The following is a 92,904-nucleotide window of genomic DNA, read 5'->3' on the forward strand; positions in this document are numbered from 1 at the left end:
TTTATAAACAGACCTTACTTCCGGATCACTGTTTTTAAAATAGCCACATCCCGCATAAAACACCGAAATACCTACTGTTGGGTATATCACCAGCCGGCAATTACTGCGATGTTTGTAGCCCATCCCGCCCTTTGGTAATCACCAATGATTGCTTCCAAAATGCCTTTTTATTTACTCATCAACCAATACTAACTGTTTATGAAATGCACTACCCTGATCATCGCGTTACTTTTGGGCACCACCCTGTCAGCCCAAAACGATTCTGCAGTTGCACAGCAGTACAACACGGAATTGACTTCGCCGGCAGTTGAAGCCCCGCAGCCTGTTGCTGCAACTGACAACAAAATGGCCGCCTATCGCAAAAACCTCGTAAAAATCAATGTAGGGTCTTTGCTGCTTTTCCAGAACTATAACCTAACAATTGAACGGGCACTGACCCGCAAGATTTCAGCCTCGGTTGGCTACCGGAGCTTGCCACGAACGGAGGTGAGCAAAATGAACGCGTTCAAAAAAGTTTATGATCTTACCGGATCAGATGCAGCAGGCCTGGAAGAGGATTGGGGCGGTACGATGGCGTCCAGCAAGGCTTACACTGCCGAAATCCGTTTTTATGGCGGCCGCAAACCCGGGCCAAGGGGTTTTTACCTGGGGCTGTATGGCCGTTATGCCAGCTTTGATGTGGATTATAATTACAACTATGAAACAAACACCACCAACTATAATATTCCTATTTCCGCAACAGCCAAAGGAATAGGTGGCGGCCTTTACATAGGCGTGCAATGGTTAATTGCAAAACGGGTAGCACTTGACTGGCAAATACTCGGTGGCCATTGGGGCAAACTGACCGGCAATGGCGCCGGGTTGGCAAATCTTAGCGGCTTATCCACCGATGAACAGCAGGATATACAATACGATCTTGAAGAACTGATTCCAACAATAGGCAACAAAAACCCCGTGGCAGCAACGGTAAACAATACAGGGGTGCAATTGAAATTGGATGGCCCTTTCGCCGGGTTGCGGTCGGGCATCAGCCTGGGTATTGCTTTTTGAAAAAGCTTACCGTTTACTTACAGGCAATTCCAAGGTCAGCAAAGTTGCATGCTATCCCTACCGGCATTATGGGTTACAAAAACCGGGTGTGCAATGCAGGCAACCATACAAAAACGACGGGTTATACCAGGACAATGGTTATCCCGTCGTTTTTTGTATGCATATCCTGGTCCAGGTCGATGGTCCATAGTCGATGTACGATGTTCCATCCTCCCCAACTGCTCTCTTTATCTTTAACATCCGCCACCTTTTCCTTTGCAAATATTTTTAGCAAGCTCCCCTGCGCTTTGGTAAATTTGCACCATGAAAACCGGGTATTACACGATACTCATATGTAGCCTTTGGGCAGCCTGCAAACAAAAAGATCCCAACCAGGAGGCAGCAGGTGCTTTTTTCCCTGCCCGTTCTTTTTTGCAAAGCCAGGTAAAACAGATCGATACATCGCTGTTGCCGCTGCGTAAGATTAGCCGTGTGGCAGGCCGTTCTGATACTGCATTCATCCCCCGGGAGCAGTTCAGGAAGGAAGCCGCGCCTTTCCTTGATATGGAAGATATTGCCGGCAGCAAATGGCGCGACGATTATACCGAAAGCCGCATGTTTGACGAAGTGCTGAAGAGGGCGGTATTTACCTACACGCCCAAAGATGAAGATGCACCCATCCTCCGGCAGGACATCACCATTGAACCCGGCGCCGGAGGAAACGATGCGGTGAAAACCATTTTTATCAACCGCTTAAAAGAGGCGGGCGACAGTACGGTTCAGCAAAAAATGTTGTGGGAAGTGAACCGTCGCTTCCAGGTGATCACCACCATCAGCCGCTCCGGCCGCCCCGATGTAAACCGTACGGTAGAATTGTGGTGGGCTCCATTTGATGCGGCAGAATAATTGAAGCAATGATGAAAGCTTCAGGTGTTTGAAAGGTTTCTTAAGTTCAATCAGTTTAAGCCTGAATTGAAACGACAGATAAATGAACACCTGGAACCGCTTATACCGATTATATCTATGACCCCTCATATCCCGTGTAAACGAACATGACGCAGACCGAATTTCAAACCATTGCGCCTACCCTGCCACAGGCACCCGGCATTTACAAATACTTCAATGCCGTAGGTGAGCTGCTGTATGTGGGTAAGGCAAAAAATATACGCAAAAGGGTAAGCTCCTATTTCAATAAGACCTACACTTCCTACAAAACCCATGAACTGGTAAAACGCATTGCCCGCATTGAGTTCACCATTGTAGGAACCGAACAGGATGCATTCCTGCTGGAAAACTCGCTCATCAAGCAGTTCCAGCCCATGTTCAATATCAACCTCAAGGACGATAAGACCTATCCCTATATCGTAATCAAAAACGAGGAATTTCCAAGGGTTTACCTTACCCGCCAGAAGCTGGATGATGGTGCCCAATATTTTGGGCCCTATACTTCGGTAGGCAAGGTGCGCGACCTGCTTAATTTCATCAAGCAAACCATCCCGCTGCGTACCTGCTCCCTTCCGCTTACGCCAAGGAATATCGAGAAAGGCCGCTTCAAGGTTTGCCTGGAATACCACCTGGGCAATTGCAAGGGTCCTTGTGAGGACAGGCAGTCATTGGAGGATTATGATGAAAACATACAGCAGGTAAAAAACCTGTTGCGTGGCAATCTGAACCCCGTAATCCAGCATTTTAAACAAGAGATGAAAGGCCATGCCCAGAACCTGGAGTTTGAAAAGGCAGAGCAAACGCTAAAAAAGATCAGCTACCTCGAAAACTACCAGGCCCGCTCCATCGTGGTGAGCACCAGCTACGAAGAACTGGATGTGTTCTCCATCCGTAAAGACGAGAGCATTGCTTATGTCAACTACCTGATGGTACGCAATGGCGCCATCATCCAGACCAAGACCCTGAAGCTGGAATCGCAACTCGACGAAACTGAAGAAGAGCTGCTGACCTTTGCCGTAGTGCAGTTGCGCGAAACATTTGGTTCCGAAGCCAGAGAAATAGTGCTGCCGATAGAACTGGAGTTTGAAATTCCGGATGTGACCCTTACCATTCCAAAAGCCGGTGATAAAAAGAAGCTGCTGGAACTGTCGGAGAAGAACGTGCAATACTTCATCGACGAACTAAAGAACAAGGAAAGGCTGAAGCTGCAACCCAAGGCAGCCGACAAAACGCCCATCTTGGAGATGATCCAGCGCGATTTGCAGCTGACCGACCTGCCCATCCACATCGAGTGCTTTGACAACTCCAACTTCCAGGGCAGCTACCCGGTATCGGCCATGGTATGTTTCAAATACGGCGATCCCAGTAAAATGGACTACCGGCACTTCAATATCAAAACGGTACAAGGCATCAACGACTTTGCCTCGATGAAAGAAGCCGTTTTCAGACGCTATAAGCGCCTGAAAGCCGAAGGACGCACCTTTCCGCAATTGGTGATCATTGATGGCGGCAAAGGGCAGCTAAACGCCGCACAGGAAGCCATTGAAGAACTGGAACTGGAAGGTGCCATGACCCTGGTAGGGCTTGCCAAGAACGAGGAAGAACTTTTCTTTGTAGGCGACCAGCAATCGCTGAAACTTCCCTTTGATAGTCCCAGCCATAAACTGATCCGCCGCATCCGCGACGAGGTGCACAACTATGGCCTAACCTTTCACCGCAACAAGCGCAGCAAGGGCACTTTTAAAAACGAACTGGAAGAGATCAAAGGCATCGGCAAAAACACCGCCAGCCAGTTGCTCAAAACTTTCCGCTCGGTGAAGAAGGTAAAGGAACAATCTTTGGACGAACTGAGTGCCGTTGTAGGCCGCAGCAAGGCCCTGATGATCCGGGAATATTTTGATGGAGCGGAGCGTCCGCAAGTGAATGGTGATTAGTGATTGGGTATTGGTGACTAGGTATGAAGGCGTCCTGTGGGCGCTTTTTTTTGGCACTGTAAAGCCGCGTAAACCTTTTAAATCTTGACTAGATAATTTGCTTACAAACTCCGACGACCTATGAAAGATTCCCATTTTGATTCATAGGAATCATTTCCAATCATACAAATCCGTGGTTAAAAAAAATAGGGCCTGGGTAGAAACCCGGGCCCGTTTAAAATCCAATATCCTATGAAAAACCGATGTAAAAATATAGGAAAGCACGGGATTACACATACGTAGTTTCCGCATTTTTTGAAATTGTTTTCCACATGAGCCTGTTCAAAACTTAGTACTGAACCTATGAAAACAGACAGGGCGACCAATGCCAACCTGCGCTTTTACCGAGCGGCATCCTGGCATTGGCTAGCGGTTCACAAGTTGCTCATCTTTCTGCATAAGGTGTACCCAAAAACAAAAGCCCGCTGCTTTTGCAAACAGCGGGCTTGAGGTATAAACTTTCACCTTAGTACGACCAGAGGTCCTGCTCGTAGTTGAAGATGCGTTCTTTGATGTTTTCGCCTTCCAGCAGGGCAAGGATCGGGTCCTTGATCATCTGGCGGATAGATCGGTTACCGGGGTTATCCAGTGTGCTCCTGATGATGTAGGAGCTGAACATGCGGGCTTCAAACAGCTCTTCCCAGGTCATGCGGTGCATACCCATGTTCTTGGGATTGTACACTTCAAACTTAGCCAGTGTTGGACGCAGGTCGGGGTAATAAACCCAGAACATGGGCGAAGAGCCACGCTCCTGGCCATTGGGCAGGTATTCCGTTTTCAGCGGGGCAATACCGATGATGCGTACAAACATACGGCTGGCCTCGCGGTCGAAAACCCACTCTTCCTTGATCCGGAACTTCATCACCGAGTTCGGGTCGAAAGAGCGCTGGGTAACGGTATATTTTACAATCTTCTCAGGATCGTTGATATCCCGAACCGGAACAGTATCGGCACCACCACCCGAGGTAAGGTTTACAATACTCACGCTATCCAAGGGACTGGTAAACCGGTCATTGCTGGGATCAAAAGCGGTAACCTCACCATTGCGTACGGCACGCAACAGGATTTCGATAAAGGTTTGGCTGCCGTTATCATCCACACCCTGGTAGCGGAAAGGCATGTTCATCTTTTCGCGCAGGTCAATTTCACGCCACACCTTTTCTGCAAAAAGGGCATCATCGTAGCGCAGGTGCTCGTAAGGCAGCGGTGTACGCTCGTTGATGGAACTTTTATCTACGGCGCCATCCTGGCGAAGGGAGCGGGAGGCACTGTCGTTGTACACAGAGCTCTTATCCACTTCGATGGGAATATTACCGTAGGGGTTGTAACCCGAAGGTGCGGGATTGTTGTTTTGCTGGGTAGCCTGTCCCTGGCCGGCATCCTGCTGTGCAGGAGGATTGCCGGTATTGCCACCGGCGGCACGGCGGCGGCTGGTACGCTGCGCATCGGCATCGCCAGCCAGCAGGGCGAAGGTCAACAGAAACAAACTAGCTTTTATCAGGTGGCGTTTCATACGCTTTGATTATTTGATATAGTAAACAAGAGAAGGCAGGGTACGGGTACGGCCATCAGGACCCGCAGCCTTGATATTATCGATGGTAACAACCTTATCACGGCTCAACCCACGGATAACGTTTTGCGCCTGCGAGCTCCAGGTGTTGCCGCTAACGTTTACCGATACGATATCGCCATCATCCGTGTCAGCTGCCAGTGTAAAGCTGGTAACCTGGTACTTCAGATCAAAGGGGAAACCTTTGATATAAGCAGCTACGCCGGCCTGGGCCTTGAAGGCACCTGCAGGTACGTTGCTACCCGAAGCAAAACCACCAACTTCTGCAATCGGATCGGGAATGTTGCGGGTGCGGAAGGTAGAAGCACCTACCACTTTGCCATCCACCGATACCGAAATGCGGGTATCATCACTCTGGCTGTTCACACGGGCGATGTATTTACCATTGCCTACACGTGTTAACGAACCACCACCACCTGTTATTGTGGCCTGTATTTTATCGTCGCCGCCACCCGAAGCCGCAATGGTTACGGGGTTGTCCACGCCAATGTACAGAACGTTCATTTTATCAAGCGCAATGGAGGCGTTGGCCTGGCCAACTGTGTACTCGATGCTCTTGGTAATGGTTTTCGGGTTGCCGTCCTGGTCAACATAACGGATGGTAACCGGAACGCTGTTGGTACCCATGTTGGAAACATTGGTAGTATAAACAGCCATACCATCTTCGTTGATGGGAACCGTAGCACCGCCAATCTGGATGGTAGGCTTGGCCTCCGTGCTGAAAGCACCCACACCGGCGTTGATGGTCAGCGCCTGTCCGGGCATCAGGTAATTGGAGCTCTGACCCACGATGGCAGCAAACTGGTTAAAGCGCACTTTAACCTGGCCCACCTGCTCGTGAAACAGGGCTACTACACGGTTCTCGGTAGTCTTGATATCGTTCTGAAACTTGCTCAGCATGGTGATAGCGGCAACGGTGGGCACCATATGAAAGTAGGTACCTTCCCAGCTGCGGGTGCTGCTGTTGCGTGAAGGCGGCGTGCTCAGGTCGATTTGGCGGAGGTAACCATTTACCTGGTTGGCCAGTTCGGGCGATACTGCTGCAACCTGCTGCTTGTATTGCTGCAGGCGGCTGTACAGCTCTTTGCCCTTACCTTCTTCCACCATGATGCGGGTAGCCACATCCTGGTTGTCTTCCTTGAAAGTAGAATCACCGTTCTTGGCGGGGTCGAAACCGGCACCTTTGAGGATGTCCTGTTTCAGGCCGTTGATATAAGCGTTGAGCGAAGTGGTGGCATCCACCACCTGCTTGGCCTTGGGCATCCATAATTCGGCCTTGGCCCTGCTTTCCGGCTCAGCCATCTTTTCTTCAAAAGAAGCCATGATGGTGCCGGTTGAATTATTGATCGTTGTATTGGTAGTAGTTAAACTCCGGTCTACGGTTTTAAAGGCATTGAGGATCTCTGCCGATACGTTGAGGGCCAGCATGGCCGTCAGTACCAGGTACATCAGGTTGATCATCTTCTGCCTAGGCTCTGCGGGTAGTGCCATGGTATGTTATCGATTGTCTCGTTTTTGGATTTGTGGTTTTTCGGAACTGGATCTTACAGTATTAAAAAGCTATTCTCCTGTAAAACCAAACTAATACGGCTTAGCGGCCCTGCATGGCACTCAGCATATTGCCATAGATGCTGTTGAGGCGACCCAGGTTATTGGCCAGCGCGCCAATCTGGGCCTGTACCTGCTTGGCATCTTCAGCCGAAGAGAGCATGGCATTGCTGGTTTCAGCCAGGCGACCGTAGAAAGAGTTCAGGGTTTTCAGGTGGTTATTGCTTTCCTGTAATTCCAGTTCATAAATGGTGTTGAGCGAAGACAGGTTCTTGGTAAGCACCTGCACCTGGTCGTGGAAAACTTTGGCGCCTTCGGAAGCGCTGTTGAAAGCACCTACAGAGTTGGCTGCACCTACATAAGCGTCTTTCACCTGGGCCAGGGCCGCGGTTACTTCACGGGTTTTGGTGGTGTAGTCGCCGGTAGCTGCTACCACGTCGGAGATATTGCTCATATTGCTCACGGTGGTGTTCAGCTTTTTGAAGTTCTCGCTCAGGCGGGTCAGGTTGGCAGGGGTGATGTCCGCATCTACCAGGGCCTTGTCCAGTGCACCGGTGGCGTTGGGTACCGGGGCAGCTGCTTTGAGGGCAGGAGCATGGTTGTCGCCAACAGCAGGATACATGAGGTACAAAACACCATATACCAGGAATACCAGGGCTTCGGTGGTCAAACCAATCTTCAGCCAGATATCGGCGCTGGGTGCATGCAGAATCTTCTGCAGGGCGCCATAAATAACAATCGCCGCAGCGATGGATACAAATACGTCTACGATTTTACTTACACGAGGAGGAATAGCTGCTGCCATTGTTCTGTGATTTTAAGGATGGGTTGGGTTTACAATTTTGTTTGGTTGGAAACTTATAGACAAACAAAAGGCAACCTCTGTAGCAGAAGTTGTCTTTTGTTTGTATGAAAGATCATTGAAATTGAGCAAGAATTAGCGAGAGGAAGAAGCGGGGAGGTCGATTACAGTACGGAAACCAACATAGCTCTTGGTAGAATCCTGGTACTCGTAAGTACGGCTGCCGGTTTGCAGGTAGTAACCCACGTCTTTCCAGCTACCGCCACGCAGCACTTTACGCTTCATCTTGGGAGGATCGGTGTCTTTGGCATTCCAGCGAACATCAGGGTTCATATCGTGCTGGAACGTGTAACCACCTTCGTAATAGATAGAAGAGGTCCATTCGGCTACGTTACCGCTCATGCAGTACAGGCCAAAATCGTTGGGCCAGTAAGCATCGGCACGCACGGTGTAGAAACCACCATCTTCGGGATAGTTGCCCCGGCCGGGTTTGAAGTTGGCCAGCAAACAACCTTTTTTATTACGCAGGTAGTAGTTACCCCAGGGGAACATCGACTGTGAGCGGCCGCCACGGGCTGCATACTCCCACTGCGCTTCGGTAGGCAGGCGGAAATCCGACTCCTGGGAACGCTTCTTGCCTTCCAGCCAGGAGTTGAGGTAATGCGTACGCCATTCGCAGAAAGCCGTTGCCTGGTGCCAGTTCACACCTACCACAGGGTAGTTGCCAAAAGCAGGGTGCGAAAAATACCGCTTGGTCATCGGCTCATTGTAGCTGTACGAGAAGTCGCGCATCCACACCAGGGTATCGGGATAAATGCGAACGTCTTTTTTTACAATAAACTGAGAACGGGGCTTGCCGGCGTTTTCACGCTTGGCAGCTTCTTTCAGGTCAAACGTTTCGCTGTGATACACCAGTTTGGAAGCATCAATTTCCTTACGACCCATGATGCGGTCTTCAGGAGAAAGAATCAGGTCGGTAGAGCTCAGTTGCTCGATCGACTTGGGATCGTTCCACTTGAAGTTCTTCATCTTCTGCTGATCCACGTATTCAATACCATCGGAGCCGGTTTTTACAAAACCCAGCTTCTTGGCAATGGTGGAGTCGCGCACCCAGTGTACAAACTGGCGATACTCGTTGTTGGTAATTTCGGTAGCATCCATCCAGAAACCGCTGATGGAAACAGAACGGTTGCGGGCACTGAATGCATAAGAAGGGTCCTCATCGGAAGGGCCCATGTGGAAGGTACCCTGTGGTATGTACACCATACCAGGTGGCTTAGGTAATACGTAACGGCCTCCGGGAGCGATGCCGTGCAGCTGACCATCGTTGGCAAGCGCACCGCCTTTATCCTTTTTTCCCATAACGCCGCAGCTGGCAAGCGAGAGGGCCGCTAGCGCAACAAGCGTGTAGTAATGGCTCTTCATCTTCATACTCAAGGGTATTGGGCAAATATAATGTTTTGAAAACTGTAGAAACCTATTAATTTTTCTCATTTTGCACCGCCTTTATCTCAGGCTTAACAACAAAAACGACACTTATTTTCAATTATTGTTTGCCCTTTTGAAATAAAAGTTAAACCCACAAGTAAGCAGCAGCCAACTTTACGACAGTACCGTTTTCCTGCCGGGAAAAATGCAGGGTTTTGTTGGAACAATACCCTTTTACCCTCAGCCCGGCACCCCGGAAAACCTTTAGCAACAGCTACCCAATTTTATTGCTTACACAAAACGGGGCTTGCAACAGTGCAATAAAAAGCTTACAAAAAAAATCCCACCACGTGGGCGGGACCAGGTATAAGTTGGTGGCTTATTTCTTTTTCAACTCTGCTGCCAGGAACTGATCCAGCGCAGCCACCATGGAAGGTGTTTGCGGCTGAGGGGCCTTAATTCCCAGGGTCAACCCCATTTCTTCAACGGCTTTTGAGGTGTTGGAACCAAAAGCACCAATCACGGTACCATTTTGCTGGAAGGCCGGGGCATTGTCAAAAAGGCTTTTTACACCGCTGGGAGTAAAAAAGCAAATCACATCGTATTCGTTTTCCGCAAGCACCTCTTTTACATCAGAGCTCTGGGTGCGGTACATAAAGGCAAGGGAAAAATCGCAGTTAGCCTTCAGCCAGCCGGTGATTTCGCTGTCCTGCTGGTTTTCGGAACATACGTACAGGAACTTCTCGTTGTTCTTGTGCTTGTTGATCACGTCCAGCAGGCTTTTATTGCTGCCATCAGCGCCGTAAAACACCTTGCGCTTGCGGTACAGAATAAATTTCTGGAGGTAAAGTGCCACCGCCTCGGTAATACAGAAATATTTCGTTTCCTGTGATACCGACACTTTCATTTCATCGCACATGCGAAAGAAGTGGTCGATTGCGTTGCGGCTGGTGAAAATTACAGCGGTATGCTGGAGGAGGTCGATCTTTTGCTTCCGGAACTCCTTGGCAGGAATAGGCGCAAGCTGGATAAAAGGGTGAAAGTCGAGCGATACATCATACTTCCTACCCAGTTCAAAGTAGGGAGATTTGTCGCTTTCAGGCCTCGGCTGTGTAATCAGGATCTTTTTTTTGGTATTGCTAGCCGCCTTTTGTTCGCCGTTTTTTGACATATTTGGTTCGGAAGTTGGCGCAAAGTTAAGGTGTTTGGGCAAAAAACTGCACCAACAGTTTGTTAATCAGCAATAGCGGCGCCAACTCGAACCCGCAGAAGTATAAAAGGAAATGGAAGAGGTTGATTTGTATTAACTTCTGAACGGTTACAAAAGAGAGATAAAAGCGGTACAAAAACAATCCGCCTACCAGCACCAGGGACAGCGCATAGAAAACCTGGTAGGTATCCCCGGCCGTAAAGGCAAGACCCAGCACCACGGGCAACAACAGGATGCCCATGATTTTGTTGGTGGTAAAAACCACGAAGATGTACGTGTCTGTAGCTTCCCGGGCATGCAGCAACCAGCCAAACACTTTAAGCACCACGAACTTTACCCCGTACATCAACGCTAAAGCAGCCAGGCTGTACAAAAAGAGCATCCAGAAAGGATAATCCAGCCCCATTTGGAAATGCCGCAACAACAGCACGACCAGCAGTGCGCCAATCAGCAGGAACAACAGGTTAAACAGCAGCGAAGGCAGGGGTGCATTGGCCACCTGCTCTTTGATCAGCCTTTGGCGTAACGTTGTGCGGAAATAAGTGCGGAACAGGTCGGCGAGGTAGCGGGCAAAGGCATTGCGCAACAGGCCAAAAATGAGCACCAGGGCTACAATACCATAAAACAATCCTTCCTTTCCTTCCCACCTGCGCACCTGGGAAATCCGGATTTCCGGCTTTGTAAAACGGTAATAAGGATGGTTGTTGTAGCGGCTGGTATCCGTCAGGTGTACAAAGCGGATCAATTCTACCTGGCGGATAGAATCCCGCACTGCAAGTACCCGAAGTGAATCCTGGACGGCAGCCTTCCGGATAGAATCCTGCCGTGCCCGGGCAGCCAGGTTCCGGGCAATGGCTGCCGAGTCGGGCCGGGGTTTGCGGGGCACCAAAATACTATCGCCTTGCTGGGCCGCAGCCAGCAGGGAAGTCAATAAGATTAGTATGGAAAATAGGATGCGCACCTGATCAGGGCACGAATATATCCCATGTACCGCACAGGCAACGCACATTACCGGATATAGAGTTGGGAGAATAGGTGATTGCCTGTAGGCTGAGGTGCTGAGTTCTTAGCAGGCCTTAGGGCTATACCCCTCAAACCAAAGGACTGCTCTAAATAAAATGGCAATTGATTTCCCTTTGCCATTTGAATGATAGCCCCTCCAGCTTAAAACCTGTTTACCAGCCCCAGGTGCAACTTCGACTGGCGCAGGTTGAAACGGGTATCGCTGCTTTTACCTGCCGCCCACACCAGGTTAAATATACCCGCCCGGGTACCCAGGGCAAGACCTGCCCCTGTGCCGAGGTAAGTTTTAATGGGCTGTTTCAATGCTGCATTTTTACCCATGCCGCCATCCACAAAACCCATAAAATAAGACTGCTCGCCAATGCGGTAGCGGTACTCCAGCGTTCCCAGCAGGTAATGGGACATAAAAAGGCTTTCCTCGGAAAAGCCCCGCAGCATGCGAAAGCCGCCCACTTGGAACAGTTCGTTGACATAATAATTGCTGCTCTGTAAAATTCCCAGTTGTATTCCCTGCTTCAGCACCGACATCCGGCCAAGTGCCTGGTAATGGGCAGCGCTTCCCTGCACCCGGAGCTGGTAGGTGCGGGATTGGACCGTATCGTACAGGCGGGCAAAGTCAAAGCCGCCATCCTTCAAATCCAGCACCTGGCTGTTTGGCCGCAACTTTCTTAAACCACCGCTGCCCGAAAAATGTAGCGCCCATCCATGTATTGGAAAAGGATCTGGGTTATCAATACCCAGGTTTATGCCCAGGTTTTGCGCACCCATGTCAGCTGCTGCAGGCAGGCTCCGGCTTCGGCGTAGCCGCAAGGTATCTACCGAGCCAAGAATCGTTTGGCGGTGCGCCCAGAAAAACCCGATCCATTTAGTTCCCTCCTGCTTTAGGCGTCCGCCCAGGTGCATGTGCAGGTTCAGCCAGGAACTGTCGCGGCGCAGCAGGTCAAATCGAAGGTCGAGCGATACAGGGCTGCCCAGCAGGTAAGGATGTTCGTACTGCAATTGCAGTCTTGGCGATGCCACCTGCAACCTTTGCCAGTTGAAGCCGATGGTCTCCCCCATTCCCAGGCTGTTTTGCAAGAGCAAACGGGCCTCGCCGGTAAGCTGGTTACGGCTTTTACCCCCAACCGTGGCAGGTTGCATCCCTACCAGAGCCTGCACCTGGCTGCTGCGCTTGGGTTTGAGGTACAGCTGCACTACCGCACCGGTGGCCAACATCTTTACTGCTGGCGGCCTCTGTACCGACAGGTAAGGCAAAGCGGCCATTTTCGCCCCGATGGCATCAAGCTTCCGCCGGTCAAAAGGCGTACGCGGCAGTAAATCCAGCATCCTCGCCAACACAGCAGGCCGCAGCCGCACACCGCCTTCAATGTGGATGCTGTCAAACAGGTACAAGGGCCCGGGACTTATTGCCAGCAATACAGCAAGGGTATCCTGCCGCAACTGGATAGAGTCGAACCACACTTTACCAAAAGGATGACCGCGCTGCTCGAGATGGGTAAGTATACGCTGCAGCAGGGAATCGGGCAAGGCCGGTTGCCAGGGTTGACAATTTGCGTTAGCCGGCCAGCCAACGGCATCCAAAACCGCCCTGTGCACCGGTGTATTGCGAATGTGCACCCACCGGCACCTGGGACCCGGGTACAGCCAAACCTCCGCAGCCTGTGTACCTGCATGTACCGAATCTGTGGCGGCGGCCACAAAGCCTGCAGCTTGCAGCAGGTCTGGCAGCTTGTTAATAAATATTTTGGCAGCCTGCCGGTCGTTAAATTTGCGTGGCCAATCAGCCATTACCTTTTCCGCTGCCGTATCGGCGCCATGGTATTGCACCCTGTACTCCTGCCCCATGGCAGGACAGAAAGCCAGCAAAAACAGCAGCAACAGGTAATGGGTTACGGTTGGCACAATCGGTAAAACTATTCCCAACCCCAACAGCAGCTCCTATTCATTTTGGCAGGAATTTATCTCCATATACCCTTTTGTAAACAGGCATGCGCCTATTGTAATTTCCACTTTGCCACCTCGCTGCGGTACAAAGAACCCATGGTGGCTGCCATTGCGAGGGAAGCGGAACTGCAAAAGCCTTATCTCGGCAACCAGCCCATTGCCACCATATATTTCGGTGGCGGCACACCCAGCCTGCTGGATGCGGGGGAAATAGCCCATTTGCTCCACACCATCCGCCAGCACTATACCGTGTTGCCCGATGCGGAAATCACCCTCGAAGCCAATCCCGATGATATCAACACCGAAAAGCTGGAAGCATGGAAAGAAGGCGGCATCAACCGGCTGAGCATCGGTATCCAAAGCTTTTTCGAGTCCGACCTCCGATGGATGAACCGGGCCCACAATGCAGGACAGGCACGCCGGTGCATTGAACTGGCACAGGCGGCAGGCTTTCATAATATCAGCATAGACCTGATATACGGCACACCCGGCCTGAGCGATGAAGCCTGGCGGCAAAACGTGGAAACGGCGCTGGCGCTCCGCATTCCACACCTCTCCTGTTATGCCCTGACGGTGGAAGAAAAAACGCCCCTGCACAAGCAGATAGCGCAAAAGCAAAAAACAGATGTAGACAACGAGCAGCAGGCCCGCCAGTTCACCCTGCTGATGGAGTGGCTGCGCGGGGCAGGCTACGAGCACTACGAGGTATCCAATTTTGCCCTGCCCGGCTGGCGCAGCCGGCACAACTCCTCTTACTGGCGGGGCGAAAAATACCTGGGCCTCGGCCCTTCGGCGCACTCCTTTGATGGCGAAAGCCGGCAGTGGAATGTGGCCAACAACAATATCTATTTGCAGGAAATTGAAAAGGGCATACTGCCTTTTGAAAAAGAAGTGCTCACCCCGGAGCAAAGGCTTAACGAGCATATTATGATTGGGCTACGCACCATGGAGGGACTTGATTTGGCAAGTATCGAAGCGCAATGGGGCGAGCCAGCAAAGACGGCACTCACGGCGGAAGCTAAACGCTTTGAGCAGGCAGGCTTTTTATCTATAGGAAAAAATAACATCTGCCTTACGGACGAAGGCATGTTGCGGGCCGACGGCATCGCAGCAGAACTCTTCGTGTGATGCAAGGCTGCAAAAGCAATCATTACGTTAAAGCAAGGCTGTTAGCAAGGCAATGATGAACCATTCATGATGGGTGCGGTTATAGAGGCATGAAAAATTTACTCTTTACCATGCTGCTTTTGCTTGGAACCCTCCTGGTTCAGGGGCAGGAGCAAACCTACCAGTTATCCACCCATATCCTGGACATCGCACAGGGACAGCCAGCTACAGGGGTAACCATTCGCCTGGAAAAGTGGGACAGTGCCGCAAAAGCATGGACTAAGCTAACCGAAAAGCAAACCGATAGTAATGGCCGCATCAAGGATTTGTTACCCGGCAATAATAACCCCGGGGTATACAAACTCACGTTTTACACAAAGGGGTATTTTGAAAAACAGCAAAAAACTTCCTTCTATCCATTCATTGAAGTTGCATTTGAAATAAAAGATAACAGTCACTACCACGTTCCCATCACCCTCTCCGCTTTCGGCTATTCGACCTACAGGGGCAATTGATTGAACGGGAAAGTTTGTATACCATGTATACCTAACAGTAATGCAGGTCACAAGTACCTGCATTACTGTTATCAAATAGATTCTGGAAAACCGGGGTTAACAAAGCACTATTGCTTGATCAGTTCATCACCTTTTCAATCTCGGCAAAACCTTTTTTAGGCCTTACCCTTTCCCAAAGAATACGGTAAATAGTGGATGCAATGGGCATATCGGCACCAATGGCTTTATTGATATTGAACATACACTTGGCGGCATTATAGCCTTCTGCCACCATGTTCATTTCCAACTGGGCGCTCTGCACGGTATATCCCTTTCCGATCATGTTGCCGAAGGTGCGGTTGCGGCTGTAAGGCGAATAGCAGGTTACCAGCAGGTCGCCGAGGTATACGGAAGCCGCGTAGTTGAGGTCGCGCTGCTGGGTTATTGGGTCGGTATGGTGCTCGCCCACCACGATGTGCTCGGCACCCACGGTGCGCAGGAAGGAAGCCATCTCATCGGCGCTGTTCGCAATGTACACGCTTAAAAAATTATCTCCATACTCCAGGCCATGCGCCATACCTGCACCAAGGGCATAGATATTTTTCAACACTGCGGCATATTGCACCCCCAGTATATCATTATTGATGATGGTATTGATATAAGGCGTTTTGAAAGCTGCTGCAATTTGCGCCGCCATTTCCATGTCCACACCCGAGAAGGTGAGGTAAGACAACTTTTCGGAAGCCACTTCTTCGGCATGGCAGGGACCTAATAAAGTAAAATAATCCTGGAGGGGAAAATCAAAACGCTGCTGGAGGTAGTCGTTGAGCAGCAGGTCGGGGCCGGGCACCAGGCCTTTGATGGCGGAGAGTACTTTTTTGCCTTTCAGCAATTCGGAATCCACCTGATCCATCACGTCGCAGATATAGGCCGAAGGCACTACCAGCACCACCACATCGGAAGCAGCAATAACGGCGTTCACATCTTCCCGCATCTGCAATTGCTGCACGTCAAAATAGGCCGAAGCAAGATAGTGCGGGTTGTGGCGCCGCCGCTGGATGTACTCAATTGTTTCGGGGCTGCGTACCCACCAGTTCACCGACTGTCCGTGGTCGGTGAGCATTTTTACCAGGGCTGTTGCCCAACTGCCGCTGCCTATAACGCCAAACTTCATTCCCGTTACATTTTCGATGGGCAAATGTAGCGGTTTTGCTTTGTAGGCTATCCCGCACGGCAAAGGCCGGATTGGTCCAAGCCGTTTAGTAAGTACCAAGACTGCTATCCTGCCGGATGCGATGGGCATAAAAAAGCGGCTGTCCTGGAAACAGCCGCATTTTTTATATAGCACCTTACTTTTTCTTTTCGAACAATTCTTCCTTACTCACCACTTTCACCTTATCACCCGGCTTCAGGGTTTTGGAAATGGCGTTGTAGGGAGCAGTCACCACTTTTTCACCCGGCTTGATGCCTGTTGTGATTTCAATAAAGTTGATGTCCTGTATACCGGTGGTCACCACTCTTTTTTCAACGGTATTATCTGCCTTCAGCACAAATACCACTTCTTCCAGGTCGTCGCCGGCAGCGGCAGATACCATTTCCGCATCCGCGTCATCTTCCCCTTTTTTCTCGGCTTCCTTCTTTTTGTCATCCAGCGTTGCATCGCTGCCCTTCACCCTTGCTGCCACCGCAGTAATGGGAACGGCCAGCACACCGGCCTTGGTATTGGTCTTGATGTCGGCGCTGGCATTCATACCCGGACGGAAAGGAAATTTCTTGGGTTGCTTTGGATCAATCAGGTCGGCATAGCCAGCAGGGTCGAGGCGGATGCGTACTTCAAAATTGGTCACATCGTTGGTGGCGGCCTGCGCACCGGCAGTCTTGGTACTGCTGGCAATCTGGGTAACCACGCCCTTAAACTTGCGGTTGTTATAAGCATCCACTTCCACATCGGCAGAGTCGCCGATGCTTACTTTCACGATGTCGTTTTCACCTACATCCACCCGCACTTCCATGGTGCTGAGGTCGGCGACACGCATCATTTCGGTACCGGCCATCTGGGCTGTACCCACCACGCGTTCGCCTTCTTTTACGTTCAGCAGGCTCACCACGCCATCCATGGGCGCTACAATGGTGGTGCGGCCCAGGTTTTTGTTGGCAGCCACCAGTCCTGTTTGAGCACTTTGCACACCCGCCGAAAGGCTGCGGATATTTTGCAGGGCCGCATTGTACTGGGCCTGCGAAGAGCGGAACTTGGTCTCGGCCTGTTCGTACTCCGAACGGCTGATCACCTTATCGTCAAAAAGCTGTTTGTTGCGGTTAAACTGCTGGCGGTCCAGCTCCACCTGTGCTTTCAGCGACTCCAATGCGGCAGTGCTGTTGGCCACCGTAGCCTGGCTTTGCGATACCCGGGCAGCAGCCTCATCGCGCTGCGATGAATAGATATCGGCATAGATACGCGCCAGCACCTGTCCGCGGCGCACGCTGTCGCCTTCTTCTACGTTCAGCTCGGTGATCTCTCCCGACACGTCGGGGCTCACCTTTACTTCTACCACCGGGTATACCTTACCACTGGCATTAACGGTTTCCACGATGGTGCGCTGTCCCACCGCTTCGCTATTCACCTTGGTACCTGAATCATCCTTGCCGGCAACGGCTTTGTAAGTAATAAGACCGGCAATAACTATCGCCAGTCCGATCAGGATCCATTTAACTGTCTTGTTCATAAATATGGTGGCTTTGAAAGGAACATTTTAAATAGCAGTACGATACTAACCAATGGCAAAATCAGGCCTTACAACCGGAGGCCTTCGCCCTGGTAAAACTCCAGCAACTTGATGCGGAATACATATTCGTATTGGGCAGCAGCGGCATCCAGCCTGCGGCGAAACAGGTTGTTTTGGTTGGTTGTCAGTTCAATGGTTTGCAACAGGCCCACATCAAATCTTTTCTGCGAGAAGTTGAATGCCTTTTCTGCTGCATCCACAGCTTTCTGGGCCGCACGGTACCGGGCCATGGCATTCACCGCATCGGTGTGAGCCCGGTAAATATCCTGTTGCAGGGTCAGGTTGTCCTGGTTCAGTTGGAGCTTTATGTTTTCCGCATCCAGCCTGGAGCGCTCCCACTGGGTACGCAGCTGCCGGTTGGAGCCTATGGGCACATTCAGGCTCAAACCTACTGCCTGGCTCAGGTTTACATTAAACAGCTGCTTAAAGAAAGGCGTATTGGGCAGGTTCACGTCAAAGCCCGGGCGCAGGGCCGGCAGGATCACACCCGGCGACAACTGCACATAACCGATGGTATCGAACTTATTGTTGGGCGTAACGGCAGCACGGGTTTGATCGGGGAAGAGGCTGGAGTAACGCGTGGTTATACTGCCAAAAGCCGAAAGGGTGGGGTTCATGGCCGCCCTTGCCGCTTTGATATTGCGTTCGGCAGCCTGGTACCGCAACTGGTTGGCCTTTTGCTGCGGCAGGTTTTGCAGGGCCTTCTGGTACACCACGGCGGGTTGCAGGTTGCCGATATTTTCTACCGGAATGGTGGATACATCGGGGGTGGCAATAGCAAAGGGCGTGGCCATATCCAGGTTCAACAAGGCCATCAGCTGGATGGTATTGCCCTGGTAGGTGGCCTGGTTGGTGATAAAAGCCGAACTATCGGCAGCCAGCTGCGCCTCCAGTTCTACAGCATTGAGCTCGGGCAAGGAACCGGCCGACACCTGCTTGCGGATGTTTTGCAGCTGGGTGGTGGTTTGCGCAATTTGCACCTTGCTGATCTCTGTTTGCTCGTAGGCAAGCAGGGCCTGCAGGTAAGCCACGGCCACGTTCAGGGCCACATCGTTGCGGGCCTTGTCAACAGCAGCCCTTGCCGCCTCGGCACTCAGCTGGCTGGCTTCTTTATTGTACCGGTTCGCAAACCAGTTGAACAGCGTAATGCCACCCTGCAACTGGAAATTGCCAAAGCGAATGGACTGATTGGCAAAGGTGTTGGTGGCGGGGTTGATAGAGCGACCAAAGTTGTACCCACCCGAGGCACCGAAATTAGCATTAGGGAGTTGCTGGGCCCGGGCAAATTGCACCTGCAGGTTGGCGATGCGGGCCTGCACATCGGATTGTTTTACCGAAATATTATTGGCAAGGGCATATGCCACGCAACGTTGCAGGTCCCACTTTTCCTGGGCAAAAGCAAAGGAACCGCCCAAGAATAAGGTACATAAGCAGGAAAGGAGCAGCCTTTTCATATTGGGTAAAAATAAAGGAATAATGACAGGCAACCTTCTATTGAGGCTGAACGGCTTTTTTCCGTTTCGGGTGGTTGACCAACACCTCACAGGTCTTAAAGACTGTTAGGTGTTAATCGCATTCAGCGCCTGCTCCAGGTCTTCAATCAGGTACTCAGGTTCCTCCAGCCCCACATACACCCGGATCCACTGGTGCTCCGGGTTAGCTGCATCGAAGTTGCCTTCGGGCAGACCAGCGCACTTGGGGATCACCAGGCTTTCGTGGCCACCCCAGCTCACGGCCATGAGAAAACGCTTCAGGCTTTCGCAAAAGCGGATGATTTTTTCTTCGGTGCCCCCTGTCAACGAAATGGTGATGAGTCCGCAGGCGCCCTGCATCTGCTCCCTGGCCAATGCATATTGCGGGAAACTGGGATCGAGCGGGAACAGGAAGCTATCTATTGCCGGGTGCTGTTTAAAAAAATGGAGCACCTTCTGGGTGGAGCGGGTAATGCGGTCGATGCGCGCAGGCAGGGTACGCAGCCCGCGCAGCAGTAGCCAGGCGTTAAAAGGCTGTATGCCGCTGCCAATGTTCAGGTACTCACTGTCGAAGATTTGCTTGATGCGGCTGTGCGAGCCCGTAAGTAGTCCACCCAAAGTATCGCTGTGCCCGCTTATATACTTAGTGGCGGTTTGCATCACCAGATCAATGCCCAGCTCAATGGGTCTCTGGTACAGCGGGGAGCAATAACTGTTATCAATAAGCGTGGTAATGTTGTGTTGCTTTGCCAGCTGGGCCACCTGGGCCAAAGGCTGTATGGCATAGTTCCAGGAATTGGGCGACTCCAGGTAAATAAAGCTGGTATTGGGTTGGCGGGCAGCCTCGAAGCTTTCAAGGGTACGGCCATCCACATAGGTGGTGGTTACGCCAAAGCGGGGCAACACCACGTCAAACATTTTCTGCGCCCAGGAGTAGGGCTTTTCTACCGAAATAATATGGTCGCCGCTTTTTACAAAGGCCAGCACGCCGGCAAAGATGGCCGCCGCCCCGCTGTTGAACACCAGGCAGTCTTCAGCGCCATCAAGGGCTGCCAGCTTCTTGCGCAGGATATCAACGGTGGGGTTGAGCCCACGGCTGTATACATATTCCGACATCTCGTCCTGGAACACGTTGCGCATTTCGGCAACGGTCTTAAAGGCAAAATTGGAGGTTTGTACTATGGGCGGGGCAACGGCACCAAAATACAGTTCGCGGTCTTCGCCAAGATGGGTGAGTATGTAAGAAAGGTCGGGTTGCATGCGGGCAATTTACGATGAGGGATTGGAGGGCGCACAGATGGCACAGATAACACGGATATTTTTCAAGGGAGTAGAAGCTTGTGTACTATCAAAAAAACATTTCTACCAAAGGCTCTTTCCATGTTGAAGAGCTCCTGCCACCTGAATACCTATCTGAGCCATTCGTGGCATCTGTGCGCAAAATTATTTTCTTCCTTTTACCAGGAAGTACAACACCAGGAAGGCGGCAAACACCGCAATGGCCGTCCATGCCAGTTCAGGCGTGCTGATCCATATGGAAATACCCACAAAAAGATAGGCGGCAATAAAGATCAGCGGCATGATGGGATAGGCTTTCATCTGGTAGATACCGGTGCCGTCGAGGTGCTTTGTACGCTTGCGCAAAATAAAGATGGTGGCCGCCGATGTGGCCATGCCAATACAGTCCAGAAAAATGGTAAAGCCCAAGATGCGGTCGAAGGTTTTGGCAAAGAACAACACAATGATGCCGATGGCTGCAAATGCGGTGAGGCTGGTGGTGAGTACATCCTTCTGGATATTGCGTTTAGCAAAAGCCTGCGGCAAAATACCATCCGTGCTCATGGCATACATCACCCTTGGGTTGGACAGCAGCAGCACGTTTACATAAGCCAGCACGGCAAAAAAGAGCAGGAAGGAAAATATGGTATTGCCCGTAGGGCCCAGCATGCGGCCGGCAACAATGGCGGCAATGCCCCGGGAAGTTTTCAGCTCTTCGAAACCAATGGCGCGGTAATAGGCGAAGTTCACCAGCAGGTAAAGGCCGATGATGCATACAATTCCGATGAATATACCCCGGGGAATGGTGCGGCGGGGCTCGCGCACTTCATCACCAAAATTGATGGTTTGCTGGTAGCCGCCATAAGTAAAGGACACGGCAATGAGGGCCACACCAAAGCTTTTGATATAATCCAGTGCAGTAAAACGCTGGCCCGTAACCGCCGCAGGCGCATCCGCTGCCGGTAGCACAAACAGGGAGGAGATCAGCAGCACCAACATCCCGATCTTGATCATCATGAGCACATTCTGCGTTTTGCTGCTCATACGCAGCCCCAGCAGGTTAACGCCATAAAAAAGGGCTATGGCACCCATTGCCAGGAAGGACTTGAAAGTGTCGGAAGCCGCTTCATGAAAAAAGGCCTGTGCAAAATACTCTGCCCCTATCAGCGCCACCCCCGACATGGAGGCAGCATTGGAAATAAGGATGATGCAGTTGATGGCAAAGGCAATGGACGGATGGTAGCACTCGGCAAATACCTTGTAATACCCGCCCGTGATGGGAAAGCGCGACCCGATCTCGGCATAGGTAAGGGCACCGCAAAGGGCTACCAGGCCACCACCGATCCAGGCGGCGAAAAATACGGAAGGGGTAATGGCTGCGGATGCAGCATCGGAAGCAGTACGGAAAATGCCCATCCCGATCACCAGGCCGATAACGATCATGGTGAGGTCGAAGAGGCCCAGTTGCGGACGTTGACTCATGGGTGGAAGATAGGAAAGGGTTGGGAGTTTGGGGTTGGGAGTTTGGGGTTTGGGGTTTGGGGTTAAGGGCTAGGCGTTTCTGGTTTCTGGTTTTTGATTTTTGGACCAGGCACCAAACATGTTGATAAAAAATAAAGTAAGGGCTGCAAGCCGCTGCCAGCAACCTTTCTGTTTATACACAGGAGCCTGTGAATTACCAACACCAAACCCTAAACTCCAAACCCATAACCCCCAACTCCCTATTTTTGCGGCGTAAGCGGTTCCCGGAGGCTCAAGTCTGCCCGAGGGATTAAAAGGGAAGTCCGGTGCGAAACCGGCGCTATCCCCGTAGCTGTAAGCTGTAGCGTTTCGCCCCCAGCGAGACACTGACCGATCTTCAGACCACTGGGTCAAAAAGACCTTCCAGCTCTTAAAGAGATGGAAGGTCTAAAAACCCGGGAAGGTATCGGCCAGCCAGCAAGCCAGAAGACCTGCCGGTTACGCAATTTCCATTTAATGCTTTCGGGTGAAGGGCATGAAATGTAAACGTCGCGTACGGGCATTTATATTTCTATCTTTTTTTTCGGGAGCAGTCACAACTTTCCAACAGCAATGAAAAAGCACCTTTTTCTTGTGACTGCAGTAGCTTTCGGCAGTATCGCACAAGCACAGCGCGACACCACAGCGCTCGACGAAGTAGTAGTAACCGCCAACCGCTTTGCCCAAAAGCAAAGCAATACCGGCAAGGTGGTATCGGTGATCACCACGCAGCAGCTCCAGCGCAGCGGCGGCAAGGACCTGGCCCAGCTCCTCAGCGAGCAGGCAGGCATCACCCTCAACAGCGCCAATGCCAACCCAGGCAAGGACAAGTCCCTGTTTCTCCAGGGCGCTTCCTCCAACTATACGCTGATCCTGCTGGATGGCGTAGCGGTAAACGACCCTTCGGCAACCGGCGGCACCTTCGACCTCCGACTCCTGCCCATCGACCAGATCGAACGGATTGAAATCTTGAAAGGCAGCCAGAGCACCCTCTATGGCTCCAACGCCATTGCCGGTGTGCTCAATATCATTACCAAAAAAGCAACCAGCACCACGCCAACCATCAATGGACTGCTGGCCTATGGCAGCTACAACACCTTCCGCGGCAATGCCAATGTGAGCCGCAAGGGAAAAGTGCTGGATTATAGCGTCAACTACGAGCGCTACAGCACCGACGGCATCTCGGAAGCGCTTGACACGACCGGCAAAGCAGGTTTTGATAAAGATGGTTTCCAGCGCAACGCCCTCCAGGCCAACCTCGGTATCAATATCACCGATAAGATCAAGCTCTCGCCTTTCTACCGCTATACCGAGTACAAAGGCAATTACGATGCAGATGCCTTTACCGATGGCGCCAACCGCTATGATGCCCGCTTGCAGAACGTGGGTTTGAATGGCACTGCTACCTATGGCACCGGCACCCTCCACGTAAACTTTGGCCATAATTATGTGCTCCGCAACTACAATGGATTGCCGTTCAGGGGAACCTTCAACCAGGCCGAGGCTTATGTAAACCAAACCCTCAACAGCAAACTGCAATTGCTGGCAGGCGTTAACTTCCAAACCTACCGGATGCCTAGCATCGATACGGTAAATAACCTGTTCAGCCTGTATAGTTCCTTGTATTTCAAACCGGGTAAAAAGTTCAATGCCGAATTGGGTGGCCGCTACAACCACCACAACCAGTACGGCGACAATTTTACCTACAGCATCAACCCTTCCATTCTGCTGACCAGCCAGGTGAAGCTTTTTGCCAACCTGAGCACTGGCTTCCGTGCCCCCGGCATCAGCGAACTCTTTGGACCTTTTGGCGCCAATGCGACATTAAAGCCTGAAACATCACAATCTTTCCAGGGTGGCGTGCAAACCTGGCTGGCCGATGGCAAGCTTTCCGTTCGTGCCAACTACTTTGACCGTACTATAAAAAACGTGATCATTTACGACTGGCGCCAGGGATACCAGAACCGCGACAAGCAACACGACAAGGGTGCCGAACTGGAACTGCAGTACCAACCCAACCAGCAGTGGAACTTCCGCGCCAACTATACTTTTGTTGATGGCGCCATCACCCAGAAGCTGCAAACAAAGGACACCAGCTTTTACAACCTGCTGCGCCGCCCCAAGAACACGTTCAACCTGTTTGCAGGGTACCAGGTCAGCAAGGCCTTTTTTGTGAGCGCCTCGCTCCAGTACCTGGGCAAAAGGGATGATGTGTTTTTCAACCCGGCCAATTTCTGGACGGCAGAAAACAAGTCCCTGGAAGCCTATGCCCTGGTGCATGCCTATGCCGAGTACCAGCTGGTAAACCAGCGCCTGCGCATCTTTGCTGATGTACGCAACCTGGCCAACAAGAAGGACTACTCCGAAGTGTATGGCTACAGTGTACAGGGTCGCAACGCACAACTGGGTATCCGGTTTACATTGTAATCTTCCGGAGCAGGGCAGCCATGCCCTGCTCTTTTTTTACCAACGATAAAACCTGCAACATGTCATTACCCAAATTCAATCCCCGCAACACGACACTCTTCCTGTTCATTGCGCTGACAGGCGCACTGCGTGTCCTGTTCAACTTCAGCAGCGAGCTGTCGCCGCTCACCAACTTTACACCCCTGGGCGCCATGGCTCTTTTTGGCGGCGCCTACTTCAGCCAGCGCGGCAAGGCGGTGGGCTTTCCCCTGCTCACCCTCCTGGTAAGTGATATCGTATTGCAGCAAACCGTGTTCAGCCAGTACAGCAGCGGGCTGCTGTATAGCGGCTGGTACTGGGTTTATGGCGCCTTTGCACTGATGGCCATCACCGGCCGCCTGCTGATCAAAAAGGTTTCCGCCAGCTCTGTATTGCTGTCGGCTTTTGTATGCACCCTGATCCACTGGATCGTTACTGATTTTGGTGTTTGGCTGGGCAGTTCTATTTACCCCCAAACAGCCGCTGGTTTCGGCGCCTGCCTCGTAGCTGCCATCCCTTTCGAGCTGAACTTCATTGCCGGCACCCTGGTGTACAGCGGCATTATGTTTGGCGCATTTGAATGGCTGCAGCAAAGGAATAAGCAGTTGCAGGTAGCATAGGATGTAATTGGTGCGTAGTGATTGGTGATTACAATAGGGCAACTATCATTTTACTGGTAGAAAAATGTACCTAGCGAATGATGCACCAATCACCAATTACTAATCACAAATCACCAATCACTAATCTCCCCCATTCACCATGAAAATCTGCTCCTTTCTCCCCGCAGCTACCCAGATGATCTACGACATGGGCCTGCAGCATCTTTTGCACGGCGTCACCTTCGAGTGCCCGCAACAGGCCCTTGCCGAAAAGCCCAAAGTGGTGCGCTGTGTACTGGAGGACAAACAATACAGTTCCGCAGAGATCGACCGCATCTTTTCGGCATCCAAGGCACAGGGCAAAAGCCTCTATTATGTGGACGAATCCCTGCTCCAGCAAATAGCCCCCGACATCATCTTTACGCAGGACGTGTGCGAGGTATGCCAGATCGATACCGCCTGCACCGCCAATGCCGTTGCCAAACTGGAAAAGCAACCCTTGCTTATTCCCCTCACGCCCCAAAGCCTGGAGGATGTGTTTCAAACAGCAGTGACCATTGCCAGGGCTGCGGGAGCGGAAGAAAAAGCCTACCGCTACCTCGCCGGCCTGCAGGCACGCACCCAGGACATACTGGACACTTTGCGCAAGCACCGCATGCCCCTGAAAAGGGTGAGCCTGCTGGAATGGATCGAACCCATTTACAACTGTGGCCATTGGATACCCTTCCAGGTGGCGCAGGCCGGCGGCATCGATATGCTCGCCAGCCCTGCCGGCGACAGCATTGTAACACCCTGGGAGAAGATTGTAAAGTATAACCCCGAAGTACTGGTAATTGCACCCTGTGGTTTCCACATCGGCAGGGCCGCCGAAGAACTGCACCTGCTGGCGCAAAAGCCGGGATGGCAGGACCTGGAAGCGGTTAAAAACGGCCAGGTTTACCTGGTAGATTTTGACCGCTTCACCCAGCCCAGCGCTGGCACCCTGGTAGATGGTATTGAGATCCTGGCAGCACTTTTCCACCCCGAACTTTTTGCCGTGCCGGCGCACCTGCAACACAAGTACTGCAATGCAGCGGAAGTGAAAGTATTGGCATAACAAGACATGTAGATGCTGTCATGTCGTTTCGCCCCAGGCGAGGTCGGCATCCACTTCGGTACACAGGTACTCCGAAGATGGCAGGGGATGCTGACATTCGTCAGCATGACAGTGTCTGTAGGAGCTGTCATGCCGAGCTCGTCTCGGCATCCCCTTCTGTAAACAGGTACTCCGAAGTAAGCAGGAGATGCTGAAACAAGTTCAACATGACGGAGAACTCGGGTACTGTCATGCTGAACTTGTTTCAGCATCCCCTTCCTTAATCGGGTACGCCGATCAGGGAGAAAACCTTAACGCTAGCACGCCCATTCACTATTCACCATTCACCATTCACTAACCCCCGGCATGATCCATTTCATCACAGGCGGTGCCCGCAGCGGCAAAAGCAGGTATGCACAGGAGCTGGCTCTCGGGTTATCGCAAAACCCCGTTTACCTGGCTACCGCGAAGCAGCCCCAAAACGATGCTGAATTCAGCGAACGCATTCACCGCCACCAGGCGGACCGCGACGAGCGCTGGACCACCCTTGAAGAGCCGTTGTACCCATCGCAACAAGCGCTGCAGGGTAAGGTGGTGGTGATCGACTGCGTGACCCTTTGGCTCACCAATATCGGTGGCCGGCATCGCTACAATGCGGCTCCTACCCTTTCCGATTTGCAAAAAGAGGTAGACGCACTGGCTGCCCTGGAGGGGCATTTCTTTATCATCAGCAACGAGCTGGGTATGGGCCTCCATGCCAATACGGAGATCGGCCGCAGGTTTACCGACCTCCAGGGCTGGGCCAACCAATACATCGCGGCAAAAGCCGATAAGGTCAGCTTTATGGTAAGCGGGCTGCCCCTGCACCTTAAATAACCCAACCCATGAAAACATACTTCAACTGGAGCGGCGGTAAGGATTCATCTCTAGCCCTTCATTACGTCTTACAAAACCCGGCACTGCAGGTAAGCGCCCTGTACACCAGCGTGAATGCCGCCCACAACAGGGTATCCATGCATGGTGTGCGCAGGGAGTTGCTGGAAGCACAGGCCCGTTCCATCGGGCTGCCTTTGCACACTGCCGAACTGCCCGAAATGCCCGGCATGAGCGACTATGAGCGCATCATGGAAAAAGGCGTTTCACAACTGCGTGCCGAAGGTTTTGAGGCAGCCATCTTTGGTGATATTTTTCTGGAAGACCTGAAGCGCTACCGAGAGGAACAGCTGGCCAGGCTATCCATGCCCTGCCTCTTTCCCCTGTGGCAAAAAGACACCCGCGAGTTGATAGCTGAGTTTATCGGGCTCGGGTTCAAAGCCGTGATTGTTTGCGTCAACGGCAGGCACCTCGACGAAAGCTTTTGCGGCCGTATCATCGACGAAAGCTTCCTGGCCGACTTACCCGACAGCGTTGATCCCTGCGGCGAGAATGGCGAGTACCACAGCTTTGTTTTTGATGGCCCAATTTTCCAACAACCCATTGCTTTTACAGTGGGTGAAAAAGTGTACCGGGAATATGCCGCACCCAAAGATGAAAAAAACCAGTGCTTCAGCCCTACGCCCCAACCGCCCAGCGGCTTTTATTTTCTTGACCTCCTACCCGCTTAAAATATGCTCCGACAGGAACTCCAACAGATCATTGACCAGAAAACAAAACCATTAGGTGCACTCGGCCAGCTGGAAGCCATTGCGCTACAGGTGGGCCTGGTACAAAACACCAGCAAGCCAACCATCAGCAAACCCCACATCGTGGTATTTGCCGCCGACCATGGCATTGCCACTACCGGCCTGGTTAACCCTTACCCGCAGGCAGTAACGGCGCAAATGGTCCTTAACTTCCTGGGGGGCGGTGCTGCCATCAATGTTTTTTGCCGGCAACATCACATCGGCCTTTCCATCGTGGATGCCGGTGTGGCCTGCCAATGGGAGGAACCGTTATTACAGGACACCCGTTTGCTGCAACACAAAATAGCCGCAGGCACGGCCAACTACCTGGAAGGGCCTGCAATGACAGCGGAGCAGTGTGCCACTGCCCTGCACAAGGGCCGTGAAGTGGTGCAGCAATTATCCGCTGCCGGTTGCAATACCATTGGATTTGGCGAGATGGGTATTGGCAATACTTCCAGTGCCGCCCTGATCATGAGCAGCCTGCTGCAGCTGCCCGTTTCCGAATGCGTGGGCAGGGGCACCGGTGCCGATGATGCGCAACTGCGAACAAAGATCAGCACGCTGGAAACAGTATCCAGGCTGCACCAAATTGAAGCCCTGCACCAAAAGCCGTTGGAACTGCTGCAAGTGATTGGCGGTTTTGAAATAGCCATGATGACCGGCGCCTACCTGGAAGCTTGTGCACAGGGCCTGGTGATGGTTGTGGATGGCTTTATTACTACCGCGGCCCTGCTGCTGGCAAGGGCTATCGTTCCTGCGGTGGTCAACAACTGTATTTTTGCCCATTGCAGCGGCGAACAGGGCCACCAGAAAATGCTGGAAGCCCTGGGTGCAAAACCCCTGCTCCATTTGGACATGCGCCTGGGTGAGGGCACCGGTGCCGCACTGGCCATCCCGCTGGTGCAATCGGCGGTTTTGTTTGTACATGAAATGGCTTCGTTTGCCAGTGCGGGGGTTTCAGAAAAGCAGTAGTTATCAAATCTGCAATCCCCCTTTTATTTGCATGTATTAAAGCAGCAGGAAATGCCGATCTCGCCTAACGCGAGACGATACGACATTAACTAAGGACACTGTCTTGCCGGGCTCGTCTCGGCATCCCTTTCGAATACAGGTACTCCGAAGTAAGCAGGAGATGCTGCCATACGTCGGCATGACAGAGCCTTCAAACACGGCCATGCCGAACTTGTTTCGGCATCCCCATCTGTAAAGAGGTACGCCGAAGTAAGAAGGAGATGCCGACATGCGAAGACAAGACGAAAACACATCAAACCAACATTCAAGTAATACCACCACCTTGAAAAAAGAACTCCGCATTTTCTTTACCGCCCTGATGTTTCTGACCCGCCTGCCGGTGCCCCGGATGACGGACCACTCGCCTGAGTACCTGGAAAAATCCTCCCGCTACTTTCCTTTAATTGGCTGGATCGTTGGCGGCATCAGTGCAGGGGTTTTGTTGTTGGCGCTGCAAGTCCTGTCGGTGGAACTGGCCGTGCTGGCCATGATGATTGCCAGTGTGCTCACCACCGGCGCTTTTCATGAAGACGGCTTTGCCGATGTATGTGATGGTTTTGGCGGCGGCTGGACCAAGCAAAATATCCTCGACATCATGAAAGACAGCCGCCTGGGCACTTATGGCACCATTGGCCTCATCAGCATACTGGCGGCCAAGTTCCTTTTGCTGCGCGAGCTGCTGCCCCTTATGGAGTACCACTCCGGCAAAAGTATTTACCTGCTGGCACCCGTTACCCTGCTGGCCGTGCATGGCATCAGCCGCATGATGGCCGTGATCAGCATCCAGTTTTATCCCTATGTGACGCCTGATGATGTGAGCAAATCGAAACCTTCCGCAGCCCAAAAGCTTAGCCCAGGTTCCTTTATCGTTGCGCTGATTTTTGCCCTGCTGCCTTTTCTCTTTCTGCCGCTTTCCTTTTTGGGTCTTATCTTCCCGGTATTGCTGTTGGGTACGGTATTGATGAATCGCTATTTCAAGAAATGGATCGGCGGCCATACCGGCGACTGCCTGGGCAGCATCCAACAAACCAGCGAAATCATTTGTTACCTGACCATGCTGATACTATGGAAGTTTACCTGATCCGCCACACCACACCCGACATTAAAAAAGGCCAGTGCTATGGCCAGGCCGACCTCGACATCACCGAAAGCTTCGAGCAGGAAGCACAGTGCATCCGGCCACACCTTCCCCAACATATCAGCCATGTCTTCAGCAGCCCGCTGCAACGCTGCCGCAAGCTGGCCGAATTCCTTTTCCCCAACCATGCCATCAGGTTTGAAGACCGCCTGAAAGAAATCAACTGCGGCGACTGGGAGCTCAAGCTCTGGGACGAAATTGAACCCGACTACCTCAAGCGCTGGATGGATGACTTTGTAAACGTGTGTATTCCCGGCGGTGAAAGTTACCTGCAGCTATACGACCGCGTCGTTTCTTTTTTTGAAACCCTGCCCCGCAAAGGCGCTGTTGCAGTAGTGGCGCATGGCGGTGTGATCCGCAGCATCCTTTCGCATGTGGAACAGGTTGCACTCCACGAATCTTTCAATGTGTTTTCGCTCCGTTATGGCTGCGTGGTACGGGTACACCTCGATAATGAAACCCTCACCCACTCCGTGCTCCACAACCCGCCAGCGGAGAAAGAACAACACCGGCCAACGAAGATCTAAGGATCGCGGATTTAGGTATTACCCGAAAACATTGAATGTACTATGCTAATCAGTCTTCGCATATCCAAGGTCTGAAATCGCACATTCCAGATCCGGGATCCGAAATGACACATCCGAAATCAGCGACCCCTTCCCGCTATCTTTGCCCCAAACCACCCGCATGCCCATCAACATAAAAGAACTCCTCACGGTAACTTTCACCCTATTTGCCATCATCGATATCATTGGAAGCATTCCCATCCTGATATCCCTAAAGGGCAAACTGGGCGAGATCCGCGAGGCAAGGGCAACCCTGATCTCGGGTGGATTGATGGTATTGTTTCTTTTTATCGGGCAGCCATTTCTCAACCTGCTGGGCCTGGATGTACGCTCCTTTGCCGTGGGCGGCTCTATCGTGATCTTTATCCTGGGGCTGGAAATGGTACTGGGCCACGAGCTGTTTAAAAGCGAACCGGATATCAGGGCATCCACAGTGGTGCCGATTGCCTTTCCGCTCATTGCCGGCTCTGGTACCCTTACCACCATTATTTCGCTTAAAGCCAACTACGACCAAACCACGCTCCTGCTCGGTATCCTGCTCAACCTGATCATCGTGTACGTGGTGTTGAAATCGCTGGCATTTATCGAAAGGCTGCTGGGTCCAGCCGGACTGATCGCCGTCCGAAAATTCTTTGGCGTCATCCTTTTGGCCATTGCGGTAAAGATTTTTGCTACCAATGCGCAGGGTTTGTTCAAGTAACTTATCTTGCAGCCCCTATCCGGCCACGTAGTACAATGGATAGTATAAGGGTCTCCGAAGCCTTTGATCCGCGTTCGATTCGCGGCGTGGCCACTTCCTACATCAACACCGTTGATACAATAAAAATCCCCGCAGCGGAATACGCCTGCGGGGATTTTTATTGTACTATTTGAAGAACGATGATGAAAATATCACCAGCAAGCATCACGGTGACCTGCGAAGTGGCAACTATGTAGTTTCTGACGGAGGGCTTTGGGGTTCATACCAGGTGCCGATATCGCTCCAGCCAAAAGATCCAGGTATCACATAAATTTTTTCCGACTTACAAAAGGCCTCTGTATCAAAATTAGCAGCGGGGCTGGAGGCATAAGCAAGTTGTAAAGCAGCTTCTTCTGATGCGCTGTTAAAAGAAAGGGCAGCGTTTTTAAAGCACCGGAACAAAGTGGGGAGCAGCCGCCTGATTGCGCCAAGCAGGTCGGTCACTTTCCAGATATAAATGCCCGTATGCCATAAATACCGGTCCTCAGGGTGAAAAGAAGGGTACTGGACAGTAGTATGTTCCAGGAATTGTTCGACCCGGAACACTCCCTCATCCACACATTTTGCACTCCTCTTGATGTACCGGTAATATTGGTTGACATGGGTGGGCTGAACGCCAAGCACAACCACCCCACCCCTGCTGTTTACAACGCCGATGGCATGGCTGCAAACATGCAGGAATGCATGGTTTTGCAACACCAGGTGGTCGGCAGGGGCAACAATCAGGGAAACACCGGAATCCTGCTGCGGCAGTTTAAAAGCAAGATGGGCAAGAATCGCTGCAGGTGATTTACTGACCGGAACACCCATAACCTGGCCTGGATGAATTAAGGGCAACTGCTCCATTGCAAGTGCCCGGTATACTGCCGCGGTAACGATGATGATGTGCTCGGAAGGAACATGCGGAACAAACCGTTCAAAGGTCTGCTGAAGCAGGGTTTTTCCCGTACCCAAAAAATCGGTGAAGGCTCTTGGCAGGAAGGTTTCTTCCGGCCCGCTGAGGGATGCTTCAAATCTGTGGGTGATAATGGCTACAAAAGTTTTATTAATCTGGAGGGACATGGCATGTAGATCTAACTGATACAACTAAAGAGCAGACACCAAGCGGTCAGACTGATTTTACCTTCTGGTCCGGCACACGGGAGAAAAGGTAGATCAGGAGAAAAATAAACAGGTAAGTAATAACATTGAACGTTTCATGGTGATCCATAAACCTGTTTACCTGCCAGTTCTGGTGGAGGGCATACAGGAGCACGCAAATACGGATGCTGTTTAAAACAAAAAATCCTATTAGGCCTGCAAGGGTCCACATCATCATTTTGCGCAGGCCTACCCTGGAGGCCCAAACAAAGGCAAACCAAAAACTCAGCACGCCAAACCCCAAACAGGCAAAATTTACATTAACCCAACTGCCATTATTGGTTTGCAGGGTTTTGAGGCCCTTGATTTCAGTAACCAACCCGAGCGTTGCCGAAGCTGCCTTTGCAGTATGCACAATGAGGGAGGTCCACCAGTTGATATAATTGAAGTGAAGATCGAGGAAGGAGCTATAAACGGTGCCATCGGGCGTGGTTAGGCCCCAATAGAAAAGATGGAAATAATATAGCACGGCAAAAAGCCCGAGGAACTTGAAGGTAAATGAAAGGTCAAGTGCGGTGGAAAGCTTTTTCAAATACATGTATCGTGCAGGTTCTGGTAGGGGGAAAGAACAAGGCCGGCAGCAGAGCGCAAGCGGCCTTGTTTGAAAAGCAAAAGCAGGAATAAGCTGCTATGTCCATATCCATCGTCAGGCAGCAGGCCATCGGGCCACAACAGTCCAACAACAAAGAGCAGGAACTTCAGTTTTGTGCTTGTTTGTAGGTTCAGGCTTTACACTACAGCGCTAGTCTGCAGCGCCTTCCTGCAACTTTGCCTTTCTTTTGTCATAAGCTTTCTTGGCCCCGGCGCCAATGCCTGCAGCCAGCAACAACGACAAGCCGCCATCGATCGGCGCATCATGGCCATTGGCATTGCCATGGCTATTACCATTATTGCCTCGCTGTGCATGCACCATAGAAGGTGCAGAACAAAGGCTAGCCAATAAAACCATTGAAAAAAACATGGACTTTTTCTTCATGACTGTTTGTTTTTTGTGAATAAAAAAGGACTTGCAACAATTTCCGGACACACAACTTATTCAGTTGAATATTCCAGGTATGGTTTGCAGGGCAAAAAGCCGGTCGTTGTACTCCTTCTACAAAACGGTTGTAATGCAGCAGTTAAACCGGCATCATCATTTATAGTAAGACAGGCTGAATTTGTGTACAAAAGCAAGGGCATAACAGGCTAATTGGATCTGTTCACCCAATCCTATTTACGAATCACTCGCATCTCAATACATTGCTAATATTAAGTGGGCATATCCTGAGCTTTGGCCCACTCAATGCCAATTACCTCACTGGCCAGCAGGGTTACACAGGGTGACTATCAATTTAGCTCCAGCTGGTCGCGGGCCACAAGCACTACGCGTTCTTTTTCCGGGCTGGCAATCAGTTGCACCTGTGTAAAGTAGCGGTGCATGATCCGATTCATGGTCAGGAACTCTTCAGCATAAAGGCGTGCATGTTGTTTTACCTTTTCGTACGGGTGTTCTATCAATTGATGAATTGCATCTACCAGTGCCTGCCCGTTCTCCGGCTCAATAGCTACGCCAATGCCGTTTTGCGACACAAGGCTATGCAGGCTGGAGTTGGCCGATGCGGTAACCAGTGCAAGACCACCAACAGATAGTATGGAAGTAAGCTTTGATGGCATCACCAGATCATCAGCCTTAGCCTTCTGCAGCACCAGGTGCACATCTGCCATATTTAAAAACTCGTTGAAGCGCTCCTTTGGTTGTACCGGCATGAAATGCACATTGGACAGTCCTGCATCCGCGGCCATGGCCTTCAGCTTCTCTTTGTATGGTCCGGTACCACAAATAACAAACTGCAGGTGCGGCCCATTTACCTGTCCTGCTATCTGTATGATGGATTCAAGTCCCTGCTTTTCGCCTACTGCGCCGGAGTACAGGATGATCTTGTCTTTGGGCGAAAACCCGAATTCCTTTTTCAGCAATTCTTTGTTGGGAATCGGGAAAAAGAATTCCGTATCCACCCAGTTGGGAAAAAACAGGATCGGCTTACTGCACTTTTCTTCAATGCGTTGCATCATGCCATTGGAGATGCTGCTGACATGGTCGGCCCGGTGCAGGATAAATCGTTCAATGGCAAACATGATGTTGAGCAACCACCGCGACTTGATCATACCCAGCTCTTTAGCCGCATCTATCTGCAGGTCCTGCACATGAAAGATCAGGGTTGCCTTTCTAACCCATTTGTACAACACACCCAGCAAACCCAATTGAAAAGGCGGCACTACGGTGATCACATAATCATACCGCTTGCCAAAAAGCAATACCAACAACTGCAGGAATGCACTGATAAAAAAACTAAGGTCAGAGAGGATCCGCTTCATACCCGATGGCTGCCGGGACACATAGTGCGGACAGCGGTATACTTTTATCTTCTCGCCTTCACTTATTCTTTCCTCGCGGCGAAACCAGGATGCTCCCAGGCCATAAGGCTCCTGCACTTTCCAGAAAGGGTAATAAGGATAGGTAGTAACCACGGCACATTCGTGACCCTGGCTGGCCAGCCAATCCAACATTTCGGCATTGTATTTACCAATACCGGTAGGCTCGGGAAAATAGTTTCCCCCGATAAGCAGAATTCTTGGTTTTCGCATCACTTAGGAATTAATTAAATATTCAGGAGTTAAAGGCCCGTCAGGCAGGGAGCAGTAAGGCTATAGGGTACCAACAAAAATTGGATCGGGAACAAGGGAGAATTGGCAAACGATGTTGTGATGGAAAGGGCAGTAAAGAACAGGTTCGTTGTAGTTAATAAACAGTACCACAACAGAAAATCATTATATAAAAACCAGGTAGGCAGCGGTAGTTAATACCATTGAAAAAAATGCATAGTTGCTACATCATGCAACTGCAACATGATGTAGACATTGCCGGCGATACTACTAGAAAGAAAACTTAATGAGGGCTTTGCTAACCCAGGAAACATGGGAGTTCTGCTAGCGGAAAAAGGCAATTCCGGTTTCTGGCTAACAATAGCTGAACACTACTAAAAACAATACCTGATGGTACCAGCCAAGCCAGTTGCCTTTTACAAAAGTTACAGGATGGTATCTTTTAATATCCTGAATATATAGTCCTGCCCGGCATCGTTTGGGTGGATAACATCCCGGTAAGCTGAAGCGGGCATTTCATAATCCAGCTCTTTAATGATGGGCAGGTTGTGCTGCTTACAAAAATTGATAATTTCGACACCCTGTGCATTGTATTTGCCAGCGATCCGCTCTTCTTTTTCGGCGTGCAGGTATACCAGGAGTGGAATATTGTGGCTGCGGCAAAAGGATAGAAAATTGCCAAAACCGGAATTGAACACGGAGTTTCTTTCCTTTTTGTTAATGGCCAGCATTCGTTCAGGTGTTTCCGTCTTCTTATTGGTAGCTGGCATTAGATAGCGGTCTACCAATTCCATAATGGCAAGCGGAAATTGTTTGGAGGAATAAGCTGGCAATACATCAACAGTAGGAACAAAGTTCATGTTGTCGTAAGCATCATGTGAGCTTACCAGCAACAGGAATTTTTGTGCACCAAAGGTTCCATACTTTTCCAGGTAAGCATAACAATTATCCGGTCCCCAGGAACCATAGCTAATGTTGAGCACCTTCACTGGCTTCCTGAATTTCCGGGACAGGTACCTGCTCAATTTTGTTGTAGCCAAACTATCCTGATCAGACTGGGTACCACCGTTGATAACGGAATCACCAAACCCGGCCACAACGATTGAATCCCCGGCAGATACAGCTTCATTGCGCTGGGAAAAAGCATTGTAAATATCCGGTTGCCAAAACGTTTCCGGTCCTGGTTGGGCTGGGCAACATATTCAAAGTCCTTATCGGCCTGCGTCAGCACCGCATCACAAAAGCCAAACTTATAGCGAAGAACCCATTCAAGGGCAACTACACCCAGTAGTACGGCTACCCCCAAAAGCAGTAACCCCTTTTTATAATGCAACCTGATCATGTAATAGTAATTAAAACAAGTGATAAGCACATCCCAGTAATGCTCCAAAGTTGTTGGACAGTGGGCCAAGGTCAAGGAACAATAGAAGGTATCATTTGCATGTGCTGCAGTAGCAGGAAAACACTTGGTATGAATAAAACCGAATTGAAAAAAGCCCAGAAATCATATAAGATTGAAGGTTCTCCATACATTAGGAAGCAATTCCAAAATGTTAGGATCGTCTTTGGTTTACATATCTTGGCCGGATATTAGAAATCGTACCATGCTGGAGTACCTAGAGGGCCTATGGCCTGAGTAAAGACTTACGGAGACTTATACTTACTCCGGTAGCATTATTGAGCAGTTTACCAGAGTCATTAGCCAAAGAAAAATGAACACTGGTTTCCTTTTTCAGTTGACGACCCACATCGAAAAACACCGATACCTGATTTACTTTTGGAAAAATGCCATCATACGGCACAAAAGGTCTTCTTTCACCATTGAACCAAAAAAAAGTGCTGTTACTGGTATAATAAGTTCCGTAATTCTGAGAATAGGATAGTAATGCTTTGTAACGCCACTTCATCACACTACCAATGGCACCCATATGCACTAAAAAAAGTCTGTTATTTATAAAGAAATCAGCCGGGGAAGATGGGAGGCCTTTTCTGCTATATTTTTTCTCTGTAATAAAGGGTGAACCAATGCCGGTTTGTTTAAAACTATAACCTTCCGAATAGATACCATGATTGTAATATTGCTCAGGACCGGAAGGAGTTTCCTTAGACCATTGTTCACCGGCCTGGTTCTTAGTGTACACCACTTCAAGTAAGACCTTATTAAGCCGAACCTTGTGTTTATCTGACTCTCTGAATTCGACACTAAAGCCAGTCAATCCATCTGCTACATTGGCCAGGTAAGCCAAGGCACCTTTATCATAAATGAATTGTCGGTACACGGATATTCGGCCTTCATAAAAGTTAAAGTCAAATCCCATATCAAGGGTTCCGAGGTGGTTTCCTACTTTGGAAATGTTTTGGGATGCATTTTTGCTTCCACCAATCAATACCTGAATGATACTTTCAAAAGGTTTGAGATGGAACTCAGGTCCGAATATTTGCTTTTCATGGCCCCAGGTAACCTGGTGATTGATGCCAGCAGTTAAAAATAGCCGGCCGTTTGGCTTACCCAAGCGGCCATATATTGCTTTGTGATGAAAATAGCTTTTTACGGAACTAACCCTTTCATACTGATACGGATTATGAACATAGTTAACAGGGAGATCACCAATCCAGCCATGTTCGAAGCTGCCTTTAAAACTTATTAGCTTGCCTAAGAAAGGCAGGTGAACAAAATCGGGAATGGAAACCTGAATTGATGGAATAGGATTTGCATTTCCGGAAATAGCCAGCGACCCTGAAGACAAACTTGAATCAACCAGGCCTTTAAACTCGCGATACAACCCTGCCTTCAGTTGAAAAAGGCTCCATTTAGCTTTAGCGTATGCTTCCACTAGATGCAGTTCCTTTTGTGCACCCACATTGATGCGGGCCATTACACCACCACCCCAGTCCACGCCTTTAATCTTAGTATACTCTCTATAAAGGTCCCCTATTATACTTAATGACTCATTCGGAACAGGAACATTGCCACCTTTATTGGCGCGGAACCAAAAGGGAACAGCACCTTCCATATAGGTCAATTGTGTTTCTATTGCTGAACGCCATTTTTCAGGGAGTTCGGCAATATTGGTGTCTTGTATGTATTGCAACGATTTATCCTTACCAACCACTTGAGCAGCATCCGACCCTTTAATCATAAACCCCTCTGCTACTGGATAGTCATTCTGCTGTCCATTTACCTGAATACACACAACCAGTAAAAATCCCAGACCAGCACATGTTTTTCGAAAGGCCATAATAAAGCAATTACAGTATCTGCACCGTGAACACAATCATTTAAACCAGGGCAGGGTCTTTAAGCATGTAAGATTCTTCGGCAATCCGCTTTTTGATAGGTTGTGCTGGGCTTCCTATACATACCATTCCGCTAGGAAGATCTTTAAAAACGCTACTTCTTGCGCCTACAATTGATCCTCGACCAACGGTTACACCCGGTGCCAGATAAACATCGGTAGCAATCCAGCATTCATCCTCCACTACAATTGGCAATCCGTAAATAGGGAAATCCGGCTCCTTATAATTGTGTGTACCAGCGCACAAATAACTTTTTTGGGAGACCACCACATTATTTCCAATATGAATTTGATCCAGGCTGTATAAAACCACATCATCACCAATCCAAGTATTATCGCCAATGCTAACTTTCCAGGGGAACTGTGTCTTTACTGTAGGTCGCAGGATGACGTTACGCCCAACTTTAGCACCAAATAATCGTAGTAACAACCTACGCCATCCATACATAAATTGGGGGGAAGGCCGGAACAGCAACTGTTCGACAATCCACCACAACTGGACATACCAACCCGGCTTCCCTCGAAAACCTTGCGGCAGTTCGAAACTTTCCAAAGTTTGAAATTTCATCTTTGCATTATACTTGAAGCCAAGTGGCACTATCTATAAGCTGGTAATTTCTGAAACTGAAACAAGAAGAGCAGCGTGTGCTGTCAAAATCCGTTCTCCCTAAAAGAGCGCTTGTTTCATTCTGTATGCAACAGGCTGCATAGAAAAATGGGTGTCAACACATGACCTTGCATTCTTTCCCATTACTTTTATTTGTTCAGGGGAAAGTGCAATCCATTGTTTGAATATGCGTTTAACTCCTTCTATTGTATCGGCTTCAACTAGACCAGCATCAGCAGCCTTTATTTCCTCCCATATATTAACCTGGTCAGAAATAAGTACCGGCTTGCCACAAGCCATTGCTTCAACAATGGAGATACCAAAATTTTCCTGGTGGCTGGGCAATACAAAAGCGGTACAGTCGTAAAAAGCGCCCCACTTGGCCTTTCCAAGCAGCAAACCAGGAAAATGCACTTGATGTTGTATCCCCAATTCATGCACCATTTCAAAAACCTTACTCCCAAAGGCAGAATCCAAACCGGGACCTGCAACCACCAGATGCGGTAATTGCGCTGTATGCTGCAACGCATGGTGATAAGCATTTATCAATAACATCAAACCTTTCTTTTCATGAATCCTGCTTAAGAACAAAAAGAATGGTTCGTTTTTCAAAGCAGGCACATGAGAACGGAAGGCTGTTATCATGTCTTTGCAGAGCGCCGGAGGTAAATTAATGCCATAGCCTATATTATGCTCCTGTACTGGTTTGTAGGGCCGGAAAGGCTGCCTAGCCAGTTTCATTTCGGCCATACAGGTAAACAAAAGACCGTTAGCATTATTAATATTTTCACCTTCTATCAACTTGTAATACAACCAGTTTCGGATAGCTTTTACTCTTCTACCACTCGCCTTTTGAAAATAGGGATCCAGCATACCGTGCGGCATGATAAATATCCTTGGTACTGCACCAGTACCACGCTCCTTTTTTAATACTTCCGCGGCTTTTCTAACTGCATACCCGGCATATTGCCACATACCATGTACCACCACAACGTCGAAATGAGTCATGTTGGTAAGTAGCCATGGCAGAAGTGCTTTGCTGTAAGCCCAGGATGTTTTGCGGCCACCAAGTGCATGTATTTTAAAAACATCATTGCGCAGGTAATCAGCCCCAGGTTCATCAACACAAACAACCTCATTTAAAACATTCAAATTAGTCAGTTCCGGAATTGAATTTCGTAAGCCCTGACAGGTACCCCCATAAGCAGGGTCCATGGAACTAATAACATTCAATACTTTCATATTCCTATCAATTTTGACAGCCTTCAACTAAACAGTAGCGTGGGAAGATTTTGGAAAGGTGTGAAAGCTAAAAAGATGAGTAAAAGCTTATCCTTTATTGGAATGCTCTAAAATGCTGTGATAAATAGTCTCTAATTTATCTAATGTCACTTGCAGATTGAACCGATCGGAGTTCCTACGACCCCTTTGAACATACAGCGCACGTTCATAATCTGATAGTCGAACAATTTTATGTACCACTTCAGCAGCATGACAAGCCCAGAAATCAGCTGATCCCAGTACAGAAGGGCGCCGGGGATAAAAAAAAGCGGCTTCTCCGTCACCCCAGGCCATTGTAGCTTGCCTCACAAAGGATTAAAAAAATGGACCGAAATAACAAACTAAATGTGATTGCATCTCATCAAAAACAGAATTGCAATTCAGCATAACCGGGTGAGATCAGGTACGGACCAGATTTTTCAGTTCTTTTACAATAACAGAGTAATCGTACCTTCTGATGATTTGGCGGGAAGTTGTGCTCCAGTTTAGCCGCTTATCAATCAATACCTGCCGTAGCGTTCTTGTTAAAGCTTCCACATTCCCGGTAGGAAATACATAGCCGTTTACTCCAGGCTCGACCAAGTCAGCCGAACACCCCGTTAAGTCCGAAACTATCACCGGCAAGTCAAAGTTCATTGCCTCGTTTACAGATAATCCCCAAGTTTCCCCTATTGTGGAGCACATAACAAAGACATCACCGATTGCATAATAGGCTGGAATCTCAGATTGATTGACAAAGCCGGTCAAAACAACATTTTGAACTTTATGCTTAAGGATGAACTGTTCGATTTCAATCCTTAGTTCTCCTTCGCCAATCATGATCAACCAGCAGTTCGGATGGTTCAACTTAGAAAAGGCCTGCATCAGATCAAGAGGCCGCTTTTTATCAATGTATTTACCTGAAAAAAGAATTACCTGGGCATTATTTGGGATACCAAACCTGGAACGTATTTCCAACCTTTGACCGGCGATTCGTTCAAATGCTTCTAAAAAGCGGCTATTGTCTACAGCATAGGGGCAAAATACCAGCTGCTCTTCTGGTATGCCGTAATTTTTATAAAGTTGATGATTTTCTTTGCCGATATACAGAAAGTAGTTTACCCTGGGAAAAACTACATGCTTCAACAGCATGCGTCTTAGCTTTTGCTTTTTTGATTTCTTCAATTGCTCCTGACTGTTGGGCACTTCAAAACGAAGACAAACTGTATGTCCGGCAAGTTGAGCCAGAAGTAAGATGCACAGGTGTGTAAAGAAGTGATATCCATGGACAACAAGAATGGATTTTGGCTGGCGAAATAAGGTGATCAACATACCAAAGTTGACCAAACTGAAAAACCCGACAGACAGAGAAGGTCTAGCAGCATAATTTTTGAAAAACCGGTAATCATAGCCATCCAGCAATGGAATGTCCCATTTGACTCTGACGCCGAACTCCTTATCAACAGCACCATGAAGCATACCTTCGGTACAATACCACACCTTTGTTTGCAATCCTTGCTCGTTCATGTACTTATACAGTGGAGCGAAATACTGTATGGGATGGGAATTTACGAAAATGATTTCCTTCATTTAATTACTGGGTTGTAAGCCGTTTGATCCACTTTACTGAATATTGCCTGAATGACTTTCTTGCAAACCTCTTCATTGCCAACGCCTAAAGAAATAACACGATCAAAGCCAGCTTTACGGATCCGCTCCCTTAAGGTATCATCACCTAACAACTGCTTACAAACTGCTGCACATTCAGATGCATCTTCCCAAAACACAGCTTCCTCACCTTCCAAATACATAGCATTATGTTCGGTTGTTCTTTTGGCACAAAACAACCCGCCTGCATAAGGAATTTCTAAAGATCGCTGAGTGTGCAAATCACGATTGCCCTTCGACAACATTCCAATACATATTTTAGAACTCCGGATTGCGGCAACATAGTCTCTTCCATATATTGACTTGCCACGAATGCATGGCTTTAATTGCATATAATATTTGCTCTTGTGCCAGCCATTTCCCCAAATGCTTAAAGGAATATTTTGTTTAATGAGTTCAATCAAGAATTCATCTCTTCCTTCATGCGGCATCCAGGTTCCAATGAAAGCAACTTCCGATTGAAAAGCTAATAATGCATTCAAATCCAGATTATCACTCGAATGGGCAACTTCATCATAACTTCTAAACACCCTAAGCACTTTCCTCGCACCAAGTTCATAACACTCACGCTCGGTTTCATTTCGCACAACAACAATCAAATCATAAAAGGGCATTGATTTCTTAAGCGAATCAAACCTTTTGCCATCTCTTGAACCAGTTGGATCATCAACATTGTACAAAACCAATTTGGATGTTAGAGATTTAATCAACTTCAAACTCTTAACACCAAACAATTCACCACTATCAATCCATACTAAATCATAGTTTGATGTATTACAAAGGTTTTCTTGCACCCATTTCACCACCGCTCTTTGTAACCACACAAAACCAGTTTTGTAGTGAAATGCCCCAGAAAATTTCCCATTTAAGGAGCTATTTAATCCAACATAAGGATTTTGGATAGACACCGAATGGCCAAGACGCTCCAGTGCCTTAGCTCTATGCGCAGAAGTAGATCCGGTATTATCATCACCTATGTACAATATAGTTGCCATAATTAAAATATTATTTACCGCTTTTTACAGACGCGGAGAAATAAAATGGTCGATAAAAATTTGCAAAACTCCATTTAAGTGTAAGTAAGAAAATACAAGCACCTGCGACACATTTCCAAGGTGAAGAATCCACTTCCACAACAAGCAAAAACAATAAATTAAATGAATTTGGAAGAAGGTGTTCCGATAGGCAATGTCGTTGTATTCAACTTTCCTTTATTCACAACTTTTAGATAAATAGATTCAAAGTCATCAATGATTACTTTTGAACTAAATCTCATACAATTCTGGTAGCCATTTAGCAAATGAGCCTCACGCTCCAATGCAGAGCAATTCAACACCTTACTGATTACTTCAGCCGAAATGGAAGCCCATTGATCTTGTAAACTCTTTTCGAGAGGTTTTCTCGGAATATAGAAGGCAGCACTACCTCCCACTTCATTCATTGGCGCTTCACCTGTTGTAACTACAGGGCATCCACACTCCATTGCTTCAATAATGGGCCAACCAAACCCTTCTGCATAGGAAGGAAACAAAAGCAAGCTAGCCCCACAATAAGCTTTATTTACTTCTTCATCGGGCAAACCAGTCACAAAATGTATATCAGCTTTATATTTAGAAATTTCTTTCTTTTCCAGCAAGCATTTGCTGGGCTGCTCACCTACAAGTATTAAAGGCAACCTATTATCAGAATTAGCACGCCAAGATTCATAAATCTCGATAACTCCTTCTCTATTTTTATACCACAGATTTCCACCGACATGGAGCATATATCCGGCCTTTAAATTGACACCGATATAATTCGATAACTGGAACCTTGCTTCTTCAACTTTAAATTTTATAAGGGGCCTGTTCTGTGTATTATAAACCACCTCACTTACTACTACCTCTTTGTTGATAAAATAATGCAAATCATGTTTTGTCTTTAAAGAAGCTGAGATAAAGTATTGCGCTTGTGAGTACCCCCATCTTATCAACCTTTGATACAATCTACCACTCCATCCAGTTGTATACTGTTCAATTTTGCCGACTGCTGATAACTGAGCTAAAAAATCGTGGCAATGAACTATATGTGGAAGCTTTCTGACCATTGGAACCCAGGGACCTAAAGCGTGATCAGTAATAACAAAAAGAGTATTCTCCGGAAAGCTTCGACGGCGCCTTAGGAATTGGACAGGAAAAATCAAGAATTGATCAATATAGCCCAACCACTTACCCAAAAACTTGTTGTTACCAGACAATTTAAAAAAAAGGGGTTTGGGAACTAAAATTTCTATTGTATGCCCTTTACGCTGCATGCCATTGGCAAGCATATTAAGATACCGCGGCATACTTTGGTGATTCAAAAACAAAGGGTGGCTAAAGAAAACAATGTTCACAGGAAGGTTTGACAAATTGATGTTAAGAAATAAATCCAACAGGGGAATACTTGCATTTGAAATGCTTTATTTCTTTCTGGGATGAAGTTCAAACTATAATTACCTAGCTTCGCCCTACAAGAACATTCAACTACAAGTTTTTTCTTTGGCTCAATTATATGTTGACATTTTTTTTAAAGTAGCAAGAGCTATGTTATTAATGAGGTCATAAGCAGCCAAACATTTACCAACAACAACAAATTCAGGGTAAACACTAAAAACAAGCATGTGGTACTTTTTGGTTCAAACGCTATACCCAATGTCCAGATTTAGTTGAAGCATTATCCGTTTTGAGCTAGCGAATACTTACCATGGTAATTTATATATCCTCTTTTTATGAACAAAGAAGATATTATTAGCGTGAATTGAAAAATCACAAAGTAAAGCAGCACTGTTTGCGGCCACTCCCTTAAGGTAAAAACCACAGCATTGATAACACTTTCTGTAGGCAAAAACGAAAATGTCGAAGTGATTGAGAGGAGGCCACATAAACTAAATTTAAAGCTAGATGCAGTACCCTTGCCTAACACCAAAACAAAAGCATCAACAAGATAATAGACAGGAATGATTGAAATGCCCAAGACTAGTAAGTACCACCATCCGAATGTAGCCATTCCTGTTCCACAGAAATGACCTGTACGAAACCAACCCATCGCATAAGGATCACCTGTTGTAATATAGTATAGGTAATCACCTATTGAAGAAGATACTATCTCCTCCTTTTTCACATCAATATTTAAAAGTTTCAATACAGGGCTAGGAAAAGAACTATAGAACCTGTTAACAGAAAATTCAAACATTTTAGGGTTACCCGCTCCCATTCCTCTTGCCTGGATAAGGCTTAAATCATTAAACTTGAGGTTACAAAAGCGTGCGAGAAATATATTATCAAGGTAGTTTTCATCCCAATCTGGATTTGTTACCTTAGCTAACTTTTTGTATTCGGCAATCGCTCTTGAATCTTCGTAAACTTCCAAGGTTTTGGAAATAAGTGCAACCCTAGAGACATCTTCTCTAGCACCTCTAACCATTACCATAGCAACGCCAATATCCTGAATTGGTCCAGTAAAGAGCCATAAAGCAGCCCCGAACCCAACAATTATTTTGAGATTGATCTTGGGCATTTGAAATCGCTTCAGCAAATAACCCAAGATAAAGGAGTACCCCAAAGCTGTAAAACTGTACATAAACGCTCCACGGCTATTTGCACCAATACTTACAACAAAAATTAGCATTCCATAAAAAAGCAGTTGAAATTTCAACCTTTTGGAAACGATCTGAACCTTACCAAACAACAAGGAGAATGGTATAAAGAATGGCGCATAGGCGAATGGTATAAAACTTCTAATGATATTGTTTCCTGTTTCCTTTTCATCATATGAAGTAGAGGTGAAGAAATGGATAAAAAACATCGAAAAAAGACCCAAAAAACCCATGAACCATATCTGGAAGTTATTTGGTGCAACAAAAAACTTAAGTCGTTGTAACACTTGCTGTGCCGCTGTTAAACTCCGGTTGCTGGAACTTGCCTTTCTTCGATATAAAAGATGAGCAATCAATAAAATAATCAAGGAAAATAAAGCATGCAAAAAGACCTCATTTGGCAATTCAAGGTTATGAATCAAACTTTTCCCTTCAATTGACATAAAAACTACTGGAAAGTAAATTTGAGTAAGAGCATAACCCAAAATTAAAAAAGTTGAAAAAGGATGCCGCGCAAACGAATTCGTAAGAAAGAGTGCTTTTACAACGAGCGCCCACCCTACTACCACACATGATAACGCAAAAATGTTTTTCATGTCGGTATGAACTAACACTTGATAACCAACCGCAATCAGCATAATCAACCAAGAAAAATCAATCATTCTACCATAGGTTTTCTTTGCATCCGCCTTATTTGAATAATTGGTTAACTGACTGTTCTGTACTTGCTTGTTCACCTTCATAATAAGGTTTATTGTTGTCCTGCAGTTACTATACTAGAATGAGAAAGGCACATCATGAATAGATTCCTATAACTCTTAATGTGCTTGACTCATCTTCAATACTGCAGCATGAACTTTGCTTTTAAGGATTTCTTCTTGATGCTGCTCCATTTTTCGATGCAGGTATTTGGCCGAGAGCATCAAACCAAACTTTCCGCCAGCAGAAATAATAAATACACACCATTTCAAAATCCTTGACAGCATAAACTCTGAGTCCTGATGTGCTTGTAAGAAAAGATAGTATGCTGGCCGACCTTTCAAGAGGTATTTTAGCCCAATTTGTCTGTAGTATGAATCATAACTGAGTGTCGCATGCAATTTTAAAAAGAATAATAATGAAGGATATTTTTCTTTTAATTTCAAGTAAAGCCAAAGGATGATTTTTTCTTTTTCGGCAATCTCCTCACCTTTTACATTCAAATAAACAGATGCAGTGTTCGCATGTCTGCGTATATGGGTTAGAACATTCTTAAGTACTCCCATGCCAAAATTTTCCGATGCCCTAGCCCAAAATTCATAATCAAGGGCACTTCTAAAATCGGTGGCAAAAAAGCCACAACTATCCAGTATACTGGTCCGTAAAGAAACATTAGACAGATTTCCTGGAATATTTCCAAACAAGAAAAAATGTTCACAACTTGAACCGACTGGATAAAAATCCAGCAAGCATTTCCGTTCAAACCTCATAAGGGAACTATGTGCTCCTTCATTTAGTGCAAATGCAAAACCTAAGTCACTTGGAGCTGACTGCCAATAAGCCAAAATAGTCGAAAGGCTGGCTTCATTTATAAAGTAATCATCAGCGCAAAGTATCTGACAAATAGGCGCTTTTGCCCTTTTAAAAAGAAAGTTCAGATTTCCGGAAATACCTAAATTACTTTCATGATTGAAGATGCTTACCCGGCAATCACTTAAGGATGCCAGGTACTCTCTTGTTCCGTCAGTTGAACCATTGTCGCCAATTAAAACCTCCCACTGAGCAGAGGTTTGACGAAATACGGACTCCAAGCATTCTTTGATAAAAGGCAGTCCATTGCGAACGGGAATAATAATTGATATTTCAGGGCAGGAATAAGATTGCATCATGCTGATGATGAATTAGGGTATTATCTAAAAGTTTTCACTATATGGCATTTGAACCAACCTGAAAAGCCTGCAACAAACGCTTGGCAGAATAAACCCGGCCGATTCTCCCACCCAATGAAATAAAGAAAATGGCCCATTTAAAATTTTTACGAATACACTCGCTATGTGCAGCGTGTTTGTTCACCTCCTTTAAATATTCCTTATTTCCTTTTAGTAAAAATTTTACAGCTAAGTACCTATCCAGGGCATCATACTGAAGCGTTCCATGAAATTTCAGTCTTCGCATCAGATGCGGGTGTGACGCTATAAGGCCACGGTACATCTTATTGGCAATCTTAATTTTTTGTTCCACCAGTTCACCTTTTAAGTTCAGGTAATTGGAAGCCTGATTTTTATGAACTCTTACTTGAACGATCACTTCACTCTGTACACCCACATCGTATTTTTTGGAGGCACGGTGCCAAAATTCGAAATCTCCTGCAAACGGAAGCGATTGATCAAACATGCCGACACTGCTTACTACCCTGGTGCGTAAGGATACATTTGAAAGATTGCCCGGAAAGTTTCCAAAAACATAAAACCATAGATCAGCATGACCCGCCTTTATAGTTTTAGGCAGTACCTTCTTTTCATATTTGACTAGCCGGTTTGAATCACTTTCATTCTGATGATTGAACCGCACAAAACCCAAAGCAGAATCGGCTTTTTCCCAAAAATTCAGCAGTATGTTCAAAGAGCGGGCAGATACAAAGAAATCATCCTGGCAGAGAATCTGGGAAACTGGAGCTTGTGCTTTTGAAAATAAAAAATTAAGGTTATTGAAAATACCCAGGTTCTGTTCCTGCTCAAAAACTCAAATTCTAGGATCATTTATTGATCTCAGGTATGCCCTTGACCCATCGGTTGACCCATCATCACTTATCAATAATTCCCAGGTACTTATCTCCTGTTTCAGAATAGATTCTATACAGTCCTCCAAATAAGGCATTCCATTGTATACAATGGTTATAATTGAAATAGTTGGAAACATATTAATTTATCGTCCACGCAACAATTCAAAATATTTGCGGCCCCTATTCTTAATAATAGCGCCCATTTCAATTGGGGCTACTTTTAAGTATCTGATAGCATTCATTAACAAAATGACTAAAGAAGCAAACAAAATCATCAACTTAAAACCTGGAGCTACATGCATTATAAAAAACGCAACAGCAGTTATGAATACAGAAAACGAAGCCATTTTAGCTAAGCTCCTTGGCCACTTAACACTATTGCCTTCAAGCCATATTTGTGCATAATGATTATAGAAAATAGCAACGAAGATCTCAACCATTAATAAAGCAGCACTTGCTCCTTTGATTCCAACTGGAGGGACAAAAAGAAGGAGTAAAATTATTAGGAGCACAGAAGATGACGTTGTTATAACAAATTGTGGCTTTAAGAGATTATTACCTACAACAATTGATATGGATGGTTGTGCGTATGCGTATACAAGTACAGTCATTGACAATAAGCCAAAAACAGTAGGATCAAAAGCAATTTTCCCTATTGTCCATATGGTAAACAATGGCGCTACATATGCCTGAAGCAAAAGCGCACCTGGCGCAAGCACTAACATTAACATCAACCATACCACACTAAATGTTAACGCAACTTTTTTCTGATCCCTGGCTAATAAAAACTTCATCAACTCCGGCATCATTGGATTAGTGATGGTTCCCAAGCCTTGGAGCATGGTATTAGCCCCAGTGCGCATGGTTGCAAAGTCAACCAAGGCTTTTGATCCCACCATCGGCGCTAATATTAATCGTACCCCCTGCTGTCTAAGCAACTCCATTACTGCCTTGTATGATAAAACAGAAGATTTATAAAGATTTATCCAACCAATACCTGTACTAGGCCTAACGAAGGGTAACGCTATTTTCCTTAACTGTTTTTTGATATCCCAAAACATCATTAAGTAATAGAAAAGGGTAGCTCCAGCCAGAGCAGCGCCAGCCTCCAGAAGGCCTGCACCTTGAATAACTGCTAACAAAGGGGCAACTGATGTGAGAATAGTAAATGCAATCCCCCACCACCCCATCCTCGGCAAATAGCCAAAAGAGTAAAGTGCCCGCACCAGTAAACCACCTGGACTTCCTGTAACACACCAGGTAATACCTTGAATTAATAACACGCTTCCAGCATCTTCAATCAGGCCCCTATCAACATCCTTAAAAATATCCGAAATGAAGTTTGCTTCAATCAGCACATATATAAGCAGGAGCTGAAGTAAGCCCAAAAGAATACTGATCAGTAATCCAGAGCTTAGAAACTGTGCAAACTGTACTTTATCAGTACCAGCCAATTTATAAAATTCATACTCCAAAAAATTATGGTGCCCCATATCTAGTATCTGCAACAAGGTTAATAGGGAGGTGATACCAATCCAAACGCCATAAATTTCAGCACTCCAGTATGATAGATAAAAGGGTACTAATACCAATTGGGTCATGAAGGTTAATATGATTTTCAACCACGATGTTGCGCTACCTTCTAGTATCCTTTTCCTTGTAGACATATGCTAAACCACCTTTTCACAATCCTTTTGAACTTAAAGGGATATTCACAATTTCTCGCTGCTTCAAACCTCTAAATCCCGTTTAATAACGCAGCTATCATGATCCCGCACCGAATTGTTCCTTTAATACCGGCCGGTAATTATAACAACCATAACCTTTAACCTATCTATACAACAAATGGTTTTGGGAAGTTTGTGCCTCTTTTCCAGACAAAATTTTCAGATCATTTTCCATCATTTCCTTTACCAAAGCAGCCAAACTGTATTTTGGCTTCCAACCAAGCTGCTGCATTGCCTTTGAAGCATCGCCAATCAGCAGGTCTACTTCGGTATGGCGGAAATAAGCAGGGTCGATAGCCAGTACCATTTTTCCGGGTTCCAAATGGAAGTCGGGGTGGTTACAGGAAACGACATATCCTTTCTCATCAACCCCTTTACCCTGAAAGGCGAGCTCAATACCTACTTCTTCAAAGGCCATCCGGATAAAATCACGAACCCTGGTTGTGATGCCGGTAGCGATTACAAAGTCTTCAGGAGTATCCTGCTGGAGCATCCGCCACATGGCTTCCACGTAATCTTTGGCATGGCCCCAGTCGCGTTGCGCATCGATATTACCCATGTACAGGCAATCCTGCAACCCGAGAGCGATGGCGGCAATGCCACGGGTAATCTTGCGGGTAACAAAGGTTTCACCCCGCAGCGGGCTCTCGTGGTTAAAGAGAATACCATTACAGGCATACATGCCATATGCCTCGCGGTAGTTCACTGTAATCCAGTAAGCATAAAGCTTGGCTACGGCATAAGGGCTGCGCGGGTAGAAAGGCGTGGTTTCGCGTTGCGGCACTTCCTGCACCAATCCATACAGTTCGGAAGTGGAGGCCTGGTACAACCGGGTCTTCTTTTCCATTCCCAGTATGCGAATGGCTTCCAGCAGGCGCAGGGTACCAATGCCATCTGCATTGGCGGTGTACTCGGGGGTATCAAAAGAAACTTTCACATGGCTCATAGCAGCCAGGTTGTAAATTTCATCGGGTTGTGTTTCCTGTATGATCTTTACCAGGTTCATGCTGTCGGTCATATCGCCGTAATGGAGCGTAAAGCGTACATCCGCTTCGTGCCGATCCTGGTACAAGTGATCGATCCGACTGGTATTAATCAGTGAAGCACGGCGCTTGATGCCATGCACCCTATATCCCTTCTCTAGAAGCAATTCGGCCAGGTAGGCCCCGTCTTGTCCTGTAATTCCGGTGATTAATGCTGTTTTCATGTAAAGCTGAATTCGGTTAGGGGGGAAATACCAAAGGAATACTGTGGCACTGTGAAGCAATATGTTTTTTACTTGTTTGCGCTGTTACAAATTTCCATTGCAGGCAATCTGCAGATGGTATTTACATTGCTGTTAGCAGTTCAGTTTATTACTGGCAAGTGCCATATACTTATACAAACCGATTAGAGGATCAGGCAGAGATTTTATTTGCCAGCCCACTTTGCGATGGCGGTTGTATTACCACAAGGTTGGTACGGGCCACTTCTGCTACCAGTGCATAACCCAGTGAAGGGATAGACACTTTTACAGTATTCGCCGACACCTGAACCACCTTGCCTTCCATGTTGGCCAATGGACCATCTGCAATACGCACCAAATCACTGGTGCGTAAGGAAACTTTCTCGAGCTGCACATTGCGGTGCTTGGTTAAGAAATCCCTGATGGCGTCTATTTCCGATTGCTTAACTACTGCGGCTTTTCCCAGCCAGCTAATAAAACTGAGCACCCCAGGCACTTCCCGGATATAAGAGTGCTGCTTTAGCGAGGTTTGCACAAAAACGTAAGAAGGAAAGAGCGGTTCATCTACCCACTTCTTTCGATCGTGCCATTGTTTATGCACTTTGTTCAACGGGCAGTAGTTTGTTATTTCCATGCGTGCCAATTGCCCGGCCACTTTCTTTTCCCATTTGGGTCTGGTGTACAGCACATACCAGTTGGTTTCAGCAGTCATGGTATTCTCTGTTTGTTAGCTTTTGCAAGCAGGCAGGGCTTCGCCTATCCCGGTAACATCCTGTTCCCGGGTCAGTTGGTTTTGCCTGACTTGATTTGATTGAAACTTCTGTGTAACTGATAGATTGCGGCGGGTCCTTAGCCTACGAGCTTTTTACGCTTGGGCTGCTTGTCGCCTTCTTCGTTGTAGGCATAGCCATTACCATATGCATGGCCATAACCATATCCATAATTACCGTAACCACGGTTCTTAACACCATTGAAGATGATGGCCATATTATTCAACCCGTTCATCCTGATCTGTTCATCTAATTTTCTGACAAACATCCGGGGTGTATATCCATGCCGTACCATGTATAGGGTAGCATCGCACATGGGTGAAAGGATATAGGCATCGGTTACTGGGCTAATGGGTGCTGTATCTACCAGGATATAATCAAAATGCTGCTCCAGGTAGGCAAACAATTCACCCAACTGCCCATTTCCTATCAACTCCGATGGATTTGGAGGAATGGGTCCGCTAGGTACCACAAAAAGATTGGTATTGATAGCAGTAGGCTTTATGATCTCTTCTGCATCTTTTTCACTGATCAGGAAATTAGTAACCCCTGTTAAGCGGGCAACCCCCAGAAGGCTGGCTAGGCGTGGCTTACGCAGATCCAGTTCCAGCATTACCACCTTCTTACCCATCAGCGCAAGGCTGATACCCAGGTTGGCAGTGACAAAGCTTTTGCCTTCCCCTGATATGGAAGAAGTAATCAGTATTTTCTTTTTACGTGAGTTGATACCCAGGTATCCCAGTGAAGTGCGTAGGTGCCTGAACTGCTCGGCCTGAATGGTTCGTTTTCCTTCGCCTACCACTAAAGGGTTCTTGTCCGAGCTATAGGCCACCTCACCCAGGATCGGGACAGCAGAAAGCTGTTCAATCTCGGTGCGAAACATAATGTTCCGGTTAAGTACTTCCTTGATGGTAACAAAGCCAATACCGGCACCTATTGCAGCCACAATGGCCATCAGGTAAACCATCTTGGGAACAGGGCTTACAGGTTTGGGAAAAGACTGGGCAACATCTACCAGCCGGCTATCGGAAACTGTGGAAGCAAAAGATAGCGCTGTTTCCTCACGCTTTTGCAGAAGGAAGGTGTAGATGTTATTCTTAATGGCCTGCTGCCTGCTGATGCTCAAAAGCTCACGCTCCTTCTCGGGAAGGCTATAAAGAATGGAGTTGAACTTATTGCTGGCAGCATATACATCACTCCTACCAGCCTCCAGGTTGTTACGCTGGCTGCGTACGTTTTCCAGGATACCGGGACGTATTTTATCAATCTGCTCGGCCAGCGACACCATCATAGGATGGTTTTCCGCCGTGGTCTTGCGAAGCCTTTCATACTGCATCTCGGCCTCGTACAACCGCTGGAGCAATTGAGTGAGTACAGGGTCGGTAACACCAAGGGTAGCTGGCACAATGCCTTCCTTATTGTTCTTCGACAACACATAACGCTCTACCTGGTCGAGTACAGAAAGTTGCATGGTTACCTCTGTAAGGCGCTGATCGTTAGCACCCACGTTATCCAGGAACATTTTACCCTGGCTGCTGATGTCCACGATCTTGTTTTGGGTGCGGAAGCGCTCCAGTTGCTGTTCTACAGAGTCCAACTCCTTAACTACATAATGCAGGCGTTCCTGTACAAATTTCAGGGTATTGGCTGCCAGTACATTTTTATCGTTGATAGCAGCCCTTTCGTAAGCGGCAATCAGTTCGTTGAGCATGTCCTCCCCTCTTACCGGCTCTTCATCCTGAATTTCCAGGTTCAGCACCGAAGACTGTTTGCTGGTAGCATTTACCGACAGGTTGTTCAACATATTGCCTGCGGCAGTGCGCAGGTCCACCAGGGAGAAGTACAAAGGCTTTTGCACACCGGACGCACCAGCGTAGTACTTGTTGCGGCGGAACTGCAAGACGCCATAAGGCGTTTGGTGCCAGGTGTTCAGGCTATACTTTTTTCCATCAATAGCCACTGAAGCAGAGCTGGAATCAAAGGTGAAATAGACCTTGTCCCACTCTTTTAGGTGCTCCGGATCTTTATGTTCGATGGTGATGGGAGCGGTAGTGTAGGCCGACCGGTCGTTGAACTTGCCTTCAACAGTTGTAGGTGCGTACAGTTTCAGGTTACGGGCCACCTCCTTTGCAAGGGTGCGCGAACGGATTACTTCTATCTCATTCTCTACAATCTTGCTGGCACCAAACAAGTTCATGGATTGCAGTATCTCCGACTGGTCCCAAATACCCTTATTCTCATCCTTGATGAGCACGGTGGCAGAAGCCAGGTAAGCCGGGTTCTTATACCGCAAATAAGTCCATGCAGCAGCCGTACTCATCAGGAGTAATACAAGGAATAATGGCCAGTAAGGAAGGTACTTGGCAAGCATATCCTGCAGCAGGTTATCGTCCCGGTCTTGTATGCCGGAGTACTGTTTTGGTTCCTGGGTTTGCATAAAGGGTAAAGGCTGGTATTTTAATTAATTAATCGGTCGAGTACGATTACTGCTACGGAAAGACCACTTAATATTAGGGGCAAAATTTGCCGGCCCTGGCTGGTGCTGGAAACTTTTGCATTGTTGGGTTCCGCGTAAATAATATCGTTTGATTTCAACTGGTAATAAGGAGCGGTGAGCACATCGCTCTTATTGAGGTTGATACGTCTGATGATCTTTTTCCCTGCTTCTTCCCTGATCAACAAAATATTATCCCGTTTAGCATAAATGGTGAGGTCGCCTGCAAGGCCTAAGGCCTCCATGATATTGATCTTTTCGTTGGGCACAGTTATAGATGCCGGACGGCCTACTTCACCCAAAACGGTAACATGAAAGTTCAACTGGCGAACAGTGATTACCGGATCGGATAATAGTTTGCGATCGGTTAGCTGTTGTACCAGCTGGCGGGTAAATTCTTTTTTAGTAATACCGGCAGCTTTGATTTGCCCCAGTACCGGAAACTGAATGTAACCATCCTGGTCAACCAGGTAACCTGCAGCCTGCCCAAGCATATTGGAAGTACCGGTGGTAATAGCGCCAGGCATATTGGGTAAGTTGAAGATAATGCTTGCCTCGGGGTTAAGGCTGCTTACAGAAATACTAAGAATGTCGTTCTTGGAAATTACAGGATCCAGGTTGGCCTCTTGCTCCATCAGATCGGCATCGGTCAGACCGTTGAAATAAACAGCTTTCTTAGCGTTCACGCATGAAAATAGTAGGGGTAGGATCAATAAACAGATCGAATAAAACTTTCTCATCCTTTGGTTTTGGCGTTGGTGTGGTGGCTGCAGTTAGTTGATCAAGGAGGATATAAGAAATTAGCTGTGCAAACAGTTAAAGGGTGTGAGTTAGTAGTTGGTTTTGGTTAAGTCACTTTACAGCGGTTGCGCCTCACAGTAACAATTGGTTCGTAAAAGTTCTGTTCGCATATCAATAACTACTTAAAAGTAGATGAGTACAAGTACTTAATACTGTTCAGTTTTGTTCAGAAAAATTCGACTAATCAAAAGCATTAATACGTTTCACTAAAGTTGCGGCTCCAGTTGCGCTAACTTTTTGAACCCTGTTTCCTTAACTAAAAAGTCAAGTTGCTCGCAGGGCAGCTTTGTTCGGTTTACCTTGGCCGATAGATACAGGTAAAATATAGTGAGGTACTGTTTGGATAAAAAATAAAACGCACCGGGATCTATTCGTTCAAATAGTTCTTTTGCCTTTTTAATATCTCCTGACTGGGCAAGTGCATAGGCCTGGTAAAGAAATAAAGCATGGAACAGCGAATGATTATGGATGGCAGTTTCCTGTGATTTCAGTTGGGCCACACCATTGCTTGCATAAAAAAAAGCTTCATCAAAATTGCCTGTAAGCATGAGTGCTTCGGCGATGATCAGCTGAAAACAGGGGTAATGCCGGTAATGGTCTTGGGTAGGTATTAGGTTTTTAAATGCTACAGAAGCTTCTTTGATAATAAGGGAAGGATCGGCATCAACGGAATGGGCATACAATAGCCGGGTTGCAAAATGACGCCCCTTAACAAAGGAATGTAGCCCGGGATGTAAAGGATACTGAAGCACCTCCTGGTAATGCTTTTCCAGTGCTGCTTCATGATGCAACAGCCAGGACCTGAGGGCAAGTAATGAGTGTCCGAAAATCTGGGCCTCAGCGGTTCTTTTCTCATGAAGAAAATAGCGAAGGCCGTCGCCATAGTAGCTGGCAAGGCGGTCAATATTAACAGCCTCCTCGAAGTAATAATCCTGCCCGCTCTTGGTTCGTGCCAGCTCCTTTTGCAGGGGATAAATAATCTGAGGCTCGTATTTGTAGTAGCGAATAACAGTTTGGATCAACTTCATGGCCGTAGCATCATTCTTCTGCTCAATTTCCAAAGCCTTGAATAAGTAGATCAGGTATTTGAGCAGGCTTTTACTGGCTTCCGGCTCCTGTGCTTTTGCACTCGACTTGTATTGCACAAATTCATCAAACGAAGAAAATCCGGTGTACCGCGCAAGAATATTAACCGTTGTGATCGAAGGCGGGTAAGTGGATTTAACCAATCCAAAACAACGGCGCAAAGTATTACTATTAAGCTTGAAACCTGTCTTGTTCAGGATTTCTTCACTCAACTGAATACAATCTGAAGCAATAAGGATTTTGCGTGTGAAGGTTTGCTCCACCTCTGACAATAGCAGGGCTAGATTATTTTCCTTCATCTTTCAAATTCTTCTTTTATGTTTTGCCCCTTCCTAATTTCCAGCTTACAGTTTCGCTTCTACTGGCAAAAAATAGTTATGAATAAGCAGGTTGCCACCAAGATAAAAGCCCTGATGATAGCATATTATGCTACCAACTTCTCCAATCCGGTGCAGCCAAATTTATATTAGTCCGTACAGCAATGAAGTAGTATTAATCATACAAAATTTAACAAGCAACTGCAAGAGAATACATTAATGCTTTTTATCAATCACAATCAAAGCAATTGCTTCGCAGAGTTCTTCAAATACTATACAGTTTATAACAGTGCAGCAAGTAAACGGGTCACTTAAGCATTGAATACAGCATACATTTAAACAACAAACCCCGCCAATGGGGGCCGGGTTTGTTGTTCGAGCAAATTTCACGTTGGCTTTAATAAATTGTTTCTTTGAAAGTCAACTGCTTTGCAGTTAGCTTAAAAACAAACCAGGTGTAGCAGGTATCAATGTTGCACTGAAAACGAATAAGGTGCTGCCTCCTTCCCTACTCCTCTTTGTGTATTGGGTTTGCTGCCCATGATAAAGCGGATCAGTCCGCCCTGGAGCAAAGCGGGATGGCTTATCCAGTTGTTGTTGTAGGTTTTACCATTCCATTGCACACTTTGAATATACTTGTTGGCACTGCTGCTTTGCGGCGCTTCGATCACCAGCTTTTTGCCGTTTTCCAACGATAGCTCCAGCTTTTGAAACAAGGGCGTGCCCAACACGTACTGGTCGGTGCCGGGACAAACCGGGTAAAAGCCCATGGCCGAAAACACGTACCAGGCCGAGGTCTGCCCATTGTCTTCATCGCCGCAATACCCATCGGGTGTGGGCTTGTACAACTGCTCCATAATGCGGCGTACCCAGTACTGCGTTTTCCAGGGCTGGCTTGTAAAGCCATAGAGGTAAGGCATGTGCTGGATGGGCTGGTTGCCGTGTGCATACTGCCCCATGTTCATGATCTGCATCTCCCTGATCTCGTGGATCACTTGGCCGTAGTACGACTCGTCGTATACCGGCGGCATTTTGAAAACAGAATCAAGCATTTGCACAAAAGCTGCATCGCCACCCATCAGTTGCTTGAGTCCTTCGATATCATGAAAAACGCTCCAGCTGTAATGCCAGCTGTTGCCCTCGGTAAATGCATCGCCCCACTTAAAAGGGTTGAAGGGCGACTGGAATTTACCGTCCTTGTTCCTGCCCCGCATCAGTTTAGTGGACGGGTCAAAGAGGTTGCGGTAGTTTTGGCTTCGTTTAGCATAAAGGTCTATTTCGGCCTGCGGTCTTTTAAGTGCTTTTGCCAGCTGGTAAATGGTAAAATCATCATAGGCGTACTCCAGGGTGCGGGCTGCATTTTCGTTGATCTTAACATCATAGGGCACATAGCCCAGGGTATTGTAATACTGCACGCCATCGCGGCCCACCGCCGACATAGGACCCTGGGTATTGGTACCATGTTGCAAAGCCTCATACAGGGTGTTGATATCGTAGCCACGCAGGCCTTTGATGTAGGCATCGGCAACCACGGAAGCCGAGTTGTTGCCAATCATTACATTGCGAAAACCGGGACTTGACCACTCGGGCAGGAATCCACCCGCTTTGTAGGCGCTTACAAGACCTTCCTGCATCTCTTTGTTGATCACAGGGTACACCAGGTTCAAAAAAGGATAGAGCGCCCTGAAAGTGTCCCAGAATCCCGTTCCGGCAAACAGGCGGCCCGGCTCCACCTTGCTGCTGTAAGGACTGTAGTGTACCACCTTCTCCTGGGCATCCAGCTCGTACTGCTTTTGCGGAAACTGGAGCATGCGGTACAAACAGGAGTAAAAGGTGCGTACCTGTTCTTCCGTTCCGCCCGACACCAGCAGGCGCGACATCTGTTTGTTCCAGGCCGTCTTTGCCTTGCTCTTTGTGGTTTCGAAATCATCAGCCGCCAGTTCGCGCCGGAGGTTCAGTTCTGCCTGCGCGGGGCTGATAAAAGAAGAGGATACCCGCAGGTGCACCTGCTCGCCTTTTTGCGTAGCAAAACCCACTACCGCACCGGCATGGTTGGCCTGCTGCTCCAGTTTCCCGGAAGCCAGCACGCTGTCGTGCCAGGTATGCGCGATGGTGAATGGTTTATCAGCATAGATGACAAAGTAGTTTTTGAAATTGCTGCCCACCCCGCCGCTGTTGCGGGTGGTATAGCCCACAATCTTTCGTTGCTCCGGGAAAATCTGTACAAAAGAACCTTTGTCAAACGCATCCACTACGATAAAGGAACTATCGCGCCTGGGAAAGGTAAAGCGAAACTGTGCGGCTCTTTCCGTTGGTGCTATTTCAGTGGTTACATCATGATCGGCTAGGTACACACTGTAGTAGTAAGGTTTTACCACTTCGGCCTTGTGCGAAAACCAACTGGCGCGGTCGTTCTGCCTGAAGCGCATACCGGTGGTAACCGGCATGATGGCAAACTGTCCATAGTCGTTCATCCAGGGCGAGGGCTGGTGGGTTTGCTTGAAGCCACGGATCTTGTCGGCGCCGTACTGGTACTGCCAGCCATCACCCATCTGACCGGTTTGGGGCGTCCAGAAGTTCATCCCCCAGGGCACGGCAATAGCAGGGTAGGTATTGCCATTGGAAAGGCTAAACTTGGAATCGGTACCCATCAAAGGGTAGACCCACTCCACGGGGTCGGTTACGCGGCTAACCAGCTGGCCTTTTGCTGTATACAAGGCAAAAAAGGCCAGGCAGAAGAGGAAGAATTTCATGAAGAAAACATTGAGAAAAAAGTGAGTAGTTGTGACGATAGACCATGGACGATGGGATGGCAGAGAATGACAAAAGACAACGGACGACTGACTACGGAAGACAAGTACAGCATTACAATACTCTATAAGTGCTTACAAACAATTCACACTGTCGTCCGTAGTCCGTAGTCTGTCGTCCCACCATGGTCCACCATCTATGGTCCATCATCCATCGTCCATCCCCTATCCCAGCAGCTGCGGCTTCTCCCGGTATACTTTCCACAACAGTTCACCAAACAGGGTATTGGCCCAGGCAAACCATTTACGGGTAAAGTTTTTGGGATCGTCTTTATGAAACGACTCGTGCATGAAGCCGGTGCCGCCATGGTTTTGCTGCAGCAGTTTGATGCAGTTGCGGATCTCCGCATCGTTGGTGCTGGTGAGGGCCTGCATGGTGATGCTGATGGGCCAGATCATGTCGAGCCCGGTATGGGGGCTGCCGATGCCGGAACCACTGCGGCCGCTGAAGTAAAATGGATTGTTGCCCGACAGCAGGAGCTTGCGGGTGTTCTGGTAAATAGGATCGAAAGTTTTAACCGCACCCAGGTAAGGCAGGGCCAGCAGGCTGGGTACATTGGCATCGTCCATCAGGTTGAAAGAGCCAAAACCGTTCACTTCATAAGCATAGACTTTGCCTGCCTGCGGATGGTTGATGATGGCATGTTGCTGCAAGGCCTTATCCACCTCGTTGGCCAGGGCGGTCAGCTGTCCGGCTAGCTGGTTGTTCTTGCGCAGCGCCGTCACCATTTCGGCAGCCTGGCGCAGGCTGGCCACGGCAAAGAAGTTGGAGGGCACCAGGAAAGGATAGATGGTGGCATCATCGCTGGGGCGGAACATAGAGCAAATGAGCCCTACGGGTTTAACGGGGTAACCATAACCCGCCAGCGGTACACCATCGGTAGCCCAGGAGGTCTTGCGCTGGAAGGAATAAGGGCCCTTGCCGTTCTTGCGTTGTTGCTCACGGAAGGTATGCAGCACGGCAGCCACGCTTTTCTCCCAGGTGGCATCAAAGGGCGCGGCATCGCCGGTGCGCTTCCAGTAGTGATAAGCCAGCCGGATTGGATAACAAAGTGAATCGATCTCCCACTTGCGTTCGTGGATGCCCGCCTGCATATCAGTAATATCGGTTTCCTTCCATTCGCTCACCTTGCTTTCATCTTTGAAAAAAGCATTGGCATAAGGGTCTTTCAAAATGCATTTTACCTGCCGGTTGATCACACCGGCAATGAGCTGCTGCAGGGGCTTGTCCCCCCCTGCCAGCTGCAGGTAAGGCCATACCTGCGCCGTACTGTCGCGGAGCCACATAGCATCGATATCGCCGGTGATCACGTAGGTATCGGGACGGCCCCCTTCCATCGAAAAATCAACAGTGGTATCAAGGGTATTGGGAAAGCAGTTGTTGAACAGCCAGGCCAGTTCCTTGTTGGATACGCTTTGCCCGAATTTGCTGATAGCGGCCTCAACGGCACTGCTGGTAAACCTACGCTGGCCGGCTGCTACCCGTACTACGGGGAATGTATCTGAAATGGCAGCAAAGGAAAACTTATGCAGCGCGGCACCTGTGGAGAGCAGGGCCATATTCTTAATAAAACCGGATCTGTTCATGGATGAAGGTTATGATGGTAAGATGGGTTGGTGCGCAGGGCGCAACGTTATGTAATAGGGACAAGGATAAAGTGCAGTTGTACCAAGAGCTGTACTGGGTTAATAAATTTTCTCACAGATGGCACGGATAGCACGGATTTATTTTGTGGGTAATGCAGGCATTTTTCAGCTGCAAGCCCCTGGCTACAAGCTGCAAGGAAGGCAGGTGCAGGCCCATTTTTTATCCATTTGCTTTAATCAAGTTTACAGTTCGCTCACTGTTACCCAACAATATCCGTGTTATCTGTGGCATCTGTGAGCACCAAACCCAAATTACGCCTGGCTTCCCGCACATCTGCATCCTTAATTACAGAAACAACATAATCATCCGGAACGGCCGCAAAGGATGGGTGCTTGTACTGCATGGCGCTGGGTGCCACGCTGCGCATCGATGAATGAAACTCAGTAGCACCGGTTTGGGTAGCAAGCGCTGAAATATTTTCAGGGCGTACACCGCTACCCGGCATGATGCTGATGCGGCCGGCAGCTGCTTTTACCAGATCAGCAATCAACCGGGCACCATCAGGTGCAGCCAGCTGCTGCCCAGAGGTAAGGATGCGTTTGCAACCCGCTGTAATAATGACTTCCAATGCCGCAAACGGATTGACACAGCGATCAAATGCCCGGTGAAAGGTGACTTCCATGGGTGCTGCAAGGACGCAAAAGCGTTCCGTCTTTTCCTGGTCAACACTGCCATCGGCATTCAGGAAGCCAACCACCACGCCCTTGCAGCCCAGCTCCTTGCAAAGGATCAGGTCGGAAACCATGATTTCGAATTCAGCATTAGTGTACAGGAAATCACCACTCCGCGGACGGATGATGGGAAAAATAGGGATGGTAAAATCCTGCAGGCATTTGCGGATCAGGCCAAAGGAAGGCGTTAGACCGCCTTCGGAAAGGGCATTGCACAATTCAATGCGGTCGGCACCACCGGCGGCGGCTGCCGCAGCACCGGGGTAGTCGTTTACCGCAATTTCCAGGGTATAGTTATGCGCCATAAGGAAGGCTGTCTGTAATTAAGAGTAAGGACAAAATGCAGGGCGTTACACGTATTATTGATTAATTAAACGCGATATCGGCAAGCGCAAAAAGCACTTGGTGTGATGAAACATGGGTTCTGCTGCCATTGTTTGCCGCCGAGTGCCCGATTATGGATGGGGATGCCGAAACAAGTTCGGCATGACAGTGTCTAAGGGTTCTGTCATGCCGAACTTGTTTCGGCATCTCCTGCTGCTGTAGTACACTCCATTATCTGTGGGGATACCGGGACGGGCCCGGCATGACATATCAAGAGTCAACCCGATACATGCAACCATCCCCGGCGCACGTTAGAAATAATGTTTTCCTTTTACCAAAAAGTTCTTGTCATCCGCATAACACACCGCGTAGCTAAAGCCTTCCTGCAGGCAATAGCCGCCGTACTGGCCCTGCTTGTTGATGGCGATAAACCCAACCTGGTTGGCCTTGGCCCTTGCCGGGTTCTTTTTTACAATTCTTTCCACTGCTTTTTTACAGGCTGCTTCGGGCGAGAGACCCTGCCGCATGAACTCCACTACCAGGTGGGTACCGCACACGCGGATCACTTCTTCACCCATACCGGTGGCCGTTGCCGCCCCCACTTCATTGTCCACAAAAAGACCCGCACCAATAATGGGTGAGTCGCCCAAGCGGCCCCGCATCTTGAAACCCATACCGCTGGTGGTGCAACTGCCACTCAGGTTTCCTGAAGCATCCATGGCAATCATGCCGATGGTGTCGTGGTTCCACTCCCCATTGTCGAAGCGGTTGGGCGCAAAAGGCCCATGGCCCTTATTTTCAATATTAATCACCGGTTTGTATTCCGACTTCTTCAGCCACTCGCGGTAGGTACGCTCCGCATCGGCCGAAAGCTTCTGCGGCTCCAGAGCAAACCCTTCGGCCACGGCAAAGCGTTGGGCACCTTCGCCTACCAGCATCACATGCGGTGTTTTTTCCATCACCCTTCGGGCAACGGATATGGGATGTTTGATGCGCTCCAGGGCGCCCACACTGCCGCAGTTGCCCTGCTCGTCCATGATGCAGGCATCGAGGGTAACGATGCCATCGCGGTCGGGGTTGGCACCCAAGCCCACGCAGCAGTTCTGTTCGGCCTCCGTCACCATCACACCGGCTTCCACGGCATCCAGGGCACGGCCGCCCTTGCCCAGAATTTCCCAGGCACGGCGGTTGGCCGCAATACCGGCATCCCAAGTGGAAATCACAATGGGGCGGAGGGGTTTGGACGATGCGGCAAACAACTTATTGGAAAAAATACCGGCGGCACCAAGGGAGCCCAGTTGCAAAAAATTTCTTCGGTTCAGCATGTGAAAAGCATAACGGTTTAGGGCGTCAAGGTAAGACAGATCAGCTTTTGTGGCGCACATCAAATTAACCGATATCCGTGATCCGGATCACCTTATCGCCAGCAAACCGGAAAATGGATTGCCCTTCCAATTCAATGGCATCGCCTGCTTTAAGCCCGTTGGGCAGGTCCATGGCAGCAATGGCGGTATAGGCAACAGCTACTTCAACGCGGTCGGCTGCCTCGGTGATGGATGTAATGGATTGCTTTCTTTGATTGAAAAACCGGACAGCCTGCTCTGCCTGCCGGCGAAAGGCTTCCAATCCTTCCAGGGATAGCACCACTTCGCCATTGGTGATATGTTCAAAAACAATATCGTTGTGTAAGTTGGCCGTCATGCCGGCCACATCATAAGCATTGTAAGCATTGATGTAGTTGCGGATAAGATCGAGGTGGTTCATTAAATACTGTTGGGAAATTTGAAGGATAACCAGCCTTTGTACACCTTGCGCACATTGAAGGAGTCGCTCCTGGTTCAGGAGCAAACAGGTGATCTTTAGCGAAAATATAGCAAGTAGTGTGAAGCACCGCACATACACACATGGGTAGACCCAGGTGTTTTATTTCGCAGTATTTGTCATACCTTTTTTGACCTCCTCCTGCTTTCGTGCACTCCGATATAAAAAAGAGATGCCGAAACAAGTTCGGCATGACAGCCTCTAAGGGTTCTGCCATGCCGACGCCGCGGCATCTCCTGCTGGTATAATATACTTGGATATTTGAGAGGAGGCTTACATACTTCGACAAGACAAGCACATCCTCGACCCCAATTAAATGGCAGGAAGCATACCTGGCAAGCACAATTAAATGCCTCTCCTCCCCTAAGCTTTCACCCGCACAGTAGTATTGCCGCCACCTTCCAGCGTTAGGTTTACGGGCTTATTGGTTTGCCAGGCGCCGCGGGTAAAATCGGGCACATCCACGGTGCGCGACTGTTTTGCTACCGAACGCTCGCTGAGCGGCGCCACAGCACTCCAGAGTGCGCCATCATACACGTCCTGGTCCAGCGGCAGGCCATTGCGGAGGCAGTCGATCAGGCGCCAGTCCATGATAAAGTCCATACCGCCATGCCCGCCTACTTTCTTGGCAATCTCGCCTACATGGCGGATGATGGGTGGTGTGTATTTTTCCCGTACCTCCTTGAGTTCCTCCGCCTTCAACCACTCGTGGCCAAAGGCTATCTTTTCGGGGCCGGGATATTTCTGCGCCACGCCCCTGGTACCGCTCACCAGGTGAATGCGCGAGTATGGCCTTGGTGAGGTTACATCGTGTTGTACCATGATGGTCTTGCCCTTGTCGGTGCGGATGAGGGTGGTGTTCATATTACCGCGGTATTGCTTACCTGCAAACGGGGTGAAGAAGGGATCGGCAGCTGCTTTCGATTTTGCCATCTCGCCCATCATAAAATCGTTGGATGACATGGATACCAGGTGGCTCATTTTATCACCCCGGTTGATGTTGAGGCATTGCGCCACCGGCCCCAAACCATGCGTGGGATACAAGTTACCATTGCGGAAATTTTCCTTCAGTCGCCACATATCGGCATAACCTTCCTTGCTGAAGTTGAGGTCGCGCAGGTCGTGGATATAAGCCCCTTCCGCATGTACCAGCTCGCCAAACATACCGTTGCGCGCCATGTTGAGCGTAAGCATTTCAAAGAAGTCGTAACAGCAGTTTTCCAGCATCATGCAATGCTTGCGGGTTTTCTCGCTGGTTTCCACCAGCTGCCAGCACTCGTCGAGGTTGATGGCAATGGGCACTTCGCAGGCCACATGCTTGCCCTGCTCCATGGCAAAGAGCGCCATGGGTGTATGCAGGTGCCACGGCGTACAGATGTACACCAGGTCCAGCTGCTCCTTACTTACCATATCCTTCCAGCCGTTTTCGCCGCTATAAGCTTTGGCTTTTGTTAAACCGCGCTGTGACAGTATCTGCTGGGCTTTATCTACTCTGCCCGCATCCTTATCACACAAGGCAACAATCTCGGCACCTTCAATAAATGACATACGCTCTACCGCACCGGGGCCGCGCATACCCAGGCCAATAAAGCCTATCCGCACCTTATCAATTTTGGGCGCAGCATAGCCACTCATATTGAAGCGCTGTCCTTTGCCGGCCCAGGTATGAGCCCGCTCCAGTGCTGCTTCCCTTTCCTGCGGCTCCATGGCCCAGGAGGGCATGCCCAGCGTTAGCGCACCAGCACCTAAAAAGCTATTGCGGAGAAAACTCCTGCGGTCCTTATTCATGGCAATTGATTTACAAAAGAGGACGGGATAACCAGATCCAGGAACCCCGCCTGTCCCTTGGCGCAATTAAGGTAGCAATGTCTTTTGTAAATAAGGCGGAGCAAACGCTTGCGCAGGAAGCGGAAGGGCTTGGCGTTGTGTACTAGAAAAAGAGGAATCCAGCCTGAACGCCAAACCGCACCTAGGCCACCATCACCAAACCGGTCATTGTGTCCCAGACTACCTCGCTGCTACAGGCAAGCGCCAACAGCCATTGGCCGCCATTGGTATTAGCCGAAAGCGGGGACGCAGGCATATCCGCAGTCTTTAATTGCAGCACCAGGGCTTCCCATTGTTTTGCTTTCAGTTGCAGCGGACCAAGCTGGCTGCGGCGTTGTAGGGAGCGGTTGAAAAACTCTACTTCAATTACAGGCCACAATGCCGATTCCAGCCGCAGGTACACCCTGTCCACACGCGGGGTTCTTTTAACAGGCATCATAGCCGCAGTTTGCACCTGCCACATATCCTGGTGGTAACTACACCAGGATATGTTATCCAGGCTGACAATCCGGGAATAATGTTTACCATCATCGGCCCGGAAAGCTAGCAAGAGCTTCCGCTGCTGTGCATCCACTCCTACAATGGAGCGGTGCAAACATTCCTTGCTCGAAAGGTTCAAACCATTATCTGCAACTGAACTGTCGAAATATGCAGACAGACGGCGGCGTGCCTTCAGGTTTTGCCGGTAGTCGTACAGGCCAATCAGCAGGATGGGGGCAAACATCAACAGCACCAGTACGGCAGCATACAAAAGGGTAAGCATAACTTAGGTATTGGATGATTTAAAAACAGGTGTGGCTTCCATGCGGCCTTTGCCGCGCAGCAATACCAGCGAACAAAGCAAAAGGGGCAGGGAAATGAACATGCCTTTGTAATTGGAATGATGGGCAATAAAGCCCTGCTCGAGTACTATGGCATTGAGTAGGGTACACAGCAAAACGACATTACCGCCTGCTGAAACCATTTTTTGATTTCGGGACATGGCAAAATAAATTAAGCGAACGTTGAATATTAAAGCCTCGGCGGCTGACGACAAAAGGCTTATGCTCGCTTAAAAGCTTTGAAGCTGGAGTAGTAGAACAAGTGGGAGCAGAAAGGAACGAATTCGGGGAAAGACCAAGTGTAGCAATCACGCATATCCACAACCAGGAAATACCTGGGGAAAGATATAGTTTTATATGGCTGCGTTGTTTTCACTTGTATGAACTTACGGAAAACAATGACACAAAAAACATGCCTTGCAACCATTAACAAATTACAAAGCCAGCTACCTTACTAATGCAGCACTTCAAAATAGAACCTAATTAAACATTAAAAAGGTGTTTAAGGCAAAAGGGCAGCAGTTTCAGCTACAAACTTGCGTTTGACTTCTTTGTCTTACTTTCTGTTTAAAAAAATGCTGCCCCACCAACAGCTTAACAGGTTTACCGGATAGCATTGATTACCTGTTGTGCAGGCAGGCTCAGGCTATTGTTGTTGATTTCCCTGCCCTCGGACACAAAGGAAAAGCCGGTAGATATGATACTGGTAACAGCCTGGATCATGGGTGCATTAGCCATAGGAGCAGTTGCCGCCCAGTCCACCACGAAGTTGGCGCCGGCGCCGCCCTTTTCTTCCCTCCGCTCCACCACAAATTCTACGGAATGCATGGGCCGCAGCACCAGTGGCTTTTGCAAATAACGTTGCAACAACTCGCCCTGTGAGCCATAATACACTACCCCGGTTACATAAAAGCTATCCCTGAAACTGATATTGCGGATGCTGAGCGTGGTGGTCATGCCAACGGTCATGGTGCCATCTTCACCATAGAGGTGCGAATATACCGGCACATATACCGAATGTTTTTCCCTGATGCTGGCAGCATCGGGTTGTGCGTAGTGATAGGTTCGGCTGGGCATCTGCGCCTGCTCCTGGGGCGACTGTTTGCATGCGGCAATGCTTGCAGCAATAAAAAGCAAAAAGCAGGATAGGTTTCGAGGGGTCATGTAACAGGAATGGGTGGAAGATGAAGGTACGTATTGAGGATTTAAAAAGATAGCCCTTGTTAGGTGCGTGCACCTGGAGATTGCACCAGGGTTCCAGGCTATCCGACCCACCGCAGTGGAGGCTCCACCTTATATTTTAGCTTCTGGCCTTTCAGGATTTTGTCAATTGACTTTGCGATCCGCTCCACCTTCGTCGCTTCTGTCCTGGCATTATAAATCCAATCAATAAAAGCCTTCTGTTCACCATCGGTATACGAAAGGAAAGCCGTCAGAGCCCTGGGTTCATCAGCCAGGCAAAGCCTTAGTTCCTCCGGAATTTCTGTGGGCAACTTATCTGCAAATAAGGTCACGCGAACATAGTCGCCTGCCTGCTTGCCTATTTTCTTCCTGATCTCCGCCTTTACCGGCAGGAAAAGCTGGCCATTGCCCATCGGCATTAGGTGATAGTTGCTGATTGGGGAACCATCTATGGCACCCCGAACCCTTACCCAACCGAAATGAGCGTGGCGGTCCGGTTGTATTTCGGGAATGGGCGCATAGGTCCAGCCACCCTTTCCGGGAAACTTTTGCAGCAGGCATTCCTTGTCCACCAGTTGTTCATCCGTATTCATATTTGCATGGCTGTTGGAGCAATTTAGGGCAGTATGGAAGCAAATCAAAATATTCCCCGGATGCTTTATCATTAAACCACCGGTACAAACAACAAACTTGCAAGCAACTTAGAAATGCAAAAATCAGGGTAAACAAAAGGCCACGGACGAAAGACAACGGACGACAGTTGATAAATGTTGTTGCCGGTTGTTTTTCATCCGTGGCCTTTACACCAACCCGGTACTACAATCAGGACAATATAACTGAAGTCATGGTGAGCGAACCACCAACGGCTTTATCGTTGAAGAAAGCCACATCATCACTTTTGCCTTTGAGGCCAAGGGTGTATAAAAGCGGCCAAAAATGTTCGGGTGTGGGAATAGCCAGTTGCGCCTCGCGGCCAAGCTGGTCGTAACGGATGATCTGGCTGTGATCGCCATCGGCAATCAACTGCTTGAAACGGTCATTGATCTGCAATGCCCAGTCGAAGCCAAACTCCGGTTCATTGAGCTTGTCCCATGCTACCATCCGCAGGTTATGCACCATATTGCCGCTGCCCATGATCAGTACGCCTTTTTTGCGCAGGTCATACAATTCGGCGGCCAGCTCGTAGTGATATTGCGGCCCTTTTGTAAAATCGATGCTGAGTTGGAGCACCGGGATATTTGCATCGGGATACATATGCCGCACAATGGTCCATGCGCCATGGTCAAGGCCCCAGTCGTGGTCGAGTGTTACCTCGGTATGCTGCAACAAGGCGGCTGTTTCCAAGGCCAGTTCCGGGCTGCCGGGCGCCGGGTATTGCACCTGGTGGAGCGCATCGGGAAAGCCACCAAAATCATGGATGGTTCGCGGGAAATCCATGGCCGTAACGCGGGTACCACGGCTTAACCAGTGTGCCGAAATGACCAGCACCGCCTTGGGCACCGGCATCTGCGCAGCAAGCGCAGCCCAGCTTTGGCTGAATGCATTATCCTCAATCCCGTTCATGGGTGAGCCATGGCCTATAAAAAGGGCAGGCATCAGCATGCCGTCTTCTTTGAGGTCGCGGGTAAACTTGTTGAATGCAGACAGGTGACTCATGGTGGTAAATTGAAGTTTGGCAGAAGGGCATTTAGCAACAACCTGTACTTACCGCATGGGCTTATGCAAGATGCAGGTAAACTACTTGCAGCTAAAAGCTTGTAGCGTTCCCTTAACTGTTATTAGTTGCTCAAGCTAAAGGCTTTGCGGTCGGCTTTGCTTTGCAGCAGGTAGTCAACCGAATAACGGCCACTGCCGGTAAGCAGCAGTACAACGTATACCAGCAGGTAGTGCAATGCGGGCTCTTTCATCTGAAAGGGGTCGGCGGCATGCACCATCAAGAGGGCCACCAACATGGTGATGATAAGCGGCACAACGGCCAGGCGGGTAGCAAAACCAACCAGCAACAAAATGGAGCAGAAAACTTCGGCAAATACCGCCAGCGCCAGGGAAACTTCTTGCGACAAACCCATAAAGGGCAGAAACTGCACCGGCTCGCCGGAAAGCAGCATGGAAAGTTTGGGCAGGCCGTGGGTGAGCATCAGTGCCGCAATGCCGATACGGGCAATGAGGATGGCCACATCAATATGTTTGGGTAAGGTATCTACCTGGAGGAGTTTTTTCATGGTTATCATTTGATAGGGTTAATTAGGAAAAGTGAGGGCTGACCGGTGGTCAGCCCCAAAGTGATTATTGGGCGAACTCGCCATCTGCTTTGATGCGTACTTCATCGCTCACCATAGCATCGGGGAAGTTGGCGCCGATACCGAAGTCGGAACGCTTGATGGTGCCGCTTACCTGGAAACCTGCAGTCTGCTTCTTGCTCATGGGGTTTTCCACGGTGCCTGCGTATACCATATCCATGGTTACAGGCTTGGTTACACCATGCATGGTGAGGTTGCCGGCGAGTTTATACTTGTTGGTACCGTTCTTGGTTACCGAAGTGCTCTTGAAAGTGATAGCCGGAAATTTCTCCGCATCAAAAAAATCCGCGCTCTTCAGGTGGTTGTTGCGCATATCCACGCGGGTATCGATGGAAGCAGTTTTGGCAGTGAGCTCCACTACGGCATCGCTGAAATCGGGCTTGGTAGCATTGATGGCAGCATCAAAATCAGTAAAGAAACCAGATACATCCGAAATACCCAGGTGCTTTACGGTAAAGCCCAGTTGCGAATGGGGGTCGTCGTTTTTCCATACGTTGTCGGCAACGGTAAATGCCGTAAGTGCTGCAAAGGCAGAAGCAATGAGGATTCCTTTTTTCATGTTGATGGGGTTTGTTTATGTGTTGTTTGCTTAAAACTTGTTGTATCAATTGGTGGCAATTGCCTGCATACCCATGCCTACCGGTATGCAGCCAGCAACCTGCACCAATTCGGCTGCGGTTTGTAACGCATCAGTATCTGTTCCTGTCACCTGCACTTCCGGTTTTGGGCCTCCTGCAAAAGCAGCTTGCAATTGCGCCGCACTGACCACCGTAAATGCTGCTACCACTTTTGCATGCGGCAGCAGGTTTTGTAGTAAAGCAACAGGATCAGCACCCTGCGCACCTGCATCAGCCATAGTGACAACCACTTTCTGGTTTGCCACCGGGCGGATTGTCTCCGCAACTTCGGCGTAGCCATCAGCAGCAATGGAAAGGATAATGATATCCGCTTCCCAGCAGGCATCCGTACTGCAGGTTATAGGCTCTACATCGGCAGTGGCTACTTGGGTACGGATGTCCTGCACCAGTTCATCCAGATTATCGCAGCCATGTGCAAAAAGCAGGATGCGGTAGTTGCCACGAGCCAGGTTGCGGGCCAGTGCGGCGCCCCTGTTTCCGGCAGCGCCAATCAGTGCTATGGTTTGCTTTGTGTGCATGATGATGGCGCAAAAGTACCCCCTTGCAGTGGCTGCAACCGTTATCTTAAGACAAGAAAAAGTATTGATTTGGATCAAGGGAACGATGGGCGATGGACCATGGGGCGAAGAGGCGGATGGGGCAATAGTTGGCGGACGACAGACGACGGACAACAAACAGTATATGAAGGAAAAGAAACAAACAAGATTTCTTGAAAACACCATCCGCTATACCGTTGTCCTTCGTCTGTGGTCCGTGGTCTATCGTCCATGGTCCATCCCCCCACGTCCCCTCACTTCCCCGCCATCCGCTTCCGCACCCGGCTAAGGGTTTCGGGTGTGAGGCCGATATAAGAGGCGATCATATGCTGCGGTACACGCTGTGCGATCTGCGGGTATTTGGCAATAAAATCGGCATAGCGGTCCTCGGGTGTGGTGCTGATGATGGAGGTAATACGCCGCTGCATGGCGATATAGGCATTGGTGATGCTGAGGCGGGTATAGGTTTCATACTGCGGCAGGTTGCGCAGCAGTTCTTCGTGTGCGGACCGGCTGATCAGCAGCAGCTCCGCATCTTCAATGGCGTCGATACTATAGGTAGCCGCTTCGGCGGTAAGAAAACTATACAGGTCGGCAATGAGCCAGCCTTCCAAAGCAAATTGTATGATGCGCTCTGTACCACCCTCATCAACCGAGTAGGCACGCAAAGCACCCTTTTCTACAAAGCCAATTTCGCGGCACACATCGCCTTCCTGCAACAGGTATTGTTTCCTGCGCAGCTTCTTGGGCTTCAGCAAGCCTTTCACGTATTCCATCTCCTGTTCGGAAAGGGAAACCTTCTCGGTGAAATGTTTAAAAAATTGTTCGTACATGCCATGGGGCCATTGGTGCAGGCCGGAGCAAAAATGCTCTTTTATTCCCACACCGGCGCACAAGCAATTGTAAAGAAAAGCCGCACAAAACGGAGAGCGGCTTAAAATTCCTTCTCTCCCATTTCACTTACCGGCAGGTTGATCTTGCGGTTTTTACGGGCCAGGCTAAAGAATACAGAGAACTGCACCTGGTCGGGTTCGTAGATATAAAAGATAGATCGGGAGGGCTTACAGCTACCGGGATGCAGCATGATCAAAAGGTTATTTTTAACCCTTATTAACCTAACCCTGCGTCTTATCTTTCCCCAATGAACACCGATACCAAGCCCACAATCGTTGTTGCCGATGGTTATACGCTCAATCCCAGCGACCTGGACTGGGCGCCCTTGGAAGCACTGGGAACATTGACGGTTTACGACCGCACGCCTTCCGGCAAAGTTGTGGAGCGCTGCAAGGACGCGCAGTTGATCCTGACCAATAAGGTTGTATTGGATACAATCATTTTGGAGCAGCTACCCCAACTTAAATACATTGGCGTGTTGGCAACAGGCTACAACGTGATTGATACGGCAGCGGCCAAAGCCTTGGGCATAACTGTGTGCAATGTGCCGGGCTATGGTACCGCATCGGTGGCACAACATACCATTGCACTCCTGCTGGAGCTGACCAATGCCGTTGGAAAACACCACGCTTCGGTACAGGCAGGTAAATGGCAAACTTCGGCCGACTGGTGCTATACCCAACAACCCATTATGGAACTGGCCGGAAAGACCATGGGTATTGTGGGTATGGGCAGTATTGGGAAACAGGTAGCCCAAATTGCAGCAGCGCTGGGCATGCAGGTTATTTATTATAACCCTTCGGAGAAAAAAAACGCAGCGGGTACACAAACGAGTTTGGCTGAATTGTTCCGGCACAGCGATGTGGTGTCGCTGCATTGCCCGCTCACGCCATCCAATACCGGCTTTGTAAACAAAGTCCTGCTGCAACAAATGAAGCCTACTGCCTTCCTGCTCAATACCGCCAGGGGACAATTGATCAACGAAGCAGACCTTGCCGCTGCACTGAAAGCAGGTGTGCTAGCCGGTGCTGCCCTCGATGTTTTATCGGCTGAGCCGCCACGCGATGGCAATCCACTGCTGGATGCGCCCAACTGCATCATTACACCGCACAACGCATGGGTAAGCCGGGAAGCAAGATCAAGAGTTATGGAGATTACGACAGCCAACGTCCAGGCGTTTTTGGAAGGCAAGCCGCAGAACAGGGTAGCCTAAGCGAAGCTGCAATTGTTGTAAACCGTTTAAACGGTTTATTGGAAAATAACCAACTGTTGCAAACCCACGGTTGAAACCGTGGGCTGGTAAGAAAAGATGAGCATTAATCTTTGGCTGATGATGGTGCTTGTGTAACCTGCAACATTGCACCAACTGCAAATGCAGTTTGCAGGATCAACACTGGCGCCTGCTCCATGGCTTGCTCCAATTGCATGGGTGCATTAAGGATTGAAAAAGCGGCAGCAATACCCTGTTGCCTGTATTGCTCAGGCAAAACATCAATAGATCCACAAATAGCGACCAGTGGCTTATGAGATTGCATACAGGCCTGTGCTACCGTACCCACCAACTTGCCCTGCCAGCTTTGTTCGTCCAGTCTTCCTTCGCCGGTTATGACGAGATCGGCTGCAGCAAGCTTTTCGGCAAAACGGCTCTCTGCCAGTACCAGCGAAGCTCCTGACCGAATACTTGCATTCAGAAAAGCATAACAAGCCGCGCCTAATCCACCTGCAGCACCACCGCCTGCTAATTGCAGGATATCCATTCCTGTTGATTGCTGTACCAGGCTGGCATAATGCAGCATACCGCTTTCCAGCATATCAAGGGTAGCAGCATCGGCACCTTTCTGCGGCCCGTAAGTATAAGTGGCACCATTAGGACCAGTGAGGGTATTGGTAACATCACAGGCCACCTCAAATTGTATATGGCTTAGCTCTTTCACCAAACTGTTGTCAATGCGGTGCAACTTTCCAAGATTTGCACCCATGGGTTCCAGTTCCGCACCCTTAACATCCAGAAAGCGATAACCTAAGGCAGCGGCCATCCCCATACCGCCATCATTGGTTGCGCTGCCGCCGATGCCAATAATAATATGACAGGCGCCTTGCTCAATAGCTGCAGTAATCAGTTGTCCCGTGCCATAAGTAGTGGTGCGGGCAGCGTTGTATTCGGAGGGATGCAGGCGGTGCAATCCGGAGGCCTGCGCCATTTCTACAATGGCACGCTGTGCACCGGCATCATACAAATAATTTGCATTTACTTTCCTGCCTAAAGGATCGGCAACGGGCACCATTATCCGCTGGTAAGATCCATAATGCGCCAGTACATCTGTTAGTCCATCGCCGCCATCTGCCAATGGTAAAAGAGTCGTTTGCACCCCGGGTAAAGCTGCCTGCAACCCGCTTTTAATAGCCATGCAAACACCCATGCTATCCAGGCTGCCTTTGAATTTATCCGTTGCAATAAGAATGTGCATGAAGCGCGTTGGTTTGGTACAAGATTACGGAAGCCAGGTGCAAATTGAAGCAGGCTTGAGAACAATGCGAAATAAAGGTTCCCGAAAATGAATCCTTGCAATATTTTACGGTATTCTGAGGTGTGTCATGCCGAACTTGTTTCGGCATATCTTGCAATCTTCGGAGTATTGTTGTATTGAAGGAGATGCTGAAACAAGTTCAGCATGACAGACGTTGGATTGATAAATAACCTGTAACCTTTCGGGCTCGCCAACTTCCAATCAATCAAAACAAAATCACCCATTTCCTCAATACATCGCCTGGTATATCAGCGACCTAAGCTTTTTGTTCAACTCGTTGTAATGCGCATAAGGCTGCACATTGGTAAAGGTTTGGATCACCAGTTTATGCTCCGGGTCTACCAGGTAGTCGCTGCAGTAAGCGCCGCCCCAACTAAAAGATCCCACAGGTGCAGGCTCGAGGTAGCGGGTACCCGCAGTCACCAGTTCAAAGCCTAACCCAAACTTGTCCTCCCGGTCCCATACCCAGGACGCACCAATCTGGTTGCTGGTCATCAGGGTAAGGGTTTGCGGCGAAAGAATGCGTTTATTGTTGAAACTGCCTCCGTTGAGTAACATCTGGCAAAAGCGGCCATAGTCGGATGCCGTACTCACCATACCGGCACCTGCGGTGAAATAGGTGCGGGCACCGGCTACAGGATACATCCGGAAAGTATCGTTATCATGAACTTTCAATGCGGCGGTTTCAGATGGCTTGCTGTACAACTCCACCAGCCTGTTCTTCTTGCTATCAGGCAGGTAGAAATAAGTATCCTGCATACCCAATGGCTCGGTCACCCTTTTGCGAATGGCCACATCCAGCGGGTCGCCACTCAGCACCTCCACCAGCCGGCCTACCACTTCCGTATTCAAACCATAGTAAAAACCGGAGCCCGGCTCATGGAGCAGCGGCCGGGTAGCCAGGCGGTCTACCACATCGGCAAGCCGCACTGGCGCCATCGAGTTAAGCGTGGGCACCTTAAACTCGGGCCTTTGCTCCAGCGGGTGTTCGTAGGTGATGCCTGAAGTATGCGACAGCAATTGCCGGATGGTGATGGGCCTGTGCAGGGGTGCTGTTTCAAATGTGCCACCTACAGGGTTGAGTGTGTCGTAGCGTACCAGCAACTTTGCATTGGCAAAAGCCGGGATATACTTACTCACGGGGTCGTCGAGCAGGAAGCGGCCTTCTTCAAAAAGGGTCATCAGGGCTACCGTGGCAATGGCCTTGGTTTGCGAAGCAATACGGAAGACATCGCCTGTTGTTGCCTTTCTCTGCTGCGCAATATTGCTGTATCCAAAAGCCTTGTGGTAAACTACCCTGCCGTTGCGCGCAACAAAAACCACAACATTGGGTGCCTTGCCTGCGGCAACAAAATTTTCTATCCAATGATCGATCCGCTTCAACCTTTCGGCCGAAAACCCTGTTTCCGCAAGATTATTTGCCGCAGCAAATTGTTGTGGTCCTTTTAAGTTTTGGGAAAATAAAAGAGTTGGAAAAAAGAAAACGAACAACAATAAAGCAAACAATTGTTTCATATAGGAGTAGTAAAAATGAAAACAGGTGACCACAAGATTAAGGCAATTCTGAATAGTTATAACGGCATTCACCAACCTACACGGCTTTTCTAATTCTTCCACAATACGATGCTACGGAACAGGATCAATCACCAACTGAAAAGCCACTGCAGATCCCTCAGGAACTTATAAGCATCCTGACGGGATACAGCATTTGCCAATTGGCCAATCTTGCCATTTTGAATCACCAATGTACCCGGCATCCGACTCTGTTTCACGATTTCAATAAATGATAGCTAAAAGGTAAATATTAAGTCCGATTCAATTGCAACAAACAGGAAGTTCATGTGCCCGGGGTAGCATGCCAACAACAGGAACCTACAGTTTCAACCATAGTTTTTGAAAAAGCAAAGTGTCCGCAATCCCACTCAACGGTTTCGTTTTAACAGCGATGAGAAGCATTACACCCGCTTCCCCGATAAAAAAGCCCACTGTAAAAACAGCGGGCGCAAATGATCGCTTGCCATAAAAATTTTTTGCGGGTTTTATTGCAGCAGGTAACCGTTACGCAGGTGCTTCAGCCCATAACGCATCCGCCCCAGGGAAGTATTGATACTGGTACCCATCTTTGCTGCAATCTCCTTGTAACTGATTTCTTCATAATGGCGGTAATACACCACCTGCCGCAAAGTATCGGGCAATTGAGTTACCAGCTTACGCACCTGCTGGTGGGTTTGCCGGGCTATAAGCAGGTCTTCGGGTGAAGGCGCATGAACTTGGTGGACCTCAGGTAACACTTCAGGATGTATACAGGGCAGGCTGGGCTTGCGCAGATAATCCAAACAGATATTACGCCCTACCCTTTTCAGCCAAACCACAAATTTACCTTCCTCACTATAGCGGCCTGCACGGATGGCCGTGTACATGCGGATGGAAATCTCCTGCACCAGGTCTTCGGCCAGCATGAAATCTTTTACATAACGGCATGCAATGCGGTTCAACAGGGGTTGATGCCTGCGCAACAGCAGCGTAAAAGAACGCTCACATCCCAGGCGCACCTGCAGCACCAGTTCTTCATCGGAAAGTTGTGTAGTAGCAACCATAGTTCGTCACGCGTTTTATGCTTTGTCAAAATCTTGTAACCCAATTCCTATAATAAGCAACCTGGTAACAAACCGCGGGCGGGTTGGTGATACAGGGATTGGGGTTGGTAAGGCTGATGGTTTCCGTTTTGGTGCGTGCAACGGTATGGTTAGATACCCGGCTGTTGTCGCTTTTGTTGAAAATGGCTACCACAACCGAATTGTTGAAAGCCTTGTCGGCATTACATAACCTGTACAACTTCAGGGTAACGGCATACTGGTAACTACCATTGGTAATACCACCAAAACTGTAGGACAGTTCACCACCGGCAATATGACCTGCAAAGGCAGGCACTAAGCCGCAACATAAAAACAACAAAATCAAAAAACGTTTGCAAGAAAAAGAGCACGGTTGCACCCACATAAAGGCGGATATTCAAAAGGAAAACGAAAAAAGTATGAATAGAAACAGGACTATAGACCATGGACCATGGACCATGGACCATGGTCTATAGTCTATGGCCTTTCCCCGCACATAAACCCGGCACCCCGTCGACAACCGCCACCGGTATGCATTGGATTTACACGAGCGCCCACCATCAGTGAATGGTCTTGAGGGCTACGAAACTTCCGCCGCTGTCGAAGCTTAGCCCATAGCGGGTATTGTTGGCATCAATTACCACTACATAACTTTTAAGTATGCCGTTGACCCTGATGCTGAAAGCCTTGTTGAATACATACCCCGGGTAAGTAGCACTGAGATAACTGGTAATCAAAGCTGGCAAGGCGGCAGCATCAACGCTGGTCACCTGGCCTTTTTCCCTGTTCAGGGTGATGCGGTTCACATACACACCGGCACCGGTGTAGGCAGTTGCATAAAGCCCATTATTGCGCGACAACAGCACATAACCGCTATCGGCAGAACGGAAGGCTTTCACCAGGGTGTCGGTATTGTAAGCACTGGTAAAGGAGCTGAGGATAGTGGCAGGCAGTGCACTGATGGCAACGCTATCCTTACCCAGGCCGTTGCGGTGTTGAAAGCGGCCACCATTGTGCCAGCCCCTGCCGGGAACATCCCCCTTCTCCCTTTGCTCCAGCACCTGCACAAAGTTGCCGGTAGCGTCAAATTTGAGGGCTACTGGTTTGCCGTTGTAATAAACCACTGCAATAAATGATTGCAATACATTGCTGCTGTCGTACACAGCCAGGGCTTTGTACAGGGTATAACCCGCATAGTTGGTGGTAAGATAGGTTTCTACGGAAGCAGGCATAGCCGACAGGCTGGTAGCAGCCATATTGGTGTTGCGGCCGCAGCCATGCAGGATGTACACCGAGTCGGTAGTGCTGCCCGAAGTACCCGAAATACCAGCTGCGGAAGAAGTGGCGGCAACGGCAATGGTGCTGGCCGAAACGGAAAGTTCATCAACCGATGAGGATACTTCTTCCTTTTGGCAGGCAGTGAAAATAAGCGCCAGCGCACCAAAAAGCGTAGCCACCAGTTTGTTGGATTGGATGTTCATCTGATACAAGTTTTTTGAATGATTGAATTGCTTAAGGATTAGATTACCTGCAGCTGCCGCTCAGTAAAAAGAGCAGCGCTATGGGTTGTTGGGTGTGCACACAACCACTAGAAGCTTGTGGAAAAAGAAAGTTTAAAGCAGGCAGGCTATGTGTCGGCAGAAAGAAGGAATGTATCGGTGAACAGTGAGGAAGGGGAAGCGGGTTGCAGGTTGCAAGGCAGGAAAAGTATTGCTCTAGTTTTGCTTAACCCAACAAAATCACTTTACCTGCAAATGCTTGATGGCAGGAAAATAGGAATCGCTAACTGGCACCTGATCTTTGGTTAGCTGTACTTTTTTATTGACTACCGACTTGACTTTATCAAGCGAAACCACGTAGCTGCGGTGCACCCTGATAAAGCGCTGCGAAGGCAACTTTTCCAGCATGGATTTCAGCGCCAGCAAGGTCATCACAGGGCGCCCGGTGGCGAAATGAATCTTTACATAATCCTCCACACTTTCGAGGTATTCAATATCCGCCAGTTTGATCTTCACCAACTGGTAAGAGGAGCGCACAAAAATCACATCGGGCTCGGGAGTTGGCTGCCCTGTACGGAAAGAATGATACTCGATTGCTTTATGAACCGCTTTACCAAAACGTTCGCGGTCAACGGGCTTGAGCAGGTAATCGATGGCATCCAGCTCAAAGCCGTCATAAGCGAACTCTTTGTGTGCCGTAATGAAAATAACCATCGGCTTGTGGGCTAAACCACGCACCAGCTCAAGGCCGGTAATATCAGGCATATTGATGTCAATAAACAGCAGGTCCACCGGGTGCTGCGACAGCCATTGCCGGGCGGCAAGCGCATCATCAAATACAGCCTTTAACTCCAGATCGGGGAACTGTGCCACATAGGTTTTCACCAGTTGCAGGGAAAGAGGTTCGTCGTCGATGGCAATACAGGAAAGGGGCATAATCTTCATTTAAAAACAGTACTGAAAATGCAAACAGCATTTATTCAATTCACCCAAATGCAGGATCAAAGTTCAACTAAAAACGGAGGCTCGGCTTATCGTGTTGCGTAACAAGCTACAATACCTAAATATCCAACTGCAGCTTTACCCGGAAATATCCGTCCGCATCACTGATATCCAGCCGGTGTTTGCCGGGGTAAGCATAAGCCAGCCGTTTGGTCACATTGTCAAGCCCAATACCGGTGCTTTCACCCGGACGGGGTTTGCGCATGATCTTGTTTTCACAATAAAAACGCACACCACCAGGTGTAGCCTCCAGGTCAATTTTTATGGGTGAGTGTTCGTGTGCACTCACGCCGTATTTAAACATGTTTTCAATAAAAGTGATAAATACCAGCGGAATCACCTGTTTGCCTTCAAGGTTGCCTTTTATGGAATAATCGATGGCCACTTTCGGACCAAATCGCAGCCGGTGCAAATCAATGAAATCGGTAAGGCAGGCAACAGCTTCCTGTAGCGGCACTTCATCCTGTGCTGCCATCTCCGTCAGGTAGCGCATGATCTGCGAAAGCTTCATAATGGAAACTGCAGTGTGCGCACTACCGGTAACCGCCATCGAATAAATATTATTCAGGGTATTGAACAGGAAGTGCGGGTTGATCTGCGCTTTTACAAAGGAGAGTTCCGCGTTGGCTTTATCGGCCTCTGCCTGTATGGCCCGCTGCTCCATGATCCGCCATTGCTTTTGAATACGCAGGCCAAAGCCAAGCGCCCACAACATGGTAAACAGCGTGATGCTGATGATATCGATCTTAGGGCGTTGGGGCGGCCCTCCACCCGGCGGCCGCATCATGCCCGGTGGAGGCTTGTGCAGGATCCCACCCCGGTGACCCACATGATCGAGTATCAATACATCCAAAGGTTTGCTGATGAACACCAAAGCCAGCAACAACAGAAACACACCCAGGTAGGCCAACTGCCTGTCGCGCATGTACAGGTTGGGTAACAGCACAAGGGTATTGAGGTAGTAAATGGCAACACAACCAGCCAGGTACAACAAGGCAGTGGACGGCAATATGCGGAAGAGCCGCTCACCCTCGTGGCTGGTCAGGCTGATGAAACCGGCAAGCAAGCTTACCAGCAATAACCAGCCGCCTACATGAACCGCCACACGGATTAACTGGGATTGGCGCATATACAAATAAAAAACTTTCCACCGCAACAAGAGCTGTTTATCGGCAGGCGGCACTTTTTTACCGGCAACTGGAGCAGGCCTACCCTACTGCTGTTACATATGGGCATTTGACCGCGGAAACCAGGAGCACTTACCGGTACATTTCCCAATTGCACCGATTAGTGGCGCACTGCCAGATGAAACCCATTAAACTTTCCGTAGTATGGTAGTCCCAACTACGCAAACCCCGAAACAAAACCTATGCAACGAAAAGACTTCCTCCGCAAAGGCCTCTTTGCCGCACTGGGCGCAGGTACCATCACCCCACTGATCAGTGCCTGCAACAAAGAGGACATATCCGCCAACAGCAGCACTACTCCCAACAACAGCAACACCGCCACCGGTACCCCTACAAGCAGCGACTCCTGCACGATATCACCCATGGAAACTGCTGGTCCTTTTCCCACTAAAACGCCTTCATCGCTCGTTACAAATGATATCCGCAGCGACCGTCCCGGCGTACCCCTCACCATTCGTATTACCATCAACAACAGCAAGAACAGTTGCGCTGCGCTGGCAGGCGCCATCGTGGACATCTGGCATTGTGATAAAGATGGCTACTACTCGTAGTATGGCGGCACAGGCATGCAGCAGGCTAATTTCACTTCAGTGCACTTCCTGCGTGGCCGGCAAACCACCAATGCAAACGGGCTGGTGGAGTTCACCAGCATTTTCCCGGGCTGGTACTCGGGCAGGGCGCCGCATATCCATGTGCATATTTACGATGCCAGTGGCAGCTCGCTGCTGGTTACACAGATCGCCTTTCCTACCGATGTGTGCAATACCGTTTACACCACAGCAACGCAGTAATATACACGTGGCACGCAGGACACTTCCAACACCAGGGACAATGTATTTGCCGACTCACTGGCAAGTGAACTGGCCACACTTACCGGGAGTATACAAAATGGGTATGTGCTTAACCACCTCATAACCGTTGCGGCTTGAACCTGAAAGCGGATACAACAAAAGCATGGTTTGTTCCGGCAGCGCAAAGAGCAATTAAGGAAAACAACAAATGGCGCAGCAGCTTTGCTATAAAGACGCCGGAACAATTACCATTTGACTGCGGTCTGCAAACATTTGCCGAGCATACGCTGGCAGCAGATACTACCCTTACACTCCATGTCCCTGCAACAGGCACACTTGTATTATTACCAACAGCAGGTGCCATCAGGTACAGGAAAGACATAACTCCAGAATACGTTATAGCGGCAGGATCGCTCCTGGTGATTACCCAACAGGCAGGCCAACCATTTACCCTGCACAACTCTTCAACAACCGGGCTTGCCAATGTTTTAGCAATCCATATTGCAGGCAATGTTGGCAACACAGGCGTATATGCAATTGAGCTGAGCCGGCACTTTGGTACACTTGTATCCCCTATTGCAGCTGATCCAAACACAACATGCAGTTTTCAACTGGGCATATATGCTGGCAGAGTGGAAGACCAATTGCACCATCGAAAAGATGATTGCCTGCTTGCTTACATTATTGAAGGGGCATTTGAAGTATAGTACCGCTTGTTGGAACGCGGCGACAGCCTGTTGCTATGGAACACCGATACCATCGAATGGGAAGCGCTATCTGAAAACGCCATTATTCTTTTACTGACTTGTACCCGCAAAAACATTACCTAGCCTAAATGAAAACCACAGACCCTAACAGCAATGAGGAGCACCCTGTAGCAGCCAGCGTTCCCCGCTTTGCTGTTTACAACCGCTCCTATTGTACTGGAATGGTCAATGAAACTTGCAGCTTCAATAACCTCACCGTGTTAATTTCTGTTAAGTTGCCTGATTGATCGCAATGTTCCGCTCACTGGTCTCATTAAAGAAAATATGCTGCAACCGGATAGTAGGTTTGTATTGTTATCAACAAAAACAAACAAAACCATAAACCATGTACAAGAAATTAATCTCCTTCGCCATCGCCATTATGCTGCTGACTACAACAACAATCGCTGCTACTGGAAATACGGTTCCAGAAGCGATTGTAAAAGACCTGAACCAGCATTTCACCAATGTATCAGAAGTACGTTGGAGCGCTACCAACAACTATTATAAGGCCAGCTTAAACATGCAGGGAAAATTCATGGAAGTGTTTTACAACCTCGATGGCTCCTTTATAGGCATATCGCGCAATATTACCTTGGACCAGCTGCCACTGGCTTTGATCAAAGATGTGCAGGCAGAAAAAGCAAATGCTTATGTAGCAGAACTATTTGAACTGGTAACCGATCAGGCCGGTACCGAATATTATATCACCTACAAAAACGGGCTGGAAACAAAAGTATTCCGCGGTGCAGGGGATGGCTGGAACCTGTACCAGCAGTTTGATAATGAGTAATGCATACAGGAGTAGCTGCAAGCTGTTAGCTACAAGTAAGGCGGTATAAATTGCACGGTATTTAGTAGCCTTTTTTAAAAACAGCATCCCCCTATCATACAACAATGCCCCGCAATATTGCGGGGCATTGTTGTATGGAATTGCTTTGAACAGATCTTTAGTTAGAGCGCAGAAGTTAATGGCCAATAGCGCACCTGCTGAAAGCCTGTGCTACCTTTTAGCACCACCTTGTTGTAAGAACTGGAAGGAAAAAATATCTCCGTCATCACACTCAGGCCTTTATCAGCAAACAGCTCTAACGAAGCATGATCAATTACTAAAGTCAGATCCGTATTTTTTGCGGTTGCGAAACGCGGCGCTGTATGGCGGCCTGCAAAGTCCTTATTGAAATCAACCTTGCCCGATTTGCTGCGATCCACAAAATACTGGTTGGCTGTCTTATCATAACCTACTATCAACTCCTCTCCGGCATCGTTACTAAACACCAGTTGAAAATCCTGCAACTGCTCGGTTTGCAGTTCCAGCCGTGCAGGTAATGAGAAGGTTTTGACAAAGGAAGCATTGCCTGCTTTCAGCTGGTTCAGTGTAGTTGCAGGCTTTGCCAGCGTAGCTAATTCTTTTGATGGTTTGGATGCAACATACAACTTACCTCCTGCAGCAGCCAGCGAAAGGTCGCGGGGAATGGTGAGGGCACTCCGCCATTTTTCGGTAGGCACCTGCTGGCCATAGAGCCAGTTGCTCATCCAGCCAATGAAAACCTTACGGTCGCCGGTGTTGGCATAAGTAATGCCCGCATATTCATCGGGCCCATAATCCAACCATCGTGTAGCTGTATCTGCAGGGGTAAAGGCGGTACCATCAAAATCACCAATAAAATACTGGGTTGCCGAACCTCCGTTTGGTCCGCCCGGGTTAAGGTTTACAAGCAGCACCCAGTGCTTTTTTCCACCCTGTTCCAACTGGAACAGGTCGGGGCACTCCCACACACCGCCATGCGCACCGATGGTGGCGCCAAATTCACTTTCGCGGGTCCAGTCTTTCAGATTGGGCGAGCTGTAAAAAGTAATCCGGTCCTTTGTGGCCAGGGTCATTACCCATTTCTTATCCGGCGCATACCACATCACTTTGGGATCGCGGAAGTCAACAATGCCTGGGTTGCGCAATACCGGGTTGCCGCTGTACTTGGTCCAGGTTTTACCATCATCATTGCTATAGGCTATACCCTGGGTTTGAAAATCTTTGCGGCCCTTCTTTTCACCCGCAGTATCGTGGTAGGTATAAATGGCTACAAGCGGTGCCTTTCCCTCTTTGCCCAGGCCAGATGTATTGGCCGCATCTACTACCGCACTGCCTGAAAAGATATAACCCAGGCTATCGGGGTATAGTGCTATGGGCTGATGTTGCCAGCGCACCAAATCGCGGCTGGTGGCATGCCCCCAGTGCATGGGTCCCCATACGGTGGAATCGGGATAGAACTGGTAAAACATATGGTATACCCCCTTGTGGTACACCATTCCGTTGGGGTCGTTCATCCACCCGCTTTTGGGCGAGAAATGGATCTGGGGTCGGTAAGCTTCTTTGCGGTAATCCTGGGCGGCAACTGTACCGCCCAGGCCAATGGCAGCCAGTAGGACAATCGTTATTTTCTGCAGCATAATATTTATTGAATTTCCTTCAGCCTGTACCAGCTGGAGAATCTACTCAAAAGTAACCATCTGCCGCCGAACAAAAACGGCCGCCCTGCCAGGCGACCGTTACTACTAAAACCCAGGATTTAAGAAACTATTGCCTGGTGAGATCGGCAGCACGCAGGGTTGGATATTTGATCCCCAGCTGCTCCAGGTATGTTTTGTATTTGGAAGGATCGTAATAATACTTTTTCATCTCCGGGCGGTACTGCGCCATGATCTCCTTGTTGAGGAAAATGGCGGGCTTGTCCTTTTCCGAAACCAACGCTACATACTTGGTGTCTTTTGTTTGCACGTCCTTGAAATAAGTCCATGCCTGTTGCAATACCGTGGGCTGCACAAAGAGGTCGAGCAGGGTCATGGCTTCTGCCTTTGCCGCGGCCGTTACGCCCTTGTGTGCAATGGGTGTGGCCATCGATATGGCATTGGCCCAATGGTGGCCCGGAAGGCCCGGAATATTGGAAGGAAAACGCAAAACCACTGTGGGCACATTCCAGGAAATGTCGGCGATATCATCGGAGCCGCCACCCATGGAAAACTTCACCGGTGTGCCGATGGTATCCACTTCTGTTTCGAGGCCGTCAACTTTTTTACCGCGGCCATCCACCTTGGGTGCATCCACTTCTTTCTGCACGGCACGGGCAAGGGCCTGGTCGTCGGCACTCCACTGCGGCAGCCCCACCTGCTTGATGTTTTGGTACATGGCTTCGGCAATGGGTTTATTAAAATGCCCCGGCCATGCGCTGCCCAATACGGTATAATTCATTTTAGTACCGGTCATCATCGCTGCACCTTTAGCAATATTCATTGCATCATCATACATCTGCTTGATCTTGGGATAGGTGCGCTCCCTGAAATAATACCACACAGAGGCCTTTGAGGGCACCACGTTGGGCTGGTCGCCGCCATCCACCACAACGTAGTGCGAACGCTGCGTGGGCTCCAGGTGCTCGCGGTGAAAGTTCCAGCCCACGTTCATCAGCTCCACGGCATCCAGTGCGCTCTTGCCCCGCCAGGGTGCGCCACCGGCATGGGCCGCTTCGCCGTCAAAGCTGAATTTCACAGATACCAACCCATTGCCGCCACCATCACCATACGACACCCCCATATTATTGCCTACATGGGTAAAAATGCAGGCGTCCACATCTTTGAAATAGCCATCGCGTACATAGTAGGCCTTTGTGCCCAGTTGCTCTTCGGCAACACCGGGCCACAACACAATGGTGCCGGGAATCTTTTCGCGTTCCATGATCTTTTTGAGTGCCAGCACCGCGGTTACATTCAACGGCACGCCTGCATTATGCCCCTCGCCATGACCCGGTGCGCCATCGATGATGGGATCGTGGTAAGCCACACCCGGTTTTTGCGAAGCCTTGGGAATACAGTCGATATCGCTGCCCACGGCAATCACGGGTTTGCCCGATCCCCACTTGGCCAGCCATGCCGTAGGAACACCGGAAATACCGCTTTCAACAGCAAAACCATTTTCCTTTAAAATGCCCGTGATGTACTTCGATGTTTCCTCTTCCTGGAAGCCCAGTTCGCCAAAGGAAAACACCATGTCCACCATCTGCTGGGTAAAAACTTTCTGGTTTTCTATTTCAGTCATCAACTCTTTCTTGAGTGCAGCCACTTTTTGCGGCGGCAGCTTGGCTTGCGCCATTGCGATTTGCGGGGCTAATGCCGAAGTGCCGGCTACCAGCAGGACGCCCATGGCCCACTTGCGGGCAGCGCGGAATTGGGGTTGGAAAAATTTCATGATACAGGGTTTGATGAATGGGATGTGGAGTTTGTAATGTTTTTTCTCACAGATAGCACGGATGACACGGATGATAATTACAGTTGCAAAGCGGATGTGGAAATAGCTGCAAGTTGCTAGCTTCAAGCTTCAAGACATTCAAGGCAAGAAACAAAACAGTATTAGCAGCTACTGAATAATGCGCCAGGCAATTGTTATGCAACAATGCGATTATGCACTTTGTACTTTGTACTTCAAACTTTGCACTTAAAAAAGGCCCTGCCGCCAACAGCCAGGAAGCGGACAGGGCCGGGGTACTCAGAGCAGCCTGTTCGTTAATATTTCAGCATTGGGTAGTGGAAAAATATAGGAAGGGCTGGTGGACGGAACGGCAGGTGCCGTAAGGCTGCTGCTTCCTTTGGCCGGGATCGTTTCCAGGTTGCGCAACAGGTCGTTGGAACGAAGCCCTTCGCCCAGGAACTCGATGCGGCGCTCCAGCAGGATGGACGCGATCAATGCATCCTGTGTGCTGATCTTTGCTTCGGGGAAAGTATAGGTGGGATCTGAGCGGCGGTGTACAGCAGCCAGCAGTACCCGCGACTTTTCCATATCACCTGTCTTTGCCAGCGCCTCGGCATAGTTGAGCAGCACTTCCGAATAACGGATCACCGGCACATAATCGGTGTAGGGCGATGGCTTGTTGTACTTGCGCAGGAAGGTAGCCGTGCCGGATGTAACCAGAAAGCTGCGCCTTGCATCGGTGGTCTTGAATTCGGCATTTCCCATAATGCCCGATGGGTTCACACTGTACTCCGAATTACCAATGGGTGCTGCATTGAAAATAAAGCCCAGAGCATTCTGGCCTGTTGCCGAATTGAGCTCCGTCATGGGCATGGAGAAGACAGACTCGGTAGTGGTATAGTTGGAATTGAACACCACCTTGATATCATCCTGCAACTGGTGCGCCACACCTGTAAGTGCTTTAAAGGGTGCCACATCGCTCACGATCTTCTTTGACTCTTCAATCACTTTGGACATATTACCCATGTTGAGGTAAACCCTTGTCTTAAGAGCAATGGCACTGTTGCGGTGCGCCCTGGTGGTGTTGAGCAAATCGGAGCCTAATGTTAGTGGCAGCAATGCTTCTGCCTCATCCAGGTCTTTGATGATCTGAGCATACACATCTGCCACCTTGCTGCGTGCGAGGTCGTTGTTGGCAGAAGACACTTCCGCCTTCAGCCGCAGCGGCAAACCAGGCGACGCGCCATTGTCGGCAACATAGGGTTTTGCATACAAGGTTACCAGGCTGAAATAACTCAGGGCCCGCAAAAACTTCGCTTCGCCTTCGTATTGCTTTGCCAGCGCAGGCGCCACCTTGCTGTTGTTATCGGCAAGGCCCTGCAAAAAAACATTGCAGGCGTTGATGGCGCCATAAGCTGCGATCCATAGGTTCTGCACTTCGTTGGAAGAGGAGTTGAGGGTATGGCTCCAGGTATCGTAACCGGTGAAAATATTGGCAGTGCGGTTGATGAATTCTTCACCCCTGAAGTCGCCATACATCACGTATTTGCCGCCATAAAACTGCGGATCTTTTACCTTGGTGTACATGCCGTTTACCAGGCCCAGCACACGGTCGGGGGTTTCAAAAGCAGTAACATCAAGGATAGATGTTTCGGGAGCCGGGTTGAGCAGTTCGGATTCTTTCTTGCAGGATGCAAGGCCCAGCAAAAGACATGCTGCTGCCAGGGCCAGCCCTCTATTGCGATACGTATTCAATAGCTTCATTACTGTTGTTTTTGGCGTTAAAAACCAATGTTCAAACCAAGGGTATAGGTACGTCCCTGCGGCGCCGAGTTCTTGTCCACACCGGGTGTAAGATTGGAGTTACCATTGGATGAAATCTCGGGATCAGAACCGGTGTAATTGGTGAGGATAAAGGCATTGAACACCTGTGCATACACCCGGATGGAAGCAATACCACTTTGTGCAATCTTTTCAACCGGTATGCGGTAACCCAGGCTGATGGATTTCATTTTCAGGAAATCGCCCCGCTCCACGTTGGCAGCAATAGGCCAGGAAGAACCGTTGGAAAGCAGGTCGCCATACACCACGCGGGGCATATCGGTTACCTGTCCTTTGGCAGTCCAGCGTTCGAGTGCGATCACGCCGTTGTTCCAAAAACGCTGGTCGCGCAGGGTGCCACGGGTACCGTTCTGCACATAGTTGCCACCCGAGTAGGTGATGCTGGCACTCAGGTCGAAATTGCCATAGTTGAAATTATTGTTGAAACCGCCGTACCAGGTAGGCAGGGCATTGCCCAGCACACCAAAATCTTCAGCAGTAATGGGCGCAGCAGCAGTGCCATCCAGGTAGGTCCAACGGCTCTGGCCGGGTGCCACCACATGGCTGTACTGAACCTTCTGCCCTGCTTTGTTGATGAAAATACGCTGGCCGTTTTCAGGGTTCACACCTGCGGTTTTGGCACCAAACAAAGAACCCACACTATAACCTAGGCGGGTGATATTGGTAGTTTCGGCAGCGGTGCTGGTAGTACCCACAATATCGAGGCCGCCACCTGCCAGTTCGGTCACCCTGTTCTTGATCAAAGTAATATTGAAAGATGTGTTCCAGGAGAGCTTGCGGTTGCGCAATACCGCACCCGAAATAGCGAATTCAAAACCCTTGTTGTACATCGCACCTACGTTCTCCAGGATGGCATTGCCCGGGATACCTTTCGAGGGGCTTTGCGGCGCACTCAGGATAAGGCCGTTGATATTGTTCTTGAAATAAGTGGCCTCCATCTGTATGCGGTCGTTGAACAGGCCCAGGTCGATACCCACATTTGTCTGGTCGCTGGTTTCCCAACCTAAGTTGGGGTTGCCTGCCTGCGAAAAGTTCCAGGTGGGGGCCGCACCATACAGCGAGGAGCTATACAGCATCAGCGATGCAAATGGATTGGAGAGGTTGCCATTACCTACCCTGCCCCAGCTGGCACGCAGCCTTGCATTGTTGACCACATTGGCCAGCTTTGACTTCTGGAAAAATTCCTCCTGCGAAAGTGTCCAGCCACCCGATACGCCACCGAAGTTGCCATACTTTTTATCGGCACCCAGTGCCGAGTTGCCATCGCGACGGAAGTTGACGGTAAAGAAATAGCGCTTTTTAAAATCATACGTCAAACGCGAGAAAACAGAGGCATAAGCCTTATCTGCAATCACGGTATTGGTGATGGGCTGTATGCGGCCAAAACTGCCTTCAAACTCGTTGAAGAAAGGATCGGATGCACCGGAGCGGGTAGCGCCCCAGCGGCTGTTGTGGTAAGACTGCACATCATAACCCAACAGGGCAGACAGGTTGTGGTTGCGGGCCAGCTTGGCCTGGTAAGTAAGGGTATTGATCCAGTTCCAGCTATTAAGGTGTGTGAGTGCATTGGTTGCAATGCCCCTGTCGGAATAACCGGGCCCATGCACAGGGCTGTTGAAAGTTTTGTTTTCCACCTTCAGCATGTCGATGCCATAGCTGGTTTTGGCTTCAAGGCCGGGCAGCAGTTTGGCGGTAGCACTAAAGGTTCCCAGCAGCTGGTCGTTTTCCGATGTATAACTATCCAGGTCGAGCAGCGGCAGGGGGTTGTAAAAATTACTCACGATCCTGTTGTTGCCCATACCCATAGTATTGGTGGTACTGAGGTTGTAGGTTCCATCGGGGTTGCGTGCATATACATTGGGGGAGGTCAGCAAAGCCAGGCGTGCCAGGCCGGTTATCTGGAATGCATTACCATTGAGCGAACCGGTGTTGGGCGAAGCGTTGAAGCTATTGTTATAACTCATATTGGCACCCAGGCTCAGCCAGCTGGTGGCCTTATGATTGAGGTTAAACCTTGCCGATTTGCGCTTGAAATTATTGGTCTTGATAAAACCGTTCTGGTCGCTGTAGTTCATTGAAAAGAAGTAGGTGGTAGCTTCCAATCCACCCGACACAGAAAGGCTGTGGTTGTGCGATACAGCATCCTGGTACACCTGGTCGTACCAATTGGTATTTACGATGCTGCCATCCTGGTTATAGGTTGGAAAAAACAGCTCAGATGCTACGTTGGGGTTGTTGGCATTACCACCCAGGATCTTTGCATTAAGCACCGCTTCATTTTTCAGCATCATATACTGCTCGGCGTTCAGCAGCTTGGGCAGGCGCATGGGTTTGGAAAGCGATACCCAGCCATCGTAGGTAACCTTGGCCTTGCCGCTCTTTCCTTTTTTAGTGGTAATAAGCAACACCCCTGCAGCAGCCCGCGAGCCATAGATGGAAGTAGAAGCGGCATCCTTCAAAACAGAGATGGACTCGATATCGGAAGGGTTGATACCTGAAAGCGGGTTGTTGGTTACGTTGGCACTGGCGGACACTTCACCGGTGTTGATGGGCACGCCATCTACCACTACCAATGGATAGGAACTGAGTGAAATGGAATTGATACCACGGATGCGGATAACGGGGGCGTTGTTGAGCACACCATTGGGTTGCGTGATATTGACACCAGCGGCACGTCCAGCCAGTGCCTGGTCGAAGCTTTGCACCGGCGCTTCTTTCACCGAGTTGCCGCTGATGGTGGCAATGGATCCGGTGAATTCTTTTTTGCCTGCGGTACCATAACCTACCGCTACTACTTCCGACAGGGTGGATGCACTGGAAAACAGCATCACCGATACAGAACCCGAAGCAGCTGCTTTTGCAGGCAGTTCTTTTAATGCAAAACCAATGGAAGAAAACTCCAGTGTTGCGCTTTCCTCGCATTTCAGCGAAAAGCTGCCGCTGCTGTTGGTACTGGTGCCAATGCCGGTGCCTTTCACTTTTACACTTACACCTGCTAGGGGTGCGCCTTTGTCATCGGTTACAGTACCCGATACAGTGACCTGGTTTTGACGCCAGGTGCTGTCGGAAGGGTTTGGCGGAGCAGCCTGCACCTGCATGGCAGTACAGTGCAGTAGTAAAATCATTAAGCCAGCGCGGTGAAATTTTAGGGGCCGGAAAGACATGGGTATAGCTTTCCTGCCCACATGCGATTTGTTGCTCATGTGCTGTTGGTTTTAGTAAAAAGGGAAAAGGGTTGTACACAACGCCCTTGTGCAGCAAGCACCAGGCGTGCATACAGGCTAGGCATCATAGCCCGATAGCACAGGTTTATTCACATGGCAAGAAGAGAAAAGGAAAATCAATCTTTCCACAAGGGAAGGCCTCCACATTAAAACGAATAAAAGATTGGTGATTACAATAGAACAACGAACAAAAAACAAAAAACCGCCACTCATTATTTAACTTTTTTTTGTTTCTTTAAAACATACAACGGTTGCAGGCCAAATCCCTATCACATAAGTAAACTTATCATAAGTTGAAAACACCCGCCTGCTTATCTGACCCGGAACTATTTTGTTTGCTTAAAGAAGGACAACCGAGCGCCTTCGATATTATTTACAAACGGTATTACCCGCAACTGTACCGGGCTGCCTGGCAGCAACTGGGCTGCCACGAATACGCCGAAGAAATGGCGCAGGAAGTGCTGGTGCAGTTGTACCAGAAACGAACAGCGATTGGCAGCACCGAACACCTCTCCGGCTACTTATTTACCCTGCTCCGCAACCGCATGGTGGACCTGTACCGCCAGCAAAAAAGAAAACAAAACCTCGACCTGAAACTGCGGCAGAAACAGAGCATTGTCACCCCACCTGCCGAACTGGCTTTGGAAAGCAAACAACTGGCCCAAGACATCGAACAAACCATCAGCAGGCTCCCCGAAAAATGTCGCGTGGTATTTCGCCTCAGCCGCGAACAGAACTTAAGCAACCAGGAGATCGCAGACAAGATGAACCTGTCGGTAAGCACCGTAGAAAAGCACATTGCAAAAGCATTGAAAAAACTAAGGGAAGTGGTGGAACTGAGAAGTTAGGGAGCGGAATGCAAGTTGCCGGTTGCTGTTTTGCCTGATCATTGTATGCATAATATAGCAATGCACCATTATACATTTTTGAGTATCGCAAAGAGTACAAAGAGGGCGCCAGGCAAGCGCAAAGGTTTTCTTTGCGACCCTTTGCGCTTGCCTGGC

Annotated in this window: 81 protein-coding genes, 1 tRNA gene and 1 riboswitch; of the genes, 21 read left to right on the top strand and 61 right to left on the bottom strand. The window is 49.0% G+C overall.

The annotated features are described in order from the left end of the window. Positions 1-198 precede the first annotated feature (198 nt). The 3 genes from BUE76_RS19195 to uvrC all read left to right on the top strand — a co-directional run bounded on the left by BUE76_RS19195 (position 199) and on the right by uvrC (position 3,908). Positions 199-1,050: a hypothetical protein gene (locus BUE76_RS19195; RefSeq protein ID WP_083596587.1), complete on the top strand. Its 852-nt coding sequence runs from the start codon at positions 199-201 to the stop codon at positions 1,048-1,050. A gap of 303 nt (positions 1,051-1,353) precedes the next feature. Next, positions 1,354-1,935, top strand: a complete 582-nt coding sequence (locus BUE76_RS19200) for a hypothetical protein (protein ID WP_073044796.1) — start codon at positions 1,354-1,356, stop codon at positions 1,933-1,935. Positions 1,936-2,081: 146 nt separating this feature from the next. Continuing rightward, on the top strand, positions 2,082-3,908 hold the full coding sequence (uvrC, locus tag BUE76_RS19205) for an excinuclease ABC subunit UvrC (protein ID WP_073044794.1): 1,827 nt from the start codon (positions 2,082-2,084) through the stop codon (positions 3,906-3,908). 505 nt (positions 3,909-4,413) lie between these two features. Here the strand turns inward: uvrC and porN are convergent. The 7 genes from porN to BUE76_RS19240 all read right to left on the bottom strand — a co-directional run bounded on the left by porN (position 4,414) and on the right by BUE76_RS19240 (position 13,430). Next, positions 4,414-5,460 (bottom strand): type IX secretion system ring subunit PorN/GldN, encoded by a 1,047-nt coding sequence (porN, locus tag BUE76_RS19210; protein WP_073044792.1) that lies wholly within the window; start codon positions 5,458-5,460, stop codon positions 4,414-4,416. Between the two features lie 9 nt (positions 5,461-5,469). Further along, positions 5,470-7,008 carry a type IX secretion system motor protein PorM/GldM gene (gene porM / locus BUE76_RS19215; RefSeq protein WP_073044790.1) on the bottom strand — a complete coding sequence of 513 codons (1,539 nt, stop codon included), beginning with the start codon at positions 7,006-7,008 and terminating at the stop codon, positions 5,470-5,472. Between the two features lie 100 nt (positions 7,009-7,108). After that, positions 7,109-7,870, bottom strand: coding sequence for a type IX secretion system motor protein PorL/GldL (gene porL / locus BUE76_RS19220; protein WP_073044788.1), 762 nt, complete (start codon positions 7,868-7,870; stop codon positions 7,109-7,111). Positions 7,871-8,002: 132 nt separating this feature from the next. After that, positions 8,003-9,298 carry a T9SS ring complex lipoprotein PorK/GldK gene (gene porK / locus BUE76_RS19225; protein WP_073044786.1) on the bottom strand — a complete coding sequence of 432 codons (1,296 nt, stop codon included), beginning with the start codon at positions 9,296-9,298 and terminating at the stop codon, positions 8,003-8,005. Positions 9,299-9,674: 376 nt separating this feature from the next. Next, positions 9,675-10,466, bottom strand: coding sequence for a uroporphyrinogen-III synthase (locus BUE76_RS19230; protein ID WP_073044784.1), 792 nt, complete (start codon positions 10,464-10,466; stop codon positions 9,675-9,677). Positions 10,467-10,491: 25 nt separating this feature from the next. Then, positions 10,492-11,436 (bottom strand): DUF4271 domain-containing protein, encoded by a 945-nt coding sequence (locus BUE76_RS19235; RefSeq protein WP_073044783.1) that lies wholly within the window; start codon positions 11,434-11,436, stop codon positions 10,492-10,494. A 233-nt stretch (positions 11,437-11,669) separates the two neighbouring features. Next, entirely contained in the window at positions 11,670-13,430 is a 1,761-nt protein-coding gene (locus BUE76_RS19240) for a BamA/TamA family outer membrane protein (protein WP_143157352.1), read from the bottom strand. A 45-nt stretch (positions 13,431-13,475) separates the two neighbouring features. Between BUE76_RS19240 and hemW the strand changes: the two genes are divergently transcribed. After that, positions 13,476-14,600, top strand: coding sequence for a radical SAM family heme chaperone HemW (hemW, locus tag BUE76_RS19245; RefSeq protein WP_073044779.1), 1,125 nt, complete (start codon positions 13,476-13,478; stop codon positions 14,598-14,600). A gap of 110 nt (positions 14,601-14,710) precedes the next feature. Next, positions 14,711-15,094 (top strand): hydroxyisourate hydrolase, encoded by a 384-nt coding sequence (gene uraH, locus BUE76_RS19250; protein ID WP_216820685.1) that lies wholly within the window; start codon positions 14,711-14,713, stop codon positions 15,092-15,094. Positions 15,095-15,212: 118 nt separating this feature from the next. Here uraH and BUE76_RS19255 read toward each other — a convergent pair whose 3' ends face one another. From BUE76_RS19255 to BUE76_RS19275, 5 genes are all read right to left on the bottom strand, one after another. Then, the gene (locus tag BUE76_RS19255) at positions 15,213-16,271 is read right to left on the bottom strand and encodes an NAD(P)H-dependent glycerol-3-phosphate dehydrogenase (protein WP_245798380.1); all 1,059 of its coding nucleotides are present in this window, start codon (positions 16,269-16,271) and stop codon (positions 15,213-15,215) included. A 151-nt stretch (positions 16,272-16,422) separates the two neighbouring features. Beyond that, complete coding sequence (locus BUE76_RS19260; RefSeq protein WP_073044775.1) at positions 16,423-17,796, bottom strand: efflux RND transporter periplasmic adaptor subunit; 1,374 nt, start codon at positions 17,794-17,796, stop codon at positions 16,423-16,425. Positions 17,797-17,864: 68 nt separating this feature from the next. Then, complete coding sequence (locus tag BUE76_RS19265; protein WP_073044835.1) at positions 17,865-19,310, bottom strand: TolC family protein; 1,446 nt, start codon at positions 19,308-19,310, stop codon at positions 17,865-17,867. A gap of 105 nt (positions 19,311-19,415) precedes the next feature. Beyond that, the gene (locus BUE76_RS19270) at positions 19,416-20,588 is read right to left on the bottom strand and encodes a trans-sulfuration enzyme family protein (protein WP_073044773.1); all 1,173 of its coding nucleotides are present in this window, start codon (positions 20,586-20,588) and stop codon (positions 19,416-19,418) included. Positions 20,589-20,771: 183 nt separating this feature from the next. Beyond that, on the bottom strand, positions 20,772-22,088 hold the full coding sequence (locus BUE76_RS19275; protein WP_073044771.1) for an APC family permease: 1,317 nt from the start codon (positions 22,086-22,088) through the stop codon (positions 20,772-20,774). A gap of 240 nt (positions 22,089-22,328) precedes the next feature. Then, a riboswitch (cobalamin riboswitch) is annotated at positions 22,329-22,580 on the top strand. 99 nt (positions 22,581-22,679) lie between these two features. Here BUE76_RS19275 and BUE76_RS19280 point away from each other — a divergent pair. From BUE76_RS19280 to BUE76_RS19325, 10 genes are all read left to right on the top strand, one after another. Next, complete coding sequence (locus tag BUE76_RS19280) at positions 22,680-24,533, top strand: TonB-dependent receptor plug domain-containing protein (protein WP_073044769.1); 1,854 nt, start codon at positions 22,680-22,682, stop codon at positions 24,531-24,533. Positions 24,534-24,592: 59 nt separating this feature from the next. After that, the gene (locus tag BUE76_RS19285) at positions 24,593-25,171 is read left to right on the top strand and encodes a DUF6580 family putative transport protein (protein ID WP_073044834.1); all 579 of its coding nucleotides are present in this window, start codon (positions 24,593-24,595) and stop codon (positions 25,169-25,171) included. Positions 25,172-25,310: 139 nt separating this feature from the next. Further along, positions 25,311-26,246, top strand: a complete 936-nt coding sequence (locus BUE76_RS19290; RefSeq protein WP_073044767.1) for an ABC transporter substrate-binding protein — start codon at positions 25,311-25,313, stop codon at positions 26,244-26,246. Between the two features lie 345 nt (positions 26,247-26,591). Then, entirely contained in the window at positions 26,592-27,101 is a 510-nt protein-coding gene (locus BUE76_RS19295; RefSeq protein ID WP_073044766.1) for a bifunctional adenosylcobinamide kinase/adenosylcobinamide-phosphate guanylyltransferase, read from the top strand. An 8-nt stretch (positions 27,102-27,109) separates the two neighbouring features. Further along, positions 27,110-27,829 (top strand): Dph6-related ATP pyrophosphatase, encoded by a 720-nt coding sequence (locus tag BUE76_RS19300; protein ID WP_073044764.1) that lies wholly within the window; start codon positions 27,110-27,112, stop codon positions 27,827-27,829. A 3-nt stretch (positions 27,830-27,832) separates the two neighbouring features. Continuing rightward, entirely contained in the window at positions 27,833-28,861 is a 1,029-nt protein-coding gene (cobT, locus tag BUE76_RS19305; protein WP_073044762.1) for a nicotinate-nucleotide--dimethylbenzimidazole phosphoribosyltransferase, read from the top strand. 322 nt (positions 28,862-29,183) lie between these two features. Next, entirely contained in the window at positions 29,184-29,981 is a 798-nt protein-coding gene (locus tag BUE76_RS19310; protein WP_073044760.1) for an adenosylcobinamide-GDP ribazoletransferase, read from the top strand. Continuing rightward, positions 29,966-30,565 (top strand): alpha-ribazole phosphatase, encoded by a 600-nt coding sequence (gene cobC, locus BUE76_RS19315; protein ID WP_073044758.1) that lies wholly within the window; start codon positions 29,966-29,968, stop codon positions 30,563-30,565. The genes BUE76_RS19310 and cobC overlap by 16 nt, the downstream gene beginning before the upstream one ends. 160 nt (positions 30,566-30,725) lie before the next feature. Further along, complete coding sequence (locus BUE76_RS19320) at positions 30,726-31,304, top strand: MarC family protein (protein WP_073044757.1); 579 nt, start codon at positions 30,726-30,728, stop codon at positions 31,302-31,304. 21 nt (positions 31,305-31,325) lie between these two features. After that, positions 31,326-31,397: transfer RNA gene (locus BUE76_RS19325), tRNA-Arg, on the top strand. A gap of 135 nt (positions 31,398-31,532) precedes the next feature. Here the strand turns inward: BUE76_RS19325 and BUE76_RS19330 are convergent. From BUE76_RS19330 to BUE76_RS24575, 38 genes are all read right to left on the bottom strand, one after another. Beyond that, entirely contained in the window at positions 31,533-32,405 is an 873-nt protein-coding gene (locus BUE76_RS19330) for a sugar phosphate nucleotidyltransferase (RefSeq protein ID WP_073044755.1), read from the bottom strand. A gap of 46 nt (positions 32,406-32,451) precedes the next feature. Continuing rightward, a complete protein-coding gene (locus tag BUE76_RS19335) occupies positions 32,452-33,021 on the bottom strand; it encodes an exosortase/archaeosortase family protein (protein WP_073044753.1) in 570 nt (189 codons plus the stop codon). A gap of 204 nt (positions 33,022-33,225) precedes the next feature. After that, on the bottom strand, positions 33,226-33,459 hold the full coding sequence (locus BUE76_RS19340; protein ID WP_073044751.1) for a PID-CTERM protein-sorting domain-containing protein: 234 nt from the start codon (positions 33,457-33,459) through the stop codon (positions 33,226-33,228). 350 nt (positions 33,460-33,809) lie between these two features. After that, entirely contained in the window at positions 33,810-35,108 is a 1,299-nt protein-coding gene (locus BUE76_RS19345) for a WcaI family glycosyltransferase (protein ID WP_073044750.1), read from the bottom strand. Between the two features lie 443 nt (positions 35,109-35,551). Further along, on the bottom strand, positions 35,552-36,115 hold the full coding sequence (locus BUE76_RS19350) for a hypothetical protein (protein WP_143157351.1): 564 nt from the start codon (positions 36,113-36,115) through the stop codon (positions 35,552-35,554). A gap of 32 nt (positions 36,116-36,147) precedes the next feature. Further along, positions 36,148-36,543, bottom strand: coding sequence for a hypothetical protein (locus BUE76_RS24030; protein ID WP_143157350.1), 396 nt, complete (start codon positions 36,541-36,543; stop codon positions 36,148-36,150). A gap of 208 nt (positions 36,544-36,751) precedes the next feature. Beyond that, positions 36,752-38,365: a capsule assembly Wzi family protein gene (locus tag BUE76_RS19355; RefSeq protein ID WP_083596581.1), complete on the bottom strand. Its 1,614-nt coding sequence runs from the start codon at positions 38,363-38,365 to the stop codon at positions 36,752-36,754. Positions 38,366-38,405: 40 nt separating this feature from the next. Then, positions 38,406-38,990 carry a putative colanic acid biosynthesis acetyltransferase gene (locus BUE76_RS19360; RefSeq protein WP_073044748.1) on the bottom strand — a complete coding sequence of 195 codons (585 nt, stop codon included), beginning with the start codon at positions 38,988-38,990 and terminating at the stop codon, positions 38,406-38,408. A 99-nt stretch (positions 38,991-39,089) separates the two neighbouring features. Continuing rightward, positions 39,090-40,271: a glycosyltransferase gene (locus tag BUE76_RS19365; RefSeq protein WP_073044830.1), complete on the bottom strand. Its 1,182-nt coding sequence runs from the start codon at positions 40,269-40,271 to the stop codon at positions 39,090-39,092. A 438-nt stretch (positions 40,272-40,709) separates the two neighbouring features. Continuing rightward, positions 40,710-41,879: a glycosyltransferase family 4 protein gene (locus BUE76_RS19370; protein ID WP_073044746.1), complete on the bottom strand. Its 1,170-nt coding sequence runs from the start codon at positions 41,877-41,879 to the stop codon at positions 40,710-40,712. Then, on the bottom strand, positions 41,876-42,952 hold the full coding sequence (locus tag BUE76_RS19375; RefSeq protein ID WP_073044744.1) for a CgeB family protein: 1,077 nt from the start codon (positions 42,950-42,952) through the stop codon (positions 41,876-41,878). The genes BUE76_RS19370 and BUE76_RS19375 overlap by 4 nt, the downstream gene beginning before the upstream one ends. 158 nt (positions 42,953-43,110) lie before the next feature. Further along, positions 43,111-44,331, bottom strand: a complete 1,221-nt coding sequence (locus tag BUE76_RS19380) for a glycosyltransferase (protein ID WP_073044742.1) — start codon at positions 44,329-44,331, stop codon at positions 43,111-43,113. Between the two features lie 320 nt (positions 44,332-44,651). Next, positions 44,652-46,316, bottom strand: coding sequence for a hypothetical protein (locus tag BUE76_RS19385; protein ID WP_073044740.1), 1,665 nt, complete (start codon positions 46,314-46,316; stop codon positions 44,652-44,654). Positions 46,317-46,391: 75 nt separating this feature from the next. After that, positions 46,392-47,441: a glycosyltransferase family 2 protein gene (locus BUE76_RS19390; protein WP_073044738.1), complete on the bottom strand. Its 1,050-nt coding sequence runs from the start codon at positions 47,439-47,441 to the stop codon at positions 46,392-46,394. A 37-nt stretch (positions 47,442-47,478) separates the two neighbouring features. Then, positions 47,479-48,174, bottom strand: a complete 696-nt coding sequence (locus tag BUE76_RS19395) for a glycosyltransferase family protein (RefSeq protein ID WP_143157349.1) — start codon at positions 48,172-48,174, stop codon at positions 47,479-47,481. Positions 48,175-48,294: 120 nt separating this feature from the next. Further along, positions 48,295-48,471: a glycosyltransferase family 2 protein gene (locus BUE76_RS25485; RefSeq protein ID WP_083596579.1), complete on the bottom strand. Its 177-nt coding sequence runs from the start codon at positions 48,469-48,471 to the stop codon at positions 48,295-48,297. 6 nt (positions 48,472-48,477) lie between these two features. Next, entirely contained in the window at positions 48,478-49,935 is a 1,458-nt protein-coding gene (locus BUE76_RS19405; RefSeq protein WP_143157348.1) for a polysaccharide biosynthesis protein, read from the bottom strand. Between the two features lie 229 nt (positions 49,936-50,164). Beyond that, positions 50,165-51,268 (bottom strand): GDP-mannose 4,6-dehydratase, encoded by a 1,104-nt coding sequence (gmd, locus tag BUE76_RS19410; protein WP_073044733.1) that lies wholly within the window; start codon positions 51,266-51,268, stop codon positions 50,165-50,167. 190 nt (positions 51,269-51,458) lie between these two features. Next, positions 51,459-51,998, bottom strand: a complete 540-nt coding sequence (gene nusG, locus BUE76_RS19415; RefSeq protein WP_073044731.1) for a transcription termination/antitermination protein NusG — start codon at positions 51,996-51,998, stop codon at positions 51,459-51,461. Positions 51,999-52,135: 137 nt separating this feature from the next. After that, complete coding sequence (locus BUE76_RS19420) at positions 52,136-54,493, bottom strand: GumC family protein (RefSeq protein WP_073044729.1); 2,358 nt, start codon at positions 54,491-54,493, stop codon at positions 52,136-52,138. A 20-nt stretch (positions 54,494-54,513) separates the two neighbouring features. Beyond that, positions 54,514-55,236 carry a polysaccharide biosynthesis/export family protein gene (locus BUE76_RS19425; RefSeq protein WP_245798379.1) on the bottom strand — a complete coding sequence of 241 codons (723 nt, stop codon included), beginning with the start codon at positions 55,234-55,236 and terminating at the stop codon, positions 54,514-54,516. A 321-nt stretch (positions 55,237-55,557) separates the two neighbouring features. Beyond that, complete coding sequence (locus BUE76_RS19430) at positions 55,558-56,736, bottom strand: hypothetical protein (protein ID WP_073044725.1); 1,179 nt, start codon at positions 56,734-56,736, stop codon at positions 55,558-55,560. Positions 56,737-57,221: 485 nt separating this feature from the next. Next, positions 57,222-59,507, bottom strand: a complete 2,286-nt coding sequence (locus BUE76_RS19435; protein ID WP_073044723.1) for a GH92 family glycosyl hydrolase — start codon at positions 59,505-59,507, stop codon at positions 57,222-57,224. A 222-nt stretch (positions 59,508-59,729) separates the two neighbouring features. After that, complete coding sequence (locus tag BUE76_RS19440) at positions 59,730-61,151, bottom strand: glycoside hydrolase family 125 protein (protein WP_073044721.1); 1,422 nt, start codon at positions 61,149-61,151, stop codon at positions 59,730-59,732. Positions 61,152-61,411: 260 nt separating this feature from the next. Continuing rightward, on the bottom strand, positions 61,412-62,188 hold the full coding sequence (locus BUE76_RS19445) for a copper homeostasis protein CutC (protein ID WP_073044719.1): 777 nt from the start codon (positions 62,186-62,188) through the stop codon (positions 61,412-61,414). 330 nt (positions 62,189-62,518) lie between these two features. After that, positions 62,519-63,532, bottom strand: coding sequence for an isoaspartyl peptidase/L-asparaginase family protein (locus BUE76_RS19450; RefSeq protein WP_073044717.1), 1,014 nt, complete (start codon positions 63,530-63,532; stop codon positions 62,519-62,521). Positions 63,533-63,596: 64 nt separating this feature from the next. Further along, entirely contained in the window at positions 63,597-63,971 is a 375-nt protein-coding gene (locus BUE76_RS19455) for a nuclear transport factor 2 family protein (protein WP_073044715.1), read from the bottom strand. A gap of 420 nt (positions 63,972-64,391) precedes the next feature. Continuing rightward, positions 64,392-65,816 carry a Gfo/Idh/MocA family protein gene (locus BUE76_RS19460; protein ID WP_073044713.1) on the bottom strand — a complete coding sequence of 475 codons (1,425 nt, stop codon included), beginning with the start codon at positions 65,814-65,816 and terminating at the stop codon, positions 64,392-64,394. A gap of 181 nt (positions 65,817-65,997) precedes the next feature. Further along, a complete protein-coding gene (locus BUE76_RS19465; RefSeq protein WP_073044711.1) occupies positions 65,998-66,618 on the bottom strand; it encodes a hypothetical protein in 621 nt (206 codons plus the stop codon). Between the two features lie 3 nt (positions 66,619-66,621). Further along, a complete protein-coding gene (locus tag BUE76_RS19470; RefSeq protein ID WP_143157347.1) occupies positions 66,622-66,837 on the bottom strand; it encodes a hypothetical protein in 216 nt (71 codons plus the stop codon). 442 nt (positions 66,838-67,279) lie between these two features. Continuing rightward, complete coding sequence (locus BUE76_RS19475) at positions 67,280-67,840, bottom strand: DUF3124 domain-containing protein (protein WP_083596578.1); 561 nt, start codon at positions 67,838-67,840, stop codon at positions 67,280-67,282. Positions 67,841-67,938: 98 nt separating this feature from the next. Continuing rightward, positions 67,939-68,451, bottom strand: a complete 513-nt coding sequence (locus BUE76_RS19480) for a YdeI/OmpD-associated family protein (protein WP_073044706.1) — start codon at positions 68,449-68,451, stop codon at positions 67,939-67,941. 229 nt (positions 68,452-68,680) lie between these two features. Beyond that, complete coding sequence (gene ygiD, locus BUE76_RS19485; protein ID WP_073044704.1) at positions 68,681-69,514, bottom strand: 4,5-DOPA-extradiol-dioxygenase; 834 nt, start codon at positions 69,512-69,514, stop codon at positions 68,681-68,683. A 122-nt stretch (positions 69,515-69,636) separates the two neighbouring features. Further along, a complete protein-coding gene (locus BUE76_RS19490; RefSeq protein ID WP_073044702.1) occupies positions 69,637-70,080 on the bottom strand; it encodes a DoxX family protein in 444 nt (147 codons plus the stop codon). Positions 70,081-70,144: 64 nt separating this feature from the next. Further along, positions 70,145-70,717, bottom strand: coding sequence for a YceI family protein (locus tag BUE76_RS19495; protein WP_073044700.1), 573 nt, complete (start codon positions 70,715-70,717; stop codon positions 70,145-70,147). A gap of 45 nt (positions 70,718-70,762) precedes the next feature. Next, on the bottom strand, positions 70,763-71,314 hold the full coding sequence (locus BUE76_RS19500; RefSeq protein WP_073044698.1) for an NAD(P)-binding domain-containing protein: 552 nt from the start codon (positions 71,312-71,314) through the stop codon (positions 70,763-70,765). Between the two features lie 272 nt (positions 71,315-71,586). After that, a complete protein-coding gene (locus tag BUE76_RS19510; protein WP_073044695.1) occupies positions 71,587-72,165 on the bottom strand; it encodes a Crp/Fnr family transcriptional regulator in 579 nt (192 codons plus the stop codon). 101 nt (positions 72,166-72,266) lie between these two features. Then, positions 72,267-72,416 carry a hypothetical protein gene (locus BUE76_RS24575; protein ID WP_158070003.1) on the bottom strand — a complete coding sequence of 50 codons (150 nt, stop codon included), beginning with the start codon at positions 72,414-72,416 and terminating at the stop codon, positions 72,267-72,269. A gap of 57 nt (positions 72,417-72,473) precedes the next feature. Here BUE76_RS24575 and BUE76_RS19515 point away from each other — a divergent pair, with 57 nt between their 5' ends. Next, positions 72,474-73,439: a D-2-hydroxyacid dehydrogenase gene (locus tag BUE76_RS19515; RefSeq protein WP_073044693.1), complete on the top strand. Its 966-nt coding sequence runs from the start codon at positions 72,474-72,476 to the stop codon at positions 73,437-73,439. A 103-nt stretch (positions 73,440-73,542) separates the two neighbouring features. On the opposite strand, the gene BUE76_RS19520 is transcribed toward BUE76_RS19515, so the two are convergent. The 7 genes from BUE76_RS19520 to BUE76_RS19550 all read right to left on the bottom strand — a co-directional run bounded on the left by BUE76_RS19520 (position 73,543) and on the right by BUE76_RS19550 (position 80,999). After that, a complete protein-coding gene (locus BUE76_RS19520) occupies positions 73,543-74,694 on the bottom strand; it encodes a glycerate kinase (protein ID WP_073044691.1) in 1,152 nt (383 codons plus the stop codon). Between the two features lie 288 nt (positions 74,695-74,982). Next, on the bottom strand, positions 74,983-76,269 hold the full coding sequence (locus BUE76_RS19525) for a serine hydrolase domain-containing protein (protein WP_073044689.1): 1,287 nt from the start codon (positions 76,267-76,269) through the stop codon (positions 74,983-74,985). Between the two features lie 524 nt (positions 76,270-76,793). Beyond that, positions 76,794-77,351, bottom strand: a complete 558-nt coding sequence (locus BUE76_RS19530) for an RNA polymerase sigma factor (protein WP_073044687.1) — start codon at positions 77,349-77,351, stop codon at positions 76,794-76,796. A gap of 25 nt (positions 77,352-77,376) precedes the next feature. After that, entirely contained in the window at positions 77,377-77,709 is a 333-nt protein-coding gene (locus BUE76_RS19535) for a hypothetical protein (protein WP_178371841.1), read from the bottom strand. 220 nt (positions 77,710-77,929) lie between these two features. After that, complete coding sequence (locus BUE76_RS19540) at positions 77,930-78,850, bottom strand: PepSY-like domain-containing protein (protein WP_073044683.1); 921 nt, start codon at positions 78,848-78,850, stop codon at positions 77,930-77,932. A 258-nt stretch (positions 78,851-79,108) separates the two neighbouring features. Beyond that, on the bottom strand, positions 79,109-79,804 hold the full coding sequence (locus BUE76_RS19545) for a LytR/AlgR family response regulator transcription factor (RefSeq protein WP_073044829.1): 696 nt from the start codon (positions 79,802-79,804) through the stop codon (positions 79,109-79,111). Between the two features lie 124 nt (positions 79,805-79,928). Further along, on the bottom strand, positions 79,929-80,999 hold the full coding sequence (locus tag BUE76_RS19550) for a sensor histidine kinase (RefSeq protein WP_143157345.1): 1,071 nt from the start codon (positions 80,997-80,999) through the stop codon (positions 79,929-79,931). Positions 81,000-81,239: 240 nt separating this feature from the next. On the opposite strand from BUE76_RS19550, the gene BUE76_RS24830 reads away from it, so the two are divergent. From BUE76_RS24830 to BUE76_RS19565, 4 genes are all read left to right on the top strand, one after another. After that, entirely contained in the window at positions 81,240-81,608 is a 369-nt protein-coding gene (locus BUE76_RS24830; protein ID WP_216820686.1) for a peptidase associated/transthyretin-like domain-containing protein, read from the top strand. 15 nt (positions 81,609-81,623) lie between these two features. Next, positions 81,624-81,848 (top strand): peptidase associated/transthyretin-like domain-containing protein, encoded by a 225-nt coding sequence (locus BUE76_RS24835; RefSeq protein ID WP_216820687.1) that lies wholly within the window; start codon positions 81,624-81,626, stop codon positions 81,846-81,848. A 134-nt stretch (positions 81,849-81,982) separates the two neighbouring features. Then, complete coding sequence (locus BUE76_RS19560) at positions 81,983-82,555, top strand: hypothetical protein (RefSeq protein WP_073044679.1); 573 nt, start codon at positions 81,983-81,985, stop codon at positions 82,553-82,555. Between the two features lie 385 nt (positions 82,556-82,940). Continuing rightward, on the top strand, positions 82,941-83,387 hold the full coding sequence (locus tag BUE76_RS19565; protein WP_073044677.1) for a hypothetical protein: 447 nt from the start codon (positions 82,941-82,943) through the stop codon (positions 83,385-83,387). Positions 83,388-83,548: 161 nt separating this feature from the next. Here the strand turns inward: BUE76_RS19565 and BUE76_RS19570 are convergent, their stop codons facing one another. The 4 genes from BUE76_RS19570 to BUE76_RS19585 all read right to left on the bottom strand — a co-directional run bounded on the left by BUE76_RS19570 (position 83,549) and on the right by BUE76_RS19585 (position 91,879). Beyond that, the gene (locus tag BUE76_RS19570; protein WP_073044675.1) at positions 83,549-85,042 is read right to left on the bottom strand and encodes a glycoside hydrolase family 32 protein; all 1,494 of its coding nucleotides are present in this window, start codon (positions 85,040-85,042) and stop codon (positions 83,549-83,551) included. A gap of 127 nt (positions 85,043-85,169) precedes the next feature. After that, the gene (locus tag BUE76_RS19575) at positions 85,170-86,834 is read right to left on the bottom strand and encodes an amidohydrolase (RefSeq protein WP_083596576.1); all 1,665 of its coding nucleotides are present in this window, start codon (positions 86,832-86,834) and stop codon (positions 85,170-85,172) included. 297 nt (positions 86,835-87,131) lie between these two features. Further along, positions 87,132-88,598 carry a RagB/SusD family nutrient uptake outer membrane protein gene (locus BUE76_RS19580; protein WP_073044673.1) on the bottom strand — a complete coding sequence of 489 codons (1,467 nt, stop codon included), beginning with the start codon at positions 88,596-88,598 and terminating at the stop codon, positions 87,132-87,134. A 17-nt stretch (positions 88,599-88,615) separates the two neighbouring features. Next, positions 88,616-91,879, bottom strand: a complete 3,264-nt coding sequence (locus tag BUE76_RS19585) for a SusC/RagA family TonB-linked outer membrane protein (RefSeq protein ID WP_216820688.1) — start codon at positions 91,877-91,879, stop codon at positions 88,616-88,618. Between the two features lie 356 nt (positions 91,880-92,235). Between BUE76_RS19585 and BUE76_RS19590 the strand changes: the two genes are divergently transcribed. Further along, on the top strand, positions 92,236-92,748 hold the full coding sequence (locus BUE76_RS19590; RefSeq protein ID WP_158070004.1) for an RNA polymerase sigma factor: 513 nt from the start codon (positions 92,236-92,238) through the stop codon (positions 92,746-92,748). The last annotated feature ends 156 nt before the right edge of the window (positions 92,749-92,904 follow it).

Origin of the sequence: Cnuella takakiae, assembly GCF_001953305.1 — a bacterium.
Lineage (GTDB): Bacteria > Bacteroidota > Bacteroidia > Chitinophagales > Chitinophagaceae > Flavisolibacter > Flavisolibacter takakiae.

What these genes read in the sequence shown, in the direction of transcription:
- cobT (WP_073044762.1), top strand. Translation starts at nt 27,833, where the DNA reads ATGCTCCGACAGGAACTCCAACAGATCATTGACCAGAAAACAAAACCA.
- BUE76_RS19335 (WP_073044753.1), bottom strand. Translation starts at nt 33,021, where the DNA reads ATGTATTTGAAAAAGCTTTCCACCGCACTTGACCTTTCATTTACCTTC.
- BUE76_RS19320 (WP_073044757.1), top strand. Translation starts at nt 30,726, where the DNA reads ATGCCCATCAACATAAAAGAACTCCTCACGGTAACTTTCACCCTATTT.
- BUE76_RS19450 (WP_073044717.1), bottom strand. Translation starts at nt 63,532, where the DNA reads ATGCTGAACCGAAGAAATTTTTTGCAACTGGGCTCCCTTGGTGCCGCC.
- BUE76_RS19585 (WP_216820688.1), bottom strand. Translation starts at nt 91,879, where the DNA reads ATGAGCAACAAATCGCATGTGGGCAGGAAAGCTATACCCATGTCTTTC.
- BUE76_RS19290 (WP_073044767.1), top strand. Translation starts at nt 25,311, where the DNA reads ATGAAAATCTGCTCCTTTCTCCCCGCAGCTACCCAGATGATCTACGAC.
- BUE76_RS19470 (WP_143157347.1), bottom strand. Translation starts at nt 66,837, where the DNA reads ATGTCCCGAAATCAAAAAATGGTTTCAGCAGGCGGTAATGTCGTTTTG.
- BUE76_RS19475 (WP_083596578.1), bottom strand. Translation starts at nt 67,840, where the DNA reads ATGACCCCTCGAAACCTATCCTGCTTTTTGCTTTTTATTGCTGCAAGC.
- BUE76_RS19445 (WP_073044719.1), bottom strand. Translation starts at nt 62,188, where the DNA reads ATGGCGCATAACTATACCCTGGAAATTGCGGTAAACGACTACCCCGGT.
- BUE76_RS19545 (WP_073044829.1), bottom strand. Translation starts at nt 79,804, where the DNA reads ATGCCCCTTTCCTGTATTGCCATCGACGACGAACCTCTTTCCCTGCAA.
- BUE76_RS19230 (WP_073044784.1), bottom strand. Translation starts at nt 10,466, where the DNA reads ATGTCAAAAAACGGCGAACAAAAGGCGGCTAGCAATACCAAAAAAAAG.
- BUE76_RS19270 (WP_073044773.1), bottom strand. Translation starts at nt 20,588, where the DNA reads ATGCAACCCGACCTTTCTTACATACTCACCCATCTTGGCGAAGACCGC.
- BUE76_RS19280 (WP_073044769.1), top strand. Translation starts at nt 22,680, where the DNA reads ATGAAAAAGCACCTTTTTCTTGTGACTGCAGTAGCTTTCGGCAGTATC.
- uvrC (WP_073044794.1), top strand. Translation starts at nt 2,082, where the DNA reads ATGACGCAGACCGAATTTCAAACCATTGCGCCTACCCTGCCACAGGCA.
- BUE76_RS19420 (WP_073044729.1), bottom strand. Translation starts at nt 54,493, where the DNA reads ATGCAAACCCAGGAACCAAAACAGTACTCCGGCATACAAGACCGGGAC.
- porN (WP_073044792.1), bottom strand. Translation starts at nt 5,460, where the DNA reads ATGAAACGCCACCTGATAAAAGCTAGTTTGTTTCTGTTGACCTTCGCC.
- BUE76_RS19490 (WP_073044702.1), bottom strand. Translation starts at nt 70,080, where the DNA reads ATGAAAAAACTCCTCCAGGTAGATACCTTACCCAAACATATTGATGTG.
- BUE76_RS19370 (WP_073044746.1), bottom strand. Translation starts at nt 41,879, where the DNA reads ATGAAGGAAATCATTTTCGTAAATTCCCATCCCATACAGTATTTCGCT.
- BUE76_RS19275 (WP_073044771.1), bottom strand. Translation starts at nt 22,088, where the DNA reads ATGAGTCAACGTCCGCAACTGGGCCTCTTCGACCTCACCATGATCGTT.
- BUE76_RS19375 (WP_073044744.1), bottom strand. Translation starts at nt 42,952, where the DNA reads ATGGCAACTATATTGTACATAGGTGATGATAATACCGGATCTACTTCT.
- BUE76_RS19525 (WP_073044689.1), bottom strand. Translation starts at nt 76,269, where the DNA reads ATGAAACAATTGTTTGCTTTATTGTTGTTCGTTTTCTTTTTTCCAACT.
- uraH (WP_216820685.1), top strand. Translation starts at nt 14,711, where the DNA reads ATGCTGCTTTTGCTTGGAACCCTCCTGGTTCAGGGGCAGGAGCAAACC.
- BUE76_RS19550 (WP_143157345.1), bottom strand. Translation starts at nt 80,999, where the DNA reads ATGCGCCAATCCCAGTTAATCCGTGTGGCGGTTCATGTAGGCGGCTGG.
- BUE76_RS19200 (WP_073044796.1), top strand. Translation starts at nt 1,354, where the DNA reads ATGAAAACCGGGTATTACACGATACTCATATGTAGCCTTTGGGCAGCC.
- BUE76_RS19195 (WP_083596587.1), top strand. Translation starts at nt 199, where the DNA reads ATGAAATGCACTACCCTGATCATCGCGTTACTTTTGGGCACCACCCTG.
- BUE76_RS19360 (WP_073044748.1), bottom strand. Translation starts at nt 38,990, where the DNA reads ATGAAATTTCAAACTTTGGAAAGTTTCGAACTGCCGCAAGGTTTTCGA.
- BUE76_RS19300 (WP_073044764.1), top strand. Translation starts at nt 27,110, where the DNA reads ATGAAAACATACTTCAACTGGAGCGGCGGTAAGGATTCATCTCTAGCC.
- BUE76_RS19285 (WP_073044834.1), top strand. Translation starts at nt 24,593, where the DNA reads ATGTCATTACCCAAATTCAATCCCCGCAACACGACACTCTTCCTGTTC.
- BUE76_RS24835 (WP_216820687.1), top strand. Translation starts at nt 81,624, where the DNA reads ATGCAGCAGGCTAATTTCACTTCAGTGCACTTCCTGCGTGGCCGGCAA.
- BUE76_RS19520 (WP_073044691.1), bottom strand. Translation starts at nt 74,694, where the DNA reads ATGCACATTCTTATTGCAACGGATAAATTCAAAGGCAGCCTGGATAGC.
- gmd (WP_073044733.1), bottom strand. Translation starts at nt 51,268, where the DNA reads ATGAAAACAGCATTAATCACCGGAATTACAGGACAAGACGGGGCCTAC.
- BUE76_RS19575 (WP_083596576.1), bottom strand. Translation starts at nt 86,834, where the DNA reads ATGAAATTTTTCCAACCCCAATTCCGCGCTGCCCGCAAGTGGGCCATG.
- nusG (WP_073044731.1), bottom strand. Translation starts at nt 51,998, where the DNA reads ATGACTGCTGAAACCAACTGGTATGTGCTGTACACCAGACCCAAATGG.
- BUE76_RS19390 (WP_073044738.1), bottom strand. Translation starts at nt 47,441, where the DNA reads ATGATGCAATCTTATTCCTGCCCTGAAATATCAATTATTATTCCCGTT.
- BUE76_RS19570 (WP_073044675.1), bottom strand. Translation starts at nt 85,042, where the DNA reads ATGCTGCAGAAAATAACGATTGTCCTACTGGCTGCCATTGGCCTGGGC.
- BUE76_RS19500 (WP_073044698.1), bottom strand. Translation starts at nt 71,314, where the DNA reads ATGCACACAAAGCAAACCATAGCACTGATTGGCGCTGCCGGAAACAGG.
- BUE76_RS19435 (WP_073044723.1), bottom strand. Translation starts at nt 59,507, where the DNA reads ATGAAATTCTTCCTCTTCTGCCTGGCCTTTTTTGCCTTGTATACAGCA.
- BUE76_RS19330 (WP_073044755.1), bottom strand. Translation starts at nt 32,405, where the DNA reads ATGTCCCTCCAGATTAATAAAACTTTTGTAGCCATTATCACCCACAGA.
- porM (WP_073044790.1), bottom strand. Translation starts at nt 7,008, where the DNA reads ATGGCACTACCCGCAGAGCCTAGGCAGAAGATGATCAACCTGATGTAC.
- BUE76_RS24830 (WP_216820686.1), top strand. Translation starts at nt 81,240, where the DNA reads ATGCAACGAAAAGACTTCCTCCGCAAAGGCCTCTTTGCCGCACTGGGC.
- BUE76_RS19465 (WP_073044711.1), bottom strand. Translation starts at nt 66,618, where the DNA reads ATGCTTACCCTTTTGTATGCTGCCGTACTGGTGCTGTTGATGTTTGCC.
- BUE76_RS19495 (WP_073044700.1), bottom strand. Translation starts at nt 70,717, where the DNA reads ATGAAAAAAGGAATCCTCATTGCTTCTGCCTTTGCAGCACTTACGGCA.
- BUE76_RS19295 (WP_073044766.1), top strand. Translation starts at nt 26,592, where the DNA reads ATGATCCATTTCATCACAGGCGGTGCCCGCAGCGGCAAAAGCAGGTAT.
- BUE76_RS19530 (WP_073044687.1), bottom strand. Translation starts at nt 77,351, where the DNA reads ATGGTTGCTACTACACAACTTTCCGATGAAGAACTGGTGCTGCAGGTG.
- BUE76_RS24575 (WP_158070003.1), bottom strand. Translation starts at nt 72,416, where the DNA reads ATGCTGCATCCCGGTAGCTGTAAGCCCTCCCGATCTATCTTTTATATC.
- BUE76_RS19365 (WP_073044830.1), bottom strand. Translation starts at nt 40,271, where the DNA reads ATGAAAGTATTGAATGTTATTAGTTCCATGGACCCTGCTTATGGGGGT.
- BUE76_RS19480 (WP_073044706.1), bottom strand. Translation starts at nt 68,451, where the DNA reads ATGAATACGGATGAACAACTGGTGGACAAGGAATGCCTGCTGCAAAAG.
- BUE76_RS19405 (WP_143157348.1), bottom strand. Translation starts at nt 49,935, where the DNA reads ATGACCCAATTGGTATTAGTACCCTTTTATCTATCATACTGGAGTGCT.
- porK (WP_073044786.1), bottom strand. Translation starts at nt 9,298, where the DNA reads ATGAAGATGAAGAGCCATTACTACACGCTTGTTGCGCTAGCGGCCCTC.
- BUE76_RS25485 (WP_083596579.1), bottom strand. Translation starts at nt 48,471, where the DNA reads ATGTTTCCAACTATTTCAATTATAACCATTGTATACAATGGAATGCCT.
- BUE76_RS19580 (WP_073044673.1), bottom strand. Translation starts at nt 88,598, where the DNA reads ATGAAGCTATTGAATACGTATCGCAATAGAGGGCTGGCCCTGGCAGCA.
- BUE76_RS19515 (WP_073044693.1), top strand. Translation starts at nt 72,474, where the DNA reads ATGAACACCGATACCAAGCCCACAATCGTTGTTGCCGATGGTTATACG.
- BUE76_RS19265 (WP_073044835.1), bottom strand. Translation starts at nt 19,310, where the DNA reads ATGAAAAGGCTGCTCCTTTCCTGCTTATGTACCTTATTCTTGGGCGGT.
- BUE76_RS19355 (WP_083596581.1), bottom strand. Translation starts at nt 38,365, where the DNA reads ATGGCCTTTCGAAAAACATGTGCTGGTCTGGGATTTTTACTGGTTGTG.
- BUE76_RS19345 (WP_073044750.1), bottom strand. Translation starts at nt 35,108, where the DNA reads ATGCGAAAACCAAGAATTCTGCTTATCGGGGGAAACTATTTTCCCGAG.
- BUE76_RS19510 (WP_073044695.1), bottom strand. Translation starts at nt 72,165, where the DNA reads ATGTACGAACAATTTTTTAAACATTTCACCGAGAAGGTTTCCCTTTCC.
- BUE76_RS19565 (WP_073044677.1), top strand. Translation starts at nt 82,941, where the DNA reads ATGTACAAGAAATTAATCTCCTTCGCCATCGCCATTATGCTGCTGACT.
- BUE76_RS19260 (WP_073044775.1), bottom strand. Translation starts at nt 17,796, where the DNA reads ATGAACAAGACAGTTAAATGGATCCTGATCGGACTGGCGATAGTTATT.
- BUE76_RS19540 (WP_073044683.1), bottom strand. Translation starts at nt 78,850, where the DNA reads ATGAACATCCAATCCAACAAACTGGTGGCTACGCTTTTTGGTGCGCTG.
- ygiD (WP_073044704.1), bottom strand. Translation starts at nt 69,514, where the DNA reads ATGAGTCACCTGTCTGCATTCAACAAGTTTACCCGCGACCTCAAAGAA.
- BUE76_RS19455 (WP_073044715.1), bottom strand. Translation starts at nt 63,971, where the DNA reads ATGAACCACCTCGATCTTATCCGCAACTACATCAATGCTTACAATGCT.
- BUE76_RS19340 (WP_073044751.1), bottom strand. Translation starts at nt 33,459, where the DNA reads ATGAAGAAAAAGTCCATGTTTTTTTCAATGGTTTTATTGGCTAGCCTT.
- BUE76_RS19385 (WP_073044740.1), bottom strand. Translation starts at nt 46,316, where the DNA reads ATGAAGGTGAACAAGCAAGTACAGAACAGTCAGTTAACCAATTATTCA.
- porL (WP_073044788.1), bottom strand. Translation starts at nt 7,870, where the DNA reads ATGGCAGCAGCTATTCCTCCTCGTGTAAGTAAAATCGTAGACGTATTT.
- BUE76_RS19460 (WP_073044713.1), bottom strand. Translation starts at nt 65,816, where the DNA reads ATGAATAAGGACCGCAGGAGTTTTCTCCGCAATAGCTTTTTAGGTGCT.
- cobC (WP_073044758.1), top strand. Translation starts at nt 29,966, where the DNA reads ATGGAAGTTTACCTGATCCGCCACACCACACCCGACATTAAAAAAGGC.
- BUE76_RS19430 (WP_073044725.1), bottom strand. Translation starts at nt 56,736, where the DNA reads ATGAAGGAAAATAATCTAGCCCTGCTATTGTCAGAGGTGGAGCAAACC.
- BUE76_RS19440 (WP_073044721.1), bottom strand. Translation starts at nt 61,151, where the DNA reads ATGAACAGATCCGGTTTTATTAAGAATATGGCCCTGCTCTCCACAGGT.